Consider the following 115,343-nt stretch of genomic DNA (forward strand, 5'->3'; position numbering starts at 1 on the left):
GATATCCGCCCAGCCCCATGGCAATGGATCCGGCTACTATTTCGGCGATACCCGCAGTAACCACCAGGGTCGACGAACTTACCGCCCCACTTAGCCCTGCTGCAAGCGCAAAAGGCACGGTTAAGCCATCAGACATACCGATAACGATATCCCTGATGGTTTCTGAACTTGTTACATGATGTTCACGATGCATATGACTTTATTTAAACTTCATTGCTAAAGTTACAATATTTGAATTTAAACCCGTCGAGCGCATGTAATGTCCCGCCCTGATCTCCAGCGAATTGAAATGCTGCCATCCAAATACACCGGTTGGCGGCGATAACCTGATGTTGGCACCAACAAAACTACTATGGAGTGTTGACAGGTCGTAATCGCTGGTATAATACACAGCGGTTGGGTCATGTTGCCCATAAGGTGCAAAGTACCTTGTACCCTGCTGATTATTATACCGGTAATAGGGACTTACCGATACAAAAGAGGTAAGCTTTATGGGTACCTCCAATTCGGCTGTGTGCGCCCGGATCCCCCAATTGTCCATGTAGTACCTGTAAAACGTTCTGATCACAAAATGATCATCCAGAAAATAATTGAACCTTACCGCAATTGGCAATTTATAACGGCTACCTGGCAGGTTTTCAACCCTTTCAGATCCATCGGTAAAATAATCACGTTGATATTTTGTTGCCAGTAACCCATGCTGATAGGACGGTTCGATAATGAACAAAGCCTGTAAACGGGTGGTAAGCACCTGCGAAATTGAAAACGAGGTACTAAATGAATTGCGGGGGCTATGGTCTACCTTACCCCGCCCGTCCCTCTCTGATCCTGACCCATATCCTGGTGGCCTTAATTCAACCGGCAATATAACCTTCCACGTATCAAGAAACACTTGTCCCTTAAAATCAAACTGCGTGTTTTTATCTTTTGATACCCTGGTCAGGTTGATACCCCCACCGAAAGACTGGTAATCAAACTCATGTGAATAAGACCCGGTTAAGCCAAATGCATTTCCCGTTTTATCATTAGATACTGTCCAATTTAGCGAGGGGTATACACGGGTGTCCTGCCTGGATGCGGAAGAAATACTATAAGGATCGATCTTATCTGAAGAAGCGGACGTATAATGGTCAACACCTAATTCAAAAGTAAAAGTGTGTTTATTTCCTCCTATTCCATATTTGGATAATTGCAGATCGAAGGTATTAGCAAAATCAGTTAGTTTTTCTGTGCCGATACCACCTGTAACTGCCGAGTTGTTACCATCCTGGTGGTAATAGGCAGATATGATGTTAATTTCATCAATTTTAAGCTTACGTGCCTGGTAATTGCTGCTATCCTTAACGGGCAAGGCTTTAGTTTGCGCATGCGAAGCAACTATTCCTAAATACAGAGCGGCAACGCATAAATATATTTTCCTCATTTCCGGTCGCCGTTTTAATTACATCCGCAGCCACCGCCGCTCTTTCCGCCATTTGCTCCTGAACCACCTTCACGGTACAATTGGAAACTTTGCTCAAACTTTTGCGATTTACGGGCTGATAGCTCCATCTCCGCATCATTAAGGCGATTTTTCTGATATGCTTTTACCGACATGCAAGATGTAAGGCCGAGCGCCGGTAAGCTACTTACCAGCATTAATTTAATCAGGGGTATTTTTTTCATGTACTAATTTTTAATATTAATATTATTGGAGGTATAAAGGCGGTTATTGTCGTCGATGATCACACAGGCAAGTTGCTGTAGCTGGTTTACCAGGTCCAACCCCACGCTGATCCCCATTACTGTTACGGGTGTGGCCATAGCGTCGGCAAGCTCCGCGCTCGGACAAATAATGCTTACACTTTTAATTCCGCTTACCGGCAAACCCGTTTTAGGATCGATGGTATGGGAATATTTTTTACCATTTATCACGGCGTACTTTTCATAGTTACCGGATGTGGCAATAGCCATATCGCTTATATTGAGCGTTGAAAACGGCGTCATCTGCTTATTCGGATCTGCTATTGCTATAGTCCATGGCTTACCATTAGGTTGTGTTCCCCAGGTAATCAGGTCGCCGGCTGCATTTACTATCCCGCTGTTTACTCCATTTTGCTGTAAAATGGCTTTCGCCCGATCAGCTGCATACCCCTTCCCAATTCCTCCAAAACCTATACGCATACCTTTTTCTTTGAGCATCACAGTCATGTGATCAGAATCCATGATCACATTTTTATAATTGATCAGTCGTACAGCATTTCGCGCGGTTTCGGCATTAGGCAAACTTTTCATATTTACATCAAAATTCCACAGGCTTTTATCAATTGATCCGTAAGTAATATCAAATGCTCCCTGCGTAAGCTCGGATATTCTTAGCGAACGCTGAATAAGTTGAAAAACCTCATGATCTATTTTTACCGGCTTTATTCCGGCAGCGGCATTGATCTGGTTGGTTTGGCTATCGTCACTGAACGTAGTTAGTAATTTTTCTATGCGGCTTATCTCCGCTACAGCCAAATCAATACACTTTGCGGCCCATTGCCCGTCATTACCTACAACGCTTATCTCAAAACGGTTACCCATCAGTTTCAGCACACGTTGATGTACGGTTGCCCCGCTGTCAATGACTGTCATTGGACAAACGCTTTGATCTGGTCAATAAACTGTTCAGCGGATTCATTTGGATAACCGTCCCACTCTTTTAATACCTTACCATGTTCGTCAACAAGCAGCGTAAATGGGAACTTACCGTCAGGATTGTATTTATCTGCAAGCGCTTCATTTAATTGTACCTGCTCCTTGCTTAGTTGATTTTTCTTTTGGCGGGGAAAATCAGCCCTTACCAGAACAAGTTTATCTGCAGCGAAATCATTAAATTTTTCGGATTCCAAAATCTCTTTCCGCAGCCGGATGCAAGGGCCACACCAATCAGAGCCGGAAAAATTTATTACTATGAGCTTATGCGACGTTGCCGCTTCCGTCTGCGCTTTCTTAAAATCACCAAGCCATGTGACCGGCTTGCCTGTAAACAACAATAATGAGATGATCAGTAATTTCATTTTATCAACAGGTTAAGAGAATATCCGCAACGAGGTGCCGGTTAAAGTTGTTTGATATACGGTAAGGTTGCGGTTTGCAGGCGAATTTTTAACAACTCCGGCTTCCGTGAAAGCGGAACCATGATTATTGCAAAAAAACTGCTGTCCGCTGCTCTGATAAATAAGAGGATAGCTTTCATGGGTGCAAGATTGCTGAACAGCAATATAGCTGCCGGTTGTTGTTTTAGCCACTATTACACCTTTTGAGGCAAGATAGCCACCGTTCACGAGTAAAGCCGAGTTTGCCGAAAGGCTAAGATCAAGTGTAAAATCTACGCCGGTTGGCCCGGTGATACCTGCCGACGCATTGTCGGATTTTTTACTGCAGCCCATACAGTTAATCAGCGCGAATGACGCCGCCGTAATTCCGGCAATTGATAGAAATTCTTTTCTGTCCATAAATTTAAGATCGGGGTATATCAATAAATCTCAACTAACTTAAACAAGCCTCCTGAAGGTAAATCTCTGAGTAAAGCAATTCAGCTTCAGGTGCGTTTATTTAATTATTGCAATAGTATCTTTACATTCTGTAGTTTAGATGAAATCACGGGTATTTAACAGATTTTAACAGATCGCGAATTTTAAAACAAAAAAAGGGGCGAGAAAGAGAAAAAGACCTGGCGCTAAAAAAGTGATGCAGAAGATCACGGTAAAAATCAAATTTGCTACTGGAGTTAATTAAAGTCAACTATATTTCAAAACTATGTTGGCTTATTGTAAACACAATTATTGCCATTTAATATACATAAAACGATCGCCATTCAATATCCATTCAGATTGTCGGAATCACATTTCACGAAAAAACAGAGCAAACAATAAACTATAAGCCAACAACTTACAGATGGTATAATAATACCGCCGGGGGAGAAAGATAGAGAATCCCTTTGGTTGATAATGAAGCCAGCTGCAATATTCAAAAAAGCGGAACCGGTTTTTCCGGTTCCGCAACGACGTCGGACAATGGTTCAATCCCTGCCCGCGATCATTTACCGAAACAGGAATAAATTCCATCCATCGGTTGATACAAAGTTAATCCGCCCCCCTATGCTTGGCCAGAATAAAGATCAACTATAATGGTGACGCTCATCATTCAAAATAATTTGCCCTTTGCAGACAGGTCTCAAGGCCTTCAAGTGCAATACCATTGCAGATAAACCGCCCACATGTTTAATATACAAAGGCCAAGTCAATTACCTGTCATTTTCAAATAGTGATATATATCATTTATTTACCTGACGGCCAGCATCATAAAAAAACAAAACAACAGCAATTTTGTGCTTAACATAAGCAGTTAAAGCAGAAGATATGAAAGCATTAGTTTATCACGGCCCAGGTCAGAAAGCCTGGGAAGAAAAGCCCAAACCGGTACTGTTATCAACAAGCGATGCCATTGTAAAAATCCTGAAAACAACGATTTGCGGTACAGATCTGCACATTATGAAAGGTGATGTTCCTGAAGTTGCCGATGGCAGGATCATAGGGCACGAAGGCGTGGGCGTGATCGAAGAAGTGGGGACCACTGTTAGTAATTTTAAGCCGGGTGACCACGTGATTATATCCTGTATCACATCTTGCGGTAAATGTACCTACTGTAAAAAGGGCATGTATTCTCACTGTACAGATGGCGGTTGGCTATTAGGGCACCTGATTGATGGCACGCAGGCAGAATATGTTCGTATCCCCCACGCCGATAACAGCCTTTTTCTGGTACCCAGCGGTTCTGACGAAGAAGCATTGGTGATGTTAAGCGATATATTACCTACAGGCTTTGAATGCGGCGTGTTGAACGGAAAGGTACAACCTGGAGATACTATAGCCATAATAGGTGCCGGCCCGATCGGGATTGCCACTTTACTTACCGCACAATTTTATACACCTGCGGAAATTATCATGATCGATCAGGATGATAACCGGCTCGATGTGGCCAGAAAATTCGGTGCAACACAGATTATTAATAGCCGCGATGAAAATACAATTGAAGCGGTAATGAAACTCACCAACCAAACCGGTGTTGATGTGGCGATAGAAGCTGTCGGCATTCCGGAGACATTCGAGCTATGTGAGGCGATTATCGCTCCTGGCGGCCGTATCGCCAACATTGGCGTTCATGGAAAAAGTGTCCGTTTACACCTGGAAGACCTGTGGTCGAAAAACATTACCATCACGACCAGGCTCGTGGACACAGTAACTTCACCAATGTTGTTAAAAACGATACAATCAAAGAAAATAGCGCCCGCCAAACTAATCACACATCGTTTCAGATTAGATCAGGTGGCAGAAGCATACGATACATTTGGCAATGCAGCCGAAGAGAAAGCGCTGAAAGTTATTTTAAGTTCTTAAACAACACGCATATACATGCCGAATAAAACAACATCACAACAGTTAAACCTCGAATAAATCATGGAAAAGATATTAGTTACAACAGATCAATCCGTTAATTCCAAAGCGGCTATCCGTTTTGCGATTAAACTGGCCAGTCAGCGTAAAGCGCAATTAACCATCCTTCACGTATACCATCTTTTAAAACCCTTCAAATGGACAGACCACGCTTTTGCGGCGTATACAACTGAATTCAGAAAAAAAACGACAGACGAATTGTCATCATTTATTGCAGGCATTTATCGTGATATCGATGAACGCGAAATTAACTACGAATTAGTTTTAGTATCCAATATCGATGTAGTTGATGGCATCACAGATTATGCCAGCAGGAACAGTTGTTCTTATATCTGCATCAGTACTCGTGGAGCGGGCACTATTGCAAAAATATTCGGCACGCATACCGCAAAATTAATCAGCTGTTCAACTGTCCCTGTTATATGCATACCAAGCGCATACCATTTAAAAGAATTGAAACACATCCTGTATGCTTCGGATATGACTGATTATGAAAACGAATTAAAAGAGGTTGTCGATTTTGCCAGACCAATTGGTGCCAGTGTCGAGATGGTACATATCGCCTATCCTAATGAATTTGCTTTTGACAAAGAGTTGGCTGAAGCCACCTTACAGAAAAAAAATAGTTATAAAATTAGCCTTTTAAACCTGCAAAGAGATGTCAACAATAATTTACTGGAAGATATAGATCACGCTGTTAAGATCGGCAAACCGTCCCTTTTGGTCTTATTCACCCATCAGTCCAGGTCTATGCTCGAAAAGCTATTTTTCCCTTCTAATGCCACAGAATATTCCTTTTATGGAAAGGTTCCTTTACTCACCTTTAAAAAAAAGGATGGCAAATAATTTTGCCAAGGTCCGCTCCTTGATATATGGATTGCCATTTCTGTAGTAGACTAACGCTAATTATCTTTGCTATACCCTGCCTGCGTTTAGTATTATTATAAGTTGTAGCTGACCGCTACAACAGCCAGCCTGTTGCCATTAGTTGTTTTTCAGGGCTGCAAAGCTTTCCAGAAAATACACAACCGGAAGAGTTAAACCTGCATCTGGCTCTTTACAGGCCGCTCATCGCCCAGTAACACACCCCATTGCTTATAATTTTCGCTACGATCAAACACTATTTTTAAAATAGATAGCACCGGCATCGCCAGGAACATGCCCGAAAGCCCCGCCATGCTTCCGCCAACGATAATACCAACAATGGAAACAAGCGGATTAATTTTCACCTGCGACCCTACGATACGCGGCATTAAAATATTGTTATCCAGAAATTGTACTACTGTAATAGCTCCCAATACAATCAGCACATCTGCAATACTATCTGACGAAGCGAGCGTTAACAGCACACCCAGAATATTGCCGATCAGGGCGCCCAGGTACGGGATCAGGTTCAGAAAAGCGAAGATAATACCAATGAGCAGTGCATTCTGAATGCCCAAAAACCATAATATGCCACCTAAAAGAACAATGATATAGGTAATCTGTATCAGCAGCCCTACAAGATAGCTTTTAACCATTTTTTCAGTTTGCCTTACAGCTTCCTCCACATTCAGATAATCCTCTTTTTTAAACCACATCAGCAGAAATTTCAAAAAAAGGTTCCTGTATAGAATGATCAGGTAGATATAGATCGGCAATAATCCAATAAATATAACCATGCCAGACAAAGATCCAGCCGCGCCGCTTAAAACTCCGCCTAAAGAACTGAATAACTTTTTGCTTTGCACATTAATGAATTTCACTTGCTCTGCCGGGGAATATCCAAATGACTTGCTGATCCAGATACTTAGGTCATCCAGGTGTTTGGCCACGGTACGTTGAATCTGCGGAAAATCATCTACCAAAGCACCTATCTGACTGGAGAACAGCCAGATGATCAGCGCCACGATGACCGTTAATAACAATATTGGCAAAAAAACCGCAATAACCTCCGGCACTTTGAGCTTCCTGAAAAAACGAAAGACGGGTAAAAGCACCAGGCTGAAGAAGAACGCCATCAATAAAGGCATAATGATCGTATTTCCAGCTATGATGATGGTTCCTAAAACAAACAGGCCAATTAGTTCTATGGCCCGTTTCACGGTTACCGGCATTTCTTTTACCATGGGAGCAGTTTTACACTTTTAGGGGCGCGCTTTTTTTATTACCCAATATAAGCCTTTTATATCGGTTTCCCATTTCGGAATAATAAGTACGTGCGATTCCTCTAACAAATCAAGGATGGTTAAGCTGACAATAATAATGTCAAAAGTAAGGGAGCCGCCGATAACCTATAAAAGGTAATGGCATTTACTATATAATAACTCCGTTATGCGTGAGGTTAACAAGTATAATGCTATTCAATCATTATCATTTCTCTGTTTTAATGGAGATATCGTATCAGTTCTGATTTCCGAATGCCTGATTTGTCCGCCTAAATAGCCAGTCCTTGCAATCAGTCCAAAGCTTATCAAGGATACGGCGAGCACTATTAACGCCATACGTCTAACCTGTGATGTATTTTTTAATGTTGCAAAAAGCCCGATCAGGGAAACCCCACCTGTAAGTATTAAAGCGATCAAAGATACCAGGGCGAACTCCTCATGATCTTCAATGAGATGTTTTGATATTCCTTTTAAATGTTCAATGGTTTCTTCGGCACCCTCGCCGGTCGCATAAGCAATACCGGCACCAATTGCTGAAACAATCAAAACATTATAAGCAGCGATTAGTGTACCTTTGTTCCTTTTCCATATCCCATGGATCAGGACAAATGCCCCCAAAGCCGTACCAACGATAGGCAGGTGGGTGATCAGCAGGTGGATGTGTGTTTGGTTCATGACTTTTTTATCAAAGGTGATCAACTAATAGCACTGTTTAAATAGCAGTAATCAAGCTAATAAATGATCTTAATCATTTATTGTCGGGTAATGAACGGATAGCTTTACAATCTAAAGAATTACGCCATGAAGATGATTCTAATGCTCACTGACTTTTCGATAAATGCAAACCACGCCGCAAAAACCGCCGCAAAAGCGCTGAGGAATTTAAATGCAGATATACTGCTTTACAATACTTATTATGACCACCCTATACTTCCTACATATGCCGGTGGCCCCTGGGTGGTAGAAGAATTCGTTTTTCGTAAAGATGAAAGCGCGGCACGACTAGGCCAATTGGCTATTCAACTAAGGCATATTATTGCAGATCTGAGTACAGAAGGCGTTGAACCTAAAATTGATTATCAATTTGGTGAAGGTTCACTTGGCAGAAATACAGCGGCGGTTATTCAGGAGAACAATGTTGACCTTGTTGTAATCGGCAGTAGTACAGACAGCTCTTTAGACCACTTGATCTTCGGCAGAGATACGATGCAGGTGATAGATCATTCGTCCTGTCCCGTATTGATCATCCCGCCAAGAGCGGATTTAGCCCGGCTAAAAAAAGTAACGTTAGCCACGGCTTTCGAACTGGCCGATATCAATGCAATCAATTACTTAACCGGCTTACAAAAACAGTTACACTTTCAACTGGAAATTGTCCATGTATCCGCCATAGAAGAGGAAGACGATCCTGTAAAAGAAAAGGCTTTACTTAACCATATTGATGCAATCAAACAGGATAATATAACCTTTCAGGAAATAAGGGGAAAAGACGTGATTAAACGATTAAATAGGTTATGCAAAGATAACGGATCGGATATACTGGCACTTGTTCATCATCAAAACTCTTTTTTGTCGGGGCTGTTTGACAAGTCTACAACGGTGGCCGCTTTAGACAACCAGCATTTACCTCTGATGGTCATTCCGGCTGAAAGGGTCTGATCGACTCGTGACTAATTATTAGCTGATCAAATAAATGGCAATAAATAATTTCGATATACAGGGCCTGAGCGAACAGGAAGTACTTGCGGCGAGATCTAAATACGGAGCGAACAGCCTTTCGTTTAAGAAAGAAAACGGATTTGTTAATGCGTTGATAGGATTGACAAAAGAACCGATGGTAATCTTATTGTTGGTTACCTCATGTATTTATTTTATTAGCGGAAAGGCCGGAGACGGTATTTTTTTAGCTTCAGCAATTGTACTCGTGGCGGGCATATCTTTATATCAGGACTCCAGAAGCCGGAACGCGCTCGAAAAATTGAAGGATTTTTCGCAACCTAAATGCAAAGTGATCAGGCAGGGAGAAGTTTTGGAGGTAAAAAAAGAAGAACTTGTTATTGGCGACAGCCTGATGGTAGAGGAAGGCACTTTTATTACTGCTGATGGTGTTATTGAACATTCCAATGATTTCTCAATCAACGAAAGCATTCTCACAGGCGAATCCCTGGCTGTTTTTAAAGACAAATCCTCTGCAGACAATCTGATTTTCAGTGGCACAACAGTAGCAAGCGGACTGGCCATTGCAACCGTAACTGCAATAGGTAATCAAACACGATTAGGTAAAATTGGCGGGAGCCTGGAATCTATAGCAGAAGAAAAAACACCCCTGGAAATACAGATCAGCAATTTTGTAAAGAAAATGGTGATCGTGGGAGTAATTGTGTTTCTGACGGTGTGGGGAATAAACTATTTTCATTCGGCAAATATCTTAGACAGTCTCCTTAAAGCGCTTACGCTGGCCATGAGTATCCTGCCCGAAGAAATCCCCGTTGCATTTACCACTTTTATGGCGCTGGGGGCCTGGCGGCTTATGAAAATTGGGGTCGTTGTTAAGCAAATGAAAACAGTGGAAACTTTGGGCAGCGCGTCGGTGATATGCACCGATAAAACCGGCACACTAACCGAGAATAAGATGAGCCTGGCGAAAGCGTATGTCCTGAAGGAAGATTGCATTTATAATCTTAATGAAAAGCTATCTACCGGCGCAGTAACAGAGCTAATCGCGCTTGCCATGTGGGCCAGCGAACCGATCCCTTTTGATCCCATGGAAGTTGCCCTGCACAATGCTTACACTCAGACCGATCTGGCAGATGAGCGTCCGGATTATAAAATGGTCCACGAATATCCGTTGGGCGGCAAGCCGCCTATGATGACCCACCTTTTTGAAAATAAAAAAGGGAATCGCATTATCGCAGCCAAAGGTGCGCCTGAAGCATTGATCGGCGTCAGCAACTTAAATCAACCCCAGAAAGAACATGTGACTGCTGCAATAGCTGCTTTGGCTATCGAAGGTTACCGGGTATTGGCCGTAGGGGAAGCAAATTTTGTGGGAAGTGATTTCCCTGCTACACAGCAGGAGTTTCATTTTGTATTCAAAGGGCTGGTTGCGTTTTATGATCCGCCAAAGAAAAACATCACTACTGTACTACAGGGCTTTTACAAAGCTGGTATCAAGGTTAAAATCATCACAGGCGATAATGCAGAAACTACCGGCGCTATCGCGAAGCAAATTGACTTCCGTGGAGCAGACCAATGTATCAGCGGAGACATGCTGATGCAATTGTCAGAACAGGAACTTAGGGAGAATGTGAAGAAAGCCAACATTTTTACCCGTATGTTCCCGGATGCCAAGCTAAAGATCATCAATGCTTTAAAAGCCCAAAATGAGATAGTAGCTATGACCGGAGACGGAGTTAACGACGGCCCCGCGCTGAAAGCGGCGCATATAGGCATTGCTATGGGAAAAAAGGGCACAGAGATAGCGAAGCAGGCTGCCTCATTAATTTTATTGGAGGATGACCTTTCAAAAATGGTTGATGCTGTAGCCATGGGCCGGCGTATCTACACCAACCTAAAAAAAGCCATACAGTATATTATCTCCATTCACATCCCTATCGTATTAACGGTATTTATACCACTGGCCTTAGGTTGGATTTATCCGAATATTTTTTCACCGGTGCATATTATTTTCCTGGAACTGATTATGGGGCCGACTTGTTCGATCATTTATGAAAACGAGCCCATAGAAAAGAATGCCATGTTGCAAAAGCCACGTCCGTTCAGTACTACTTTCTTTAATTGGAAAGAGTTGGCGACCAGCATAGTACAGGGGGCAGCCATCACAATCGGAACACTCACAGTCTACCAATATGCCGTAAGCAAAGCAGCAGATGAACAACTGACCCGTACCATGGTATTTACCAGCCTGATATCGGCTAATGTTTTGCTCACCTTAGTCAATCGTTCGTTTTACTACTCGCTGTTAACAACTATCAAATATAAAAATAACCTTGTACTGCTGGTTATCGGGCTTACAATCTTTATATCATCTTCACTGATATACATCCGCCCTTTGGCAGTTTTCTTCGGTTTCAACTCGCTAAAAATGAGTGACCTGGTGATCAGTATTATTATAGGGTTTACCTCCGTCATTTGGTTCGAGCTTTATAAAGCATGGTTACGTAAGGGCTCAGATGTAAAAACCTCGTGATAGAAGGTACGTTGATCGTACATTAAGATTTTGAAACAGGCACTTTAGATGGAGAATTAAACCTGATGCCCCCCTTATCGACTGATTAAGATATTATCTTCTTCTGTTTCATCTTACCTGTTATAGTAGCATCGTGTTAAATATTTTTCGAAGGCTCTACAGCTTTATTGTGTCGCTTGTCACCACCTCCGTTTTCCTCGCTTAACAACTATCTATTCCCTGCGATACTTGCGCCTAAGGAATTTGGCATACTTCATAAAGAAACATTTGTTAATTCATTTTTTTGTCTAAATTTGAATTAGTAAAACTTAGACAAAATGAATTATTCCATTTCTGATCTTGAGCAATTGTCAGGTGTTTCCGCCCATAATATCCGTATCTGGGAAAGGAGGTACCAGGCATTTACGCCTTCAAGAACGGCAGGGAATACACGCTTTTATGATGATGACCAACTAAAGAAATTATTGAGCATAGCTGGACTTTACCACGCTGGCTACAAAATTTCCAAAGCCTGCGCGTTAAGCCGGGAGGAAATGAACAAACTACTCAAGAATGAAATAGATAAAACGCGGCCCGCGCAACATCAGCATGAGTATTTCATTTCTCAGATCATCAGCAATGCATTAATTTTTCATGAGTATGCAGTAAACGAGCTTATAACCAAATCGTTCGAGCAGAATGGAGTTTTAGGAACATATAAATTCGTGATATACCCCATGTTAGTACGTGCCGGTTTAATGTGGCTAAACAATTCGCTTTGCCCATCACAGGAGCATTTTCTTTCGTCCATTATCAGGCAAAAGCTATTTTCTGCAATCAATGATTGTATGGAGCAACAGCAAAATAGCAAACCGTTATGGCTGCTATTTTTACCGGAAGACGAAGATCATGATATTGGCCTCCTCCTTGCAAGCTATATGTTGCGGACTGCCGGCCATCGGGTGATTTATTTAGGTCCGCAGGTGCCCATGTCGGCTTTAAACCATGCGCTTGAAAGTACGCAACCTCACAACCTTCTTTTTTTTATGACGCGTGTAAGGCCAATTGCTAATGCACAGGCATATATTGACCAGCTCGCGTCTACTTTCAAATCTGTTAAAATATACTTATCTGGCAACAAGCAAGTTATAAACAGCGTTCACTTCCCGAAAAATGTGTATTGGTTGGAAACGCTTCCGGATTTTGAACAAATAATAGCGCCGGTTATATGAGCAAAAAGGAAAGAAAAGGGTACGCGATACCAGGCACTGACATTGCGGGATTAAGCGCCGCGGCGTACCTCTTTTTTGCGGGTGTTCCGCCAGCCAGCGTTTCCGATAATGTTTCAATACATCAATTATTAAACTCTCTGAAAAACCTAATCGATGAAAGAAAAATTTGACCGCCTTTCTGCGGAATGCAGTAAACTGGCAACGCGCAGGTACAGTACCAGCTTTTTTCTGGGCATCAATTTTCTTGATAAAGAATTGCATCAGCCAATTTATGCTATCTATGGCTTTGTCAGGCTTACTGACGAAATCGTAGACAGCTTTCATAATTATGACAAGCGTGAATTACTAAATAAATTTAGAAAGGATTGCTTTGAAGCGATAGAACTGGGTATCAGCCTGAATCCCATCCTTAACGCTTTCCAGGAAACAGTCAATAAATACCATATAGATCACCAATTGATTAACCAATTTCTGCATAGTATGGAAATGGACCTGGACGATCAGCATTATGACCAACAAAAATTTGAAGAATATATCCTTGGATCTGCAGAAGTGGTTGGCCTGATGTGCTTGTATGTGTTCACAAACGGCAATAAGGAACGTTACGAAGCTCTTAAGCCGGGAGCCATGCGCTTAGGTGCGGCCTTTCAAAAGGTTAATTTCCTGAGAGATATCGGTGCGGACTATCTTCAGCTCAACAGAAGCTACTTTCCGGGGATTGACCTTAAGCATTTTTCCGAAACAGATAAAAAAAAGATAGAACAAGAAATTGAAAAAGACTTTAATGAAGCGTTGAAAGACATCCGAAGACTGCCAAAATCTTCCCGCCGGGGCGTCTATCTGGCTTACCAATATTATCGCGAGTTGTTTAAAAAAATTAAGCTTGCGAGCGCCTGCGTGGTTTTTTCGAAAAGATTCAGAATTTCTAATGGCAGCAAGCTTATATTGATATTCGATACTTTGCTTAAACACCAACTCAATTACCTTTAAAAACCGTTTTTCAGATATCCAATTTTTCAGAAATGTGTACTATAGCGTTATTAAGATTGTCTGCGGAAGCAATCAAATAGCTCACCGAACTCTCAAATTCCGTTTGACGGTCATCAGCGTCCTTTATTAGTCCAATAATGCCCATGATATTGGAAAGATGACGGCGAACTTCATGCGAATGAATGAACGCGAGTTCTTCGCTTCTTGCTTTAAACACCAGTTGATCATAATAACGCTTCTTTCTTATCGCGCCATCAATAGTCATCAGCCATACGGTGAATATTTTCGATGAGAGGTTTGAGGTTGCTCCGCTCAAGATGATCAAACCCATTACGCATCACCGATTTCTTTTCAGGATCTTTTTCAATCCAGGCGCCCAATTTCAGCATAAGCCTGTCTTTCCACGACAGTCCGGAAACGACACACCTGCCGGGCAGGAAAAATATTTCGGCAACATCTTTGATCTTAGTACCAAGATTATTTTTTATTATCTCCGGCTGTTGCGTCATGTCATTAACTGCGAAGCTGCAAACAATAAAAATGAAAAGCTTTTTGTCTTTTAGCCTGATATCATTTTCCTTTAACCAATCGCGTAGTACAAGCCGGCCGATATAAACTGAGCTGCCTATAATAATGGTATCATAAAGGGCTAAAACTGCAGGTGTTACATTCTCTACTTTTGATACCGGCATCTGCAATGTTTCTCCAAGCCAATGCGCATACTGCCTGGTTGCACCATATTTGCCCTGATAAATAATAATTCCGTTCATAGCGGTAATTTGATTTGGTTATACAAGTTACCGAACCGGAGCTAATGCAAAAATGACAATGGTCATCTCTGAACCGTCAATTATATCAAAGCCGACAATAGCGTCAGTCGATTCTTAACCCGAAACGAGATACATAAAGTTTTTATGAGTACCACTCCCCTGTTATTCATGACGAGAATCAATGATCTTGCTGACAGAAATCACAGCATAGTATATTGTGTAATTTAAATCATTAAATTGAAGTGTCCAAATCCCGTACTAATACAATGTATAACACAAAGCTATTGCAGCTGCCCCCATGGCAGCAAAACTGCTCCAAAGCATCAATTTGGAAATAAACTTGCTATTATACTCCCCCATGATTTTGGGGTTAGAGGAGATCCTGGCAATCAGGAACAATAGTGGTACCGCTGCTATCCCATTTAATACAGCCGCATAAACTAATGCCTTAACTGGATCGATGCCAATATAATTGATTAGTAATCCAATTAAAGTGGCAATGCATATGACAGCATAAAAAGAGCGCGCCTTTTTCAATTTCAAATTAAGCCCTGCCTTCCAGTTAAAGGCCTCACAAGCGGCATATCCTACCGAGCCGGAAAGTACCGGGATAGCCAATAAACCAAGGCCTATAATGCCGGTAGAAAAAATCAATTTGGCTAAAAATCCGGCGTTAGGAAAGGTATGCACCAGCGGCTCTATCGCCCTTGCCGCATCAGACGCACTTTTTATGTCAGTTACACCGCTATTGTGCAAAACGGTTGCAGCAACTACAATAATACTCCAGGCAGTGAATTCTGAAAATATCATGCCGATAGTGTTATCAATACGCATTTTTTTATTTGCATCCAACCGGGCCTGGGTTTATGCCGCGAAATCCTCTCCTTTTCTTTCTGCTCCTCCACTTCCTGTGAGGCCTCCCAAAAAAACATATATGGAGAAATTGTGGTTCCCAAAACCCCCGTTATGATAAATAGAAAACTAAAATTTAACTCAAAATGAGGTATAACAGTTGCTTTCAGAACGGTAAGCCATGGCTGGTGTACAATAAACAAAGTTATGGGATATGCCAATAAAGTTATTGCAAGCCATTTTAGTATCCTGGCATAAGAATGATAAGAAGTAAAAACCTCCAGAACAAGGGTCAACAATGTAAAAAACAAGGTTAATGCAACAAACGGGGCTGGGATAAGTAATTGGGCCGCAGCTGCCATAGCTCCTATATCGGCCCCGATGTTGATTGTATTGGCCACTAATACGAGCCCGACAACTGCATATAAAACAGTTTTGCTGTAATGTTCCTTAATTACAGCTGATAGGCCTTTACCTGCTACCATGCCGATACGTGCGCAGGCTTCCTGAACGGCAATCATAAAAGGTAACATATATAGCGCTGTCCACAGCTGATTGTAGCCAAACTGTGCGCCGGTTTGCGAATAAGTAGCAATGCCAGAGGGGTCATCATCAGCGGCACCTGTGGTAAGGCCCGGGCCTAAAATTGAAAAAAATCTCAAAAATCGGTTCTTTTTTCTCTTAACCTGTTGATTACCTTTCATGATTTTGAATATCAGAAAATTATATTATTCCCATACACTAAATGATGAATTTTCTGATCACCTACTATGTTTTGACGCTGGCAGTAGTGGCCGCTTATAAGTTAAAGGTTCAAAATTTGTTTAACAATTTTTGCGCAAAATGAAGCTTATCTTATGCTCGTATTGCGTTGAAGCTTGCCGTAAATAGCCAATTCAAGGCTTGTGTCCATATTATAGATATCCTCAAACCTGATTAATTCACCTTTTTTTATGTCACATGTCAGGTAAGTGATTTTTATAGGAACAGGTTTATTAAGCACGAAATTGTGTGTCTTTGATTTTTTAAGAATTTTAAACAATTTGTCGCTTTGCTCTGAAGCGTCATATTTGAGCAATAACGCGGCAAGCCCGGCAGCATTATCTAACCAGATACAACCATTGCTTAAATCACGTTTATCTTTTTCAAACAGCTTTTGATCAGCAATTTGATTTAAGTATATGTTGTACACATTTTGAAAATGAAAAACCAGCGATCCCAGGGTGTTATCGCAGCCGGGCGCCTGTTTAGCATAATAGCCCTGTGGCGAAGTCAATATGCTCTTAAGTTGGGCGTTAGTGATATCTTTTAATTGACCAGCCTTATTATAAATACTGATCTGAAGCCGGTCAAGGAATAAACTATCAGCTATTGCTTTCGGGAGGATGTCGCGGATAAATATCCGGTCAGGAACAAGCCAGTCTGGAAAAGAAGTAAAATAGGTGATTTGGCTCTGCAAAGTCGGACTGGGGGTTTGCGGCGTTCCGACAATAGCTTTAAATACCACCAGCGTATCAGGCAAATGAAATGTCAGCTCATAGGTAGGGATATTAATTTGTATATATTTTTCCCGGTCATCAACGTTTGCCCACCTGATTCTTTCCATGTTGACGGCGATTTTCATTACATCATCTCCTGGGGTTCCATAGCAATCATCCGGGGCTTGTCCTCTGATTATGTGCAGCATTTCCTGAAAAGCAGTATAGAGTTTTGCATTAGGTTGTACCTCCAAAACAGACTTCGTAAACTCCTGCGAATGTATAATGTCCTGCAGTTTAGCTTCTGCATGAAATGGTACATCCATGCCATGATCTACCCTGTCGGATCCGTAGTCGGGATTAAGCTTTCCATAATGCAAATAGTTCAGCATGGTAATGACAGCATCTGTAAGCAAAACATCAAACTGTGCCTTTAAGGAGTCACTAACCGAACCTGGATTTTCCAAAATATCGCGGAGCATATCAAACTGAAGCTCTTTAGGATGAAAATCATCATGCGATAATCCGTATTGTAACACACAATCTAAAAGCACCATTGCATTCCCGGTGTTTTGACGTGATTCCGGATTAGTCCATACCGGAAGGTAATTGTTTTGGCGATAAAACCGGGTAACGCTTTGTGGGTAATGTAATTGTTGCGACGTAGTAGCGCTTTTGAGCTGTTCGTTAATTACGTTATTGGTAATCCCCTTCTTTTCCTGGGCAAATACATTAACCAGAAAAAACGAACTGAAAGTGAATAACAAAAAAACCGACTTTTTCATTGCAATATTTTGTGAGTATCCAAATCTTCTTCAGTGCGGCCCATGGCTACATTGATATTGTGTAAAGTTTTGAATAACACCCAGCAAAAAGAATGACACACATCAAATAACTTGTTGATGCAGATCATAACATTATGCCTGCCACCAAATTGGCGTGAGCACCGTCACTATTCATCCTGATATTTATCAAACTTAAAGTACTTAAGAGTGATGACATTAGCGATATGAAAATTGTTAGGAGCTTTAGTATTACTGATAATATAACAAACCATCAGATAAATATTGTAAAAGCGATAATTACTGCATCCACGTTTCTCTTCAGCTTGTCCTGTCAATTAAAAAGCGATAAAATAAGGCCGGTAGTTGCTTCCATATCAGAGTCCGTATATGCGTCCGGCATAATTAAAAGCAAGGATCAATATCAAGCTTTTACCTCAGTTAGCGGTATCGTTCAGGAACAATTTGTAACTGAAGGCCAATATGTTACTGCGGGCACTCCTTTAATATCTATTAAAAAAGAAAATCAAAAGCTAAATGTTGAAAACGCGATGATATCGGCTTCATTTGCCGACTTCAGGCTAAATAAAGATAAACTGGCCGCGGCGGCAATCATGGTTGATCAGGCCGGGTACAGGATGCTTAACGACTCAGTAATGTTGGTCAGGCAAAAAGAACTGTGGGGGCAGCAGATCGGTACTAAAGTACAGCTTGAGGAAAGGGAATTAGCAGTAGTCAATTCAAAAACAGCTCTGCAAACAGCCATAATTAACTTCACGGAATTGAAAAGACAGTTGCGTTATAACGCCGCGCAAAGCATAAATAATCTCAGTATTAACAAACAACAGGAAAGTGACTTTACTGTTAAAAGCAATATAGACGGAATAGTATATAACCTTTACAAAAATCCGGGCGAAACTGTTGGCCCGCAAACACCGCTGGCCCTCATTGGCAAAGCCGACAGTTTCTTGCTTGAATTACAAGTGGACGAATATGATATCGTTAAGGTAAATCCGGGGCTTACCGTTTTTGTCACAATGGATAGTTACAGAGGCAAGGTATTTGAAGCCAGAGTAACCAAAATATATCCGGAAATGAACGAACACACCAAAACATTTCGTGTTGAAGCTATTTTTACTACCCCACCGCTAAAATTATATCCTAACACTACTTTGGAAGCAAATATAATTATCCAAACCCGGAAAAAGGCTTTGCTTATCCCCAGAAGCTACTTGCTCAATGATTCCGTTGTGATAAGAAGCGACGGTGAAAAACTTAAAATAAAAACAGGTCTTAGTGATTACCTGCAGGTAGAAGTGATTTCCGGTCTCCAGTTAAATGATGAACTAATAAAACCGATACCATGAATTTTAAGCTGACCTGGAACATCGCGGTAGCTTTATTATTAGCCCACTTAAGACAGACGATTGTTGCCGCAACCGGTGTAACTTTTAGCATAACAATGTTTATTGCCCTATTGAGTTTTATGGGTGGCTTAAACAAGCTTTTAGATAGACTGGTAATAAACCGCACCCCTCATATCAGATTGTATAATGAAATTGCAGCCGCACGGCATCAACCAGTGGACCTTACCAACGCATATCGCCACAGTTACAACTTTGTAAGCCCCGTCAAGCCGCAGAACAAGCGCCTGGGTATTTACAATAGCAGGGCTATAATGAAGGCTATCGCACTCGATCCGCGCGTACAGGGATTATCACCGCTAATTACCGCGCAAATATTCTACAATACGGGACAGGTTAATATCACCGGCCTTATTAACGGCATTGATCCGAATATGGAAAATGAACTTTTTTTATTTGGCGACTATATTATAGCGGGCAAATTCATTGACCTTAAAAATACACCCAACAGTATTATTTTAGGAAAAGGCATTGCAAAAAAAATGATAGTCCATCTGGGGGACATCATTCACGTAACCCCGGCTAATGGCAACCAGGTGCCTTTAAAAGTAGTAGGAATTTATCAATCCGGTCTTGAAGAGATTGACAACAAGCAAAGTTATACCTCTATCGCAACAACTCAAAAATTACTTAACGAATCAAACAATTATATCACAGACATCCAGGTCAAATTAAAAAACATCAGCGAAGCACCGAAAATTGCAGCTTATTACAGGCAGGTATTTAATATAGATGCGATGGATATTCAAACGGCCAATTCACAATTTGATACCGGTAGTTTTATCCGCTCGCTGATATCTTACACAGTTGGGGTAACTTTACTGATTGTAGCAGGTTTTGGGATATATAACATTCTGAATATGATGATTTATGAAAAGCTCGATTCAATCGCAATATTAAAAGCCACAGGATTTTCAGGCAAAGATGTCAGTCGCATATTTAGCACAATTGCATTAGGCATAGGTATTTTTGGCGGCCTGGCAGGGCTGATTCTGGGTTTCATCTTATCTGTTATCATAAACCACATCCCATTTAATACAACCGCGCTTCCTACAATTAAAACCTATCCCATTGATTTCAATATAGGTTTTTATTTTATCGCTGGTCTGTTCTCTTTTCTAACCACCTATTTCGCGGGATATTTTCCCTCAAAAAAAGCAAGTAAAGTAGATCCTGTAATCATTATAAGAGGGAAATAACATGGACTCAATAATATTAGAAGCTTTAAACATCTCAAAAACCTTTTATGAACCCAAAGCGGTAAAAGTATTGAGGGATGTTAATTTTTCGCTTCATAAAGGCGAATTCGCGTCAATTATGGGAAAATCAGGCTGCGGCAAATCAACACTATTATATATCCTTTCAACCATGGACACTGATTATGAAGGAGACCTAAGGATTGATCATATCAGTATGAAACAAAAGAACGAACCGGAGCTGGCCTCGGTAAGAAACGAAAAAATAGGCTTCGTATTTCAATTCCATTACCTGTTAAATGAATTCTCTGTACTCCAAAATGTGATGCTCCCAGGCCTGAGGCTTGGAAAATACAGCGCAGAAGAAACTGAACACCGGGCTTTTGAAAAATTAAAAGTATTAGGCGTTGAAACGGAAGCAAAAAAAAAGCCGAATCAATTATCTGGCGGGCAAAAGCAAAGGGTAGCCATTGCACGGGCATTGATCAATGATCCGCTAATCATCATGGCTGATGAGCCAACCGGTAATTTGGATAAAAAAAATACTGAAATCGTTTTTAACATTTTTAACGAATTGATTACCAATTATCAACAGACGATACTTGTAGTTACACATGATAGTGAATTCGCGCGTAAGACCCAAAGAATTATTGAAATGGAAGACGGAACCATCATAAACTAATTGAAAAAACAGCAACCGCATCGGCATGTAAGAATGCTTCTCAGCGGAATCTCATCATCCAAGGTTTTCTTGCTTTTATCCGGGCTTTTCCTGGTTTTGTCGAACGATCTGCCAAGTCATTTTCTCAATCAACGAATTGGGCCATCCTGAAATTATTTCACAGTTACAGCTATTATAATCATGGTGATCTATTGGCAAAAACAGGTTTATATTAAGAGGCCGTATCAAAATAAATTGATACGGCCTCGCTGTCTAACAATTATTTATTATTTAATAACCGGGATTTTGCACCAGTTCGGGCGAATTCCTGTCAATTTCGGGTTGCGGAATCGGCCAAAAATCATAGTTATCGGCATACTTGGTTTTCACAGTGGGGAATAAAGGATTTTGCACAAAGCCGTTCAACTTCTGCGTAGCAATTCCCCATCTCCTCAAATCAAAATAACGGATCCCCTCCAGGGCAAATTCAACCCTTCTTTCATGACGCACTTTCTCTCTAAACTGGGCCTGTGATAGGCCGGCAGCCAGGTCGGGCATATTAACCCTTTTCCTAACCAGGTTAATTGCGTTGTAAGCGCTTGCATCCGGGCCTACTGCCTCGTTTTGTGCTTCAGCATACATCAGTAATACATCTGCATAACGCAATAAAACAAAGTCATTATCACCCTTTACTCCATAGTCAGGGTCTACAAGTGTTGGATCAAGCCATTTTTTTACAGCATAGTAACCTACTATCCATGAATCTTTTCCGGGCTGGGCCACGGCATATGATCCTGTAAATGGCCACCCCTGCGCTTTGGTATCACCTGGAAAAAACAGGGTCATCCGCATCCGGGGATCGCGATTGTCAAACGGTTTTCCCTTTACATAAACGGCAGATGAGGTTGTGTCCTTGCCATCAGCAGCTTCGTACTCGTTAACCAAATCCTGGGTTGCTAATTCTCCTTTCCAGCGTTGTAAGGGCACACTTATACCATTATCCTGGTGCGAGAGATTTGGCAGTTGGTATTTAACCGAAAACATGATTTCAGGGCTGCTGTTCTGCGCAGGTTTATAAAAATTTGAAGGATAAGACGGGTTTAAAGAAAATTTCCCGCCTGCGATAATGGTATTGGCGAGCGTGGCCGCATCGGCGTATTTTTTCTCAAATAACAATGCCCTTACCTTGTAACCCTGGGCTGTAGCTTTAACAGCATGTCCGTTGCCATAGGCAACATCCGGTAAGCCAGCTATCGCCAGGTCAAGGTCTGCCTCTACTTGTTTCAAAACATCGGCCCTGGTAGATTTGGCCATGTGTTTTTTATAATCCAGCGTAAAAGGATCCGCCGTGGTAATGATCACATTTCCGTATAATATAGCAAGCCAGTAATAATTAAAGGCACGCAAAAAATAGGCTTCAGCCTTGTATTGTTTAAGCTTATCGCCGGTAAGTACTTTATCAACGTTTGCCAAAAAATAGTTAATGGAGGCTATAGCAGTATAATTATTAACATAATAGGACGATTGATAAAGATTATAAGTATCAAAAACGCCGGGAGATAAACCAGATGACAGTGCACTGGTACCGCCACCATAGTTATATTGCCCGTAAGAATTGTCACTAAAATTATCCCATGCAACCACCTCATATTGCGATGTGGAATAGCTCCCTCCCTGTGCATATAAGAAATTGTAACAACCTGTTAATGCCAGGTCGGCATCACTTTCTGACTTCCAAAAATTTTGAGTAGAAAGTTTATCCGGTGGATTGAGGTCAAGGGAACTTTTCTTACAAGATACCAGTATGACTACCACCGTCATCAGTATGTATATATACTTATTATAAAGTTTCATAATCGTTTTCTTTAATAATTTTAAAGTTTAATGGAAGCTCCAAAGGTTATCGTTCTGTTTTGCGGATAAGTAACGTAGGTTCCGTCCCCTACCCGTTCAGGATCAAGGCCCGGATACTTACTTATAGTAAATACGTTGTCAGCCGCTACAAAAACCCTCAGCGATTTTATCGACACCTTTTTTAGCACAGGTAAGGCGAAATTATAACCCAGTTGTAAGCTTTTAAGACGAACGAACGAGGCATCTTTTAAGAAATAAGTAGAAGGATAATTTTGAACCGCCGCATAACCATCTGCCACGTAAATCTTAGGCATTGTATTCGTATGGTTGGTTGGAGTCCAACGATTTAGCCAATCTGTTGTTGGAACAGAACCTTGCCTGAAAGGCTCAATTCCCCAGCCATTAACATAAGCCTTTTGGCCCTGGGAGCCATATAGCTGAGCGCTAAAATCAAACCCCTTATAAGCAGCGCCGATATTGGCCGAATATTGATATGAAGGGAATCTGCCGCTCACATAAGTTCTGTCATTGGCATCTATTTTACCGTCGCCGTTAACATCTTTGATCTTCAGGTCGCCGGGAGTAGGTGTAACCGGCTGTTTAGGCGAATTGTCTATCTCCTGCTGACTTTGGAATATCCCGTCCCACACATACATGTAGTAAGCATCCAGTTCATGTCCCTCTTGCCTGATGGTGTGGTCGCTGATATCCTTTGATCCGTACCTTTCAAGCTTGTTTTTGTAGGTTTGAAGATTTACGCCTACGGTATAAGAGAAATCTCTTCCAATCCTGTCGTTATATTGCAGGGCAAACTCGAAACCTTTATTACGAAGCGCCCCGTCATTGATTGTAGGCGCGTTCAAACCAATATAGAATGGCACCTGCGAGCTTCTCAAAATATCAAAAGTATATTTATTGAAATAATCTGCCGACAAAACAAGTTTGTTATTTAAAATGGTCATATCAAGGCCAATATCTCCAACCCGCGTGGTTTCCCAGGTCAGGCTCGGATCAACCAGCGTATTGGCGACGAAACCTGAAGAAACAGAGCCTCCAAAGGCATAATTGGCACCCGACAGAGTTGATTGATAAGGATAAGTTCCGATATTCTGATTACCCAACTGTCCCCACGAGCCCCGGACTTTAAGGTCATTTAACCACAAAACATCCTTCAGGAAATTCTCTTTGGAAATTCGCCAGCCACCGGAGAATGAATAGAAAGTACCATACCTTGAGTTTGAAGGCAAACGGGAGGTTCCATCGTATCTGATGTTAGCGCCCAGTAAATATTTATCTGCATAATCATAATTGGCACTGCCATAAAATGAGCTGATCGCCCATGCGGATGATGTGCCGTTATTGGTTTGCCCGTCAGAAGGCCCGGCATTCAGTTCCCGCAGGTAGTTTGTTACATACTGGGTGCGGGACGCGTTGATGTTACTGGCATTATTTTTTTCCCGCTGATAACCGGCAAATGCCGAAAAATTGTGAAGCCCAAGGCTCTTTTTATAAGTCAGCTGGCTATAATATACCGTATAAATATTGTCTGAATTGCCCACATTTAAACCCGGCGACCCATCATCAAGGTTGCCCGCAGGAGACATATCACTATAATAATATGTAGGAATTACCGGCCTGAAATCATTGAATTTATAGTAGCCATAATTAAACCCTCCTTTATTTTCCCAACGCAAACCTTTAAAAAGATCGATATCCAGGGATAGGTTACCCTGTAAATAATAATCATTACCCCGTGTTCTGATATCCTCGCCTACAATAGCCGCGGGATTTTTATTACCCTGCTCGTTGGAGTATGCTTTTTTTATCCATCTGCCATCTGAACTTTGGGCAGGATATAATGGTGATTGGGCCAATGCCGAAAGAAACTGATCACTTGCGCCATTTTCAGGGGTCAGTTTTCTGCCGTACCGCATCTGGATATCCGAACCAAAAGTGATCCGTTTATTTAGCTTTGAGTTTAAGCCCAGCGAAAACGTATATTTCGAATAGTCAAATCCCCGCATCACGCCAGGCTGGTTTGTAATCCCTACGCCTACGCTATACGTTGTACTATCTTTACCCCCACTCATGTTCAGATAATGGTTTTGGGTATAAGCTGTTCGAAAAATATCATTCAACCATTTATGATTTGGGTATTTTACCCTATCGGTAGCGTTTTGGTACAGATCTATCTGGTCCTGCGTATACAAAGGTGCAAGCGAAGAGTTTGTGCGCGCCTCATTTGACAACTGCATGTACGTTGCCGAATTGGTGATTATATCAGGGAGTTTGGTAGCCTTGGAGACCCCCAGATTGTATGTATACTGGATAGCCAGGCTACCGGCCTTACCTCTTTTAGTTTTTACTACAATAACACCGTTAGCACCCCGGGAGCCGTAAATGGCCGCCGAAGAAGCATCCTTTAATACAGATATCGATTCGATATCATTGGCGTTCAATACATCAAGGCTTCCCGGAAGGCCATCAACAATAATTAATGGATTGGACCCTGCCCCGCTGAATGTACCGACGCCCCTTATGGTTAATTGAACATTTTCATTTCCAGGCTCTCCAGAACCCTGAACAACCTGTAAACCCGGCAACTTACCCTGCAGTAAAGTTGAGGGTGAAGTAGCGACCCTTTTATTAAGTTCATCGCCAGAAACGGTAACTACTGCACTGGTCAATTTATGCCTGCTCTGCGTACTGTAACCAACAACAACTACTTCGTTAAGGGCCTTGTTATCTTCCTGCAATTGAATATTGACAACTTTTTGGCCATTTATCGCTACTTCACGGGTTACGTAGCCTAAATAACTGACAATTAACGTCGCGTTATAATCGGGTGCATTTATAATATAATTACCTTTACTATCGGTAGCTGCTGCTACAGTACTTCCTTTTATTTTAATGGTAACCCCCGGCAATCCTGCTCCCGTAGCATCGGTGACCTGTCCGGTAATCTTCACTTGGGCTGCATCCGGTTCATCGGTTTTATTTTCACTGTTTTCGGAACCTGTGTCGGCAGAGGTTCGCAGTTTTGTGAGGATGATTTGATTGTTAACGATTTCAAAGCCAATACCATTAGCAAGAAAAACCTGCTCCAATATCGTTTTTAAATCTTTCTGCCCTCCTGCAGTCGTTACTTTTCTTTGATTGTTTAAGGTTTCTTTAAAGTAGACAAACTTAACGCCTGCTTTTTTAGAAAGCGCATTAAGAAAAGACTTCATATCCATATCCACAGCGGTGATATCAACCTGGCGGCCCAGGACGCCCTGTGCACGCGTGGTGCCGGCTACCGATACACCTGCAAATATGATGGCCAACAAAATCTGGCAACAGGATAACTTCATAATTTTATACCAGTTGATCGATATTAGTAAATTAATATTCATACATTAGTGTGTTTTATTTGGTAAAAAATGAGACAAAAACGCCCCCGCACCTCTACGAAAGGTGTGTAATGCTACACGGCAGGGGCCCGAAGAAAGCGTGGTCACGACACGCTTTCTTCATTTACATAAGTGGTGTTTGCTGAGGTTAATCTTTCTTCATAATTTAACTTTAGGGTTAATAATAATTGGTTAATTGGTTGTTATGGCTCTCTGTAACACAAACTTCTTCCCATCGGTTACATAGCTAACGTTGAGGAGTTTTTCAAGTACTTCCATTATTTCGGGCAGGCTTTGATTGCTAAAGTCAGCCTGTAACTTGGCTTCTGCAAGATCGTGATCCCCGTCGGGCAACATAATTATCACATCAAATTGCTGTTGAAGTACACGAACTGCTTCTCTAAGGGACACATCATTAAATGAAAGGCTGGTTTTTCCCCAAATTTTTAATACCGAGTGCTTCTCTACAAGGCTAACTTCAAGTTTATCAGTCTTTTTTGCTGTTACCTGCCAAACTGCCTTTTGCTGAGGATGGAGCATAACATCTGCAACGTCTTTATTTCGATCAGCTATCGCGACAGATACTTTTCCGGTAACTACTGTTACTTCGGCGCGAAGCGCATGTTCATTATCCTTTACACTAAAACTGGTTCCCCAAACTTTAGTTGACATGTGCGCTGTCCGGACAATAAATGGATGGGCGTGATCTTTTTTCACGTCAAAAAACGACTCGCCGGTAAGCGAAACAGTCCGGAACTGACGATTAAATGAGTGATCGTACGTAACTACTGTCCCCGGGTTGAGCCAGGCCGTACTACCATCGGGCAACGTTACTTTTTTTATCTTTTGTCCTGTATTTACAATCCTGATATTATCATTATTAACCGTTGATTTATTTGCCACCGGTTGTTTGTACCATAAAAGGCCAATTGTAATAAAAATCAAAATGCTGGCTGCTATTGCACCGGCCCAATAATAATTAAACTTCTTTACGGGAGGTTCGGACAAGCGTATTTTCTCGCGTATTCCCAATATCAACCGGTCCTGTAAGGCCTGTTTAGCCTCCGGCGAAAGCTGATCATACGCATCCGGTTCATTTTCCGGCGCATTAAACCACGTGAGTACTGTGGCCTCTTCGTCAGTATTACATTTCCCTGCAAGGTATTTCTCAATAAGTTCCGGTGTAATAGGTTGCATGGTTTTAAAATTGTCCTTTTAATAACCAAGACAGTCAAAACCTATGTAGCACCCAAAAGAATTTTATTTTTATTTAAAAAAAGTTTTAAGATAGAGCAAGGAGTATATAATAGCAATTGTAAACAACTGGTGGAGGGATAATCGCAAAAATCTGAGTGCCCGGTTCATATGATTTTCTACCGTTTTTTCGGTAATACCCAGCTCGGCGGCAATCTGCTTATTAGATTTGTATTGTTTCCGGCTGAGTTCGTAAACAGTTCTGCATTTTTCGGGGAGTAAATGAAGATTCCGGTCAACCTCCTGCCCAATTTCTTTAACTATCAGCATTTCCTCAGGGGCGGTTTGCGGAACAGGCGCCGCTAAACGCAAAATTTCAGTGGCCCTATCACGAAGCATTTGCTTTTGAATATGATTCAACACCAAATTTCGTAACGCAACATACAGGTATCCACTCAGGGTTGCCTTTATATACAATTGCCCGCGTTTAATCCATAAATTCACAAACAGGTCCTGCACCAGTTCTTCTGCTATTTCTGCTTCGCGGCACCGTTTTAGTGCAAATGAATATAAAGCCCCGTGATAACGGTGAAAAATTTCTGTAAATGCTGCATGGTCAGAAAAATTTAACCGCTCAACCAACTCCTCATCGGTTAATGTTTTCCAATTGTTCATGCTTAAACTAAATTTAAAATTGGTTCTCGGTGCTAAGAACGCACTGGCAGTCAAATCTAAAATAGTATTTTAATTTTTCATTAACATAATCCGACTTTCTTATGTACGAATCAGGCATTTTATTAAGCCCTTTATGCAATTTTTACTTTTATTAAATTGTTGATTGACCTGTAAAAAAGATTTTGGTTGCCCCTCTTCACCAATTTTTGTTTGCATTCCTACTATTTGACTATAATAGCAAAATGCCGCCTGTATACCGGCAGATCTTTTATTGATCTGCCAGTAATAATACAACACGGTGGTGTTGTGGCCTGATGCGGTATAAACTGCCATTGGCGCTTTTTTCCAGGGTGCCCTGCTGCATGGCAAGCCGGTAGGTATGGCCATCAAATTCATACAGGGCGCTATTGCCTGTCAATTGTTTAAACGGGGTTTTAGCGCCTTCCGCAATGCACAAGTCCAGGAACCAGTCGCCGGCCGGATGGTTCTCAGCCGTGATGGTCAGGGATTTCTCGCCCATATTGATTTCGAAAGAACCTTTACCAACAGGCCATGAAGCATGCGCCGTCGTCTTATTCAGATTTGTGAAAACAGGATCCCCTCCCTGAACCGGGGCCTCCCCGCCCCCGTCGTTCATCATCAGGCGAAAGCCCTCGGGTTTGCCGCGCTTTCCCCATTGAAAACCATCTGCCAGCGGAAGCGTGTAAAAGAAACTTTGATTAACGGTAGTAATGTTATTCAGGTATTTATCCGGCACGGTTTCGTTAAACAGGTGGATATCGGTTATCCGCAACGTACCATTTTCCCAAAGCAGGTTGGTCCTGTAAAACCTGCTGTTATACCAAACGGTTTTTTTATCGCTGTTTGCCAGGTCCCTGCTTACCGTAAAGGTTGTCGCCGGGGTTACCTTATAGGTACGTTTAAACCATTCGCCCGACTGTGCCATGGTTTCTACCCGAACCTTGCCCTGTTTGCGGAGACGGGCAACAACCGGCATCTGCCATTCCAGCCCTTTTTTCATGGCATCCCAGGTGAATGAATTTTCCTGTCCAGCCTGCGTATAATTGTAGCCGAGCGAGGAGTCGTTGGCAAAAGTATGTAAAAACCAGTTGATCCACTGTTCATTTCCGCCCGCATGGGGGTAAACAGGCTCAAGCGTGGTTACCGAGCTGCCATCGGCGTATTGCCGTATAGGATCGCTGCCCAGCATCCTGAATACGGGCACGGGCAACTGCTTATCCGCGTGCTGGGCAGGCATATAAGCGTTTAAACGGCTCGGGTAATACGCCTGGTTCCAGTAACCGCCCCAAAGGGTGAAGCCGTCGGTACCTACCTGGTCTTTACAGTTGGCAGAGGCAACAATCTTATATTTATCATACATATAATTCAGCGAATGCGCATCGATGACCCATGAAGCGATGGATTTGGGATAATACCCGAATATGCTTTTAAAATCAGCAAAATAAACGTCGATGATCTTTTCGCGTTCGGCAGGCGTGTAACCCACAGAAAAACCGATGTCTGAATGCCAGTCCCAGGCATATTTTCCCCGCCATTTGATCCCGGCTTTTTCAATCAGCGGTTGCGGCAGTTCCCACCATCCCCCAATCTCAAACTCATCTTTCGGAAGCGTTTTCAGCAAATCCTGGTAGCGCTTATCGATCAGGGCATCGTACTGTAATAAAAAAGTTCCGCCCAGGTGATATTGCTTCATCAGCGCAATCTGGTTTACCACGGTCTGGTACAGGACATCTTTGGTAATGCTCGCATCACGTGGTTCGATGTCGCGGATAAAATTGACAATGTTAACGATTTTGGGCGTATTGCCTGGCTTTGTTTTTTGAGCGAACAAAGGTGTGGTAACGACCGCCGCCATTGCAGCTGAAGTGAAGATCAAAAGAGTTTTAAATCTCATAAAAGATAGTGCTTTTATTTTATTTTCCGGGAACAGGTATCGGTAGCTTTGCGCGCGGATGAACAAGTATTCCGTTTGCCTGGTTTATAACGATTGTAACCGCTAAGTTATCATAATTCGATTTTTTCAAACAGCCTGCTAAGATATATAATGCGTATCCGTAACCGTCCCCAACTGTCTGTCGGAGCAAACCCCAGAAGTGTTCGGAAGATTTTTAATTCCCTCCACTGGGAGGGGTGCGGCTGGATTTCGTGGTGGCAGGGAGGGGTTTATACGTCATTTCAGGCGAATAAGTCTGTGAATGAAACCCCTCTCTACACCCTTCCAGGGGAGGGAATCGCACAATCCTCGCTTTTTTTTATTTCTTCCGAACACTTTTGGAGCAAACCCGGTCGATCAACCGTACTGCCTGCTTTACATACCGCAGGAAAATGAAAAACGACAACTATCAAAAACTCCGCAGATTTTGCCCCTCACTTGAACCGCGCAAAATAATACACTATCCGGATCAGTTGCTTCCGGTTTGCAGCATGATAGATAGGCATAAGGCCGGTTAATTATTGATTCAGGCTTAAGCTTGATTTGATCGCTGTCAGTTCCCCTAAAAGGCGCGTTTCTTTTACCATATCTTCCAGGCCCAGCTCTTTGGCTATCCGTGCGATCTCCAGGTTGAGGGTGGCAATTTCCGTAGGGCGGTGTTCATTGATGTCCTGCAGGGTAGATATCAATTGTCCATCGGATGAACGGCTGATGGCAAGCAATGTCTCTGTTACCTCTTCCCCCGGAAGGGAGACGCCACAAACGTTAGCTACCTGGATACACTCTTTAATTATTCGTTTTCCGATTGCCAGCGCTTCATTATTACGGTGAAAAATACCGTTATCAATGTTCAGCAAAGGGCACACAGAGTTGAACACGCAGTTGACGATCACTTTTTTCCAGATCACTGCCTGGATGTTTAATTCTGGTTTAAAGGAAAATGCAGAGCTGTTTATTTCTGATACGACTGCTGCAAGACTTTCCTCATTGCCATTGATCACCCCTAACGGGCAGGTTGCTACCGGTTTGAACCGTACCACGTTTTCGGAGGTGAACTGGCCCGTCACAAACAACACGCAACGATATAACTGCGTAAAACCAAGCATGATAAATGGCTGCTCCACATTCAAACCATTCTGCAAAAGGACGACAGGATAATGGACTCCCTTCAAAGCTAACTTCGCCGCTAAAGCGCTATTGGCAAATGATTTGGCGGTGATGACAACGATACCATCAATCGTTTTTATTTGACTGAAAGTTTTTACATCAATGTTTTCACTTACTTCTGATCCGTCGGGCAAGTTAATCCTGATCCTTTCAGATGTGCCCGGCAACTCATCAACAGTTCCGCGGATCAACAGCACATTCTTACCGGCATGCTTTAATATAACCGCGAGCGTGCGGCCAATGACGCCCGCTCCGGCAATATAAATCGTTTTCATATCTGCTTTGTTTCCAGGTTATCGCTTGCAATAAACCACGAGGGAGGCTTTAGCCAGGGCCGCTTTGTTAAGCAGGTATCCTGATAACGCAGCCGGCGTGCCAGTTGCAATAACCAGTTTATCTGTATTCAACGCGTAAACCGTGATGATGTAGCGATGCGGTGCTTCTCCTTCACCAGGGCAGGGCCCCTGGTAGCCGGCAGCGCCCGTGTCGTTAATGCTTTGCAAACTACCGGCCGGCACAGCGCTGGCTTTTGGGTCACCTGCTCCACGTTTCAGTTCTGTAACAATCGGGGGGATATTGACAATCACCCAATGCCAGAACCCGCTCCCGGTAGGTGCATCAGCGTCATACATGGTAACCGCGAAGCTTTTTGTACCTGCAGGCGCGTTTGACCAGCCGAGCTGCGGCGAATGATTTTGTCCGTTGCAGCCAAAGTTGCCGGCCACAAATTCATTGGTAAACTGACCGCCAAGGTCTGCACTTTTAAGGGTAAATGTCTGTGCTGAAGAGCAGTAGTAACTGATTGCAAAGGCGCAAAAGAGGATGAATTTTTTCATGCCTCAAATATGCCTGCGTATTGCATAAGGTAATTGTTGCGGAAAGTTCAGAATATATTGAGATAAGCTCAAATTATGGCGTTTTACGGTAGTTCGCCGGAGTTACGCCATATTTCCTTTTGAAAGCCGTGTTGAAATTAGACACGTGCTGATAACCATAGTCTAAGTAGAGCTCGCTGGCCGACTTGCCTTTTAGCAGCTCGGTACATGCCATTTCCAGTTTCCGCTCCCGGATGTATTTTTGAGGAGCTACCCCGTAATCTCTTTCGAAGTCACGCTTAAATGACGACACGCTCCGGTTACTCAGAAAGGCAAGTTCATCGAGTGTAAGGCTGCCCAACAGGTTATTTTCAACAACAGTTTTAAGGGATATATCTGCAGGGGTGCCGAACATGCCGGTCAAAAGTTCTGGCGCCAACTCGTGCAAAGCGGTTAACAATTCAGTAAGCTTGAGTAAGGCCATTTCGTAAGAAAGGTTTTGCCTGCACGCGATCAGGGATTTGATGTTGCGCACATACTCATTGATATAAGTGTTGGTCTTGAAATAAATATACGGCGCATCACCGGCGCTGGCTCCCCCCTTGCCGGGACGGCTTACCGTGAATTCCTGCCCGATGCTGCGCGGAAAAAAGATGATTACGCTACCATAGGGCTCGGCATTATTGCTGTGCTCGGCAATAATTGAATTGCCCTCAGGTATCAACATGCCGTAACCCGGAGTAAGAACAGTGTTTTCAGCGGCACGATAGATCTGCTTTTGACCATTTTGTACAAAGCTGACCGCGCACCGGCTAAAAAAAACGCGGGTACGGAAAGCGCTCCCCTTATCATGATAATCCACGAAAGTAATCTCACCAGCCGAAATGTGGGAATGGTGACGTGTAACTTCCGGTACCTGTATGATTTCCATGCTGTTTTTTGGAACAAATAAACCGCAAAATACGCTCAATCCAAAATGAGTGCAGATAAAAACCCGCGGTTCATGGACTAAAACCTTGACTTTTCGCTGATACCGAACCAGCGATTCATTCCTTAGATTTGTTGTTAGTATGAAGAAAATTGGCTTTTTATCATTCGGACACTGGTCCGACCACCCTGCATATAAGACGCGTACCGCGGCCGATACCTTGCTGCAATCTATTGATCTGGCGGTTGCTGCCGAAGAAATCGGCCTTGACGGCGCTTATTTCCGTGTCCATCATTTCGCATCTCAACTGGCATCTCCCTTTCCTTTGCTATCGGCTATCGGTGCAAAAACAAGCCGGATTGAGATCGGCACAGGTGTTATAGATATGCGGTATGAGAACCCGCTTTATATGGTTGAAGACGCCGGTGCCGCCGATCTGATCTCGGGCGGGCGGTTACAACTGGGCATCAGCCGCGGTTCTCCGGAACAGGTGATCGAGGGCTGGCGTTATTTTGGATATGAGCCTGCCGAGGGCGAAAACGATGCGGATATGGGGCGTAAAAAAGCGCTGGTGTTTTTGGATAAGTTAAAAGGTATTGGTTTCGCCGAGCCAAACCCATACCCTATGTTTCCAAATCCGCCGGGATTGTTGCGTTTAGAGCCCCACTCAGAAGGACTGCGGGAACGCATTTGGTGGGGCGCTGCTTCGAACGCCACGGCCGTTTGGGCAGCCGAACAGGGAATGCATCTGCAAAGTTCCACATTAAAGTTCGATGAAAGCGGCAAGCCTTTCCATGTACAGCAGGCCGAGCAAATCAGGGTGTATAAAGAGGCGTGGAAGAATGCCGGTCATGATCGCGAGCCAAGGGTATCAGTAAGCCGTTCTATTTTTGCATTGGTAAACGACCAGGACAGGCTTTATTTTGGCCAGCAAGGGAAAGGAGCAGACAGCTTCGGTTATATCGAAGCGGACAAGCGGGCGGTCTTCGGCAGAAGTTACGCCGCCGAACCAGACCGGCTGATTGCCGAACTATCTAAAGATGAAGCCATCCAGGAAGCAGATACGGTACTTTTGACAATACCTAACACCTTAGGTGTTGACTACAATGTGCATGTGCTATCTTCGATCCTGGAGCATGTGGCTCCCGGGCTGGGTTGGCGTTAAAACACTTGATAAGCGCTTGCAGAATGCAGCCATCCTGATGGCAGGCGCCTATGATTCGCGCTTCGAATTGTATGCCCATGAAATCATGGCGGCGGCTTTCGGCACACCTGCAGATGTGATAGCTCTCCCCGCTGCCGGTGGCGGGCCATATGGTTTAACTGAACAAGTGCCTTCGCCAACAATGTCGCGAAGGCACTTGTTTACGGTCGGATCATTCCTGCCTCAATTATCCAAACCCTGCTACCTAAAACTGATAAATATCATCTTTATCATTGATTTCTTGCAGGTAAAGCGGCCTGTAATGGCGGATATATTTGCATGTGCCAACACAATATCCATTTTCAGCATTTCCCGACCGGTCCGAAGAACAGCAGCGCGCGACGACACTTTTTAAGAAAAAAAATCCCAATGATTGTTTTTTCCGCAATGATGCGGAATTTGACTGGCTCTACCCGGAGCATTTGCAGTCGTTATCACAAAAACAATGGACGCCTATTGCCATCGCCAGAAAGGCCGCCGAATATTTAGCAGTAAAAGGCGCCAAAGTACTGGATGTTGGTAGCGGCATAGGAAAATTCTGCTTAACCGCGGCGCATTTTTATCCTGATTCTTTTTATTTCGGGGTTGAACAGCGACATGAACTGGTGCATTACGCCCAAACCACACAAAAATACCTGGATATTAATAATGTCAGTTTCATACATGCCAATATCACCCAGGTTAACTTTCATCAATTTGACCATTTCTATTTCTATAATTCATTTTTTGAAAATTTAGACCAGGAGAACGCTATCGATGATCATATAGAAACTTCCTACGGCCTCTACGCCTATTATTCACGGTATTTAAAATCAATGCTGAATGATAAACCGTCGGGTACCAGAGTAGTAACCTATCAGAGTTTCGGAGAAGTTATTCCGATAGATTACAGCATGAAAGATCTCGCTTATGATTCCTTACTTCAGTTGTGGGTCAAAGATTAATTAGGATTTAACTTAAAAACATAAATAACATACAGTTCCTTTTTTATGTATAGTGATACAATAAGCATTTCTTATTTCCGCAAAGACGCGGCCTTCGATACTTTGTATCCGATACATATCCGGGAACTATCACAAATGCACTGGACTGGCCTGGACATTTCGCTCGAAGCCAGCAATTTCCTCGCAGCCCCGGGCGCCAGAATCCTGGATATCGGCAGCGGTGTTGGTAAATTTTGTATCGCGTCGGGCGTTTATCATCCGGAGGCTACCTTTTACGGCATTGAGCAACGGGAAGAGCTGTTCAATTATGCAGAATCAGCCAAAGCGCAGATAGGTGTACCCAATGTGCAGTTTATGCATGGTAACCTTACTAACCTGGACTACGACCTGTTTGATCATTTTTACTTTTTCAATCCTTTTTATGAAAACATAGAACCAAGCATAAGGATCGATTATAACGTCAATACCTCGTTTGATCTGTACAATTACTATACTTTGTTCATTTACGAAATGCTGAACAAAAGACCGGCCGGCACCCGGTTGGTTACCTTCCATGCCCCGGAAAAACAGATTCCGGTTAGTTATCGATTAGTGAACAATTCCTATAGCCGGGTGCTGAAAATGTGGATCAAGCAGTAAAGGCGGTGGTTGCCTTGCTATAGAAAACATCAAAATCAGGCTGATAAACGCGGCAATATTTATTAAATAATTATTGAACGATAAAAAATAAAAATCATGAATTACCCCGAACATTTATTTTACACCAAAGACCATGAATGGATCAGCTTCGAGCAAGACCATGCACTGATCGGTATCACCGATTTTGCACAAAAGGAATTAGGTGATATCGTTTATGTTGATATCCCATGCCTGAACAAGATCATTGCTAAAGAGGCCATATTTGGCACAGTTGAAGCGGTAAAAACAGTATCAGATCTTTTTATGCCGGTAAATGGTAAAGTAATAGCGGTTAATCCTTTGCTTGAAACTAACCCCGAGCTGGTGAACCAGGACCCTTATGGATGCTGGATGATCAAAGTGCTGGTAAGCTTAGCAGACGACCGCGAGTCGCTGTTGACGGCAGAACAATACCTGGCACAGATCGGAGGTAACTAATCCTCTGCGTTGATACCATTTTGACGGTATTAAGCCAAATATTTAACCTTACTGGCTAAAAAACAAAATCAAACACATTATTTATTTAACACAAAACACAATGGAAAAATTTAAAGCGGCAAAAGATTTGATAGATGCCATAGAGAAAGACATGTTCAGCTTTTACGAAAAAGGCAACAAAGCTGCAGGAACCAGGGTTAGAAATGCTATGCAGCAATTAAAAGTTATGGCAACAGATATCCGTAAAGAAATAACAGAAAAGAAAAACAATCAACAATAGTTTAAGAACTGTTTTGGGAAAATAAACCTGGTCAACCTTTGACCTGGTTTATTTTATCAATAACAGCCTGACAAATCATTCTTTTTGATATATGATCGGATTTCCTTTACGTGTTACTTATCAGCAGCATGATTTTATTTATTATATCATTGCTGCCCCGAGTAAAAAGAACCATACCCTCGAGATTCTTTTAGATGCTAAAAGTTACACCTTTATTCTAGGTTTAAATAAACTATGGATCGAAAAAGATCCGGATAAAGATCGCCCTCTTGATCAGGGATTGGTGCTGGCCATAAGCAGAGCGGTGATCTTGCGTTACCCTATTTAATACCAGGATTATAACAGATCAAAGCCTTTATTAACCTGCATAGTTTTTTTTGAGAGGTCGGTGTCTGATAAAACTTCATCTGCCCGTTTTAATGCTTTTTCAAATGTGTCCCGGACATTGCCTTTCCCGATTTGAAATAATAAACGCGTCTTTTTTAACGCTCCTGTTACCTGTTCGCTGTTTGCCTCCGACAGGATAAGTTTAGTTCCTTTCTTTTTTATTTCCTGATGAACATCCCTTAATACCCTGATACCGGTTGCATCAATGACGGGTACATTACCCATCCGGATAATCAATACCCGGGCGGGTTTTTCCAGCACTTTCATCGTATCTTTAAATTTATAGGCCGCACCAAAGAACAAAGGCCCATTGATCTCAAAAACGTCAACCCCTTTGGGGATAACTGATTGATTAAATTCATCATCAGATAATTGATCCGGAGACAAAATGGTTTGCTGTACAGAACTGGACTGCATCATTTTGCGCATAAAAAGGAAAGCGGCAACAATTATCCCAATTTCAATAGCTACGGTCAGGTCTACCAATATGGTGAGGCCGAAGGTGATCACCAAAACGGAAGCATCACTTTTTGAGCCTTTAAATACGTCTATAAAATTCCCCAGTTCGCTCATATTCCAGGCCACCACCACCAATATACCTGCAAGTGTTGCCATGGGGATCAGTGCTGCCCATTTGCCTATAAAAAGCATAATAAGAAGTAAGGTAATGGCATGTATGATCCCAGCTACGGGTGTACTTCCGCCATTTTTAATATTGGTAGCCGTTCTTGCTATTGCGCCGGTGGCCGGAATTCCCCCTAAAACAGATGAACAGATATTGGCCACTCCCTGTGCAATGAGCTCTGTATTAGACCGGTGATTTCCGCCGGTCATGCCATCTGCCACAACCGCTGATAGTAAAGACTCAATACTGCACAGCAAAGCGATGGTAAAAGCAGGCCTGATCAACTGCCTGATGGTTTCCAGGCTTACATCTGGCATGACCGGGTGCGGTAAAGCAGCAGTGATCACTCCAAAACGGCTGCCAATAGTTTCTACCGGAAGATGGAAATACCGGACAAGCAGTGTGCTTATGACAATTGCGATCAGCGAACCGGGAACTTTCCGGGTTACCCTGGGCCATAGCAAAACAACCAGTAAGGTAAAAACCCCGATGAGCAAGGCATAAAGGTTCAGTGAAGACAGGTGCCGGCTATAGCCGATCCATTTACTGATAAAATCAGCAGGGACATTTCCCATTTTCAACCCCAAAAAGTCTTTAACTTCTGAAGAAAAAATGATGACCGCGATCCCGGTGGTAAAACCAATGACCAACGGATAGGGAATGTATTTGATAGTATTACCCAATTTAGCTACCCCCATAATAATCAAAATGATCCCGGCAATAAATGTGGCAATAACCAATCCGCTCACACCGAACTGCTGAACGATCCCGTAAACAACAACGATAAACGCGCCTGTGGGCCCTCCTATCTGTACCTTGCTGCCTCCCAAAGCGGATATAATTGCCCCCGCAATGATAGCCGTAAAAATTCCTTTTTCGGGGGATACGCCCGAAGCAATGGCAAAAGCTATGGCCAGGGGCAAAGCAACAACACCTACAATTACTCCGGCAACAACATCTTTATAAAATTGCGCGGGGGTGTAACCTTTAAGGGTGTCAATCAGCTTGGGCCTGAACAAATTCATCATCTTGTTCATTATTGAAACCATTTAAATTTATTCCCGTCCACCGGCATTTCAATATCAAGTTCGGGATGATAATGTACCTTGGGAGATAGCCAGTAAAGCAATATTACACGGGAATACCTGAAATTCAAAGGTGCAAGCAAGAACAAACCACCGAGAATGGTACTGAGATATAACCATGGCGAATCGTTATTTTGGGTTATCAGGAAAGTGGCGACCCACAAGATGCCTCCCTCTGCTACATTCATCGCGTAGCTGATATACATCGCCGCATAAAAATAGCCGGGCTCGATCTCGAAGATCATCTGACAATGCGGGCAATTCAGGTTGATCTTGTTGGAACCCAAACGATATGCTGCTCCTTCGAACATATTGCCCCTGCGGCAGCGCGGGCATTTTGCATGGAGCATCGCCCATGATTTTGATGTTCTTACCATTAATACAAAGCTATGCTTATAATAAAGGCCTGATATGGTATGACATCAGCAAACAAACTGATATTTATCAGTTTTAGACGGCAAGCCCGCGCTTAATATACGCCCTGCGGTTTCTCCGGTCATACAGGGCATACCAGTCAATAACATCGGCTTCATTAAATTTATATATTTGTAATATGAGTTTATCCGGAATTTTTCCAATTGATAAGTGGGAATTCACAACACAATCTGTTCTTAATACACTTTCCGAAGAAGATTATAACTTTTTAATCTCCCGGCAAGGCGCGCAGAAATATCAAAAAGGAGAAATCATCTTCAAGGAAGGCATTGTTCCTTCCGGTATCTATTTTATTCACCAGGGAAAAATAAAAAAATACAAAGTTGACCGGAATGGCCGGGAGCAGATCATATATGTAGCTAATAAAGGCGAATTAATAGGGTATCACGCGATTTTGGCGGAAGAGCGTTGCCCTGATTCTGCGGCTGCATTGGAAGACTGCCTGATCAGTTTTATCCCTAAAGAGGACTTTTTAACCATTCTGGACAGATCGCCGCTTTTCATGCGGCGCTTATTAAAATCATTGAGCCATGAATTTAGTGTATTGGCCAATAGTATTTCCGTGATCTCTCAGAGAACAGCATCTGAACGCCTCGCTATTTCGCTGATCATTTTGAGGGAAAAATTTAAAGGGGAAGGATCAGGTGAAAAAGATGTTATTCTCAATATCTCAAGAATGGACCTGGCCGGCATGGCAGGGATAGCGCAGGAAAATGTGATCCGCTTGTTAAAAGAATTTAAAGAGGAAGGCGTACTGGAAACCGACGGCCGGAAGATATGGATCAAAGACATTAAACGCTTAGTTAAAAAATCGAACTACGGATTTGGGAACCCGTAGTTACGCAGGCGCAATTGCATCAGCGAGGAATTAATGACAATATCTTGTCAGTGTTCAATTTTTAAAAAACAGGTGTTCAATCAATTAAAATGCAATTTCACAACTAATTGATTATCAACAACAATCTGTTCAATTTAAGATTTATTAGATTTTAATTAAACCTTAAGTAATTGATTATCAATGGCAATTTATTTTGAAAAAATATCAACTGTTCACACTTTTAAAAGTTGAACACTCGTGAGTGAACAGTTACTTCAGCAACCCACAAGGTTTTGTAGCCCCCTTAATGATACCCCGGCGCCAAATGCCACCGGGGTAGTGAAGTGTAATTAATCAGGGATAATTTATTTATCCCAAAACACAGGGGTATCCAGGTCATCCGCACCCATGCTGGCCACCGCCGCTCTGTAGTTATCGGCATTAATGGCCGCTTCCGTTTGCGGGTAGGTGTACCTGCGTACAAAGCTGCCTTTGATTTGCCTGCCGGGATATGTGTTTGGCGCTAATGCCGGGAAACCGCTCCTCCTGAAATTAGCCCATGTTTCTGCACCGTTTCCAAACGAAGTTATCCAGTATTGTGTATTGATCAGTTTCAGGGCATTGGCATCAGAATATGCAATTGCCGGGTTATTTAAATAGGCGTTTTGTGCATCGCTGCTGATGACAGCAGTAGCATCGTAGGTAGTAAATTGATCCATGGCCGCCTTTACACCGTTATTATAATAAGTACTTGCCGTACCTGCTATATATCCCTTAAAAGCCGCCTCGGCCAGTAACAACTGCGTTTGGGCATAGGTTACAAAGAACTGCGGAGCGGTTATTTTACCAAATACGCTGTAATTTACCTGCGAATATTTGAACCCTGATCCGCTCACACCGCGAAATCCGGGCGCTGATGGCAACGTACCGCTGTCATAACCTATCGGCAAACCAAACTGGTTGGCTGATGCAGTATCGGGCGCGAGGGACAATGCTTTTCCGGGGTCGGCGTACATAGCCGAGATGTACTTCAGCCTTGGATCACCCGTGGATTTTAATTGCGTTATAAAAGGCTCGGCCAAATAATAAGTATTGGTTAGCTGTTGAATTTGCTGGGTAACCAGGTTAGGATAGGTATTGTTGTATTTCAGGTAACAGTTATCGGCATTAGATTGCATCACTCCTCCGGTAACAGCTGCCTGAACAATAGTTTTTGCCTTGCCCGGGTCTATTTTAGAATATCGCATGCCTATCCGAAGCAAAAGTGAATAACCCAGGCGTTTCCATTGCGTAATATCTCCTCCATAAAACACATCTCCCTTAACAAGGTCCTTCGCTGGGTCTAACGCTGCGGTGGCCGTGGTGAGTTCGTTTACCAGATCAGCATAGATATCCTGTTGCTTATCGTATTTAGGCAGAAAAGCAGAATTGAGGTAAGCCTGGCCAGCCTGGCTGTATGGCACATCGCCATAAGTATCAACCAGCATCATGTAATTATAAGCCCGCCATATCCTGGTTTCATTATACAAATTAGACCGGGAAGCGTTGCCTTTGATATCCGGCAGGATATGCTCAAGAAATTTTATGGTGTTTGGATAAGCGTTATTCCACCGCATTACCGTATATGTTTGATTTAATACGTTGAAGTTAAATGCCGAGGTAACGCCACCAAAAGGATCAATAAACTGCTGAACAACCGTTGGCTCAGTTTCCATTAATGCCGCATACGTTAAAACTTCCGCGTTGGAAAACAAAAACACCGGGTCGAGACTGGTAGTGTTATTTGGATTGACATTTAACTCTCTGAACCCTTTATCGCAACCTGTAGCGCCAAACAGGCAGGCGGCCGACAATATGATCTTTATATATTTTTTCATGATCGTACTCTTTTAAAATTTGACGTTTAGGTTAAACCCATAAGTCCGCGTGGTAGGCAGCGAACTTTGTTCGTAACCGGTTAAAATATCACCGCTTGATGAGATAGCCTCCGGATCGATATTAGGTGTGTATTTTTTGATGATAAGCACGTTGTGGCACACTGCAGAAAGCACAAGCCCTTTAATAAATTTGGTTTTCATCATTTTCGAAAAATCATAGCTAACTGAAAGGTTTCTCAACTTAATGAAGTCCGATTTATAAACGAAAGGATCCAGGATACCCTGTGAGCGATAATTGGCATAAAAGTCCTCAGCATTTACTGCTGTTGTGTTAGGTGTGCCATCGGCATTCACCGCGTCAAACTTTACGCCTCCTTCCCTACCCACCAGCGACTCTTTTGACAAACCTTCTCTCAGGAAATTCAGGTTAGAACTTGACAATATTTTACCACCTTTTTTATAATCGATATGCGCCATCAGGGTAAACCTTTTGTAAGTAAATGTATTTACCCAACCACCTGTAGCTTTAGGCAATGCGCTGCCAAAAAGTGCAGGAGATGTACTTGCCACTGGTTTACCGCCTGATACGATGATCTTGCCATTGGAATCTCTGCGATAGGTTGAACCCTGGATCTGGTTTAACGGAAGACCAACCTGGTCAACAATGGAGCCGAAAAACTCCCCTGCACCCAGTGTCAATTGTTTTTGACCATTTGCCAGCGCCAAAACTTTAGAGGTATTTATAGCTGTATTAAATGCTGAACGCCAACTAAAATTTGGTTTCCTGATAGGTACTAACTCCAGCAAAAACTCCATACCCCGGTTTTGTAACTCGCCAAGGTTTACGATGGTACCGGTATAACCAGACGCGTTGGAAATAGCCACACTTAAAATCTGGTTGGTAGTATGCTTATCATACGCGGCTATATCCAGGTTTACCCGGCTATTGAACATACGCAGTTCAAGCCCTATTTCCTTTTCTTTTACGCTATATGGTTTAATTGCCTGATTTGGCGTAGTAACGTTGCTGATACTTCCCAGCGGAACACCATTAAACGCGTTTTGTGAAAGCGTGAACGTAAGCGAATTGCTGTACGGGTTAATACCGTTAGCACTACCTACGTTAGCATAAGTCGCCCTGATCTTTCCAAAGGTGAGCCATGAAGGCGGGTTCTTTAAAAACTCCGAAAAAACAAAGCTGCCGCTTACGGATGGATAAAAATAATGGTTATGTTCAGGGCTTAGCACCGAGAACCAGTCGTTACGGCCGGTTACATTTAAAAACAAATAAGATTTATAGCCAAACTCGGCGGTGCCATAAAGCGAGTTTACTGTTGATTTGGAAACCGCGAAGGCAGATGTGTTGGTTACGCCATTTCCAAGGGTATAAAAATCCCTCACGTAGAAATTTGTAGCGGTGACAGTATATCCTTGTGATGAGGAGGGGAATGTATTTCCTCCTACCGTGGCATCAAAAGAAAAGGGTCCCCATTTGTGGCCGCCGCCTAATAAGAAGTCGGCGTTAAGCGCACGATAGGTATTATCATTTGAGTTATAACTACCATTATAAAGGCCAACCGGTGCAGCCGCATTTGCTAAAGTACCTGTTGGCGAATTTTGTTCGTAGTAAGATGGACTGTATTCCATATTTACACGACCCTGCAAATAAAGCCAGTCAAAAAATTGGTATCGCAGGGTCGCAGTACCTAAAAGATGATCTTTAGTTTGCTTTGTAAATTGCTTTTGCATAATCCAATACGGATTGGTAAGCGTGGTGAAACGAGATGTAGGCGTTTCGTTGCCGTTGGCATCAATGGCGGCGGCTTTTAATACATCCAAACTAACCGAGTTACTATAACGGTACATGTAATTAGTAACCGATGAGCCCTGAATACCAATTACCGGAGGGTTATTATTATTCTCGTGGTCGTAATTCACATAAATTTGGGCAGACAACTTGGGGGTAAAATTGTAGTTTAACCCAAGATTGAATATCTTTTTGTGATAATCATTATTCGGTATTATGCCTTGTGCATCCTGATTTGAATAAGAAAACCTGAAGCTCCCTTTATCATTACCGCCCGAAAACGCAATAGTATTAGTCCATGCATTGGCCAGTCTGAAAAATTTGCTTATACGATTTCTTTCTGGTGCATAAGGGCGTTGTACTCCATCAAACTGGTAGGTAGGTGCATTATCAAATTTTTCACCGAAACTCCACGCACCGGAACTTTGGGCCTGGCCCTGTGTTTTAGGGCGTACATTGTTTTCGCCCTGTCCGTACTCATACTGAAAATCGGTAAAATCCAGTGCCTTGTTTTGGGTAAAGTTGGAGGTAAACTCAATACCTATCCCGCCGTTTTTATTACCGCTTTTGGTAGTGATGATCAACGCGCCGTTACTTGCCCTTGAACCGTAAAGTGCCGCGGCTGTAGCTCCTTTTAATACAGTCATCGACTCGATGTCGTCCGGGTTGATCTGCTGCATATTATCGCCCAAATCCACCGATTGGGTGTAACCGTTGGTACTTGACGGGCTTTGCGATAAAGGAAGGCCGTTTAATACGATCAACGGTGCATTATCACCCTGGAATGCGGACTGCCCGCGCAACCTGATTTTAGTACTGCCTCCCGGGCCGCTTGCCGGTGGAGATATATCTAAACCGGCAACTTTTCCCTCAAGGGAATTAACAAAGTTTGTTGAACGGTTAGTTGTTATTTCGCCTACGCGGACGTTTTCTGCCGCATAACCTAATTTTTTAGATTCGCGCTTTATGCCTAAAGCTGTTACTACAATCTCGCTGATATTGGTTGATTTTGGTTCAAGCGTAACGTTCAGCGTACTACGCCCGTTGAGGGGCTCGGTTTTGGGGTTATAGCCTACATAGCTGAATAACAATACCGCGTTATCGGCAGATACCTGGATCTTGTAATTACCGTTCGCGTCGGTTAAAACACCATTTTTTGTTCCTTTTTCGCTTACGCTAACGCCGATAAGCGGGCCGCCTTTTTCGTCGGTCACTTTACCGGTAACTATTTGTACCCCCACTTCGGGGTTGGTTCGGGCTGCGACGGCGCTTTCCGCCTGCACATGCCCTGCAATCATAAGTGTAAAAAGAACACTTATTGCAATGGACAGCATCATTCCTGATACTTTGATTTCTTTTTCCATAATTTTAGGGTTAATTCAAATTGGCAAATCTTACTTTAACTTCTTTCTCAAAATTGGTGGTTGTGAAAGAGCTTCTCGGGGCGGTAACTTTAAAAGCCGCTTTTCATTTTAGTATCGCTTTTTCTTCATGTTATGCAGGGTTTTGGTTTAAAATTGGTTTATAGTACGTGTACCGGTATAATCTATTTATAGTAAACAGTCTAACGATAAGACGCCGACAAGCCCTATTACAGCTACCATGCTTTCCATCACCGTCCATGAGCGAAGTGTTTCCTTTACTGATAACCCGAAATATTCTTTGCATAGCCAAAAAGCTGTATCGTTTACGTGCGAGCCAAACAAGCTACCCGCTCCGATAGCCAGCACCAGTAAATTGGTATTTACGCCCGCATGATGAGCTATCGGAAACAACACGCCCGCGGCGGTTACGCCAGCCACTGTAGCCGAGCCGAGGCAAATTCGTAAACAAGCCGTCGCCAGCCACGCCAACAACAAGGGATGCATGGTGCTGCTAACCAGCATACCGGCAAGGGTATTGCTTAAGTGGCTATCTACAAATACTTGCTTCAGTGCACCCGCGCTGCCAATGATGAGCAATACCATGGCTATATCTTTTACTGCACACACATACCCATCCATTATTTTTGCCAATGACCTGCCTTTACGCAAACCAAGCGTATACGTACTTATAATTGCGGTGATCAGTATGGCTATAATTGGTTCGGCGAGCCATTCAGATAAACTCTTTATCAAAGGATTATCCCTAAAAAGCACAGGCAGCAAATGGGCCAGGCAAATCAATACCACAGGTAAAAGAGATGACAGTATGCTGTTAACAATACCCGGTAGTTCATGAACAGGCAAGGCGGCCGAACTATGGGTAAATTGCAAACCGTTAGGCCCAATTTTTTTAAGGGTGGCCGAGAACATCGGTCCCGCAATTACGATAGCAGGAACAGCGATGATCAGCCCATAGCCAAATGTTTTTACTACATCGGCATGAAAAACGCTGATGAGTGTCATTGGCGAAGGATGAGGTGGTAAAAAGCCGTGCATTACAGATAGCGCCGTGAGCATAGGCATACCTACATACAACAGCGGCAAACGATAACTGGAAGCAACCGAAAAAATGATAGGCACCAAGAGTATAAACCCGACATTATAATACAAAGGGATGCCCACAATAAAGCCTGTAAGGGCCATAGCATAGCTTACATATTTAGCACCAAATAAATCATGCATGAAATGGGCTATCCGCTGTGCGGCACCGCTTTCGGCAACCAACTTACCCAGCATAGCACCTAATACAATAATGATCGCTACCGAACCTAAGGTATCGCCCAGTCCTTTATTTATGGATACGATAACCGCTGTAAATGGCATACCGAAAAAGCAGCCCGCCAACAGTGCTACGATAATAAAGGCAAGAAAAGCATTCACTTTTGCCCATGTTATCAGCGCTATAAGCAATAAAATACAAAGGATCAGTATTAATATTGTCATTTACAATCAGGTTAATTTAATGCGAATCGCGGGTTACAACAGATCCTGAATTTCCAACCAGGAAATCCAGATCGGCTCCTTTATCGGCTTGCTGCACATGGCGCTGATACATAGATACGTACCCCCTATCGGTATGATAAGCAGGTTTTTGCCATAACAACCGCCGTCTTTGCAGTTCAACTTCATCTACAAGCAACTCTATTTTTTTGGCCGGTACATCGAGGCATATCAGGTCCCCGTTTTCAACCAGCGCCAGGTTACCGCCGATGGCGGACTCCGGTGAAACATGGAGCACAACCGTACCGTATGCGGTACCGCTCATCCGTCCGTCGGAGATCCTTACCATATCCGTAATACCTTTATCCAGCAGTTTTTTGGGCAGCACCATGTTGCCAACTTCGGGCATGCCGGGATAACCTACCGGCCCAACATTTTTAAGCACCATCACGCAGGTTTCGTCAATATCAAGCTGCGGGTCATCAACCCTGGCGTGATAGTCTTCGATAGTTTCAAAAACCACCGCCCTGCCGGTATGCTGCATTAGTGCTGGCGTTGCCGCCGACGGCTTGATAACCGCACCGTTAACGGCCAGGTTTCCTTTTAAAACGGCTATGCCTGCTTCAGCAATGATTGGATCCTCATAAGCGGCGATAACGTCCTTATTGTAGCATATAGCATCGTCTTTTATATTTTCCGCATGCGATTTACCTGTTACCGTTATCGCGTCCATATCTAGCTCATTGCTAAGCTCTTTCAATATCACCGGCAGACCGCCTGCATAGTAAAAATCTTCCATCAGGTATTTTCCGGAAGGCATGAGGTTGAGTAACAAAGGTATTTTGCTGCCCAGCCTGTCAAAATCGTCGAGGCATAAGTCAACCCCGATACGCCCGGCAATTGCTGTAAGGTGTATAATGAAATTGGTTGACCCTCCTATTGCCGCGTTTACTTTAATAGCGTTTTCGAAAGCGGCACGTGTAAGAACTTTTGATATCGTTAAACCTTCCTTTACCATTTCAACGATACGCCTGCCGGATAGCTGTGCCAGTACTTTTTTCCTGGAGTCGACCGCCGGGGTAGCAGCGGCCTGCGAAAGGCACATGCCAAGCGACTCAACCATACAAGCCATAGTAGACGCGGTACCCATCGTCATACAATGGCCTGCACTTCTTGACATGCAGCTTTCAGCAGCAAGGTATTCATCGCTGGTTATTTTACCGGTTTTGAGGTCGTCGGTCAGCTTCCATACCGCTGTGCCCGATCCGATATCAGCGCCGCGATATTTACCGTTGAGCATTGGCCCGCCCGGCACTACGATGGTAGGTAAGCCTACACTGGCCGCTCCCATCATGGTAGATGGTGTAGTTTTGTCGCAGCCGGTCAGCAATACCACGCCATCTATCGGGTTGCCGCGAATTGATTCTTCCGCGTCCATACTGGCCAGGTTCCTGAACAGCATAGCGGTTGGTTTTAGCAAAGTTTCGCCTAAGGACATGATCGGGAACTCTACCGGGAAACCGCCGGCCTCATAAACCCCGCGCTTAACCGCTTCGGCAAGGTCCCGTAAATGTGCATTGCAAGGGGTTAGTTCCGACCATGTATTACAGATCCCGATGACCGGTCTTCCGTCGAAAAGGTCGGTAGGCATACCCTGGTTTTTCATCCAGCTCCTGTATAAGAACCCCATTTTACCTGTTTTTCCAAACCAATCGGCACTTCTGAACTGTGACATTTTATTTTCTTTTATAATTTTATTTAATTGATATCGTTGCCCTGATGCAATTATTTGCCCACCAGGTTTGTAAGTGTTCCTATATTGCTTATTGTAATACTTATTACATCGCCGTAGTTAAGTGTGAAAGAATCCGGGGGCACTATACCGGTACCGGTCATCAGGTATGCACCCGCTGGAAATGACGTCTCCATAAACAGGTAACCGGCGAGCTCCCGGTGCGTACGCTTCATCCTGCTGATCAATATGGTGTCGGCAAATACCTGAACATTATCTCTCACTATTTCAATTTGAATTTCGGTGTCAGGCGGGATAGCTGTCCCCGGCACATAAAGACACGGGCCAACCGCGGCGGCTCCGTCGTATGATTTAGCCTGAGGAAGATATAAGGGATTTTCTCCTTCGATATCTCTTGAGGACATGTCATTGCCAATCATATAACCCTCAATAGTCCCCGCGCTGCAAATGAACAATACCAACTCGGGCTCCGGAACGTTCCATTCCGAATCTTTCCGGATGCGAACCGTTCCGCCGGGGCCAACCGCACGGGATGCAGATGATTTAAAAAATATCTCAGGACGTTCGGCATTGTAAACCCTTGCATAGAAATCACCTCCACCTGCATCTTTAGATTCTTCCATCCGGGCATCTTTACTGCGCAGATAAGTGACGCCCGACGCCCAGATCTCCTGACTGGCAATGGGAGTACATAATTGTTCCAGATCATGGGCCAGCAACGGGTTGGCTGAAATGTTTTGGAGATCTTTTAAAACTTCGCTGTGCAGCGTTTCACGGTTTATAAAACTGTCCCAGTTCCAATCCGGCGAACTGTATAACAGACCGGCGTATTTTACAATAACTTTATCGTTGGTTTTAAATATATGCATAGCTATTTATTGCTGTCCGGCGTTTATGCGGCAGTTATTTCGTTATCAAAAAAATGTAACAAATCGGTTACTTGGTTATGTACAAAGAATGCTAAAGCAAATCGCTTAAGCTTCCAAAAAAACACAGCGTTGATTTTTGCACAAAAAACTTAGCGGAAACCGCTGGCATCTTAGGGGCTGTTTAAAAACGATGATTTCCAAATGTAGAGGCGCATCACATGCGTCTTCCGCATGCTCGCCTATTGAGCACGGCTTGTCCTACGGGAGACGCATGTGATGCGCCTCTACAAAAAACATTCATTTCATTCGTTTTTAAACAGCTTCTTAGTTCTCAGCAGGATTGTGCAAAGTAGCCTTGTGCGCCGGACCGGGCTTTCTTTTGTGCCAGTAAGACGCCAGCAAAGAACCCGTAATATTCATGAAAGTTGAAAAGATGACCGGGGCAAGGCCCAGCGTAGCGATTTTGCCCATCGCTTTGGCAAGTCCAGCAGCCATCCCCCCATTTTGCATCCCTACTTCTATAGCGATGGTGCGGCAGTCACGTTCTTCCATTCCAAATGCCTTAGCCGACCAAAAGCCAAGTAAATAGCCGCCAATATTATGCAGCAATACCAAAAATGCCAGTAGCAGGCCAACTTTAAGCAGGCTTTCTCTCCCGGCAGCTGTTATAATAATAATGATGCAGATAATGCCTCCCATGGATATTATGGGCATTATCCTTTTTAGCCATGTGCTGCGTTTTTTGGCTATTGAAGAAAACAGCACACCCAAAGCAATAGGTATCATGACCATTTTAAAAATATCCACCACCATTAACCAGGGGTCTATTTTAATAAGCGGACCAGCAAGTAAATTCATTGAAAATGGTGTCAATACCGGCGATAGCATGGTGGAAATGCTGGTTATAGTAACCGAGAGCGCCAGGTTTGCCCTCGCCAGATAGGATACCACATTGGATGCCATGCCGTTAGGGCAACAACCGATCAGTATAATGCCGGCCGCTATCTCGGCAGGCATTCCGGCTAATTTTACGCTCAGTGTCGCGATGCTGAAGCCAAGTAAGGGCATTATAATAAAATGGCTCACCACCCCTATGATGATTCCTCCGGGCGACTTTAACACGCCGAGAAAATCCTGGTAATGCATGGAAGTGCCCATACCAAACATGATGAGCTGTATTAGCGGGATAATAAGTGTGGCATATTTAAAATTGCCATAACTGATAAAAAAACCAGGATAATAAAGCGCCATGGCCGCCGCGCCAAAAATCAATACCGTATAAGCAAAGCTTTTGGTTTTTGGCGAAGCACAGAGGCTTACTGCAAGCAGTACAAAAAAGGCAAGTACATAAGGCCCTGTGTATCCAAGGCCTTTAGGTATCACAATAAGTACAGCGGCAAACGCAGCGATGGTTAACGTGATAGTGACTTTGAAAAAAGTATTCATACCCGGCATTGATCAAGCAAAGAAAGGGACTCCGGGCATCGCGTATTTCTTCAACCCTTCCTCGTTGATCTCAACACCCACTCCGGGCTTGTCAGATAGCACCAGGAAACCTTTCTCAATAAAGGGTTTATCGTATTGTACTATTTCCTTCCATTTTGGCTCGGTATCGCTCAACGTTTGCCATTCCAGGATATGGAAATTGGGTACCGAGGCACAAACATGCGCGGTTGCCATAGCCCCCAGGAAAGATCCTACCATGTGCGGCGAAAACGGCACATAATATAAGTTGGCAAGGTTGGCTATCCGCTGCCCCTCGCCCAGCCCGCCGCATTTTTGAAGATCGGGCATTACAATATCAATTCCGGCTTCCGAAAGCAGCCTCGTATAACCGTAAGCCAGGTAAAAATTTTCCCCGGCACAAATAGGTGTGCTGGTTTCCTGGGTTATAGTTTTGTACACATCAATATTATCTGCAGGTACCGGTTCTTCCAACCACATTAAGTTAAGGGGTTCCATCATTTTTGCAACCCTGCGGCCGGTTGTAGCATCGTAACGGCCGTGCATATCCACGCATATATCAATGTTTGGCCCAACCTCTTTCCTCACTGCTGCTATGGCATTATACATCCTGTCGAGTTCGGCGTTACTGGCTGTCCAGTTATAGCGGTCAAATTTATTGGGGTCACGGGCATCGTCAATATCAAATTTCACGGCAGTGTATCCGCGGTTAACCGCCCCGCGGGCAGCCTTTGCATAATCATCAGGCACAGGGTTTGTGGCTGTGTATAATTCCGTATCACAATAAACACGGCATTTATCGCGATATTTGCCGCCTAATAACTGGTAAACTGGTAAACCCAAAGCTTTACCTGTCAAATCCCAAAGGGCTGCCTCAACCGCAGTAAGCACTGCGACAAACATACCTGACTGCGCCCCGGCAAAAAAATGAGCTTTCCTGATCTCCTCCGCTATCCGGTTTGGGTTTAAGGGGCTTCGGCCTTTCAGCATCCATTCCAACCGTTTAACCAGGTAATACGTTCCCGCTATGGCATCAACCCCTTCGCCCGAACCCCAGATGCCCTGGTTGGTATATATTTTTACAAAAAGCCCGCCGCCCGCGTAGGCACACTTAACTTCTGTAATTTTAAGGTCGGATGGGGATGATGCCTGCGGGGTACGCTCTTTGGCATCTATTAACCCCTGCCCAAATGTTTTATTTAATGGTCCTGCCAGTACGGCTGCACCGGCTAATACAGTTTTCGAAAGAAAGCTGCGCCTGTTTTGATAGTTTGACATATTTTATATTTAGGATAGATTTATTTACCAGGTCCGGTTTTTCAGGATATTTTGGATCTGCTCTTTAGGTACCGGCAATTCGTTAATATGCTCGTTAAGCCATGCTGAAAAATCTTTTTCGATATCCGGGCTCCAGCGGGCGTCTATTTGCCCGGCTGTGTATTTACCTTCTTTTAACCGCAGGTGGCCAAACATATCCCGTAACCTCACCACTTCGGAGGTGGTCACTACCTTTTCGGCCAGGTGCGGCGGGATAAATATGACTACGCCATTCTCACCCAAAACCACATCTCCGGGCATTACGGTAGCCTGCTTGATCCTGGTAGGCTGATTGATCCCGACAATCATGGTGTTCAGGTCGCCGGGCGGGTTATGGTACGATGGATCATAGCTTTCTACAAAGGATGTAAAGCCGCCTATCTCTTTTAATCCCCGCAGATCCCTCACCGCGCCGTTATAAACTATACCGTTACCGGTTTTCGCGTAGATAGCGTTACCGACGTTATCGCCAATGGTAGGCCCGTTTTTATGAGCCCCAAACTGATCGGCCACGTACACATCGCCTTTTACCAGCAGGTCTACCGGCCAGGTGTTTTGCCCTTTTTTTCCCTGGGTTTTGCCCCTGTCGTCAATAGCTTTCCATACATCGGGGCGCGCAGGCATGAAAACCGCGGTTACCGCGCGGCCAACCAAAACGCTATCCGGGTTTATTACCAGCCAGTTTTCGGTGAGTTGGTAGCCGTAGCCTGCGTTTTTTAAAACGGCCCAGGCTTCTTCAATACTAACGTGCTTCATCCGGGCCAAAATATTGTCGGATACCTTCGGACGCCCGTCGGCAAAGCGCTCACCCTTCCATTCCGGAGTAAGGAAAAGCAACTCGTCCCTGGATATTTGTTGCGCGAAGGCGTGATGAAAAAACAAACAGCATTGCAGCAATGCAATACCCGCAATACGGCAAAGAAGAAAACATTTTCTCATCGTAATAAATTTAAAACGCACACTATTAAGGGGAGTAGCGGCTTTGGTGTTGGTTGTAACTGGTTATAATACTTACAAAGTATCATAATATTTAACCCGGAAAATACCATTAAAAAACAGCGTTGGTTTTTATACAAATTTTAGTTTTGTAATGTGTAAACTTGCTTTCAATGGGCGCCCCCTGTTGGATGCCCGATAACCGTTGCAGTACAGAGGCGGCAGCAACGTATACCAATTATTATACTGAATGAATCAATTGATACTTCAGCAGGGCATATCTAAAGAACTTATGCATTTTCCGCATATTCTGGAGTTTACCCACAAAAAGAACAATACTATCCAACTCAACTCCTTTAACAGTAACGTTACGGACTGCATTTGCCTGTATTATATTTTAGAGGGAAAATTCAGCTGGATGATTGACTTACAACAACATACCTTATACCCGGGCGATTTTGCCTTAGTATTGCCCGGGCAACGCATTGGCGGCGAAACGGGAATATTAAATATCGGCGCTCTGTTTGGGTTAAAGATCTCTGCCGAAGATTGTGGAAAGATTTTGCTGGGTAAATGGAGCGGGCTTACTAAAAAGGAAAAACTATCCATCAACCAGATTTTGCTTGTAAATAAGCAACAGCTTGTTTTGAAACTGAAAGAAGCGCAGGTTTTAATGCATAATTTACAACTTGAATTACAAAATGAGGAAGTAGGCTTTTACACACGTGTAAACCAGCTGCTCGACGAGCTTTTTGTGTTGGTGAGCCGGCAATTGATCAGGCAAAACAATTCCAGGAGAGACTTCCCTCAAACATTCCTGAAGCTGGAGCAAACGTTGCGGCAAAACCTTGCCCATCAATGGACGGTGGAAGAAATGGCTGCGCTAATCGGCATGGGGACTACAGCATTTACCGAAAAAGTAAAAAACTACTCCGGCTTTTCACCTCTGAATTATTTAATCAACATCAGGATAACCGAAGCCACCAAACTGCTTAAAAAAAACGAGATAAATGTTACCGACATAGCACTGAGCACAGGGTTTTATTCGTCTCAGCATTTTTCTACAACCTTTAAAAAACTTACCGGGTACACCCCAAGCGAGTTCAGAAAAAAATAAAACACCAGATCATCAGTTATACGTCATGAATTGTATTATCATCATAGAAATGGGCACAGACGCAGTAAAGGTCTTCGCCTTTGATCTTTCCGGTAACTTAATCAGTTCGTCTAAGGGGCATTATCCCACCTTTCATGAACAACCCGACCATAGCGAACAAGACCCTGAGCAGATGTTTATTACAATGCTTTATATTTTGAAAAATCTTCTTAATGAAAAGATCTACCCTAAAAAATATATTGTAACCTGTATTTGCTTTGGCTCGTCAATGCATAGTTTGCTGGCAGTAGATAAGGATGGCATACCATTGGGCAATGCTATCACCTGGGCGGATAACCGGGGCAAAAAAGAGGCCGCAGAGCTTAAACAAAGCAGCCTCGGCGAGGAGATCTACAAGGCTACCGGCACTCCCATCCACCCGATGTCGTCGTTAATTAAAATTGCCTGGATGAAAAACCACGAACCCGAAAAATTCAAACAGGCACAAAAGTTTATGCCTATAAAGAGCTATATCATTCAACAACTAACAGGAGACTGTGTGATAGATTACAGTATAGCATCTGCAACAGGCCTGATGAATATTCATAAATTAACCTGGGATGAGGCTGCGTTGGAGTTTGCCGGCATAACACCACAGGAGCTTCCGGATCTGCACCCGGTTTTCTATTCGGGGGTAACGCTGAAAAAAGAATATCAAAGGGTTTTAAAACTGTCGCCAACGGTTAAAATCCTGATTGGATCAAGTGATGGTTGCCTGGCTACACTGGGCGCAGGCGTTTGGGAAAACAGTATGGCTACTATTACCATTGAAGATAGCGGCGCGTTCCGGATCATTGGCGATAAAATAATAGAAGACCCCAAACAGCAGATTTTCAACTACCTGCTTACCGAGAAGCATATCATCACCGGGGGGCCTACAAGTAACGGTGGCGTTATATTCAATTGGTTTGCGAAACAATTTGGTGATTTTCGGGAGGCTTTTGATATCGATCAATCAATGGAAATGCTGATAGAGGAAGCTGCGGGTGTCGAAGTCGGCTCGGGCGGTTTGATCTTCCTTCCCTTTTTGCACGGCGAACGGGCGCCTATCTGGAACCCCAATTCAAGGGGGTGTTATTTTGGCGTTAACATCAGGCACGAGCGCAAACACTTTATACGGGCCACCATTGAAGGTATCTTATATGAGATGTACAGTATTGGCCGTACGCTGGAAAAGCACCGTCATATCGAAAGCCTGTCTGTCAACGGCAGTTTCGCGTCTATACCCTTTTGCACTCAAATTATAGCCGACCTGTTTAATAAACCCGTAAGCACACTTAACCATGCGGACAGCATAGGCAAAGGTGCGTTCCTGCTAAGCGCGACCGAGATGGGCATTTATCCCTCTTTAGAAGAAGCCTCCAAAACGGTAACCATGCATCAAACCTATTTGCCCAACGCGGAAAACCACAAGGTGTATGCCCAATATTTTAAAGTATTTGAAAGTTTGATAACAAAAGTCGCTGATGAATTTGACGCTATTTCTGATTTGCAACAACGGTATAGTCAATAAATTAACAAGGTGGCCGGGGCCGCGCTGGGATTGACACAGTTTATTTTACAGCCCCGGTTTTAGCTCAACTTTAGGATATTTGAAACAGTTAGTTATCTTTAGTTTTTAACTCCAAAGTGGTTACCAGTGAATCGATTTTTACTGTGGCTAAGTCAAGATTAATACCCGTTGAATCTTGATGAAATTTAACTTTTTTACCATGCAGTACCCTGCAACGTGTAATAGTTTGTTTAACAGGCGGTAATTTGATGACAGTATCTCCCGCCGGCATTTTCAGCACGTGGATATATATTTTATCACCTCTACTTGTGGCCCCGTAGAAATCATCAACAGGTTGAAAAGGTCCCGGACGCGTTTGATATATGCTCTCGCCATTTTTTGCTAACCACTGCCCCACTTCTCTCAGGCGATCCACATGAGCAGGGGGAATAACACCGTCCGGATCCGGCCCAACATTTAATAACATATTTCCACCGCGGTCAACGGTATTAACAAGCATGTTTATAATCTTTTTCAGCGGCATCAATCGCTGAGCCTTATTGTATCCCCAACTGGTTTCATTAAGGTTCAAGCATTTTTCCCATGGGAAGGGAATAATAGGTCCTTTAACATCCGCGCCACCTTCGTCGGTCTGGAAATCTCCCACCATTCCTGATCTTGGATTAATGACCACATCCGGGTTGTAGCTACGTACCATAGCATTAAGTTTTAATGGTTCCCAAAACCAGGCTGCGTCGGCATCGGTACCTTTATGCGCCAGCCAGCCGCCATCATACCACAAAATATCTATTTTGCCGTAATTCTTCATTAGCTCCTCTACCTGCCCATATGTTTGTTTTTTGAGCAAGGCAGCGTTGTCAGGAAGCCCTTTGGGGTCGAAATAACCAGGAAAACGCCAATCCAGAGGGGAATAATAAATGCCTACATAGAGGCCAGCTTTACGGCACGCATCAGTATACTCTTTTACAAAATCACGGTGAGCGGCAGTTTCCCAGCTATCAAAATGCCGGTAACTTGAGGGGCTGTTCCAAAGGGCAAAGCCATCATGATGGCGGCTAACCATTACCATATACTTCATACCTGCCTCCTTGGCTACTTTAGCCCACTCTGTGGCGCTAAAATGTTTTGGATTAAACTGATCAGCTAACCTGGCATATTCCTCAGCCGGTATCTTTTGGTTAAACATGGTCCATTCACCCGTGGCTGGAATTGCATATAAGCCCCAATGTATGAACATCCCAAATTTCTGATCCTCCCACCATTGCATCTTTTCGGGCGGAAGATTAGAACCTGGGCCCGATACACCCTGCCCTGCACCCTTTAATGCAGGGTACACCTTACCTTTTTCCATTGATTTTCTTTCTGCGTCGCTCATTTGCTGGCTCTTTACCACAAAAGAATGGCTCAATAGTGTTAGCAGCAAACAAGCTGCCTTGATCGTGGTCTTTCGGTTAAACATAATTAGGGTTTTCAAACAGTAACAATTCAGGCAAATAGCGATGGTTTAAACCTTTTGTATTATAATAAACCCTACGTTTTTCAGGACGGTTTAATAATTAAGGTATACGCCACGCTAAATTAATTAAAGTCGGCGGTGCTGAATTATCTAAACCAGACTTTATTTTATACAAAAACGACCTCCTGCCGGCGTCCCTTCCGGCTCTGCAAAAACTCATCACTTCCGATATGTAAGCGTTTTTGCCTGGTTACAATGCAAAACCATTGCCCATCTCAAATAGAAAATGAAGTTGTCAAGCATAAGAAAATATATATTGATATATGAGCCTTAGATTACATTACATTTATTAATTTGCCTGGCTCCGATCTGTTCAATATGATTGCTATTATAAATATCATTTTCTGTCTTTCTTTCCTGGTTTTCGCTTACCTTAACCTGAACGATGTCGATCCATGGCTTTGGGTACCAATATACCTTAGCGCGGCTGTATGTTGCGGCCTGGTAGTTTTTCACCTGGTTTATCCGAAGTTGTATCTATGCCTGATCGCGATATACCTTGTTCACGCAGGTATCATTTATTTTTCTAAAGATGGTGTCCGCGACTGGATAACGAAATATAACAGGCCAAGTTTGGTAGAAACGATGCAGGCAAACAAGCCTTATATAGAAAAAACGAGGGAGTTCTTTGGCTTGCTGATCATTGCCGGCGCATTGCTCATCAATTATATCGCGGCCTGAGCAACACAGATCGGTCAACCCTGATGATTTGAAGATATGTTCACTTATGATATAGAAAAATTTAAGCCCCTGCTCACAGATCTCATTGCAAGGCATGTAAGCCCGGATGCAAAAGACTGGCTGCTGGCCCAGGGAGCCCATGCTGCATCTGCTGCAGCATTTAACGCTGCCTTCGCCGCTTTGCCGCGTAAGACGGGAAAAGCGCCGGTCAATGCCGGTCCTGAAAATGAAGCTGATTTATCGGCTATCCGTAAAGATTTTTCGATCGCAGGATGGTCGGTTGACAGGCTTGCCAGGGTATGGCTGTTGTTAACGCTTGATACCACCGATAAGGAGCGTTATCAACGCAATATCGAAAACCTATTTTTGGCTGCTGAAATGAACGAATTGGTGGCTTTATATTCGGCTTTGCCTCTGCTTGCTTACGCCCCGATATGGGTACAACGCTGTACGGAAGGTAACCGCAGTAATCTAGGCGTTGTGCTCGAAGCGATCATGTATCGCAACCCTTACCCTGCGGAAAACCTGCCCGAGCCGGCTTGGAACCAAATGGTGCTAAAGGCACTTTTCACCGAAAAAAAGCTGGAACTGATCACGGGATTGGACCAGCGTGCCAATGCCAGCCTTGCACATACATTGATTGATTACGCGCGAGAGCGCTGGTCAGCCGGCCGGAGTACTGATCCTATGCTTTGGCGATTAATAACTCGCTTTATGGATAACACGATACTGCAGGACATCAAGGAAGGATTACCGGGTGTAAGCGAACTTGAAAGGGAAGCGGTGGCATTAGCTATTGCCGAAAGCAGCTTTCAGCCAGCAAAAGAATTGTTGAAAGTTGATCATTTAAAGATGGCGGCGGGCAGAAAAACGAGTTGGAACGAATTTATTAACGATACAAAAAATTAATTTTGGGATATGTGTTGCAGCAATTTTGAAAACAGAGAGCAAATACCCGGCGAAAAACCAGAGTCATTTGATATAACGGCCATAAAAGGTATGCGTTTTTTTGACCCGCATGTACATATGACATCCCGTACAACTGATGACTACCAGGCTATGGCTGATGCGGGCGTGGTTGGGCTGATAGAACCGGCTTTCTGGCTGGGACAGCCCCGGACGGGCATTGACAGCTTTCGCGATTATTACAGCAGCCTGGTTGGCTGGGAAAGATTTCGCTCATCGCAGTTTGGCATTAAACATTATTGCACCATAGGGCTTAACTCCCGCGAGGCAAACAATGAAAGCCTTGCAGAACAGGTGATGGAAATACTTCCGCTGTTTGCTTATAAAGAGGGAGTTGTGGGTATCGGTGAAATAGGTTTCGACGATCAAACAGCGGCTGAAGAAAAATATTACCGCTTGCAACTGGAACTGGCCAGGGAAGCCGGCCTGCCGGTACAGGTCCACACGCCGCACCGCGACAAGAAAAACGGCACACGCCGTAGTATGGACATCGCGATAGAACATGGCATTGATCCTTATAAGGTCATCATTGATCATAACAACGAGGAGACCGTTAAAGAGGTCCTTGACCGGGGTTTTTGGGCTGCATTCACGATTTATCCCTTCACCAAAATGGGTAATGAGCGCATGGTTGAAATCGCCAGACAATATGGCCCGGAGCGGATCATGGTCAATTCGGCTGCTGATTGGGGCATCAGCGATCCCCTGGCTGTGCCGAAAACCGCTGCACTAATGAAAATACGCGGTATCAGTGACAAAGATATCCAATTGATCACCTACGGTAACGCAATTACCGCTTTTGCTCAAAGCGGACAGCTCGATGAAACTGATTTCGCCACGGTGAGGAACGTTGATCAAAGCGTAAAATTTGAAGGTAACAGTATATTGCGAGGCGGCCAGCAACCGAGAATCGATAAATCATCCATCATCATTAGCTAATCGTGATCTTGAGGAAACTGTACATTTATCTTCAGCTCATGCGGCCCGCCAATATTGTTACTTCGGTCGCAGATATTCTGGCGGGGATCGCTATTGCCAGTGCCCCAGGTAGTTTAGTGGAAAGAGCCTGGCCAATGGCTCTCCTGCTTTGCCTTTCCACAGCTTGTCTTTACGGCGGCGGTATTGTTTTTAACGATATTTTCGATGTGGAGACTGATAAGATTGAACGGCCTGAAAGAGCTATCCCCTCAGGCAAGGTTAGTTTACCGGAAGCTTCAGTGCTCGGCACATTGTTGTTAAGCGCAGGCATTTTATTGGCATTTCTCGTTTCGGCGGCATCTGGTATACTCGCGGCAGCTATTGCGCTCTGCGCGCTGCTCTACGACAAGTTGGGCAAACATCATCCCTTTTTCGGGCCGCTTAATATGGGGATGTGCCGGGGATTAAACCTGTTGCTCGGAGTCAGCATCATACCGGATGCGCTCAACCATTGGTCAATGTTAGCATTGGTGCCTGTGATTTACATATTCTCGATCACCCTGACCAGTCGTGGCGAAGTTCATGGGGGCAAAAGGAACAACTTGTATATAGCGGCATTTTTGTACGCCGCGGTCATCGCCTTTATCAGCTACTTTTCGTACGTTAATAACCGGCTGCTATGGTCACTGCTTTTCATCTTACCCTTTACCTGGATGATATTCAAACCGTTGCTCAGAGCTATAAGAGAGCCTATCGGCAAAAATATTGGTAATGCCGTAAAGGCCGGGGTGATCTCCCTGATATTGATGGACGCTTCCTGGTCTGCCACATTCAGCTCACTCACATTCGCCCTGATGATCGCCTGCCTCTTACCGCTCTCCATGTGGCTGTCGAAAACCTTTGCAGTCACCTAATTAATTTCAATAACAATAGATCTTCCTCCGATGGAACATTTGCAACAGAACTTCAGCGTAAAATATAGTTATAACGTCTTTTTTACTTCGGCTTTATTCGCAAAGGACAATCCCCTTCTGAACGATTTTCTGACAAACGCTGCTACTTCAGGCGCGTTAAGGAAGATTCTTTTTGTGGTGGATCAGGGGGTGGCCGACGCCCACGAGCATTTATGCTCTGATATCAGTTCTTATTTTCAGGCGCATACTGCTGTTCATCTGGTGCCCGAGATCTTGCTGATACCCGGCGGCGAGTACGTAAAGAATGATGAACGCTATTTTGATATGATCCTCGAAGCGGTAAATAATTACGGTATAGACCGGCATTCATACATCGCAGCAATTGGTGGCGGGGCCGTATTGGATATGGCAGGTTATGCTGCTGCAGTAGCCCACCGGGGAGTAAAGCTTATCCGCATACCAACAACTGTGCTGTCTCAGAACGATTCAGGGATCGGGGTGAAGAACAGCATCAATTATTTTGGGAAAAAGAATTTCCTGGGCACATTCGCACCCCCTGCCGCTGTTTTTAATGATGACCAGTTTTTGACCACGCTGACCGACCGAGACTGGCGTTCCGGAATATCCGAAGCTATCAAAGTTGCCCTAATCAAAGACCCTGTTTTTTTCAACTGGATAGAACAGAACGCACCCGCCCTCGTGAGCCGCGACGCGACAGCAATGAATTACCTGATTTGGCGCTGCGCGCAGCTGCACATGCAGCACATTGCCGGCGCCGACCCCTTTGAAAGCGGCTCATCACGCCCTTTGGATTTCGGGCATTGGAGCGCGCACAAACTGGAATATCTCAGCGGCTTCGACGTTCGACATGGTGAAGCGGTAGCCATGGGGATAGCCCTGGATACGGTTTATTCCTGCCTTTGCGGCCGTTTAACCGCTGCGCACAGTGAGCGCGTGGTAAGCCTGATCCAAAACTTAGGTTTTGAAATCAGCCATGGGCTCTTAAAGATCAGCAGAGATGACAGCCCATTATTGCAGGGCATGGAGGAGTTTCGCGAGCATTTGGGCGGAGAGCTCACTATTACGTTACTCAATGCTATTGGCGAAGGTGCCGAGGTGCATGAAATTGATACCGAGCTTTTGAAACAAGCGAGTATTGAACTATACAACCGGCAATTCGAACTTCAGCAAACGCAAATTTAAACAATATAAACATCTGCCCTCATGAAAATAAATGTAGCGCACCTGACCTATTGTACCAATATCCATCCCGCGGAGAACTGGCCGGAAACTTTCGGAGCCCTGAAAAACCATTTCCCGGCAATCAGGGCGGCCCTTGCAGGGAAGGAACAAATGGGTATTGGCCTGCGCCTTTCTAATATGGCGAGCCTGGGTTTGCTGGCAGAGGAAGATAACTTAGCGGAGTTCAAACAATGGCTGTTTGATCATGATGCTTATGTTTTCACGATGAACGGTTTCCCCTATGGCGGTTTCCACAACACCGTGGTCAAGGACGAAGTGCATGCGCCGGATTGGACAACAGTTGAGCGCGTGGATTATACCTTACGCCTGTTTCATATATTGGCCGAATTACTTCCTGAAGGTTTGCAGGGAGGAATTTCAACCTCACCCTTAAGCTATAAGCCATGGCATGCGGCCGGTGAAGCCCGGAACACTGCAAGGGCGATCGCCACGGAGAATATTTTAACGGTGGCGGCCGCACTTTTTGAAAAATACAGTTCGACTGGAATCCTGATGCACCTGGATATCGAACCCGAGCCGGATGGCTTCCTGGAATCAGGCCGGGAGTTTATAGATTGGTTTGAAAACGACCTGCTGCCGCGGGGTATTTTAGTGCTGGGAGAACAGTTTGGCCTGTCTCCGGCTGATGCAGAAGCAGTTGTAAAACAACATATTAACCTATGCTATGATGTTTGCCATTTTGCTATCGGCTATGAAGAACATGAGCGCGTCATTGATGAACTGGCCGCGAAAGGTATCTGGGTTGGCAAGATACAAATCAGTGCTGCCCTAAAGGCCCGCCTTCCGGTGAATTTGGCTATGAGGGATGAGGTGACCGACGCGCTTGCCAGATTCAACGAGCCAACCTATTTGCACCAGGTGATCGCGAAAACTGCAAATGGAGAATTGATCCGCTATCCCGATTTACCGGAAGCCCTGGCAGATAGCCGGAACCCGGTAGTCAATGAATGGCGTGCGCATTTCCATGTACCTGTTTTTGTGGAGGATATGGGTGTGGTGCAATCAACACAAAACGATATTATCAGGGTGCTCAACAAGTTCAGGAACGCTGCTTTTACACAACACCTGGAGGTGGAAACATATACCTGGAGTGTATTGCCGGATGAGCTGAAGGCCCCCCTAACGCAATCGATCATCCGGGAATTGGATTGGGTTAAAGCGCAGATATCATAAGAAAGAAACTAATATGAATAAAACGGTAGTTATCGATGTAGTAGGTTTATCCACGTCTCTGATCGGCGAGCATACGCCATTTCTTAAATCTTATACCAAAGACAGACATCTGACGCATATAACACCTGTATTACCTGCTGTTACCACCGCCATGCAGTCCGCCTACGTCACCGGTAAATTTCCTGTTGACAATGGCATTGTAGGTAATGGGTGGTATGACCGCGCGGATTGTGAAGTAAAATTCTGGAAGCAGTCAAACAAACTTGTGGAGGGACAGAAAATATGGGAAAAGGCCAAGAGCGAAGATCCATCTTTCACGAGCTCGATAATGTTTTGGTGGTACAATATGTACTCCTCTGCGGATTACTCCGTGACACCCAGGCCAAACTACCTTGCCGACGGACGAAAAATACCGGATTGTTACTCGGAGCCTGCCGATCTGCGTGACCACCTTCAGGCGAAGTTGGGGCAGTTTCCGCTTTTTCAGTTTTGGGGGCCCGGCGCCAATATCAAATCAAGCCGTTGGATAGCTGACGCTGCAATAGAAACAGATACGTTGCATGACCCGACGCTAACGCTGATATACCTGCCGCATCTGGACTATTGCCTGCAAAAATTTGGTCCGGATTTACCGGTTATTGCCAAGGACCTGAATGATATTGATAAAATTATCGAAGATCTGGTTTCGTTTTACAAGAAAAAAAATGCCGAGATCATCATCCTTTCCGAATATGGTATCTCCCCGGTGGACCGCCCGGTTCATTTAAACCGGGTATTGAGGCAAAACGGCTTGTTAGGCATCAGGATTGAACGTGGACTGGAGATACTTGATCCGGGTGCTTCCAAAGCCTTTGCGGTAGCTGATCACCAACTGGCACATGTCTACATCAACGATGCGAGCGTAACGGCAAAAGTCAAAGCGCTGCTTGAAGCCGTGCCTGGTGTTGAACGGGTGCTTACCCGGGAAGAGCAGGCCGCATATCACATCGACCATCCCCGGGCCGGCGACCTGGTCCTGATCGCTGATGAAAGAAGTTGGTTCACTTATTACTTTTGGCTGGATGACGCGCTTGCCCCGGATTACGCGCGCGTAGTTGACATCCATAAAAAACCGGGTTATGATCCTGTTGAGATGTTTATGAGCTCAAAGCTCCGCGCCGGCTACAAGTTGCTGCGCAAAAAGGCTGGTTTCAGGTATGTGATGGATGTCATTCCCCTGGATGCCGCCCTGATTAAAGGCTCTCATGGCCGGGTGGATGTACCGTCAGAATATCAGCCGGTGATCATTACCGATAACCCATTGGAAAAACAGGACCTGATAGCGACCGACATTCATGATATCATCTGGAGGCACCTGAAAAATTGATTAGCTAAGCTGGCCTTGTATACTGATTGCCGGTTGTTCAAATGATCATCCTGCCATCCGATATGGTCCTTTTTATTAACTGTTCAATATTACAAAAGCAGTTATTCAAAATTCCACCACGCAACCTGTTTGAGGGGGCTGCCTAAAGTGTAAGGCTCCCCAATACGCGGAACGTTTAGTTCGACACCCAACTCCTTTGCTGCAGGCACAAGCCTTTTTATCGGTTCGTTCCAGGGCTGGTTAGCTTCAATAAACTTAGCCCAGTGAATAGGCTGTAACAAACGGGCATGCAGGTCAGCAGCAGCCTGTGCGGGTTGCCCTAACCACAGGTGCGTCCATGGCCAATTGGGGCTATACTGTCCGCATTCCAAAAACGCCAGATCAAATGGCCCGAATTGCTGGCCTATTTGTTTAAAATGCGGCCCGTACCCGCTATCGCCACTGTAAAACAGCCTATAACTGCCAATCTGAAAAACGTAAGAGGCCCATAATGTTTTATTCTCATTCTTATACGTACGATTGCTGCGATGTTGGGCTGGGGTGGCGGTAATCCGAATACCACCGGACAACGTAATCGATTGGTTCCAATTAAGTTCGATGATCTTTTTAGGGTCAAACCCCCAGTATACCAGATCAGCGCCTACTCCCATCGGCACGATAGCCATTTTAATACGATCTTTTAATTTTTTCAAAGTTCGATAATCCAGATGATCGTAGTGATCATGAGAAATGATCAGCGCATCTATTTGAGGCATATCATCGGCGTGATAATGCTTTGTACCCGGGAATGCGGTAATCAATCCGGGCACCGGTCCGGCATGATTGCTAAAAACCGGATCAATGAGCATATTAAACTGCTCGCTTTTTATAAGTAAAGATGAATGTCCAAACCAAACGATCGTAGGTGCAGGAGCAGCTAATGAATTCAGATCGGTTTTAATCCACGGAAGTGCATGAGATGGCCTGATGGTTTCAGGACGTCTGCTCAAAAAAAGAAATTTACGTTTGACCGTCGAATCGGAAAGTTCAGCCAAATTTATAAAAGCTCCATTTTTATAATTTGGTAAAGAATCCAACCGGGTAAGTTCTTCGCCATCCGGATTTTTACCCAAAGATTTAACTACGCCGCAACCGCCGACCGTCGATAATAACAGTGCAGCCAACACAATTCCCAAACACGCTCTTTTCATGCACTAAATGATGAATGTAACGTTAAAAAACAACATTTATTTTATAAATGCGTAATCTGTCTTCCCGGCTGCCATATTCCCGCAATTTGAGCCGGCCGTTCTGAATTTATTTCAAAACATAACAAAAGACGAATTTTAAGGCAGGTGAGTTTCCGACGCAAGCCGGCCAGTGTCCGAGAACGATATTGTTGGCTATCGACGGCGAGACGAAATTATCGTGGGAACAAGGGCAGACTCAGAAACAACTCTGATAACACTTTACTCCACCTCAATTCAACGTAACCGGATCCCCCAGGGACGTGCTAATATTCGCGATTTTTAATTACAAGGTTATCTACGCTGAGATTACCGACATGGAGGTTTCTGATTACAGCTTTTTTAACCATGATTCGGCTAATCACCAATGCGCCTATAGCAATCGCGCCAATAGCCATAGATCCCAATGCTAACACAGCAATTGCTGATGCCCCGGTTGCAGAAGCTCCGGTTACCCCGACACAGTTTGTTTTGCCCGTTTCCTTTTCAAAAAGTTTCATGTGATTTTTAATAAAGTCTCTCAAATACGTAACACGACTTGCCTATAATCATTTGTAATTTCCAATTCACCGGACGGTTATTATTTAGTTGCGGAATAGCCAGACTATGCCATCCGCTACCGGATCATGTGAAAATATTTCTCCCTGTTTTCAAATAGCACCCAGATGAGCACCGCCCAAAGCACAAGCACCATCGGTATTCCCGAAGATAAAGAAATAACAGTTAACAATATGCCAACCATAACTGGAAAAATGATCACCGCGCCTAAAGCCCTGAAACGGGGAATAATCACCAGTATCCCTCCAATAATTTCGGCGATGCCGATAAGTGGCATCAGCCATTTGATCTGCATAATGGCGCCAAACATGGCCATAGCATTTGGCGGCATATCTTTTGGTACAGGCATGTAATTTAAAAACTTGTTCAGGCCTGCATTGATAAACATCAGCCCGAATAACAGGCATGCAATGAATAGGATTTTGTTTTTCATTTTTTATGTGGTTTAATTGTTTTTTAGTAATTCAATATGGACGGCCTTACACTTTCACCTTTTTCCAGTTCCCTTTTTTAAAGTAATACCAGGAAACCAGGGCTAAAAGCGCCTCCGCCGCGGGCACCGCTGCGATGGCGCCTGCCGAATGCCATCCTAAGCCTTTTGCGAGTAAGTAAGCTAAAGGCACCTGAAAAAGCCAGAAGCACCCAAAATTGATCCATGTAGGCGTTTTGGTGTCACCGGCCCCGTTTAAGGCCTGGCTCATGACCATGGCTATAGCATAAAAAATAAATCCCGAACCGATGATCCGGAGCGCCGTACTGCCAAAGTTCAAAATAACGGGTTCGGTTGTAAATATGCTGATGATGGGACGGGCAAAGAACAGGAACAGCAGCATGACGAAACTCATCAATACAGCATTATATCGCGCCGTAAGCAACACACTTTGAGCCGCCCTTTCAACATGACCTGCACCTAAATTTTGCCCTACCAGGGTCGCAGCAGCATTACTTAACCCCCAGCATGGTAAAATAAAGAAAACAAAATTCCGAAAAGCGATCTGGTAGCCGGCTGAAGCTGCTGTACCGCCGGTTTCAGCAACCAACCGCGTCAAGATGATCCAACTGCCGCTTGCAATGATAAATTGAAAGGTTGCCGGCCAGGCCACAGCGATGATGGTTTTTACCACAGCCGGATCCCAATTAAAGTGAGCACTGCGAAACTTCAGAATGCCGCTGCCTTTAAACAGGTGATATACCTGGAAGGTCACCCCGCAACTCCTTCCAATTACGGTGGCCATAGCAGCGCCCTTCAACCCAAAAAAGTGAATGAAAACCGGGCAGAGAATAATGTTTATAATGCTTGCAATCCAAAGGCTCTTCATCGCCATGGCGGCGTCACCCGCGCCGCGAAAAATTCCGTTGATCAGAAACAACAGGATAATAATAAGGCTGCTGCCCAGCATGATCCGGGTAAAAATAGCTCCGTCCCTCACCACTTCTTCGCTTGCTCCCATTAACTTTAAGATCTCAGGTGAATATAAAACACCAGCCATACTTACTATTATAGTTGTGATCAGGCAGATTACCAGCGCCTGGGCTCCTGCATGCGCAGCGGCTTCCGGTTTCTTTTCACCAATCCTTCGTGCTACGATTGCCGTTGCCGCGGTGCTTAAACCAATAGCGATGGAATAGACAATGGTGATCACCGACTCCGTTAAACCTACCGTGGCTATAGCGTTTTGCCCAAGTTTGCCTACAAAGAACATATCTACCACCGCAAAAACGCTTTCCAGGCTTAATTCCAGGATCATTGGGATAGCCAGTAAAAAGATGGCTTTCGGAATACTGCCTTGCGTATAATCCTGCTGCTCGCCATTAAGAGAAAGCTTAATGGCGTTCCAAAGCTTTGAGCTTGTGATCTGTAATGTACTCATCGTTGCTTATTTAAAAATTTTGTACGATTGCCGGTTTACTTTGTTGTTTTCGTAACACGATCCTGATTGATCATAAACTTAATCAACGATACAAAGATGGGACGCACGCCGTTGTTTCGCAGTGTGCAAAAGCGACAATCCCGGGGGTAATTCGCGACAAGATTATTTCCACAATGCATCCACTTCGCTCATAATCTCCACGTACCCTGCGGTTCCATGCACACGAATGCGTTGACCATCTTTAATTAGTTTGGTTGCGTTTTCCACGCCAACAACCGCAGGCAAACCGTATTCACGGGCTATTACAGCGCCATGTGTCATTAGTCCGCCAACTTCTGTAACCAGTCCTTTGATGGCTAAGAATAAAGGGGTCCAGCTTGGGTCGGTAAAGGTTGTAACCAAGATATCGCCATCTTCCAGATCAGCACCTTCTACGTTTAGCACCATGCGTGCGCGCCCTTCAACTATGCCGGAAGAAACAGCGAGACCAGCCAGGGCCCCTGCCGGGATATTGTCATACCTGTAATGACCGGTTATCACTTCACCTTCAGAAGTAATAACTCGTGGCGGTGTCAGCTTTTCATAAAATTGATAATCCGTTTTGCGCTGGTCAATAAGCTGGTAATCTACTTTTCCGGTACGCACCGCCTCCTGCAACTCTTCAAAATAAAGATAATAGCTATCTTTTTCATCATGAAGCACACCGGCTTTTACGAGGCGTTCGGCTTCCTGAAGCAAAGTCTGCTTGTAGATAAAGTACCTGCTCACGATATCGTATTTCGGATATTCGCGGTAGCCGATAAAATTCCGCAACAGGTCAATCATCTGCTTCGTTTCCCGGGTTTTTTCTTCACCATCGTGCAATTGTTTCAGGCGCAACATTAAGTCTTGTTCTTTTTCTAAGGCTGCCTGCTTCCCCTGCTCAAATCTTCGGGTACTCTCTCCCGGTTCAAGGTTTTTGATATTGCTAAAGATTATCGGAACCAGCGCAGCTGGATTTTCCCTCCATCGTGTACGGGTAATATCGATCTCGCCGGCGCAACGCATGCCATATTTGTTAAGATAAGCAATGAAAGCGTCGTGTACTTGCGATCCGCCCTCCAACTGGCATAACCCATTCAATAAATTATTCTGTTTTGCCCCTTGCAGATAGGCGATGACCTCCGGATAGGGACGGATCACATCCGCCAGGTCCAAAAGTTCAAGGCCCATTTCTGAGGTAATGTTGTTTGGAACAGAAAGCGACAGAACATCTGCTGCGTTGATTTCACCAAGCCACTCTTTCATCTTGTCATTGATCCAGGCCGATGCATGGATGGCCGCCATGATCACGTTCAGATTTTTCTTTTCTAAAGACAGCTGCCTCCGTTGCTGCATATCGTCCAGGATGTAATCAAATACATCGGGTCCTGTTTTTGCCCGGATGTTATCTTTCAATGCTGATACCGACCTTTCGCTGCTGCTGATGAGATCGGCCACAATCCCGGCATCGGCTCCCGCTTCCGCAAGTATATCCGCCGCCGACATCCCGTGATGACCTTTAACCTGTCCGGGAATATTGGCTCCAGGGTCCTCTTTTACAAAGTTTCGATCGATTACAGTCATCAGGGCATCTTTTATGAGTGGATCTGAATGCCCCAATACATTTAAAAGATTCTCCCTGCCTGCCGGCGAAGCCAGCCCCTTCGAGATATCAACAAATAACCTTCCGCCAGCCATTTTGAATATCGCGCGGTTTCCGGTTAACATCCAAACGGATATGCCGAGTGGTTTAAATGCGTCAGTCATCATTTGTTGATGTCCTACAGATACATAAACCCGGTTCTCCAAGTCGTCTGCCGCTGGCACAGGATATAATGTGGTGATTGGCCGGCTTTGTACAACATAGAATTTATCGTCACTTAAACACCATTCAATGTCCTGGGGATGGCCGAAATGTGCCTCGATCATCCTGCCGGTTTGTTCGAGTTGTAAAATTTGCTCGTCAGTTAGCGCTTGCTTATTTTGTTGCTCCGGCCCTATCTCTTTTTGCTCAGTACCGCCATTTTTAATGATCTCAATAGCGATCCTTTTCTCCGAAATCTTCTTTTCAATAATTCTTGAAGCACGGACCTGGTAATTATCGGCGTTAACCAAACCAGAAACCAGTGCTTCCCCCAAGCCGAAGCTCGCATCTATCGAGCTCACTTTCCTGTTACCAGTAACAGGATGGGCCGTAAATAGCACGCCGGCTACCTTTGCAACTACCATTTGCTGTATAATAACAGCCAGGTAAACCTTGCGGTGGTCAAAGCCATTCTGAAGCCGGTAGATTATGGCACGTTCCGTAAAAAGAGATGCCCAACATTTGCTGATGTGTTTTAAAATAGCGGCTTCGCCGATAACGTTTAGGTAGGTATCCTGTTGTCCGGCGAACGATGCGGTGGCTAAGTCCTCCGCTGTCGCACTTGAACGAACGGCGTAAGCGTAATCACTTCCATATTGGTCCATATGCGCAACGATCTGGTTTTTCAGTTCCTGAGAAAGAGCTATCGATTCTATCAGCGTTCTGATCTTTTTGCTTATTTCATTGATCTCATTCTTTTGGTTTTCGGTTAGCAATGCTAATTGCTCCAGCAGTGAATTAAACTCCTGGTCGTTCCCAACAGTTTCTTTAAACGCTTCAGTGGTTATACAAAAACCGTCAGGCACATTAAGCGCCTTAATTTTGTATAATTCTGCCAGATTTGCCCCCTTGCCCCCGATTAACTTAATAAACGTTTTATCGGCCTTTTTTAAATCAACAATGTATAAACTTCTGTTTTTCATATACCTCACTTGTCTTTAAACTGATTGGCTGTTTCATTCATAATTGCAATCGATCCTTCCAAAAATTTTTCGATAATTTTCAAATCTTCTTCAGCGAAAGAACCGATCAATTGCTCCGAATGGCTGCGATAATCCTTGTAAAGCGGAGCCATGAGCTGCATTATCTTTTCAGTATCCGGCACTACCAATACTTTTCGCCTGTCCGTTTTCGCAAATTCTCTTTTGACCAGGTCTTTTTTCTCAAACCGGTCAATCAAACCTGTAACAGCGCCGCTGGTAAGCCCTGTTACTTCCATAAGTTCACCGGCTGTCATGGCCCCTTTCACCAGGAAAAAGCCCAGGTATTTTTGATCGGTACCTGATAGTCCGGCTTTTCGAGCGATATTTTCATGCATTTGAATGGATGTATAAGCATACAACTGGCTTAGTTTTCTTATCCGGGTAATAGCTTCGCTTTTCACAATATCTTTGTAACTTTGATTATCTTAGTTACAAAGATAACTTTAATTTATTAATTGAAAGAAGTAATTTAGAAATCGGTGAATATAATTACGTTGTTTCCGCCTCCCGACCTTGACGAATATGTCACTGGTATGCTGATCATTGAAAGCAAAACCCTCAGTGCTGATTTTATTTTGCCGCTTTATGCCAATGGCTGCCCTACACTAGTGTTTCAAACGGCGTTAGGAAAACGTTCTGGATCGGATACCGGATATCTTAACCTCTATGCACAAACAATCCAACCGGAAACGCTCATGATCAGGGCCCAGGGTTTTATTTGCCCTGCGATAGCTTAAAACCAACATACTCACCAACGCTTTGCCGGCTAACGAACTACGGCGGTCATGCGCAGGCCATATGAGTGGAAAATAGTCCATAAGCGAAGTCACCTACGAGATTTGTCAGCCAAGTTATTCGTTACGCAAACTATCCACAGGATTCGCAAAAGCAGCTTTAACAGATTGGAAACTTACCGTTATCAGTGCAATTGCTATTGCTACCCCCGCCGCTATAACCGGCAAATACCACCCGATTGTGGTGCGATAGGCGAAATCCTGGAGCCATTTCTGCATAGCCCACCAGGCAAGCGGGGTAGCTATCAAAATGGCAATCAATACCAGCTTAACAAAATCCGCAGATAGCATACCTGTAATGCTGGAAACACTCGCCCCAAGCGCCTTGCGGATACCTATTTCTTTCGTACGCTGTTCGGCAGCATAAGCAGCCAGTCCAAAAAGGCCAAGGCAGGCTATTAATATGGCCAGGGTACTAAAACACAGAAAAATGGTTCCCGCGTGCTGCTCTGTTCGATAACTTGCATCAAAATCGGCATCCATAAATGAATAATTAAACTGCTGGTTTGGCGAAAATTGTTTCCATTTCTTTTCAATCTGCCCGAGCGCCCTGGAAATGTTTGCGGTATGCAGCCGAACGTTGATAGCGCCCTTGTCCGGTGCATAATACAAGGCCAACGGCATCACCTCCTCATGCAATGTAGCAAAATGAAAATCCTTAACTACACCAATAATGTGGTAAGGCTGAATGCCATATGAATTACGGTATAGCGTTTTATTCAATAGATCTTTTGCGCCAAACTTACGGGCAAACGCTTCATTCACGATTATACCCGCGCTATCTGTAGGCATTTCTCTTGAAAAATTCCGGCCTGTTGATAGCGTCAATTCCATGGTGCGCAGATAGTCCTCATCCACGGGCCAGAATTCGGTTAGCAATACACTCCTCACGTCAATAGGTAAGGAAGGGAAAAGCCCTGTCTTCAAGCGCAGGTCGCCTGTAGGCTGAAAAGCAGTCATACTCACATCTACTACCCCGGTCATTTGCTTCAATTCGTTTTTAAGCAGTGCGGCATTGTTGCCTAATACATCGGTATTTTTAATAACCAAAACCTGGTTACGATCAAAACCCAGGCTTTTGTTGCGAATAAAAGTCAGCTGTTTAAAGATCACCATAGTGCTTATGATGAGGAAAATCGAAATTGAAAACTGAAATACCACTAAAAAACTTCGCAGAAAGCTGTTCTTAAAACCTTTGGCGATCTTTCCTTTCAATACATCTATAGGTTGAAAACCGGAAAGGAAAAAGGCGGGATAGGCACCTGCCAAAAGGCCAACTATTATGGTGATCGAGAACAACGCAGGCAGAAGCCAGGCTGCCTGGTCCCAGCTAAGTATCAACTGTTTTCCCGCCAGCTGGTTGAACAATGGCAACATCCCCCAGGCCATTAAAGCAGCAATGATTGCGGAGGCCATTGTCACCAACATTGACTCGGCCAGAAATTGAGCGATGAGGAATTTACGCGCCGAACCTAATACTTTTCTAACCCCTACTTCTTTAGCCCGGTTAGCTGAACGGGCTGTACTGAGGTTCATGAAATTAACGCAGGCAATGAGCAGGATGAATGCCGCAATCATTGAAAATATGTAAATGTATTGAATGTCGCTACCCGCTTCCAACTGGTATGTTGCTCGATCGCGAAGATGGATATCAGTTACGGGCATTAAAACGGTTTTCAGGTAATTGTCGCCACTGGTCCATGCGTCTGCATTATAAGAGTTTTTGATTTCGATAGCGGCTATCTTTTTCTCCAGCCGGTGTACATCAGCGCCGGGTTTTAGCAATAAATAATTATGCATGCCGCCGTACCCCCACCCGTGTTGGGTGCTTTCCGCGCGTGAACTGTACGACAGGAAAAAATCGTAATGAAAATGTGATTGCTGAGGAACATCTTTGATAACGCCGGTGATTTTGTATGTGCTGGTGTCATTGATGGTCAGCATCTGGCCAACAACATCAGTACGATTAAAGTACTTCTTCGCTGTGCTTTCTGTGATTACGGCACTATGGGGGGCATCCAGCGCCTTGGCAGGGCTACCATCGATCATTGGCAGGGTAAAAACCTTAAAAATTGATGATTCGGTAAACACCACTCTTTTCTCCTGTATATTTTCATTGCCTTTACGGATATAGAATTTCAAAGGCGAAAGGAACAGCCCCTGAACATCTATCATGCGGGTCATTTGCTCGATTTCCGGAAAAACATCTTTAATGGCAGCGGGCAGGGGCTCTTCAGAAGTAGCATACTGGTTAGCATTACCATTCAATTTTACATCAAGGCCTATTCTGTATATTCGGTCGGCACGCTCATTGTATTTATCGTATCCAAGCTCATTAGTAACATAAAACACAATAAGCAGGCATGTCGCCAGGCCCACCGAGAGGCCAAACACATTCAGTAAGGTAAATGCCCTGTTTTTAAGCAGGCTTCGGAAAGCCATTTTTAAATAATTTTTGATCATGATGCTGCGTTTAGAAATTTCAGTGGCCCAATCCAACGGGCTTTTCTTACGCAAGATTACAGGCTTAACCGGGGTCCGAAGTACCAACTTATCATTTGGCACTTCTTTTTTTGACCTTTCTTTAAATGAGGCCGGGCTTTGGCCTGTTATTTCTTTAAAAACACGATTGAAACTGGTTTTGGAGTTAAACCCAGAATCGTAAGCTATTCCCAGCAGGTTGTAACGATCGTAATCGGGATCATGCATTTTCCGGATAACGTCCCGCACCCGCAGCTCATTGATAAAATCATTAAAATTTTTTTTGAGTGCCAGGTTGATGATACGCGACACCTCGTGAGGATGAAGAGCTAATTTTTGCGCCAGCGAAGCTAAAGTAAGGTCGGCATCCTCGTAAAACCGTTCTGTAACAACAACTCTTTTCAACCACCTGCCTTTTTCGCGTAACCCATCGGATTTAGGAATTACCGGTACCGGCAAAATGCACCTTTCTGATTTTAGAATGGCGCTGACCGCCATAGCAATCAGCACTGCTGATAAGCAAACACCAAACAATTCATTTATCGATCTAAGAGCGGTAAACAATATGAGTAACTTAAGCACATTATCCAACCTGCCAAAAGCAAATCGCGGCCTGTCCATCAAAACCGGCTGTTGCTCCCTGTTATAACGTTGTATTGCACGATGTGATAGCATTAAATAAGCAGTCGTTACGCTCAACGTCAGCCAGTTTGGTGCAATTGGAATAAAAATTAAAGAAAAAAAATGCAGCAAATCCTTCCAAGTAAATCGCCTGCTTGGCTCGATTAACTGAAGGACATAAAAATAAATGAAGGGGCCTAAAGCCAATAGTATAGAAAGTGTGACACCGCCCAGGTGCAATATCGTAACGCTCAGGGCTAAACTTAAATATCGATTTGCAGCGCTGTGCGCCTTTTTTGCAAACCATAAAATTGAAGCTACGGTACAACCGGTGAACACTGCTCCAATAAAAAGCAGGTTAGTAAGGCTAATATCTAAAATAGTTGAGCTCAAATCAACACACTACATCAATCCACATTCCAATGTAGTAAGATCTTAAATATAAGATACTTATAATAAACCAAGAAGGCAGTTGTACTATAAACGAACACAGACCGTACGGATATGATCAATCCACAACTGAACGCGTTGCCAACTTTTTCAGAACATGGTAATCACCGCTCAAAAATAAACAATTGGCCAAAAGCAATCTCTTCGTTAAAATGATGAATTAAATTGACAGCACTGCTCGGGGTTATTATCAATCAACCATCTCGGGTGAATAGCTCACATTTTCATCGCCAACCCCGCCATTCCATTGAAATTAAGCTTTTTTAACTGAATCGAAGCAGCCTTTCCATTTCCTTCGATAATGTGGTAGAACTGGTTTACCTGCAAATTACGAAACCGTTGAACGGCATGGCTGCCAGCCCATGTTATTTCAAGCTCTTTGATAAGCCCGGCATGCCCTACTCCTATTTCCGCCTGTATGGGCGATGAACCAAAACTACCGCCCGAGTTTAGGTCGTGGTAAACATTTCTTTTAACACCATTGTCAACAAATGTTATTTTTAACCGACTGCCAATGGCAGCTTTATTACTTTTTATCCCTTCTGCCTTTATACTTATCCAGTTGTTATCATTTTGACCAGGGCTTACATACAATGCACTGGTATAGGCATCGCCGGCGTAAGCCCCGCCCATTTCAATGAAGATATCCTGTAAACCACGGTTCCTGAAATCTGCAAACGCGACACCGTGGCCTTTTTGCAGGTTTCCCGTTCCAGACGCGCTTGTAACGTCCTCAAACCGCTGCCCGTCTACGTTCCTGAACATTTTATTGGGTATGAGGGAGCCAAAATCGGGGTTGCCTGTGCCAAAATACAGGTCGGGAAAGCCGTCATTATCAATATCACCAAAGTTTGCGCCCATGCTGAACACTACTTTATCAAGACCCGTTTGTTTGGTAACATCAGTGAAAGTGCCGTTATGGTTATTTTTATACAGGTAAATGTTTCCTGCATTGGATATGGGCTTTCCGAGCGCTTCGGCAGCCGAATAATATCCCAGCGGGGCCTCGAATTTGTAATCTGCAATCAGGATATCCTGCCAGCCATCATTGTTGTAATCAAAAAACCAGGTAGTAAAAGTACTGTTGCTGTTTGCCAGGATCCCCGATTGCTTTGTAACGTCTTCAAAGTCGGGGGTATTTCCGCTGTTACCTTTATTTTTTAATAGATATTTGCGCCCGTCCATTGTCGAAATAAAAATATCCGGCCATCCGTCATGGTTAAAATCTGCCGATGTAACCCCTTTTACGTATGACATTACATCGCAATGCGCTTTATGGCCAACTTCAGTAAAGCTACCGTTCCGGTTATTTATATAAATCATGCTCCGGTGGATATTGACGCTGTCGCCGTTGTTAAAACCCTCCGCTCCTAAAAATACATCGAGCCATCCATCATTATTAAAATCAGCCCAGACTGCCGCCTGTGTAGGGTGATAAAAAAGTAGCCCGGCGGGTATCGTTACATCCGTGAATGTGCCATCGCCATTGTTACGCAGCAGCGAGGCAGGCTGGTTGCCAAAACCGTTCTTTTTCCAGGCACCCCGCAGTACAAAAATGTCCATCTTCCCATCGTTGTTGTAATCAGTTTGCTGAATATTCAGCCCCCCGGTAAACTTCCGCAACCCGCTTGTTTCAGATTTGTCAATAAATGTTCCGTCCTGGTTATTTTGAAAATAATGCATATGATCATCAAGTTCCGTTCCTGAAGTTATTATGTCAAGGTAACCGTCGTTATTGAAATCATCCGCTATAACGCCGCCCGCCCTGCTTTTCAGTTTAATACCAACATCGGCAGCCATATCGGTAAACGGCTTTATTTTTGTCGCGGATGTTTTATTGAGATCTGGAATTAAAAAGGGCTTGGGCACACTATCGGGGTAATGCCCCAGTGTCATGTAAGCGATATTGAGCATCCATCGGGATTCCAGGTCGGCCGGATGCTTCTTCAAAATGCTTTCATAAACTGCAATAGCATGTCGCGAACCGGTTTGATTTACATGAATCGCGTTATCCCTTATTGGGTAGGTACATGACATTCGGTTGTGGTTCAACATACAATTAGTTCGCTCGCCTAACCTCATGTAGGCCAGTGCCATATCCGGTTCAAATAAATCACGCTTTGAGCTATCGGCCCCCATCATCATTTTTTCGTAGATGGCAACAGCCTGTGTTTCGTCACCGGTTTCCAATAAAAGCTTAGCCTTGGTATTTAAAAGATAAAAATCATTTTCCCTGCCCGGCAGTTTAAGTAAGCTATCGCACTGCGCCACTTTCGCTTCGGGACAAAACGGATTGCGGCTGTTGTAATCCTTTTGGTTCAGAGCGGCAATGATCCGGATCATTTTACCCTCCGATGAATCGTGGCATGACATAACAAATGACATGGCCAGTATCAAGAGCAAAAATTTTGCATAAATGTTTACCGATGTTTTTGCGCGGGCTAAACTCAAAGCAAAATTGACAATTAAATTCTTCGGCATTCCTTCAGTAAAATTAGCTACACATTATTTTTTCTTAAGACCCTGATCAATATTGAAGGTGTTATATTTTGAATACCACAAGCGGATTATTAAAGCTTAATTTCCCTACACCGGCCATCGTTAGATACAATCTTAACTTTCTGTACGTCCGGGCTTATTTTCAGAAACCTTGCCGATTGTGATAAAAAAGACGAGCCATAATAAAACTCCTGCCGGGTAACCGAACCATCTTTTGCAGATACTTCCGCATACACGTCCTGCGGCTCAATTTTGATAGTTTTAGCCGGTATGTTAAGCTTTAACAACTTCAAATTGCCATTATGCTCGCTGGCCGCGAGGTAGTAACGGCTATCTTTCCCCTTAAGTTTTACCAGGGCTTTCCCATCGCCGGGAAAGCAGATCCCGCCTTGCAAAATCGTTAATGGCTTAAACCCTCCTTTGCCATCGCCTTTTAAAAGCAATCCGTTTAAGGCATCGTACCGGCCTACCGAAACATTTGTGCCGTAATCATTCCCGTTTATGGCTAAGTCTAAATTGCCATCACCGTCAAAGTCATCCACTACCATTCCGTTAATGACAGAAACCTGCGCATAGTTTGGCAGAGGGTACATTTTAAATTTCCCGTTTCCTAAATTTTCGAGATAACATGAAGTAAGCGTATTGGCTTTTAACCGCAAGGCATTTTTCAGTTGTTCAGACGATAACAAATCCTGCAACGTTGCGTGGCCAAAAGAGCGGTAATTCACAAACTTTTTTCGGAGACTGATCATTTGCTTAATAGCATCGTCGCGAACAAAAGATGGAAATTCACGTTTCACCCCATCAGTGTCGGGAAGAAAGAGGGATGGAAAGGCATCGGTGGTTTTACGTTTATCAAAATCGCCTGCCGTGATATATACGGGCTCTTTATCGCTGGCCTTGAAAAAACTATTCTTTCCCAGGTTGCCAACAATATAGTCTATCTTACCGCAATGCCTGAAATCGCCGGCCGCGATAGAATTCCACCAGCCGATTTTATCAGCAATACCAGACGCTGCTGTGGAGTTAACGAATTTGCCCCCAACGTTTTTGATAAACGTAATGGGCATCCATTCACCCGCTATAACAAGATCCGGCCAACCGTCATTATCATAATCTGTAACCAGGGCATCACAGGTTAGCCCCAGATTTTTTAAGCAAGGGGCAACTGATGCCGTTACATCTGTAAATTGCAGCTTCCCGGGTTTACTGTCGTTTCGTAAAATAAAACTGGATACCGGGTTGGGATAATGCCAGGGATCAACCCGACCGGTTATCAGCAAGTCGAGCTTGCCATCCTTATTATAATCGAACGCTCTGACACATAGCTTACTTGTAAAATTACCGGGTAAGGCACCTTTTTGTTCGCTGAAACGCCCGCGGCCATCGTTGAGGTAGATGCGGTCTGCATAATTTTTTGAACCCGGCGCGCTTTCATATCCCCCGCTGGCCATATACAGATCTGGCTTCCCATCGCCATCGGCATCAAAGAACAATAAACTTTCATCCTTATAATTCGCACTGTCCGGTTTTACATCAATTAAATTTCGCTGATTAAATTTACCGTTAGCCTGCTGCAGGAAAACCTGAGCGGGAAATTTCTTGTTACCACCGATAGCAATATCATCAAGCCCGTTGCCATCAACATCTTCGGCTGCAAGCGCCGGAGCATACGCCGAAAATTTATGAGGCAATAATTTCTGGATGGTAAAATCCGGAAAATCATCATCCTTGTGCCTGTAACTAATACCTGCCGTACCTGTAACTTCTGTAAACAGTGCACCCCTGTTTTTTTGGGGTATAACCCAACTATAAGGCTGACGCGCATCATTGATATTCACTTTCAGCGTTTGGTTAGCGCTTACATTTTTTATTACCTGCTTATAATTATTCGGCCATCTCACTACTACAGAATCGAGCTTATTGACTTTGCCGAGGCCAAAGTGCGCGATGTTTTGGATAGAAGATAAATATCCACGATAAGGATTGTTCTCGTATACCTGGTGTTGCTTGCCTGCATAATAGATATCTACCCAGGCACCAATGCCATCCCTGTTAAAGTTGTTGCCATTCAATTTTACCTGCAAGTAATTTGATGGTTTGGAGGTAAGTGCGCGGCTATTGTTTTTATAGATAAGAGCCTCGTCATTGATGTTATTGATCACCATATCCATTGCACCGTCATTGTTCAGATCAGCATAAGCGGCGCCGTTTGAAAAGGTCGGTAAATCCAATCCCCATTGGCTGGAAACATCACCAAAGTTTAGGTCGCCATTATTTTGAAAAGCATAATTATGGATCTTGACTGTAGGAATCTGGTCAATAACAGTTTTTTTTGAGGCTGTGGAATAAGGATTGTTTCGGTAAACGATAAAGTCATGATCAGTAACATCCTTCGGAAATCCATTGGTTACAATGATATCACGGTAACCATCATTGTTGAAATCTGTTATCAAAGGCGTCCAGCTCCAGTCGGTCTCTGTAACTCCGCTCAAGAACCCGGTTTCACTGAATACGGAGTTCTTGATAGAATCATTCTGCCCCAATCCCGGCCCCTGGTTTATCTGCAAGGTGTTACGTGCATATTGATATTGGTATGCATAATGATTAAATAACTCGTACGACTGGTAGCTTTCCGGCATCGACATCATTTTTTTCCGGTAATTATCCGGTGGTGACATGTCCAGTTCAAATACATCGGCCAAACCATCGTTATTTAAATCTTCGATGTCCTGCCCCATCGAGTTCATCGAGGTGTGCTTAAAGTATTCTTTAGATCTATTGGTGAATGTACCATCACCATTATTGATGTAGAGAATATTGGGCGATATAAAATCGTCGGTAACATAAATGTCCTTCCAACCGTCTTTGTTTATATCCACAATAGTTGCCGCGTGCCCATAGCCTTCAATGGATATACCGGCTTTTTTGGATACATCGCTAAACACCGGGTGTTTAAGTTGGGCATCCCATTTGCTTTCATATAACCTCCCTGTACTCTTACCGCTGCCGTCCGCGATTATCGGGCGAAACTGGTTTGCGTAATAGCCATCGCCGGGGCGGTTAACGGTAAGATACATGTCCAGCTTGCCATCATTATTGTAGTCAAAAAAGGTTGCCATGGTAGAATATGCGTGTATATTTAGGCCATATTCTTTGCCTTCTTCCTTAAAGTGCGGTACCCCCTCTTTATCTGCCCCCTGGTTTATGTAAAGCAAATTTTGCCTTTTAACGCTATCCTGTAGCAGCGAATTGCATACATAAATATCCTGCAAGCCATCATTATTAATATCAATAACGGCAACGCCTCTGCCCCATTTTCCTAAACCATTAACGCCGGCTTTATCGGTGATATCATCGAACTTGAAGTCGCCACGGTTCAGGTACAGCTTGTTTGATACCATATTACCCGAAAAGTAAATATCCTGCAAGCCGTCGTTATTAAAATCACCTATACCAACTCCGCCACCATTGTAAACGTTGGCATTGTCAATCGGGTTGATAGAGTCGTTTTCGGTAATTAAATTATTGAAAGTAACGCCCGAATGCGAAGACGGTATCAATTCGAACAGTGTTGCTTTCTTTTTAGCACATGAAAAAAGAACAACACTAACGAGTAATAAAGCCGGGTAAAATTTCTTCATTTATAAATTGGTTTATATGGAAAAGATAGGCTGCTATGCACAGCCTATCTCTTTTAACAAGTCCGAAACTCTATACTTTTTAACTGCTATATATAAGCAAGTTAAGTATTAATAGCCAGGGTTTTGATGTCCGTTTACCTTAGGGTTATTATCCAGCTCGGCCTGAGGAATTGGCAATAGTTCATCTCTTCCTTTTCTGAAATATGGGAATGGGTCAGTGGTGAAGTATTGCTTTTTCCTCCAGCGAAGGATGTCGATATTTCGTATTTCTTCGCAACCCATTTCTACCATTTTTTCGTGCATGATGGCTTTTACCACATCAGCTTTTGACGCTACAGGAAATTGCGCTGTTGGATAAAGAGGCATAGCAACATCCGCACGTGCACGAACCATATTGAGGTAGTTAATTGCTGCAGGAATATTACCCAGCTCATTTTCACATTCGGCCAGCATCAATAAAACCTCGGCATAACGGATAATGCGTTGATTATTGCCGCCCGGGTGGAAACCCGCTGCCGGCAAACCTTCCTTGTAGATGATCATGAACTTACGAAAACTGATCTTTTTGGTTACGCCGTTCATCACTGACGAGTTGCCGTTCTGGTCGCCGTCTGTTAGCACCGACGCACCTTTATTATAAGTGTCGCCCGATTGGTAACAGGTGTAGTGAAAACGGGGATCAGATTTGGCCGCGCCGGTAGCAGTGTTCTCAAATTCGTTAATCAATTTGTTTGACGGAATAAGATTTCTCCATGCTATGGGGTTGTATTCCTGGTTACGTACGGTAGACTGCGCTTCAGTAGGACTGTCACCGCCCCAGTTAAATCCGCCGTCGCCTTTGTCAACAAAAACGATCTCGAAGATGGATTCGCTATTGAATTCGGTCTCCTCCTCAAAGTTGTCGAGGTACCTGGCAGTAAGGGTATAGCCGTTTGCTCCGGTTGTAGGGATCTTTAAAAGCGCAGCTTTAGCACCGGCATAATCACCGGTTTGCATTAATACGCGGCCCAGCATAGCATTTGCCGCAGAAGCGGTTGCCCGGCCTTTATCGGTACCGGTTTTTTCAGGAAGAACGGCTGCTGCATCCTGAAGATCTTTAACAATTAAGGCATAAACCTCTGCTTCGGATGAGCGTGGCTGAAAATCGCCAACTGCCTTAGCAGGCGTTGTATAAACCGGCACCCCTCCCCATTGTGAAACCAGGTCGAAATAAGCCCAGGCGCGCAAAAACTTAGCCTCGCCAACCAACCGGTCACGCAGGGCCGTGTTATCAGTTACATTAGGCCCATTCGCAATAACTACATTCGCCCTGAAAATAGTTGTGTACCAGGTATTCCAAACAGAGTTCATCACCGAGTTGGCAGGATCAACATTACCGTTAAGCATCTGTCCCCTTGGGGCTTCAAGCTGCCCGCCGCCGCTTGCAACTTCATCACTTCTGAGGTCGTGAATAAAAAACCACTCCCTTGATACCAGCCCCAGGCTATGTATGGCAACATAAATAGCGTTTACCCCCTTGGTTAACTGATCGCTGGTTTTGTAGTATTGGTTCGTTGTTACATTATTAGGGTCGCTGGTGTCAAGGGACCCTTTTTTGCAGGAGTTAACCGTTGCCGTTACCATAATAGCTGTAAGGGCCGACCATATATATATTTTCTTCGTTTTCATTGCTGTATCTTTTTAAATTAATCATTAAAAGGTCGCCTGTAAACCTAGCTGAACTGTTCTTGGCTGCGGATACTGGCCGTAATCAATACCGTTGGTAAGGGTACCATTACGAGAGCCGATTTCGGGATCAAGACCTTTATATTTAGTAAATGTTAAAAGATTGGTTGATGCCACGTAAATCCTGAGCCTGTTCAACGCGTTGTCTGTTTTTGACTTTAACCATGAGGTTGGGAAATTATAGCCTATCTGCATATTTTTAACCCGCAGGTATGAGCCGCTTTCAATCCACCTGGTTGAAGGCCTTTTGTTGCCGTTCGGATCACCTGAAATGGCGCGCGGGATATTTGTGTTGGTATTTGTAGGTGTCCATGCCTTTAACACATTGGTACCGGCATTGAAAAGCCTTGGCATGCCTTCGAGGATAATCCTTTCGCCATTAAATATCTTGTTGCCATAAACGCCCTGGAAAAACACTATCGCGTCGAAATTTTTATAGGAAGCGCTGTAGTTTAACGAGTAGGTGAATTTTGGCAGATAGCTACCAATAAAAGTGCGGTCAGCATCAGTGATAACACCATCGTGGTTTATATCCCTGAACTTGATATCGCCGGGAGCGGCATTCGTTTGCTTTGCTGAATTAGCAACTTCACCGGCGTTTTGGAATATCCCATCTGCAATATAGCCAAAGAATGATTGAACCGGCTGCCCAACTGCTGTTTTGGTTATAGGATCACCACCGCCATAATCCGCGTCGCCGCCGGCGGTAATGGAAGCATTGGCGGTACTAAGCGTTAAAACCTTGTTTCTGTTGAGGGAAAAATTTCCGGTAATATCATATTTAAATTCGCCGTGTGTTTTATGATAACCTAAACTAACTTCAAAACCGCGGTTACGCATTGAACCCACGTTAGCTAAGGTCCCGGTACCGTTAAAACCGAGGCTGGGCGAGGTAGGTACTGTTAATAGAAGATTATCGGTTTTCCTGGTATAAACCTCGGCAGATAATGTAAAGACATCCTGGAACAAGCCCAGATCTAAACCAATGTTGGTTTGTTTAGTTGTTTCCCATGACAAATTGAGGTTACTTAAACCACTGTAAAACGAAGCATTTCCAAGATCGGCCAGTGAACCGTTGAACGGATAGGTAGCTATGTTAGATGATATCGGTTGCAAATAAGGATAATTGCCCAATACGGTGCCATTGATACCTGTTACACCATAACCGGCCCTCAGCTTTAATGACGAAACCGACTTGAGCGACTTCATGAAATCTTCCTGGTCTACCTTCCAGCCTAATGACGCGGCAGGGAAACTTTCATGTTTATGCCCCGGCGCAAATACAGATAAACCGTCGCGACGTATAGAGCCTGATATCAGATATTTGCCTTCAAAATCATAACCCAAACGGGCTACTTCTGAAACGAGGAGATTGGTGCCGTAGGTATAATTAGTGAAAAGATTAGTCGCGCCATTTAGTGTCCTTACCGTATTGGTATTTTGGTTACCCGAAGAAACCTGATTGTCGCCGCGTGAGCTTTGGGCCTCGTAAACTAAAACGGCATTAACATGGTGCTTGTTGCCGAACGTTTTATCGAAAGTAAGCTGCTGCGAGTACAGTTGCGTGGTGCTGGTGCCCCTGGTGTAATTAATAACCGCGGTTGGCGATTGAGAGGTACCACCGTCATTATAAATAGGCGTGTAAGTATTATTCATGTTGCTGCCATAATCAATACCATAAATTGATTTAAAGTTAAGCCATGAAGTAAACTTCAGCGTAGCGTAAGCATTACCGTGGATAGTATAACCGTGATTGGTATTATCAATCAGTTTGGCTGCCTCAATCGGATTGGTCGGGTCCGAGCCATCGAAACTATTTTGTGGCCCCATAAACCCGCCGGCGTTATTTGGATTGTAGATTGGCAGATATGGCTGCATCCTCACCACATTTGTTATGGCAGACCGGTTACCCGCATCTACGCCGTAACGCTGATGATTGATGATGGCATTGAATGTTTCGCCAAACGACAGGATTTTACTGATCGTATGATCGGCGTTAACCCGAATTGCCTTGTGGTAGGCACTCAAGCCCTGGGCGATACCCTGCTGATCGAAGTAATTTGCCGAAGTATAAAAGCGGGTCACCGCGTTGCCACCGCTCAATGCCACATTGTGCTGCTGGATAGGAGCATTACTCCTGAAATACGCGTCCTGCCAGTTGGTATTTGTTTGAGCAAAGGTTTGGGAACTACCCGCATAAATTGGTTTGTTAAAGTTTTCTGGCAGCAGGCGCGGCGGTATGGCTATAACAGGAGTGGCTGAACCGTTAAGAGCGCGCTCATATTGCAAGTATTGCTGGGTATTAAGCAGGTCATACTTTTTGATTACATTTTGTATGCCATAGTATGAGTCGATAGTTACCTCTGTGCGGCTATTGTTGCTCCCCTTTTTAGTGGTTATAATAATAACACCATTTGTACCCCTGGAACCATAGATCGCCGCAGCACTCGCATCCTTCAACACGTCGATACTTTGAATATCCTTAATATCAACGCCTGTGAGGCTGCCCGGATATCCATCAACGATGTATAAAGGATCAGATCCGAAATTCACAGAGCTAATACCACGCAATGAAATAATAGCCCCGGTTCCCGGACCGCCGTTATTGGTAACAGTAAGACCAGCTATACGGCCTTGCAAAGCTTCAATGCCACCCACAGGCAGAGAGGCAAGAGTTTTGCCGCTAACCGATGAAACCGCTCCCGTTACCTTAGCACGTTTTTGCGATCCGTAACCAACCACAACAACCTCTTCCAGGTTCTTGGTATCTTTTTTCATTTGCACCTTTAGCTCGGCAGCGCTGGTAACCGTTATCTCTTGCTGTGCAAAACCAATTAATTTGAAAACGAGCACGGCTGAATTTCCGGGCACTGCTATTTTGAAGTTACCGCCGGCATCAGTAGTTACGCCTTGTGTTGTGCCTTTTATGGAAACCGCTACGCCGGGCAGGGGTTGGTTATCGTCATCAGTAACTTTGCCCGAAACGTTGAATGCAGGCTTCATTTTCAAAGCGCCATTTTTGTTAATGGTAATGCCATTCAATGAACCTGCTGAACCACGATTATGTGCAATTGACACCGATGGCATTGCGAGCGCGCATCCGGTTAAGATGAGCGTAGCGTAACGCCATTTGTTATTATAAATTTTTTGTAAAGAATACTTCATGTTATTAAGGTTTAAAATTTTCGATTCGATTAAGGAAACGTTGACGTGATTTGCTCTCGGGGCAACATTTACCGATATCGTTTAAGCTGTAAATGCCTAAAATTATCCTGGCCTTACCTAATGGTAACTACCGGATTTAAATGAACGACGAAACCTATCCGTTAGCTGTTCCGTACTTATCCAGGATCTGAAAATCTCTTTTTTGTCTTTCCATAATTTTTCTTGTTAGTTAATTGATTGATAATTGATATGTAGGTGTTATTAGTTTTCAATTTCAAACAGTATCCCACGCCGAACCGGACAGCAAACGACAAATGCCACGAATGCTCCATTATTGGTCAACATGTTTATAATTGGTAATCTGTACGTTGTAATGCCAACAGTACTTATTGTTACAGCCGGCTAAAAGCAGATTGTAATAACAGGGGTAAAATTATCTTTCGCGGTTTAGTAGGTAGCGCAGTATTTATCTTAATCTTACAACATTTGTTTAAGCAAGTTCCCTACAACAAGGTTTTCTTTCCATGTTAAAACAGTTTTCCCGCATGATATATGACGTGCCTCAATGTAGATTTTTGAGATCGATAAAAATTACAAATAATTGATTTTAAGCTATTTAAATACAAAACAAAAATCAAAACGAGTTGAACACTGGTGATTTTCTTTACCAGAAACTGGCACTGGTTTGTTAATTTGAAGGCAAAAATACCGCCAACAACAATCGATTGCGAAACTTGCCCGAAACACGGTATTTAGGTATTGTTAAAACAATAAATCTTATTGATTTATAGCTATAGAAATAATAAATATTTTTAGCATACCTGCTTACAGGAAACAAATAAGGACAGCCTCGCGCTGTCCTTACAACCAATTTTAAAAAAAGAAAAGTAATAAAGGTGAGGTATTATATCTTGTAAGTATGTGATAAAGTATTTGCGCGTTAACGCAAATGCTACAAATAATTATTGATCATATCAGTAAACTTTGTTAAGGTTATGTAGTCCAGGATTAGTACACCTCAAGCAATCAAATGTATTAAGGATGGTAAACTTTAAATGACACACATGTTGAAAAGGTTAACACATTGGTTTACTAAACGCACAATCGCTCCCCCATTCCTAACTTATTGCTGTTCTTTGTAGACTATTGCAAAATGCCCTAAACAATTGTTATAGCACTTTCAACAATTGTTGTAATAGTATGATTATAGGTTGGCCTATTTTTATCAGCAAGCCGGCCGGCAATTTTGACTGCCGCGAAACCTAAAAGAACATCAAATGAATCTAAGGATCTTTTCTCTTACCCTGTTGGCAATCGTCTTGTTATTTGTTGGTAATGCATCAGCCCAAAACAAAAAGTTTTATATTTTTTTGTGCTTCGGCCAATCAAATATGGAAGGTAACGCACGCATACAGCCACAGGATACCGTAGTTGATCCGCGTTTACAAGTACTGGAAACTGTTGACTGCTCTAACCTTAAACGGGCAAAGGGCAACTGGTACACCGCCGTACCACCATTAGCACGCTGCAATACCGGCCTCACCCCTGCCGACTACTTTGGCCGCACCCTGATAGCAACCCTGCCCAGCGATGTAACAGTTGGTATTGTGAACGTATCGGTAGCTGGTTGTAAAATTGAATTGTTCCAAAAAGACAGTTATAAGGACTATGCAGCCACCGCCCCTTCCTGGATGGTGAATATGATCAACGAATATGGCGGCAATCCCTATGGCCATTTGGTCGAGATGGCTAAACTGGCACAAAAATCCGGTGTAATTAAAGGCATCTTGCTGCACCAGGGCGAATCTAACCCAAATGATACGCTTTGGACACTGAAAGTGAAAGGCATTTATGATATGCTATTAAAAGATCTTCACCTGAAGTCCAAAAAAGTTCCCTTGCTGGCTGGCGAGCTTGTTAATGAAGACCAGGGCGGCAAGTGCGCTGCTATGAACCACATAATTGATAAGCTTCCTGAAGTTATCTCCAACGCATATGTGATCAATTCAAGCGGCTGCCCGGCCGCATCAGATAAGCTGCACTTCACCGCTGAGGGTTATCGAGTTTTAGGCACCCGATATGGATTACAAATGCTCAATCTGTTGGGTTACAAAGCATCAGCCACCACCTATCCTATACAAGTTCAAACAACAGGGAATGCCGGCAGGTAACATCGATATTTTTCTATCCGATAAAATGAAAACTTTCTTAAGCCACACTTTTGACATCTATTTTCTTCACCCGGTACTCGGATGGCAGAACATTATATTTTGCCTTGAATGATTTGGTAAAATAATGAGGCGTCGAAAAACCGATGGAGTATGCTATCTCTGCAATGGTCAAATCGGTTTTTTCGAGCAGTATGGCTGCTTTGTCCAGTTTTATGGAGCGGATAAACTCCACAGGTGGCTCGCCGGTTAGTTCGGTGATCTTGCTATAGAATGATCCCCTGCTCATACTAAAATGATGGCTGATCTCCTCGACGGAAAATTTAGGGTTGTTGATGTTTTTCTCAATATACATCACCACATCTTTAATGAACCGTTCTGACGAGGATTCGATATCCATGTCTGCCGGGATAACTTTTATTTTTTTCTGATAGGTTTCTTTAAGCGACTTATTTAGATGAAGCAGGTTTTTAATTTTGATATTCAGGATATCGAAGTTGAAAGGTTTGGTCAGGTAATCGTTCACGCCCAATTCCAGCCCTGCAAGTTGCTCTTTTTGGCTGGCCATTGCCGTTAATAATATAATGGGAATATGGCTGGTCCTTTTATCGGCCCTAAGTTTACAACTTAGCTGGATCCCATCCATATATGGCATACTGATATCACTAACTATCAGGTCGGGATGTACGGCAAGTGCTTTATGCCACCCTTCACGGCCATTAGCCGCCTCCGAAACTTTGTAAGTTGCAGCCAGGCTTTCTGACAAGTATTGCCTCATTTCATCATTGTCTTCAATGACCAGAACATGGAGCCGGTTAACACCTGTGGCAATCGCCGTCTTCGGTTTATTGTCCCTGTCATCGTCGATAACGACTGGGGCAGCCTCAGGCGTATTTTGCTCATGCATTGCTGTCTCCGATAGATTAATTACAGGCAATGAAATTGATAAGGAGAAAATTGAGCCTTTGCCTAATTCACTTTTCACACCAATCTCGCCGCCATGCAACTGCACAAGCTCGCGTGTTATCGATAAGCCTATCCCGCTTCCCTGATTAAGTATGGCAGGCTGGGCATCTGCCTGATAAAACCTGTCAAAAACATGCTTAACCTGCTCGGTTGCTATACCGGTACCTGTATCCGCAACCGAAATACCCAAGCGGTATGAATTGCCGTCTTCTGATATAACAGGGGCGGTAACTTCAACAGTAATTTGCCCGCCAGGCATCGTAAATTTAAATGCGTTGGATAGCAAGTTAAATAATATTCGCTCAACCTTATCATGATCAAATTTTACAAATAACCTTTCCCCGGCAGTTTTAAATACCGTAACAATTTTTTTTCTATTGGCCAGGTCATAAAACGAATCTGCTACTTCGCGAACAAAAGAAATAAACTCTCCCTCAACCAAATTCAACTTAAGCTCATTCTCTTCAAGTTTCCTAAAATCGAGCAGTTGGTTAACCAGGTTAAGCAACCTGCGCGAGTTTCTTTTAATAACACCTAATTGTTCGGTAACAGGCCCGCTGTTAGGCTGCTCCAAAAGCTTATCAACAGGCGCCATTATCAAAGATATCGGTGTCCGGAATTCATGGCTCAGGTTGGTTAAAAACTTAATTTTCATCTCATCCAGTTCATGACGGGCTTCGGCTGCTTTACGTTCCTGCTCATCGTGCAATTTCTTTTTAAGCTTTTTAACACCCTGCCTGCGGATGAGCAACAACACGCCAAAGGCCAGCAAAACATAAAGCACATAAGCATATATAGTCATCCAAAAAGGCGGCTTCACTATAATTTTCAACGATGTACCGGTATCATTCCATTTACCATCATTATTGGATGCCCGTACCCGGAACGTGTATTCTCCCGGATCAAGGTTGGTATAACTGGCCGTTGTTGATGTTCCTGCATTTTTCCAGGTATTGCTAAATCCCTCTAAAATGTACGAATATCGATTTTGCTGTGGAAGGGTATAATTAAGCGCCACAAAGTTTATGGAGATGTCTTGTTTATACTTTATGGTGATCTCTTTTGCCTCACTGATATTAACAGGCAAGGGGTTATCACGATTGGGCGAAATACGTTTATTATCTATACTAAGCGTAGTTAATACAACCGGGGGCAGATTTTTATTAAGCCTTACATCTGATCCTTTAAAATAATTGAAGCCGTCGACGCCGCCAAAGTAAAGCGTGCCATCTGCGGCAATAATACCCGACCCGTTTAAAAAAACATTGTTTTGAAGCCCGTTATCGTTACAATAAACATAAAGTTTCTGATCAGCAGGATCAATTCTCCCGATACCCTGGTTTGTACTGAACCAAATATTATTGGTTTTATCCTGCAAAATTTTACAAATTACACCGTTCGGCAACTGGCTATTGTATTTAAACGGGGTTATTTTTTTAAGCCGATGATCATAAAAGAAAAGGCCATCGCCGTTGGTACCTATCCACATATTGCCGTTAGTATCGCGTTTTAAAGACAACACCTCTGCTATAGGCAAACCTGTATTGATTGGATTAAGTGTCTCGAACACTTTGGTAGCCGGGTTATAAATAGCGATGCCCGTACCATACGACCCGATCCACATATTGCCGTCATTATCCTCTTCAAAAGCCCTGATATAGCCATTCGATGGCATTTTATAACCTTTTACGGACACTAAGGCGGGTTTAAACCGGCGGAAGCTATCAGCCTTCGCGTCAAAAATATCGATACCCGCGCCATTAGTACCTATCCATACATTACCCAACCGGTCTTCCTTGAAGCAGAAAATGTTATTTTGACTGATATTTAACTTTCCGGTACCGCTGGTGAATTGTGTATAGCCATTGTTTGCGGTATTGAGTTTAAAAAGTCCGTGGCCGAATGTTCCTATCCAAAGTTGTTTTTTATGATCCAATAACATAGCCAGAACAGGCAGGCCTGCCGAATTTATTTTTTCCTTCGGCTGAATAGCGATATGAGTGAAACGGTTGGTTTTGTTGTTGAAAATGCTAAGGCCGCCGCCGTCTGTCCCCACGTATAGCTCATTGTCATTTTTTTGCGCGAAAGATGATACGATTGGCGCGCGTAAACCGTAAGGGTCTAACTCAGTGGGTTGCACATAATTAAACAATGTGAGGTTTTTGTCGTATTTATTGATGCCGCCCATATAGGTACCCACCCAATAAATGCCTTTAGGATCGATATAAATGCTGCGGATGGATTTACTGTTAAGGCTGTACGGATCGCGCGGGTCATGGCGGTAACGGATGGATTTCCCGGTGTGGATATCCATAACATTCAAACCGCCTTCGGTACCAACCCAGATGTGGTCTTTATCATCAGCGGCAATGCTGTAAACAATGTCACCACATAGCGACGTCTCATCCTTATCATTATAACAGTAATTAACAAAGTGTTCACCATCCTTATCCAGGCGGCTTAAGCCATTAGCTGTACCTACCCACAAATTGCCCGTTTTATCCTGCGAAACTGTCATTACAACATCCGAGGGTAAACTACGGGTATCGTTTTTTTGATGACGGAAGGCTTTAAAACCTTTATGCGTATCATCATATAAATACAAACCTAAATTGGTACAAATCCATATCCTGCTGTAACTATCCTCAAAAATACAGCCCATGCTTTTAACAGGTATCTGCCCTGGTTTGCCTGTCCCGGTTTCAAAATGGCTGATATATTTACGATCGGGGCTGATCACATCAAGGCCGTTTACCGTTCCCACCCAGATCTCATTTTTATCGTTTGCACAAACGGCGGTAATAACACCCTGGCTTAAACGCTGCCCTTTTAAGGGCGAACTAAAGCTTTTGAAATCATCCGCCGCCTTATCGTAATAATACAAACCAAAACCGATAGTGCCTACCCATAGCGTACCGGCACGGTCCATGCTGATACTGCTTATTTCGTAGGAACCTGGCTCTACCTGCCTTTTGGCACCCAATGTATAAACTTTAAACTTCCTTCCGTCATACCTGTTCAGGCTTTCGGAGGTGCCAACCCACATCATCCCGTTATTATCTTTTACGATGGCATTTACGGCGTTACCCATTAACCCTTGCCTGGTGGTTAATGCGGTAAATTTCAGGTTAGGCTTTTGAGCATTTGCCAGGAAACTGAGGTTGGCCAAAACGACTAAGGTGAGTATAACGCGCACAGTGCCTGCCAGCACTGTATTGATCTTTTTGCGAATACACAAATCGGGTACAGAATGCATCATAACAAACAGGTTACTTTTTTCCGGAGCGGATAACCCGCAGGAAAAAATTGTTGATGAACTATGGTTTTAAAATTGGTGTGATTGACGTCTTCGAACAAAACATCATTATCCAAATCTACATTTTATGATGATGAAACAGGCAAACATTTGTTCAAAGAAATAACACACTTGTTCAATTGAACCGGTAATTATTGTACAAAAGTACATATCGACGAATTTGCGGCAATGATATCGCTCCACATGGTATCGACAAATGTTGTAAAATTATGCTAAAAACTGCGTGCCTTGTTTTTAATATAAAAATACTTTTATAATAAGAAAAAGCCGCTCAAAACAACAGGATAGCCATTATAAATTATTTTTAAATATTTCATCCCGGATCAACTTTTCATAAATAATGAAAACTGGCTCCGGTTAAAGTCAAAACAAAACAACTACTTAATATGTGTAACAATAACAATTAATCACAATTTAATCATTTATCGTATTCCGTGTATTTCACCGGATCAAAACAGTCCCGGCACTTTACTATTAGCCACAATTTATAAACCTCAATATTCTATTATGAAACCAAAATGTTTACTTGCCTTGTTGGCCGTTACATGTGCCTCCAGTCTCTGCATGGCACAAACAGCTTCAATTGCCGAAGATTTCAAACCATCAACTTTTAACCAGCCGGGACAAGAGTACCCCCAGGTAAACTCGCAAGGCTACGCGCGCTTTCGTATTAAAGCCCCACAGTCGGACAGTATAAAAGTTAGCCTTGGCCTTGGCGGGCGCGGGGGCACTAAGCTCACAAAAGGAGCTGACGGGTTCTGGACCGGAACTACAGAAGGACCGATGGATGAAGGATTTCATTACTACCACTTAACCATCGATGGCGGGGTATTTAACGATCCGGGCACATTAAATTTTTATGGATCAACACGTTGGGAAAGCGGCATTGAGATCCCCGCGCACGACCAGGATTTTTATGCGCTTAAAGATGTTCCGCATGGCAATGTGCAGCAGATCCTTTTTCCTTCAAAAAGCACCAATATCCAGCGCAGGGCTTTTGTTTACACGCCACCAGGGTACGAAAAGGATAAATCAAAAAAATATCCGGTACTATATCTGCAGCATGGCTGGGGCGAAGATGAAACCGCGTGGAGCAACCAGGGCCATGCCAACCTGATTATGGATAACTTAATTGCAACCGGTAAAATACAGCCATTCATTATTGTAATGACTTACGGCATGACCAACGACGTGAAGCCCGGCCCTGGCGCATTTAAAAGTTTTAAGATTGATCACTTTCAAACAGTTTTAACTGACGAGCTTATCCCCTACGTTGATGCAAGCTTCCGCACACGTGCAGACAGGGCTCACCGTGCAATGGGGGGATTGTCAATGGGCGGTATGGAAACGCATATGATAACACTAAACAAACCCGAGCTTTTTGCCTATTATGCCCTGCTTAGCGGCGGAACTTATTCGCCGGATGAGCTAAAAGACAAAACCAAACCTAAACTGATATTCATAAGCTGCGGCAGCAAGGAAAGGCCTGATGGCGTTAAAAATGCCGTGGTTGCTTTAAAAGGTGCGGGATATGACGCGGTATCTTACATCTCTGAAAACACCGCACATGAGTTCCTGACCTGGCGCCGTAGTCTTTACGAACTTGCGCCTTTGTTATTTAAAGAGTAAATACCAATTACATTCACGTGGTTATATACCAAGAAGCCCTGCCGGCATTTTACCGGCAGGGCTTCTTGGTATAAACGGGTTAACCTAAATCCACCTCCCCGATCCCTTCTATTCGAAATCGGGGAGTGATTGTTTAATTTGAAATAATGCTCCTTTAACTTGTTAATTATGCTGACCTAACTGATTAGCAGCTCCTGACAAAACAATGTACTGCGCACAGCCTGCTATTGTTACTTCATTCTCCCCCCAGAAAAACGGCCAGTCTTCCTTGTTTTCCGGAAAATCGGGTTTAAGCAGCAGAATACCGGGCACTACGCCGCCGGCAATAAACCTGAAGTCGGCCCGGTTATTACCGTAGGTTACTTTTTTTGAACGTACACCTACCGCCGATACAAACGAAAGGTTGGAATAAGGATGACATCCAAAGATATAATTCAACCCTTTGTAAACATATTCCGGACCGATTATATTAGGGAAATACTTATTGGCGTAATAGTTGGTAATGGCGTAATTGATCACCTGCCCGCTACCGCCCCAGCCGCCCGGAGTAACAGGCACACCATAGGGATTTTGTTTATCGTACTCATCGCATGAAGCTTTGTACTTTTGCATATAGGCTGCTATTTTATCCTGATAATCTTTATCCATATAAGGGTAAGCGTGCAACGCGCTTATCATGCCAAAGCCGGGAAAGCGATCAAGCATCGGCATAATCAGCTTTTTGAAATGATCTGCATACTGCTGATCTTTGGTTGTGATATACAATTGAAGAGCGGCAAGCATTTCGTTACCGGCAAGGAACCTGTTACGTGCCCGGGCAGCCGAGTCCATGTGCATTTTCAGGCTGTCGTCTTCGTGCCAGAGTTTCAATGCACTTTGCAAACTTTTAGCAGAGAGCGTATCATTGTACCCTTTTAACGCCCTGCTGGCAGCGGCAAGGGCGGCGGTAGCCTGGTAATCCAATGCTATATTCCTTGTAGTGAACGCCCACCGGTCATCCATGGTACCACTTGATTTACCGTCGGTTTGGTAGGGCTTCAGCGAGGCGTTATAAGGCAGGTTATCTGTTTCGTTAACGGCGTCCCCGAGGTGATGGTACTGGTGCAAATTAGGCACTATGATTCCGCGCGCCGGGTGGCCAATATTCACGACCTGTGCCACCAGGTTAAGCGTACCGTGTTCAATTTGCTGTAAAAGATCAGGCTTACCGTCTGGGCGGTGTATATCTACGTACCGGGTCGGGTAATCCACATAGGTTTCATCGCGGTTGATCTTGAAATTCTCCCAGGCTTCAACAAAACTCAGCACAACGCTGCAGTGCGATGGCGTTTCAACATCAAAATCGCCGGCATCAAACCAGCCGCCAACATTAAGCCCGGGGATGCGTTCAAGCGGTTTATATTTGGTATCAGTAGTTGGCCCCATCTGGTACGTATCAAAATGCTGGTGGTTGGGAGGTGCCTGCAAGGCATCATCAAGGAAAGGCGCGCCGTGCCATACTCGGTAGGCCTCGTTAACCATCATGTGATCCATCTGAACCGGAAACCAAACATCCATTGTGGGATGCCCTATATTTTCATAAGCATTTGCATTGATGGGGAATGCATTGGTTTTTTGGTCGCCGTAGGCTATAACATATAAACCTGCCTTTTTAACACTGCTGAAGTCGAACTTCAAATAATTGTAACGGGTAAATTGGCCCCAGTGCTGTACGGCTGCTTTAAGCCGCTCAACGTATTTCCCATCGGGAGTTACCTCAAAAAGTGTGGCAGTTTGTAATGGCGTGTCATTTTTATCCAGTTCTATTACTGCGGTCTTTTGCTGCTCCGGGCGGTAACCTACCTGCGAAAACTCAATTACGGGCGCACGCTTCCAACCAGGTACGGCATTTGGCTCAATATACCAGGTTAATACTTTGCCCGTTTTTCCTGCCGGCAATAAACTGCGGACGATAAACCATCCGTTTTGCGCAAGGCTTCGGCCGTCAAACAACTTAAGGTCGGTATCAAACGATTGAATCTTAATGGTACGCTCAGGATCTTCGGGCGCCATCACCAGGGTTTTACCGGTAGCCAATGGCGCGGGCTCGATAAATTCGTTGCGGCCACGATCATCAAATGTACTATGGCCGGCAAACTGCGGGATTTTTTGGCTTGAAGGAAGCATCTTTGTTAAACCTGCCGGGTACAGCGGAAACTCGCCCGGTTTTCCATCAATCAAAAATGTTTTCTCAAAGTAAGCAGATGGTATAATTTCCAGGTTGAAACCTGCCCTGCCTGCTAACTTTTCCGGTACCGGCTTATCGAGGTATAAATTCAATTCAACGCCATTGCCTTTCGGCGTAACCGTGATCCTGGAATCAAAATCATAGTCAGCATAACGCATAGTTACATCAACTTGATGGTTGACGCTATCAACCTTACGGTTAACCAGTGTGGGCACCAGGTCCCATTGCTCGGGTGTGTTCTGCAGCCGTACCGCGCCGCCTGTAATTGTACGCACGCCGTGATGTATCAGCTCGACACCCGCCGTTTTCTCATCCTGAAAGATCCCGTTATACTGGTTACTAAATACGAGGACGTTTACGCCGGGCGTTTCGAAATAACCCAACTTGTTTAGTTTTAGTTTTTGAGCCGTGCCCCGGAGGGATGACAGGCAAAAAATTAATGCCATCACCATCATGACCGGCTTCGGTAAGTAAATTTTCAATTGCATGGTTTATAAGATTTATTAAAGAAGTTTATGATCGGAATACCGATTACGGACCGTACGAAAGTATCCGTACAGAAAATGGTTTGCTACCACAATCCAATATTTTGATACCACGAATGTATCTGCATGGCTTCGTTCCAAAAAATGCTATATGATTGTTACAATCAGCCGCAACCAACCGCTGCCGCAAGCATTCCAGATATCCAAAACAAACTGGCTATCAATACAATTAACGATTCAAAAAAAGAATAGCGGGCGTATTTTCCGGCTTCCTGTTCATTTACGCAAACCGGGTTGACGGTTCATTTTCCAGGTCTTAAACATTCGTGCTATCATTATCATGATTTGTGTTAACCGCGGCAAAGTGCTTGCCCTACTTTCGGGTATTCCTCAAACGAGCAAAAACTAACACAATTTAATCCGCTTTAGTGTCTTTAATCCGAAAGGCAATCAGTTTAGCGGATTAACTGACAACAAAATTATGAAGAAGATAGCCTACCTAACCGTCATCGGCATTTTGCCTGCCTTGCTGGCCCTTTCACAGCCGGCTCTTAAACATTCACCGGCCGGTTTCGACACTTACCGCGCTGGTATAGCACACGGAAAATTAGATACCGTTACCTACAACTCAAAAACAGTTGATTCCAAACGGCGCGCGGTAGTTTACCTGCCACCCGGGTATACCGCTAAAAAAACATATCCTGTTTTGTACCTGCTACATGGTATTGGCGGCGATGAATTTGAATGGCTTAACCAGGGCACGCCCCAGGTGATATTAGATAACTTGTATGCCAATAAAAAACTGGAACCAATGATCGTTGTGTTGCCCAACGGCCGCGCCATGAAAGACGACCGTGCCACCGGCAATATAATGGCCCCGGATAAAGTTGCCGCGTTTGCAACTTTTGAGCATGACCTGCTGGATGACCTGATCCCCTATATTCAAAAAAAATATCCAGTTTATACCGATCGCGAACACCGGGCACTGGCCGGATTATCAATGGGCGGTGGTCAGTCACTTAATTTTGGGCTGGGCAACCTGGATAAATTTGCCTGGGTTGGAGGCTTTTCATCAGCACCCAATACCAAAAAACCTGAAGAACTGTTACCTGATCCCGATGCAGCCAAAAGCAAACTTAAGCTGCTTTGGATCTCCTGCGGCGATCACGACGGGTTAATGTCGTTCAGTAAACGTACACATGACTACCTCGAGCAAAAAAATGTACTGCATATCTTCAATGTCGAGCCGGGAATCCACGACTTTAAAGTTTGGAAAAATGATCTTTACCTGTTCTCGCAGTTCCTGTTCAAACCTGTGGATATCGATAAATATAACATGATGATCTCGGGCGGCCCTGCATCTACCAATATCAGAGGCTCAAAATATCCTTTTATCCAACCCGACCACCGGGTGCTTTTCCGTGTCAAGGCGCCGGATGCTCAAAAAGTTCAGGTTGACCTGGGCAAGAAATATGACATGGTAAAAGACACGGTCGGTTATTGGACAGCTACAACAGATTCAATTGGCGAAGGCTTCCATTATTATTCGTTGATTATAGATGGCGTTGCTACAACCGATCCCTCCAGTCAAACTTTTTATGGCATGGGGCGCATGGCGAGCGGCATTGAAGTACCTTTTGACCGCGGCGATTATTATGCTGTTAAAAATGTTCCGCATGGCGATATCCGCATCAAAACCTATTTTTCAACCGTCACCAAATCATGGCGAAGGCTGTTCATTTACACTCCGCCTGGTTATGACGCAAGCCAGCTTAAATACCCCGCGCTGTATATATTACATGGCGGCGGCGAGGACGAAACCGGCTGGGCAACCCAGGGCAAAACCAATATGATCATGGATAACCTGATTGCGGCCGGGCAAGCGAAACCCATGTTAGTGGTAATGCCCGATGCCAATTTCGGCGGAGGTTTTGGTGAAGCCGGTCTCAAAACCTTCGCGAGCGAAATAAAACAATGCATTATCCCCTTTATAGAAAAGAACTACCGGGTTAACCGTACCGCGCAGGGCCGTGCCCTGGCCGGGCTTTCCATGGGTGGACTAAATACCCTATATACAGGTATCTACAATACTGATACATTCAGTTACCTTGGCGTATTCAGCTCGGGATGGATTTTACCTGCACAAAACAGCATCGCTGATGCACAGTATGATTTTATGAAGAAAAATACTACCAAAATCAAGACCAACCTAAAAGCATTTTGGATTGCGATGGGCGGCAAGGAGGATATCGCGTATAAAAACTGCCAGGATATGCTGGGCAAGCTGGACGAGATGAAAATAAAACATACTTATTACGAGTATCCGGGAGGTCATACCTGGCCTGTTTGGCGAAATGATCTTTACCAATTTGCCCCCATCCTGTTTAAATAATTAATGATCAAAAAAATCAGATCAAACACATTCTGTTCATGAAAAATATTAAGTTCTGGCTATTGCTATTCGGATCAGTATTGGGCTTCGCCGGGCGATCCATGGCACAAAATCCATTAATCAGGGACCAGTTTACGGCCGATCCCTCAGCCCGCGTTTTTGGCGACAGGGTATATGTTTATCCATCGCATGATATTAAGGCAACGCCCGGCCATGGTCGCCCTGGTTGGTTTTGCATGGAAGATTACCACGTTTTTTCATCAGCAAACCTCACCGACTGGACTGATCACGGCATGATCATCAGTCAAACAACAGTGCCCTGGGCCGACCCTGCTTCGTACAGCATGTGGGCTCCCGACTGCATTTTCCGCAACGGCAAATATTATATGTACTTCCCTACTACCATGAAAGGCAGCGAAAACGGTCGCGGCTTTACAATTGGTGTTGCCGTGGCCGATAAACCTTATGGACCGTTTACCCCTCAGCCAGAACCTATAAAAGAGGTGCATGGCATCGATCCTAATGTATTTATTGATAAAGACGGACAAGCCTACTTGTATTGGGCACAGGGAAACCTGTATGCTGCAAAACTTAAAGAAAACATGCTGGAACTTGCTTCAGAACCAATAATTTTAGCCCAACTGCCTGATAAAGGGCTGAAAGAAGGCCCTTACCTGTTCGAACGCAATGGCATTTATTATCTCACCTACCCGCATGTGGCCAATAAGATTGAGCGACTGGAATATGCTACCGGCAACAACCCGATGGGGCCTTTTAAATTTGCAGGCGTGATTATGGATGAGTCGGCTTCCGGCTGCTGGACCAATCACCAATCAATCATCCAGTTTAAAAATCAATGGTACTTGTTTTACCACAACGACGACCTATCGCCGAATTTCGACAAAAACAGATCGATAAGGTGCGACAGCCTGTTTTTTAACGCCGACGGAACGATCAAAAAAGTTATCCCAACCCTGCGTGGCGTGGGGATCACCAAAGCCTCAGAAAAAATACAGATAGACAGGTACAGCGATAAGGACAGTACCGTTAAAATCTCCTTTCTTGATACCGCAAAAAGATTTGACGGCTGGAAAACTACGTTCAAGAATGCAGGTAGTTGGATCCGTTACAATCGTGTTGGCTTCGAAGGCAAAAAGTTTAAAGAATTGCAGATCCTGGCAAATGCAGCAAGTAAAGCAACTATAGAAGTGCGGCTTGGCGATCCCAACGGACGCATATTGGCTTCGGCAAACATTGCCGAAGGGAACGATTGGCAAGTTATACAAACCCGCCTCTCTTCTCTCCCATCTAAAACCGCCAACCTGGTAATAGTATTAAAAAGCGGCACCGGCGTTAATATCGACTGGATAAGTTTCAAATAAATTAAAATTACACCTGCAACTGATCCAACATGAAATTTAAAACGATTACAACATTAAAATTCCCGCTGTTACTAACTGGATTTGTCGCTCTGGCATCCTTTACGAACCGACAGGCCCTACACCATAACGCAGATTATGGCCGGGCTGCAACCTCATCACATAAGGCTGATAAGGGATTGAAAGATTATTACCGAAAGTATTTTCCTATCGGTGTTGCAGTAAACGCGGCTGCACTTAGCGGACCTGAAGCAGAACTGATTGCAAAGGAGTTTAACAGCGTAACACCGGAAAACGACATGAAAATGGGCCCCATTCATCCGCGCGAAAATGAATATAACTGGAAAAACGCCGATGCTATCGTAGCATTCGCGCAAAAGCACCACATGAAAATCAGGGGCCATAATTTGCTTTGGCATGCGCAGGCACCTGCGTGGATGTTTAAAGACAGCACGGGCAAACAGGTAAGTAAAGATGTGTTACTGAAACGGCTTAAGGATCATATTACCACGGTAGTCAATCATTTTAAGGGTAAAATATACGCGTGGGACGTAGTTAACGAAGCCATTGATGATAAACCCGATAACTATCTGCGTAACTCATTATGGTACCAGATATGCGGCGAGGATTTTATTGCCAAAGCGTTTGAATACGCCCATGAAGCCGACCCAGATGCCCAGCTTTTTTACAACGATTACAACAGTGAGGTTCCATCCAAACGGGATAAGATTTGTAAATTGCTCAGGAACCTTAAAGACGCCGGGGTGCCTGTAACCGGAGTAGGTTTGCAGGGCCACTGGAAATTAACTGACCCCAGTTTGCAACAAATAACTGAAGCTATGGATAAGTATGCAGCACTTGGATTAAAGCTGCAGATCACGGAGCTGGATGTTACGGTACGTACAGGCCCACCGCGTAAAGCAGGCGATCAAACGCTAACGGATTCCGCTTATACGGAAACTATGGCCGCTCAACAAGCCGAAAGGTATAAGGCCATTTTTGAAATCTTCAGGAAATACAAAAAAGTAATAACCGGGGTTACTTTTTGGAATGTATCAGACCGGTACAGCTGGCTTGATTTCCGTGGTGGCGGTATTGCCGGAGGCGCAGCTGCGACCGAGGGCACAAGCCGCAAAGTGATCAAAGCCTACCCGCTGTTGTTTGATGAAAAACTTCAGCGTAAAAAGGCATATTGGGCAGTGGTTAACTTTTAACGTAAAATGAATGAAAACAAAAAACATCGCATTTCTTAAACTGGCAATTACCTGCCTTTTATGGCGACTGGCAGTTATGCCTTTAAACGCGCAGACTGCACAAAATCCCATTATATATGCAGACGTTCCGGATGTATCGATGATCAGGGTTGGTGATACTTATTATGCAAGCAGCACCACTATGCATCTTAATCCGGGGCTGCCAATCATGAAATCAAAAGATTTGGTGAACTGGCATATCGTAAGTTACGCGTATAATACGCTTGATGGTGGAGATGCCCTCAACCTGGCAAACGGAGCAAACGCATATGGCAGAGGATCATGGGCAAGCAGCTTGCGTTATCATAACGGTACTTTTTACGTTTCCACATTTTCGGGCACTACCAATAAAACCTATATCTACAGCACAAAAAACATTGAAAAAGGCCCATGGAAAGAAATGTCCTTTAAACCGGCATTACATGACCACTCCCTTTTTTTTGATGATGACGGCAAAGCTTATATGATCTATGGGAGCGGCAAGATCATGCTGGCCGAACTGAATGATGACCTGTCTGGCGTCAATCCTGATAAAAAACCGCAAATCCTGATCGAGAATGCAAGCGCTGCTGCCGGTCCCAATATTGGTTTGCCTGCCGAAGGCTCGCAGCTATTCAAAATTAAGGGGAAATATTACCTTTTCAATATCAGCTGGCCTAAAGGGGGTATGCGTACCGTTTTAATCCACCGGGCCGACAAGTTGACCGGTCCTTATGAAGGCCAGGTAGGGCTCCAGGATAAAGGCGTGGCCCAGGGCGGGCTTATCAATACCCCGAAAGGCGATTGGTATGCCTATTTATTTCGTGATTTTGGCGCCGTTGGCCGGGTGCCGTACCTGGTACCGGTTACCTGGACAGATGGATGGCCTGTATTGGGTGTTGATCACAAAGCACCAGATACGCTGGATTTACCCGCGAATAAAAGCCTGATCCCGGGTATTGTATCCCCGGATGAATTTAGCCGTAAAAACGGCGAGCCAGTGCTGCCGTTGGTATGGCAATGGAACCACAATCCGGATGATCAGTTATGGTCGTTAAAAAAGCGGGCCGGCTACCTGAGATTGACCACCGGGCGGCTGGACAGCACAGTACTATCGGCACGTAACACCTTAACGCAGCGCACTATTGGCCCCGAATGTTCGGGAACAACTTTAATTGATGTTTCCAACATGAAGGATGGAGACTTTGCAGGGCTGGTTTTACTGCAACGAAACTATGGCTTCGTTGGTGTAAAATCAGATCATGGCTCCAAACAAGTAATTATGATCAACGCGCAATCCGGATCGGCTATTGAAGCGGCCAGCATACCTCTAAAGCAAACAACTATTTATCTTAAAGCAAGCTGCGATTTTACTAAGCGAACAGACAAAGCCTACTTTTTTTATAGTCTCGACGGGCGCAAATGGGAGCCTATTGGCACACCGCTGCAAATGGTTTATACGCTCCCCCATTTTATGGGATATCGGTTCGGCCTGTTTAACTATGCAACCAGGCAATCGGGCGGTTATGTTGATTTTGATTTTTTCCACATCAGCAATGCACAATAAAACAGTGATGCATCAACCTGTCACCATTTCAGAATAATTAAGGAATACCAACAATGACAAAAAAGCTACTATTCTTATCTGCTTTATGTTTAAGTGCATTCAGCGGTTTACAGGCGCAAACCCGCCTCAACCTGGATCTTACCAAAGGTGTGAACGTAAGTCCGAAGCTTTACGGGCTCATGACGGAGGAGATCAATCATTCGTATGACGGAGGTTTATATGCCGAACTGATCCGTAACCGGGTTTTTAAGGATAACCCAAACCAGCCCGATGGCTGGAGCGTTGTTCAGGATGGCGATAGCAAGGCATCGATACAACTGATTGGTGCCGATCCGGCCAATGTGCCTTTTGATCAGGGGCGCAATGCTATTAATGCAGCACTTACAACCTGCCTTAAGCTTACGGTTAGCCAGGCAAATGGTAACCGCGCGGGCATTGCCAACAATGGCTTTTGGGGTATTCCGGTTACACCGTCAGCTACTTATCGCTGCTCATTTTATATCAAAACCGGCACTGTCAATTTTCCGCGGGGTAACCGGCCCGACGCTGCTCCGCCTGCAACCGCTGTTACAGAAGATGGCCCCGGTATCATCAACATTAGTTTGGAAAGCACCGATGGCAAAACAACTTACGCAAGGGGCACAATCAACCTCGAAAAAAGCATGTACTGGAAAAAGCATGAGTTAACCATCACAACCGCTGCAAATATCAAACCTACTGCCGACGCGCGTTTTGTGATTTCATCTACCCGGACAGGCACTTACTATTTTAACCTCGTTTCCTTATTTCCCCCAACGTATAAAAACAGGCCAAATGGCAATCGCATTGATTTAATGCAGATGATGGCCGATATGAAACCTACTTTTCTTCGCTTTCCGGGAGGCAACTTTTTAGAGGGGCCGTACCTGGGTGATGCCTTCCCATGGAAAACAACCTTAGGCCCGCTGGAACAGCGCCCCGGCCATACAGGCAGCTGGGGGTACCGGGCAAGCGACGGTATGGGCCTGCTGGAATTTTTAGAGTGGTGTGAAGATTTAAAAATGGAACCGCTTTTAGCAGTTTTCGCCGGTTACTCATTACGTGGTGACCACATAGATGCGGGGCCTTTATTGGAGCCATATGTTAAAGACGCGCTGGATGAAATTGAATATTGTATTGGCGATACCAAAACTTACTGGGGTGCAAAACGGGCTGCCGACGGCCATCCCGCTCCCTTTAAACTGACAGATATAGAGATAGGCAATGAGGACTGGTTCGACAGGTCGCATAGCTATGATGGGCGCTTTAAACAATTTCAGGCTGCTATAAAAGCCAAATACCCCCAGTTACGCTGTATCTCTACCATTGAAAGTTATAAGCCCGATAAGGTGACCAGCGTTAAACCCGAAATGGTTGACGAGCATTATTACCAATCGGCCTGGCAGATGGAAGAAGACGCAGCGAAGTATGATAGTTATAACCGTGCAACCAGCCCTAAAATATTTGTGGGCGAATGGGCCACCCGCGAAGGCGCGCCTACCACTAACCTGAATGCCGCCCTCGGAGATGCCGCCTGGATGACCGGGATGGAACGCAACAGCGACCTGGTGGAGCGGTCATGCTATGCACCATTATTTGTGAACGTAAACCAGGCAGGCAACGGCCAGTCTAAAGCATGGCAATGGGATTCTGATCTGATTGGTTACACTGCCCTTAAAAGTTATGGATCGCCATCCTATTACGTACAAAAAATGTTCGGCAGCTACCTTGGCACTAAGGTGGTGCCAATAACAGCAGAAAATGCCCCCCTACGCAAACCGGCAGTTAAAGACACGGCCGGCATAAGCCATTGGCCGGCAAACGCGCGGCGCCCTAAAGCCGAGCGTCCGGCGTTATTTTTTGTTTGTACCCGGGATGCCAAAAACGTATACCTGAAGGTGGTTAATACCGATGATATGGCCCGGGAAATCACCATCAACCTGAAAGGCGGAGATGTAGCTGCAAATGGCACCCTGGTAGTACTAAAGGGCGATAAGCCGGAAGATACCAATACCATTGATGAGCCAACAAAAATCGTCCCGGTTACGTCGACCATAACGGGACTTGGCCGGTCATTCAAACACACCTTTCAGCCTTACTCTGTCAACGTCATCAGGCTGTCGAAGCGTAAATAGGCCATTGAGCTGAAGTTCAATTCAAATATATTATCAAATGCGAAAAGTCGGGAGTTGCCCGACTTTTCGCATTTAATTTAAGGGTTCGGGCGAATGGCTTGCTCACCTGGCTTGAACCATAATTAATTTGCTCGCTATTGGCCTATAACCGGCTCAAGTATGCGGCGTCGGCAAAGAGCATGGCGTACTTGTGGATTTTAATCTGTAAACCTGTTTTAGGATCTGGACACTATCAATCGATCCCTTTACTTTTTAAGTATGACAAGGCTCGAGCCAAAACCAAATCATCACTCCTTATAACACTTTCCACAGTCTTTTTGACATATATGTCAATTTTGACGCCACGCCTTTGTGTTGGCGTTTTATTAGTATAGTAAACTCCGTAGCTGGAATAAGATATAACCATTTTCCCACCAACGGGTATGCCAATTTTAACGCCATCGGCCCCGGCTGTTTGGCTGCCAATGGTCACAGCACCCGGAATGGTCTGAAAACACATTACTGAATACTCCCCTTGGCTTTGGTTTCTTTCGTCAGCCAATACAATCACCTGTCCCTTATAGGGTGTTTTATTGATTTCACCCATCTTAGCGGACTGTTTCCAGGTAAAATAACCAGGATTGTCAGGAATCATTAGCAAAGAGTAATCTATTGATTTAGGATTTGGCAGAAACATGCCGAATATATTGTAAAAAGCATCATTTTGTGGATAATTACGTACGTCAAATATTACTGCTTTCTTGCTTCTGATCAGATTTTTTATGGTATCCAAATTCCCGCTCCAAATTTGTGCGGCGTATACATAAGCGATAGAATTTCCAACTGTTTTGTATCCGGTCGCATTAGATTGATATTCGGTTAAGTCCCGCCAATCCCGCTGTGATGGTAAAATACATTTTACTTTAACGTCCATTATCCGGACTCCCCTTTTAATTTTCAGTTTTTGGTAAGCTTTTGGGGTATTGAATAATACCCAGGACAGATAATGGTTACGTGATGCATTGTTCGATCCCGAAACATAAGCCCTAAATTGTTTCATTCTTACACCAACAGGACTATTGTCAATACTTAATACAATATCTCCCTTCTGTAAACGGGCTTTGTGTGTTAAAGTGCCGTTGACCAATTTGGTTATTATCACCGTATTATCTACAATTTTTGCATAAACTGGTGCGGTGTATTTACCAAAAACAAGATTATTTATCGATGTATTATCCCCATCCTCGAAACTAAACTGTGCATGACCATCGTTGAGGGTAACGGTAAGTTGAAGCATGGCTCTATAATAAGAGAGAATATCTTTTGTATTGATCAATTTTGGGATAAACCGAGTAAGGACATTGTTCCAATCCTCGCCAATAAGGTATTTATATGGTGCAAAGTAATTGATGGCATTCCAGAAACGGGCTAAAAATAACAAACGGTACTGTTCATTTGGAAGAATCATGTTTTGGTATTTTTTTTCGCCGCTGTAGTCAGCCGCTTCATAATTTTGTTTTATGTATTTATTAGCACCTTGATTACGATAGACGTATATTTCTTTTAGTTTATTTTGAAGCTGATGACTGATGTATTTCGAATTTGCTATCCAACCCAAATTATGATTTAGCGTAAATAACGTATCGACAGTTGGTCGAGGCTTATTTTGGGGGATGGGTCCGAGGTTGTCTATGGTAGTAATTAGCATCTTGTTAAGCTCGCTTACAGATGCGTTTTGCATTTTATCAATATCATGCACATAAACAGAATCCCAGTCAACTATCCCGCGAGCTACTGATGGATGATGATATTTTAAAAAACCCCATATCTTATCGTAAATTGCGATCTTTTCATACCGTGTTTCACCAAAACCTGCGGTGCTTGTCAGCAGAAATAATAATACACAGGATAGCTTTGCGCAAAGGAAGTGTTTCATAATAATGACAATTAAGTATAAGTTATATGGAATTGGTTTATATAAAACAAAAATGACTCCTTGAACCCGGTAAGCTAAATAAATTAGACCAACTTGTTTACCCGCCTGTTGAATCCTGTCTTTTAATAGTTCAACATGCAGAACAAGGTGTTCATCGAAAATTCTATTGCTTATTATTTAATAAGTGTAAATTGAGCCATGCCATTTGCTACGCTTAATTATAAACAGAAGGGCTTAGTTGCCGAAACATCTTACTTATTTGTGATTAGTATTTTGAGCCCATTTGCAGTAGGCTTAGCAACCTGGTCTCAGCATACATTGGCAAACTCATTTGGTTATGTTGTAATCAATATTTTGCAATTACCTGTTATCATTTTACTTTATCGCTGGTATTTACCCGTTACAATCGGGAAAAAGCGCTATTGGATGTTTATTATTCTATTACCGATATATTTTGTTTTATATGGTTTAAATGAGCGATTCGGAATATTAGCCGTTATGTACATGCCTTTTATACCGGAAGTTTACCGGAACAATATCAGTGGTGCCCGGCCTTTAGATTTTACTCAGGGGTATTTTAATACGGATATTGGCATTACTATTCTCGTTATATTGGCAGCTACTTCTTTATATATTATTAAGCTGCTATTCAAGCAGCAATATAAGGTCAGTACGCTGGAAACCGAAAAATTAAAGCTTGAACTCAACCATTTAAAATCACAGATTCGACCACATTTTTTCTTTAACACTCTTAATAATATGTATTCGTTGAGTGTTCATCATTCTCCTAAAACGCCATTGATGATTAAGGATCTCTCAGAAATTATGCGTTACGTGCTTTATGACACTCGTCATGAAAGAGTATCATTACAACAGGAGATAGATTTTATTAAAAGCTATATCAGCCTCGAAAATTTACGCCATACCAAGCCTGATATAATTGACTTTGCTGTCCAGGGTGATATTGACAATATAAAAATTGAGCCATTGCTGTTTATGCCACTAATCGAGAATACTTTCAAGCACGCCCTACATCGGGATATCATGGACAATTGGGTAAAATTGATTTTGGCGGTCGATGAAAACGAACTGATTTTTCAAACATCCAATGCCAAGCTTCCTGCTAATGATAACTATGACAAATCGCAAAGTGGTATTGGTCTGCTAAATGTGCGAAAACGACTCGACTTGCTTTACGCTGGCCGGCATGAGCTAATTATTTTTGAGGAAGAAGAAACTTTCACGGTAAGTTTGACCATTCAATTAGACCCTTTAAATGATTAATTGCATAGTAGTTGATGATGAGCCACTGGCAAGGCAGCTGATAGTTTCCTATATCGAACAGATGCCTGATCTGCATTGTTTAGGAAGTTACCCGACAGCCGTTGAAGCATTTACTGCTTTGCATCAGCACCGGGTAGAGGTGATCTTTATCGACATCGAAATGCCAGGAATCAGTGGACTTAATTTTATAAAATCCTTGAAAACCCATCCGAAAGTTATTTTCATCACGGCATACACCGAATATGCCGTTGAAGCTTTTGAAATAGAGGCTACGGATTATCTGGTTAAGCCGGTCATGTTTGAGCGTTTCCTGAAGGCAGTTCAAAAGGTCGGTCTGAATAAAAATGAATCTCAACGAATCAATCAACCAACGGCTGAAATAACAAATATCTTTTTGAAGATTGATAAAAAGTTAGTAAAAATTAACCTTTCATCTATCATTTATATTGAGGGTTTAGGTGACTACGTTAAAGTACACACACCCAACCATACTTATGTTTCATACATGGCCCTGGGCAAACTCGAAGCACTACTTCCAAATTATGAATTTATCCGCATCCACCGTTCCATTATTATTAATAAGCATCTTATTCAATATATTGAAGGTAATTTCGTAAGAATCGCTGATATTGATTTACCAATTGGATTAACCTACAAAGCAAATTTGTTTAAGAGCGTAGAATAAGTGAACTACTAAATGCATGTTACAGTTATCTCATTAAAATCCTCTGCATTATATCAAATGATCCTTTGGTAAAATCATCAATTTGGGTATTCGTACATGAGCGGGTTGTCGCAGGATATAGAAAACCGCCTCGACAACATCAGCGACATTTAAAGGTTCATGTATTTGCATACTATCTTTAGGATGAACCTCCCAGTCGTTGTGAAGTTCGGTCATCACCAGGCCGGGCTCTATACAGGATACCTGGATGTCTGTTCCGGCAAGTTCCATGCGTAAAGCTTCAGATAGTGCTTCGATAGCAAATTTGGTGGCTGCATATGCGCCGGCCGTAGGGCGTACTTTGGTACCCAGCACGCTCGACAAATTGATCACATGCCCATATCCCTGAATTTTGAAACGCTTGAGTAAAGAATAAGTTAACCTGAAGGTAGCTTCAATGTTTAACCGCAACATTCCGGTCATTTTATCAATATCCGTTTCCGCTATGGTGCCGGTATGAAGCGTTCCCGCGCAATTGAACAGATAATCACATTTTCCGTAAGTTTTGTAAATATATTCTACCAATGCATCCTGGTAACCGGCAGAGGAAAGATCACCGGGAATAATATCTACAAATTCAGATTGTAGCTCCTTCAATTTTTCCTCCCGGCGTGCCGCCAGTATCAGCCTGTAGCCTCCCTTATTTAATGCTTCGGCAATAGCGCGACCTATTCCGCTGCTGGCTCCTGTTATCAATGCTATTTTTTCGTTAAAATACATTTTTCTTCATTTTAAGCTTACCTGGCATGATGTTAATTTTCCGAGAGTTTCGGCTATATATTCCAATTCTGTAACAGTTGAGGATGCGAAACCCAATCGAAGTGATTGTTCGGCCGACTGGCGCGTAAATTGACCCGAACCATCATTAATATAAATATCCCTGGCCAGGGCCTGTTTTTGCAGGTCGTAAATGTTAATTGATTGGTCAAACGTTGCCCATAATGCCATTCCGCCTTCGGGCATTTTGAAATCAACTTTGTCTTGCAGGTGATATTTTAATAACTCACAGAATAGGTCCCGCCGCTCATGATAAGCCCGCAATGATTTACGTACATGTTTTTGTATGATGCCTAATTGCAGTAACTCGGCTACCGCGTTTTCCACCAGATTGTCGCCCTGCCGATCTACAATACGGCGTAAAATTGCTAACCGCTGTATTACATTTTCGGGGCCAACCAGGTAACCGATACGAAATGCCGGGGCGATGGCTTTAGTAAACGACCCGCAATAAAGCACGTGCCCGGTAACATCTGCGCCAGCCAATGGTTGTAAAGGCTTGTTTTGATAATGAAAATCATAATCGTAATCATCCTCGAAAACAATAAAATCAAATTCCTTTGCCAGTTGCAATAGCTGCATCCGTCTGTCTGCCCGCAAGGCTACTGTAGTAGGGTAATTATGGTGTGGAGTAACATACACCATACGGATAGGCTTTACCCGACAAATTTCACGCAATTCATCTACTATTATTCCATGTCCGTCAACCGGTATTTTTATAACGTTTGCCCCCGCCTGTAAAAAATTCATATTTGCCCCGGTCCAGCCTAAGTCGCCAATAACAATGTTATCGCCGGGCTTAAGTAAGGCTGTTGACACCAGATATAATCCCATGATGGTGCCGCGGGTGATCAGTATATTTTCAGAAGTGATATTCAATCCCCTGGTTTCGGCAAAATAAGTACATAATTCTTCGCGAAGCCATATTGAACCTTTAGGGTCGCCATACCCTAAACGGACATATTGGTTGCCTGCCCGTAGTTGCGTGCGGTAAGCCCTTGATAAGTCAGTCAACGGCGCTAAGCGACCATCAGGATAACCATCATCTAAATGATATTGGCTGGTATGTTTTATAAGCTTTCTGGCTAAATGGTCGGCATTGTCAATGTTATAGCCGGCTGTTTTTAAGTTGCTCCCTTTTTGGGTAGACCTCGCCATTAATTTTTCCGGCGCTATAAATGGCAATTTTTCACTTACGAAAGTGCCGTTTCCGGTTTCGGATTGTAGCCAGCCTTGCACTAACAATTCATCGTATGCGCGTACGATAGTCTTTCTGTGAACTTTCAGTTGTTCGGATAATTCCCGGGTACTCGGTAAGCGGTGCCCTGTAGTTAATGTTCCGCCTTTAATCAGTTTCAACAATTGATTCGCTATTTGCTGGTAAACCGGCTCAACAGAATTTGAACTAATGATAATTAGACTTGCAAGTGAATACATATCAAATTGGACTACCTATTATATTCAAATTGGACGATTTTGATAGTCCGGTAAAAATATATTTTTATAATCAAATATCGAATGCGAAAATCACCTGCAATTATCCGAAGATCGGATCAGTAAAAATTGGAAATTGATTTATCATTAAACGAGCATAATATTTTAACAACAAATATGTATAAACGCAAATTTTTAAAGGATGCCGACGCAAAGGCATTTGACGCGATGATGGGATTAGAGCGATACCTGGCAACATCTTCGCTATCAAAACTGCACTGGGAAATGATAAAAATACGGGTTTCCCAATTAAACGGATGTGCTTATTGTATTGATAAACATAGTAAGGATGCCATCGCTTTAGGCGAGAGTGCGCAACGCATTATTTTGTTACCTGTATGGCGGGAAACTAACTTTTTTTCAAAAGAAGAACAGGCCATATTAGCCCTGGCCGAAGAGATGACTTTGATAGCAGGCAAGCATGTATCTGATAAAGTATATGACACTGCTATTGAACTACTTGGCCAACAGTACACTACCGAGGTTATGATGGCAATTATTGCTATGAATGCCTGGAACCGTGTGGGCATTACTACGGGAAGAAGGGCTGAGAAATAAACGCCATAAGGCTAACAGAATTCTGCTCTATATCAACCTGATTTCCAAAAGGTACCGCCACCTTACTAAAGCAAATTCCAACCCAATCAGGCACGAGTGTGCGTCGCCGACAAAGAGCGGTTGCATACTCGTGACTCTCAAAGTACACGCTCGGCTGCCGCAAGTGTCCTCTCACGCTGCCGCAAGCGCCCATGCTTATGGCCCCGTGTTCAGGTAAATAAAGTTTTATTTACACCAACTTCACGGTTGCAATGATCACAACAAGAGATGCAAAGCCAAAAGAGCAGCATGCCGGCTATGCACACCATTTATCAAAATGCACACCAAGTTTTTTAAAAACTAAAGAAGACTCAAAAACATCCATTAAACAACGCTCCAGGCCCTTTTCGGCAGCAATCAATTAAATAAATGTTAAATAATTTTACGAAAAGTAAAATATACCAATAATTAAAGTTATATTGCACACTTATTAACAACAATATAATGCAACAAGGAACAGTAAAATTTTTTAATGAAGCCAAAGGTTTCGGATTTATCACACCTAACAATGGTGGCAGCGAAATCTTCGTTCATTCAACAGGTCTGATTGACAATGTTCGTGAGAACAGCGCCGTTAGTTATGACGTTGAAGAAGGCCGTAAAGGTCCGAATGCAGTAAATGTAAAAATAGCTTAATCACTATATCATCATTTTAAAAGCATCCTCCCATCCGGGGGGATGCTTTTTTGTTACACTTAATCAAAAACATGGGTAGATCCACCGAAACATTTAACAAGAAAGAGCGCGAAAAGAAAAAGCTCAAAAAACAACAGGACAAAAAAGAAAAGGCCGAAGATCGTAAAGCCAACGCTGTTAAAGGACAGGGCTTTGAAGATATGCTGGCTTATGTTGACGCAAACGGCAACATTACCTCCGTGCCCCAGGACCCCGGTAATCGGAAAAAGGTATTGGCGCAGGACATCCTCATTGGTACGCCAAAACAGGAGGAAGTTGAAGTAGAAATTGTAAGAAAAGGCACAGTAACATTCTTTAATGAATCTAAAGGGTTCGGTTTCATCAAAGATCTGCAAACCCAGGAAAGCATTTTTGTTCATGTCAACGCGGCTTCTTTTGCCATCAAAGAAAATGACAAAGTTACCTTTGAAATAGAACAGGGGCAAAAAGGGCCTACCGCTGTCAAAGTCGCTAAAGCGAGCTAAGGCTTAATTAACCATTGCAACAATAAACAAGATAAATCCTCATACAATAAATATCAGAATGACCGATAAACAAACAGCACACTACAAAGCCAGCGAATATATTTATGACCTGGGTAATACCGCTTTGGAGAATGGTTTTAAACCCGATGAGCATTGGGAGGTACAAATGGCTACCGCCGCTGAGAAAAAAGCTTTTGAGAAACAGTACTATCCCACAGTAGCGACAAGCGTACTGCCCGAACTGTTAAAAGCGACTTTTGCCCTGGTAAAAACGCAATTGAACCAGGTGATGAAGGCACAAACAGTGATACCGTTGGATCGTTTCGCCCCCGAGCCGGTGTACGAATACCTGGTTGCCTTTAATTTAAACCGCGTAAGGCGTTAATGTTGATAGTTTCCCAAACTGGCGCGGGTATGCAGGGTTGGGTTGCGATGCGGTATACACGTGACTTTCAAAGTAAAAAAGTGATTTTCACCCATATTTTCGCACCTTAAATTGCAAACATCTACCTCAGCCTGATTATCTTACGGGATTATTTGAATTGACTGAATGACCCGTACACTTTTACTCTTTCTACTGGCCCTGTTACCCCTGGGCGGCTTTGCGCAGCAGTTTACGCTGATAGTTGTTAAAGAAAATGCCCAGCCCGCCGATGGCGCCACCATTAAACTGATACAGGCTAATAAGCAGGCCAGAATTATTGTAACTAATGCCCGCGGCGAAGCCCGGTTTCAGAACATTGCGCAGGGAGCATTCAGCTTCTTGGTAACTTATACGGGATATCAGCCCCTAACCACCCGCAGCTATACCATTGCGGAGAATATAAAGCAGGATACCATCCGCATACAAGCCCTTAGCACCGCACTGAAAGAGGTGAACATCACCGCCAAAACGCCGCCGGTAGAAATGAAGCAGGGAAAGGTGATCGTAAACGTTGATGCCTCGGTAACCAACGTGGGGGCTACGGTTCTGGAAGTATTGGAGAAATCGCCGGGGGTAATGGTCGACCGTAATGGCGGCATTTCTTTACAAGGCAAGCCCGGGGTGCTGGTGATGATAGACGGCAAACCTACCTATCTCTCCGGTGCCGACCTCAACAACCTGCTCAGCAGCATGAGCTCCACCCAGGTAGCGCAGATTGAGCTGATTGCCAACCCTACGGCCAGGTATGATGCCAGCGGCAATGCGGGGATCATCAACATTAAAACCAAAAAGAACCGGCAAAAGGGTTTCAACGGGTCGGTTACGGCCACGGCGGCGCAGGGTGTTTACTTCAAAACCAATAACACGCTCACGCTCAATTACCGCGCCGGGCGCGTCAGCACTTTCTTTAATTACAATATCAGCCGGCAAAAATACCTTACCAACCTGTACGCGCTGCGCAAATACACCGGCGCCGACGGGGCGACCACCGCAACGCTGGACCAGCCATCGCACTTCACCGGCACACTGCTGAACAATACGGCCAAAGCGGGGCTGGACTATGAAGTTTCGCCTAAAGCCACGGTTGGCATTGTGCTTGGCGGAACCATGATCCACCGCGAGGGTA

89 protein-coding genes (2 of these 89 running past the window's edge) are annotated in these 115,343 nt (G+C 43.9%); 41 read left to right on the forward strand and 48 right to left on the reverse strand.

All coding sequences use genetic code 11. The features are described 5' to 3' along the window. The 6 genes in view from FHW88_RS17090 to FHW88_RS17115 are tightly spaced (at most 14 nt apart) and all read right to left on the reverse strand, a layout consistent with a single transcriptional unit that may run on beyond the window. Positions 1 to 193 carry the start of a VIT1/CCC1 transporter family protein gene (locus tag FHW88_RS17090; protein ID WP_176627141.1) on the reverse strand. Its footprint begins 497 nt before the window's first position, so 193 of the gene's 690 nt are visible here — the first part of the coding sequence; the start codon lies at positions 191 to 193; its stop codon lies beyond the left edge, outside the window. A gap of 6 nt (positions 194 to 199) precedes the next feature. Further along, complete coding sequence (locus FHW88_RS17095; RefSeq protein WP_090526061.1) at positions 200 to 1,423, reverse strand: DUF3570 domain-containing protein; 1,224 nt, start codon at positions 1,421 to 1,423, stop codon at positions 200 to 202. Positions 1,424 to 1,437: 14 nt separating this feature from the next. Continuing rightward, positions 1,438 to 1,665, reverse strand: a complete 228-nt coding sequence (locus FHW88_RS17100; RefSeq protein WP_090526062.1) for a DUF4266 domain-containing protein — start codon at positions 1,663 to 1,665, stop codon at positions 1,438 to 1,440. Positions 1,666 to 1,668: 3 nt separating this feature from the next. Next, positions 1,669 to 2,616 carry an FAD:protein FMN transferase gene (locus FHW88_RS17105; RefSeq protein ID WP_176627143.1) on the reverse strand — a complete coding sequence of 316 codons (948 nt, stop codon included), beginning with the start codon at positions 2,614 to 2,616 and terminating at the stop codon, positions 1,669 to 1,671. After that, positions 2,613 to 3,041 carry a thioredoxin family protein gene (locus tag FHW88_RS17110; RefSeq protein WP_090526064.1) on the reverse strand — a complete coding sequence of 143 codons (429 nt, stop codon included), beginning with the start codon at positions 3,039 to 3,041 and terminating at the stop codon, positions 2,613 to 2,615. Before FHW88_RS17110 ends, FHW88_RS17105 begins: the two co-directional genes overlap by 4 nt. Positions 3,042 to 3,053: 12 nt before the next feature. After that, positions 3,054 to 3,479: a ubiquinol-cytochrome c reductase iron-sulfur subunit gene (locus tag FHW88_RS17115; RefSeq protein WP_112653692.1), complete on the reverse strand. Its 426-nt coding sequence runs from the start codon at positions 3,477 to 3,479 to the stop codon at positions 3,054 to 3,056. 906 nt (positions 3,480 to 4,385) lie between these two features. Between FHW88_RS17115 and FHW88_RS17120 the strand changes: the two genes are divergently transcribed. After that, complete coding sequence (locus tag FHW88_RS17120) at positions 4,386 to 5,423, forward strand: zinc-dependent alcohol dehydrogenase family protein (RefSeq protein WP_176627145.1); 1,038 nt, start codon at positions 4,386 to 4,388, stop codon at positions 5,421 to 5,423. A gap of 60 nt (positions 5,424 to 5,483) precedes the next feature. Continuing rightward, a complete protein-coding gene (locus FHW88_RS17125; RefSeq protein WP_176627147.1) occupies positions 5,484 to 6,326 on the forward strand; it encodes a universal stress protein in 843 nt (280 codons plus the stop codon). Between the two features lie 191 nt (positions 6,327 to 6,517). Here the strand turns inward: FHW88_RS17125 and FHW88_RS17130 are convergent, their stop codons facing one another. After that, positions 6,518 to 7,588, reverse strand: coding sequence for an AI-2E family transporter (locus tag FHW88_RS17130; protein ID WP_176627149.1), 1,071 nt, complete (start codon positions 7,586 to 7,588; stop codon positions 6,518 to 6,520). Positions 7,589 to 7,822: 234 nt separating this feature from the next. Beyond that, on the reverse strand, positions 7,823 to 8,302 hold the full coding sequence (locus FHW88_RS17135) for a hypothetical protein (protein ID WP_176627151.1): 480 nt from the start codon (positions 8,300 to 8,302) through the stop codon (positions 7,823 to 7,825). Between the two features lie 126 nt (positions 8,303 to 8,428). Here FHW88_RS17135 and FHW88_RS17140 point away from each other — a divergent pair, with 126 nt between their 5' ends. From FHW88_RS17140 to FHW88_RS17155, 4 genes are all read left to right on the forward strand, one after another. Beyond that, positions 8,429 to 9,286, forward strand: coding sequence for a universal stress protein (locus FHW88_RS17140; protein ID WP_176627152.1), 858 nt, complete (start codon positions 8,429 to 8,431; stop codon positions 9,284 to 9,286). Positions 9,287 to 9,320: 34 nt separating this feature from the next. Beyond that, complete coding sequence (locus FHW88_RS17145) at positions 9,321 to 11,837, forward strand: cation-translocating P-type ATPase (RefSeq protein WP_176627154.1); 2,517 nt, start codon at positions 9,321 to 9,323, stop codon at positions 11,835 to 11,837. Between the two features lie 317 nt (positions 11,838 to 12,154). Then, a complete protein-coding gene (locus FHW88_RS17150) occupies positions 12,155 to 13,048 on the forward strand; it encodes a MerR family transcriptional regulator (protein WP_176627156.1) in 894 nt (297 codons plus the stop codon). A 153-nt stretch (positions 13,049 to 13,201) separates the two neighbouring features. Continuing rightward, positions 13,202 to 14,038: a phytoene/squalene synthase family protein gene (locus FHW88_RS17155; RefSeq protein ID WP_090526073.1), complete on the forward strand. Its 837-nt coding sequence runs from the start codon at positions 13,202 to 13,204 to the stop codon at positions 14,036 to 14,038. A 10-nt stretch (positions 14,039 to 14,048) separates the two neighbouring features. Here the strand turns inward: FHW88_RS17155 and FHW88_RS17160 are convergent, their stop codons facing one another. From FHW88_RS17160 to FHW88_RS17175, 5 genes are all read right to left on the reverse strand, one after another. Beyond that, positions 14,049 to 14,303, reverse strand: coding sequence for a hypothetical protein (locus FHW88_RS17160; RefSeq protein WP_090526074.1), 255 nt, complete (start codon positions 14,301 to 14,303; stop codon positions 14,049 to 14,051). After that, entirely contained in the window at positions 14,293 to 14,808 is a 516-nt protein-coding gene (locus tag FHW88_RS17165) for a flavodoxin domain-containing protein (protein ID WP_090526075.1), read from the reverse strand. Before FHW88_RS17165 ends, FHW88_RS17160 begins: the two co-directional genes overlap by 11 nt. A 258-nt stretch (positions 14,809 to 15,066) precedes the next feature. After that, complete coding sequence (locus FHW88_RS30020) at positions 15,067 to 15,618, reverse strand: divalent metal cation transporter (RefSeq protein ID WP_218117228.1); 552 nt, start codon at positions 15,616 to 15,618, stop codon at positions 15,067 to 15,069. After that, positions 15,615 to 16,322 carry an NRAMP family divalent metal transporter gene (locus FHW88_RS30025; RefSeq protein ID WP_218117229.1) on the reverse strand — a complete coding sequence of 236 codons (708 nt, stop codon included), beginning with the start codon at positions 16,320 to 16,322 and terminating at the stop codon, positions 15,615 to 15,617. Before FHW88_RS30025 ends, FHW88_RS30020 begins: the two co-directional genes overlap by 4 nt. A 188-nt stretch (positions 16,323 to 16,510) precedes the next feature. Beyond that, complete coding sequence (locus FHW88_RS17175) at positions 16,511 to 17,923, reverse strand: L,D-transpeptidase family protein (protein ID WP_176627159.1); 1,413 nt, start codon at positions 17,921 to 17,923, stop codon at positions 16,511 to 16,513. A gap of 224 nt (positions 17,924 to 18,147) precedes the next feature. Here FHW88_RS17175 and FHW88_RS17180 point away from each other — a divergent pair, with 224 nt between their 5' ends. Genes FHW88_RS17180 through FHW88_RS17190 form a run of 3 tightly spaced genes read left to right on the forward strand, consistent with a single transcriptional unit; the run spans position 18,148 to position 21,222 of the window. After that, positions 18,148 to 19,287 carry an efflux RND transporter periplasmic adaptor subunit gene (locus FHW88_RS17180; protein ID WP_176627161.1) on the forward strand — a complete coding sequence of 380 codons (1,140 nt, stop codon included), beginning with the start codon at positions 18,148 to 18,150 and terminating at the stop codon, positions 19,285 to 19,287. Beyond that, positions 19,284 to 20,543 (forward strand): ABC transporter permease, encoded by a 1,260-nt coding sequence (locus tag FHW88_RS17185; protein WP_176627162.1) that lies wholly within the window; start codon positions 19,284 to 19,286, stop codon positions 20,541 to 20,543. Before FHW88_RS17180 ends, FHW88_RS17185 begins: the two co-directional genes overlap by 4 nt. A 1-nt stretch (position 20,544) precedes the next feature. Continuing rightward, complete coding sequence (locus FHW88_RS17190) at positions 20,545 to 21,222, forward strand: ABC transporter ATP-binding protein (protein ID WP_090526080.1); 678 nt, start codon at positions 20,545 to 20,547, stop codon at positions 21,220 to 21,222. A gap of 270 nt (positions 21,223 to 21,492) precedes the next feature. Here FHW88_RS17190 and FHW88_RS17195 read toward each other — a convergent pair whose 3' ends face one another. The 8 genes from FHW88_RS17195 to FHW88_RS17230 all read right to left on the reverse strand — a co-directional run bounded on the left by FHW88_RS17195 (position 21,493) and on the right by FHW88_RS17230 (position 33,183). Continuing rightward, a complete protein-coding gene (locus FHW88_RS17195) occupies positions 21,493 to 23,055 on the reverse strand; it encodes a RagB/SusD family nutrient uptake outer membrane protein (protein ID WP_090526081.1) in 1,563 nt (520 codons plus the stop codon). Positions 23,056 to 23,075: 20 nt separating this feature from the next. Then, positions 23,076 to 26,408, reverse strand: a complete 3,333-nt coding sequence (locus tag FHW88_RS17200) for a TonB-dependent receptor (protein ID WP_176627164.1) — start codon at positions 26,406 to 26,408, stop codon at positions 23,076 to 23,078. A gap of 231 nt (positions 26,409 to 26,639) precedes the next feature. Next, positions 26,640 to 27,644, reverse strand: coding sequence for a FecR family protein (locus FHW88_RS17205; protein ID WP_176627166.1), 1,005 nt, complete (start codon positions 27,642 to 27,644; stop codon positions 26,640 to 26,642). A gap of 69 nt (positions 27,645 to 27,713) precedes the next feature. Next, the gene (locus FHW88_RS17210) at positions 27,714 to 28,316 is read right to left on the reverse strand and encodes an RNA polymerase sigma-70 factor (protein WP_090526084.1); all 603 of its coding nucleotides are present in this window, start codon (positions 28,314 to 28,316) and stop codon (positions 27,714 to 27,716) included. Between the two features lie 268 nt (positions 28,317 to 28,584). Then, a complete protein-coding gene (locus FHW88_RS17215) occupies positions 28,585 to 30,231 on the reverse strand; it encodes a hypothetical protein (RefSeq protein WP_176627168.1) in 1,647 nt (548 codons plus the stop codon). A 557-nt stretch (positions 30,232 to 30,788) separates the two neighbouring features. Then, on the reverse strand, positions 30,789 to 31,712 hold the full coding sequence (locus FHW88_RS17220) for a ketopantoate reductase family protein (protein ID WP_176627170.1): 924 nt from the start codon (positions 31,710 to 31,712) through the stop codon (positions 30,789 to 30,791). Positions 31,713 to 31,730: 18 nt separating this feature from the next. Then, positions 31,731 to 32,273 (reverse strand): YbhB/YbcL family Raf kinase inhibitor-like protein, encoded by a 543-nt coding sequence (locus FHW88_RS17225; RefSeq protein ID WP_176627172.1) that lies wholly within the window; start codon positions 32,271 to 32,273, stop codon positions 31,731 to 31,733. A 73-nt stretch (positions 32,274 to 32,346) separates the two neighbouring features. After that, entirely contained in the window at positions 32,347 to 33,183 is an 837-nt protein-coding gene (locus FHW88_RS17230; protein ID WP_176627174.1) for a helix-turn-helix domain-containing protein, read from the reverse strand. Between the two features lie 139 nt (positions 33,184 to 33,322). Between FHW88_RS17230 and FHW88_RS17235 the strand changes: the two genes are divergently transcribed. From FHW88_RS17235 to FHW88_RS17265, 7 genes are all read left to right on the forward strand, one after another. Further along, entirely contained in the window at positions 33,323 to 34,345 is a 1,023-nt protein-coding gene (locus FHW88_RS17235; protein WP_176627176.1) for an LLM class flavin-dependent oxidoreductase, read from the forward strand. Continuing rightward, a complete protein-coding gene (locus tag FHW88_RS17240; protein ID WP_176627178.1) occupies positions 34,317 to 34,739 on the forward strand; it encodes a hypothetical protein in 423 nt (140 codons plus the stop codon). The genes FHW88_RS17235 and FHW88_RS17240 overlap by 29 nt, the downstream gene beginning before the upstream one ends. Continuing rightward, entirely contained in the window at positions 34,666 to 35,328 is a 663-nt protein-coding gene (locus FHW88_RS17245; RefSeq protein WP_176627180.1) for a class I SAM-dependent methyltransferase, read from the forward strand. The genes FHW88_RS17240 and FHW88_RS17245 overlap by 74 nt, the downstream gene beginning before the upstream one ends. Before the next feature lie 45 nt (positions 35,329 to 35,373). Next, entirely contained in the window at positions 35,374 to 35,967 is a 594-nt protein-coding gene (locus FHW88_RS17250) for a class I SAM-dependent methyltransferase (protein ID WP_176627181.1), read from the forward strand. Positions 35,968 to 36,063: 96 nt separating this feature from the next. Further along, positions 36,064 to 36,444, forward strand: a complete 381-nt coding sequence (gene gcvH / locus FHW88_RS17255) for a glycine cleavage system protein GcvH (RefSeq protein ID WP_129570020.1) — start codon at positions 36,064 to 36,066, stop codon at positions 36,442 to 36,444. A 100-nt stretch (positions 36,445 to 36,544) separates the two neighbouring features. Beyond that, positions 36,545 to 36,724, forward strand: a complete 180-nt coding sequence (locus FHW88_RS17260) for a histone H1 (RefSeq protein WP_090526095.1) — start codon at positions 36,545 to 36,547, stop codon at positions 36,722 to 36,724. Between the two features lie 91 nt (positions 36,725 to 36,815). Further along, positions 36,816 to 37,052 carry a hypothetical protein gene (locus FHW88_RS17265; RefSeq protein ID WP_090526096.1) on the forward strand — a complete coding sequence of 79 codons (237 nt, stop codon included), beginning with the start codon at positions 36,816 to 36,818 and terminating at the stop codon, positions 37,050 to 37,052. An 8-nt stretch (positions 37,053 to 37,060) separates the two neighbouring features. On the opposite strand, the gene FHW88_RS17270 is transcribed toward FHW88_RS17265, so the two are convergent. Beyond that, the gene (locus FHW88_RS17270) at positions 37,061 to 38,773 is read right to left on the reverse strand and encodes a SulP family inorganic anion transporter (protein WP_255485359.1); all 1,713 of its coding nucleotides are present in this window, start codon (positions 38,771 to 38,773) and stop codon (positions 37,061 to 37,063) included. Then, positions 38,773 to 39,198, reverse strand: a complete 426-nt coding sequence (locus FHW88_RS17275) for a DUF983 domain-containing protein (protein ID WP_176627183.1) — start codon at positions 39,196 to 39,198, stop codon at positions 38,773 to 38,775. Before FHW88_RS17275 ends, FHW88_RS17270 begins: the two co-directional genes overlap by 1 nt. Before the next feature lie 176 nt (positions 39,199 to 39,374). Between FHW88_RS17275 and FHW88_RS17280 the strand changes: the two genes are divergently transcribed. Then, a complete protein-coding gene (locus FHW88_RS17280; protein WP_176627185.1) occupies positions 39,375 to 40,094 on the forward strand; it encodes a Crp/Fnr family transcriptional regulator in 720 nt (239 codons plus the stop codon). A gap of 344 nt (positions 40,095 to 40,438) precedes the next feature. Here the strand turns inward: FHW88_RS17280 and FHW88_RS17285 are convergent, their stop codons facing one another. From FHW88_RS17285 to FHW88_RS17320, 8 genes are all read right to left on the reverse strand, one after another. Then, positions 40,439 to 41,950 (reverse strand): SusD/RagB family nutrient-binding outer membrane lipoprotein, encoded by a 1,512-nt coding sequence (locus tag FHW88_RS17285; protein WP_176627187.1) that lies wholly within the window; start codon positions 41,948 to 41,950, stop codon positions 40,439 to 40,441. A gap of 12 nt (positions 41,951 to 41,962) precedes the next feature. Further along, positions 41,963 to 45,121, reverse strand: a complete 3,159-nt coding sequence (locus FHW88_RS17290) for a SusC/RagA family TonB-linked outer membrane protein (RefSeq protein ID WP_176627189.1) — start codon at positions 45,119 to 45,121, stop codon at positions 41,963 to 41,965. A gap of 186 nt (positions 45,122 to 45,307) precedes the next feature. Further along, positions 45,308 to 46,624, reverse strand: coding sequence for a gluconate:H+ symporter (locus FHW88_RS17295; protein ID WP_176627191.1), 1,317 nt, complete (start codon positions 46,622 to 46,624; stop codon positions 45,308 to 45,310). Between the two features lie 16 nt (positions 46,625 to 46,640). Further along, on the reverse strand, positions 46,641 to 48,356 hold the full coding sequence (locus FHW88_RS17300) for an IlvD/Edd family dehydratase (protein WP_176627193.1): 1,716 nt from the start codon (positions 48,354 to 48,356) through the stop codon (positions 46,641 to 46,643). A gap of 50 nt (positions 48,357 to 48,406) precedes the next feature. Then, on the reverse strand, positions 48,407 to 49,243 hold the full coding sequence (locus FHW88_RS17305; protein WP_176627195.1) for a fumarylacetoacetate hydrolase family protein: 837 nt from the start codon (positions 49,241 to 49,243) through the stop codon (positions 48,407 to 48,409). 324 nt (positions 49,244 to 49,567) lie between these two features. Continuing rightward, entirely contained in the window at positions 49,568 to 50,689 is a 1,122-nt protein-coding gene (locus tag FHW88_RS17310; protein WP_090526258.1) for a bile acid:sodium symporter family protein, read from the reverse strand. A 12-nt stretch (positions 50,690 to 50,701) separates the two neighbouring features. Next, positions 50,702 to 51,985, reverse strand: coding sequence for a mandelate racemase/muconate lactonizing enzyme family protein (locus tag FHW88_RS17315; RefSeq protein ID WP_176627197.1), 1,284 nt, complete (start codon positions 51,983 to 51,985; stop codon positions 50,702 to 50,704). Positions 51,986 to 52,009: 24 nt separating this feature from the next. Then, on the reverse strand, positions 52,010 to 52,963 hold the full coding sequence (locus tag FHW88_RS17320) for an RraA family protein (RefSeq protein WP_176627199.1): 954 nt from the start codon (positions 52,961 to 52,963) through the stop codon (positions 52,010 to 52,012). Between the two features lie 247 nt (positions 52,964 to 53,210). Between FHW88_RS17320 and FHW88_RS17325 the strand changes: the two genes are divergently transcribed. Together FHW88_RS17325 and FHW88_RS17330 are read left to right on the forward strand one after the other, a co-directional pair. Continuing rightward, positions 53,211 to 54,077: an AraC family transcriptional regulator gene (locus tag FHW88_RS17325; RefSeq protein WP_176627201.1), complete on the forward strand. Its 867-nt coding sequence runs from the start codon at positions 53,211 to 53,213 to the stop codon at positions 54,075 to 54,077. A gap of 25 nt (positions 54,078 to 54,102) precedes the next feature. Continuing rightward, positions 54,103 to 55,629 carry a gluconokinase gene (locus FHW88_RS17330; protein WP_176627202.1) on the forward strand — a complete coding sequence of 509 codons (1,527 nt, stop codon included), beginning with the start codon at positions 54,103 to 54,105 and terminating at the stop codon, positions 55,627 to 55,629. An 88-nt stretch (positions 55,630 to 55,717) separates the two neighbouring features. Here FHW88_RS17330 and FHW88_RS17335 read toward each other — a convergent pair whose 3' ends face one another. Beyond that, positions 55,718 to 57,088 carry an alpha-L-fucosidase gene (locus FHW88_RS17335; protein WP_176627204.1) on the reverse strand — a complete coding sequence of 457 codons (1,371 nt, stop codon included), beginning with the start codon at positions 57,086 to 57,088 and terminating at the stop codon, positions 55,718 to 55,720. Positions 57,089 to 57,463: 375 nt separating this feature from the next. Here FHW88_RS17335 and FHW88_RS17340 point away from each other — a divergent pair, with 375 nt between their 5' ends. From FHW88_RS17340 to FHW88_RS17370, 7 genes are all read left to right on the forward strand, one after another. Beyond that, complete coding sequence (locus FHW88_RS17340; RefSeq protein WP_176627205.1) at positions 57,464 to 57,826, forward strand: transmembrane 220 family protein; 363 nt, start codon at positions 57,464 to 57,466, stop codon at positions 57,824 to 57,826. 36 nt (positions 57,827 to 57,862) lie between these two features. Next, on the forward strand, positions 57,863 to 58,735 hold the full coding sequence (locus FHW88_RS17345; RefSeq protein WP_176627207.1) for an EboA domain-containing protein: 873 nt from the start codon (positions 57,863 to 57,865) through the stop codon (positions 58,733 to 58,735). Between the two features lie 90 nt (positions 58,736 to 58,825). Continuing rightward, entirely contained in the window at positions 58,826 to 59,731 is a 906-nt protein-coding gene (locus tag FHW88_RS17350; RefSeq protein WP_223266247.1) for a TatD family hydrolase, read from the forward strand. A 2-nt stretch (positions 59,732 to 59,733) separates the two neighbouring features. Next, positions 59,734 to 60,624, forward strand: coding sequence for a UbiA-like protein EboC (eboC, locus tag FHW88_RS17355; protein ID WP_317171371.1), 891 nt, complete (start codon positions 59,734 to 59,736; stop codon positions 60,622 to 60,624). A 30-nt stretch (positions 60,625 to 60,654) separates the two neighbouring features. Further along, on the forward strand, positions 60,655 to 61,827 hold the full coding sequence (locus FHW88_RS17360; RefSeq protein WP_176627211.1) for a 3-dehydroquinate synthase: 1,173 nt from the start codon (positions 60,655 to 60,657) through the stop codon (positions 61,825 to 61,827). Between the two features lie 21 nt (positions 61,828 to 61,848). After that, the gene (eboE, locus tag FHW88_RS17365; RefSeq protein ID WP_176627213.1) at positions 61,849 to 63,060 is read left to right on the forward strand and encodes a metabolite traffic protein EboE; all 1,212 of its coding nucleotides are present in this window, start codon (positions 61,849 to 61,851) and stop codon (positions 63,058 to 63,060) included. 13 nt (positions 63,061 to 63,073) lie between these two features. After that, positions 63,074 to 64,426 carry an alkaline phosphatase family protein gene (locus tag FHW88_RS17370; protein ID WP_176627215.1) on the forward strand — a complete coding sequence of 451 codons (1,353 nt, stop codon included), beginning with the start codon at positions 63,074 to 63,076 and terminating at the stop codon, positions 64,424 to 64,426. A 101-nt stretch (positions 64,427 to 64,527) separates the two neighbouring features. Here FHW88_RS17370 and FHW88_RS17375 read toward each other — a convergent pair whose 3' ends face one another. The 6 genes from FHW88_RS17375 to FHW88_RS17400 form a co-directional block, all read right to left on the reverse strand. After that, positions 64,528 to 65,616 (reverse strand): MBL fold metallo-hydrolase, encoded by a 1,089-nt coding sequence (locus tag FHW88_RS17375; RefSeq protein WP_176627217.1) that lies wholly within the window; start codon positions 65,614 to 65,616, stop codon positions 64,528 to 64,530. Between the two features lie 302 nt (positions 65,617 to 65,918). Next, a complete protein-coding gene (locus tag FHW88_RS17380) occupies positions 65,919 to 66,152 on the reverse strand; it encodes a hypothetical protein (RefSeq protein ID WP_176627219.1) in 234 nt (77 codons plus the stop codon). Between the two features lie 116 nt (positions 66,153 to 66,268). Continuing rightward, positions 66,269 to 66,643, reverse strand: a complete 375-nt coding sequence (locus FHW88_RS17385) for a DoxX family membrane protein (protein WP_090526117.1) — start codon at positions 66,641 to 66,643, stop codon at positions 66,269 to 66,271. Between the two features lie 46 nt (positions 66,644 to 66,689). Further along, positions 66,690 to 68,081, reverse strand: coding sequence for an MATE family efflux transporter (locus tag FHW88_RS17390; RefSeq protein WP_176627221.1), 1,392 nt, complete (start codon positions 68,079 to 68,081; stop codon positions 66,690 to 66,692). Between the two features lie 162 nt (positions 68,082 to 68,243). Further along, a complete protein-coding gene (ppsA, locus tag FHW88_RS17395; RefSeq protein ID WP_176627223.1) occupies positions 68,244 to 70,889 on the reverse strand; it encodes a phosphoenolpyruvate synthase in 2,646 nt (881 codons plus the stop codon). Between the two features lie 5 nt (positions 70,890 to 70,894). After that, a complete protein-coding gene (locus FHW88_RS17400) occupies positions 70,895 to 71,350 on the reverse strand; it encodes a MarR family winged helix-turn-helix transcriptional regulator (protein WP_090526120.1) in 456 nt (151 codons plus the stop codon). A 78-nt stretch (positions 71,351 to 71,428) separates the two neighbouring features. Here FHW88_RS17400 and FHW88_RS17405 point away from each other — a divergent pair, with 78 nt between their 5' ends. Beyond that, positions 71,429 to 71,686, forward strand: a complete 258-nt coding sequence (locus FHW88_RS17405; RefSeq protein ID WP_176627225.1) for a hypothetical protein — start codon at positions 71,429 to 71,431, stop codon at positions 71,684 to 71,686. A 114-nt stretch (positions 71,687 to 71,800) separates the two neighbouring features. On the opposite strand, the gene FHW88_RS17410 is transcribed toward FHW88_RS17405, so the two are convergent. The 5 genes from FHW88_RS17410 to FHW88_RS17430 form a co-directional block, all read right to left on the reverse strand. After that, positions 71,801 to 74,899 carry an ABC transporter permease gene (locus FHW88_RS17410; RefSeq protein ID WP_176627227.1) on the reverse strand — a complete coding sequence of 1,033 codons (3,099 nt, stop codon included), beginning with the start codon at positions 74,897 to 74,899 and terminating at the stop codon, positions 71,801 to 71,803. Positions 74,900 to 75,511: 612 nt separating this feature from the next. Beyond that, on the reverse strand, positions 75,512 to 77,776 hold the full coding sequence (locus FHW88_RS17415; protein ID WP_176627229.1) for a CRTAC1 family protein: 2,265 nt from the start codon (positions 77,774 to 77,776) through the stop codon (positions 75,512 to 75,514). 89 nt (positions 77,777 to 77,865) lie between these two features. After that, on the reverse strand, positions 77,866 to 81,438 hold the full coding sequence (locus tag FHW88_RS17420; RefSeq protein ID WP_176627231.1) for a VCBS repeat-containing protein: 3,573 nt from the start codon (positions 81,436 to 81,438) through the stop codon (positions 77,866 to 77,868). Positions 81,439 to 81,546: 108 nt separating this feature from the next. Further along, positions 81,547 to 83,106 (reverse strand): RagB/SusD family nutrient uptake outer membrane protein, encoded by a 1,560-nt coding sequence (locus FHW88_RS17425; protein WP_090526123.1) that lies wholly within the window; start codon positions 83,104 to 83,106, stop codon positions 81,547 to 81,549. A gap of 24 nt (positions 83,107 to 83,130) precedes the next feature. Further along, positions 83,131 to 86,328, reverse strand: coding sequence for a SusC/RagA family TonB-linked outer membrane protein (locus tag FHW88_RS17430; RefSeq protein ID WP_255485361.1), 3,198 nt, complete (start codon positions 86,326 to 86,328; stop codon positions 83,131 to 83,133). A gap of 1,277 nt (positions 86,329 to 87,605) precedes the next feature. Between FHW88_RS17430 and FHW88_RS17435 the strand changes: the two genes are divergently transcribed. Beyond that, the gene (locus FHW88_RS17435; protein ID WP_090526124.1) at positions 87,606 to 88,499 is read left to right on the forward strand and encodes a sialate O-acetylesterase; all 894 of its coding nucleotides are present in this window, start codon (positions 87,606 to 87,608) and stop codon (positions 88,497 to 88,499) included. Between the two features lie 37 nt (positions 88,500 to 88,536). Here FHW88_RS17435 and FHW88_RS17440 read toward each other — a convergent pair whose 3' ends face one another. Next, positions 88,537 to 92,721 carry a hybrid sensor histidine kinase/response regulator transcription factor gene (locus FHW88_RS17440; protein ID WP_176627233.1) on the reverse strand — a complete coding sequence of 1,395 codons (4,185 nt, stop codon included), beginning with the start codon at positions 92,719 to 92,721 and terminating at the stop codon, positions 88,537 to 88,539. Between the two features lie 564 nt (positions 92,722 to 93,285). On the opposite strand from FHW88_RS17440, the gene FHW88_RS17445 reads away from it, so the two are divergent. Further along, the gene (locus FHW88_RS17445; protein WP_176627235.1) at positions 93,286 to 94,407 is read left to right on the forward strand and encodes an alpha/beta hydrolase-fold protein; all 1,122 of its coding nucleotides are present in this window, start codon (positions 93,286 to 93,288) and stop codon (positions 94,405 to 94,407) included. Between the two features lie 162 nt (positions 94,408 to 94,569). Here FHW88_RS17445 and FHW88_RS17450 read toward each other — a convergent pair whose 3' ends face one another. Continuing rightward, the gene (locus FHW88_RS17450) at positions 94,570 to 97,122 is read right to left on the reverse strand and encodes a glycoside hydrolase family 9 protein (protein ID WP_218117230.1); all 2,553 of its coding nucleotides are present in this window, start codon (positions 97,120 to 97,122) and stop codon (positions 94,570 to 94,572) included. Positions 97,123 to 97,600: 478 nt separating this feature from the next. Between FHW88_RS17450 and FHW88_RS17455 the strand changes: the two genes are divergently transcribed. The 5 genes from FHW88_RS17455 to FHW88_RS17475 are packed head-to-tail and all read left to right on the forward strand — an operon-like array spanning position 97,601 to position 105,842. Next, the gene (locus FHW88_RS17455) at positions 97,601 to 99,511 is read left to right on the forward strand and encodes an alpha/beta hydrolase-fold protein (protein WP_176627236.1); all 1,911 of its coding nucleotides are present in this window, start codon (positions 97,601 to 97,603) and stop codon (positions 99,509 to 99,511) included. Between the two features lie 38 nt (positions 99,512 to 99,549). Further along, on the forward strand, positions 99,550 to 100,893 hold the full coding sequence (locus tag FHW88_RS17460; RefSeq protein WP_090526130.1) for a family 43 glycosylhydrolase: 1,344 nt from the start codon (positions 99,550 to 99,552) through the stop codon (positions 100,891 to 100,893). A gap of 29 nt (positions 100,894 to 100,922) precedes the next feature. Further along, positions 100,923 to 102,104 carry an endo-1,4-beta-xylanase gene (locus tag FHW88_RS17465; RefSeq protein WP_090526131.1) on the forward strand — a complete coding sequence of 394 codons (1,182 nt, stop codon included), beginning with the start codon at positions 100,923 to 100,925 and terminating at the stop codon, positions 102,102 to 102,104. A gap of 10 nt (positions 102,105 to 102,114) precedes the next feature. Beyond that, the gene (locus tag FHW88_RS17470; protein WP_176627238.1) at positions 102,115 to 103,689 is read left to right on the forward strand and encodes a glycoside hydrolase 43 family protein; all 1,575 of its coding nucleotides are present in this window, start codon (positions 102,115 to 102,117) and stop codon (positions 103,687 to 103,689) included. Between the two features lie 53 nt (positions 103,690 to 103,742). Further along, a complete protein-coding gene (locus tag FHW88_RS17475) occupies positions 103,743 to 105,842 on the forward strand; it encodes an alpha-L-arabinofuranosidase C-terminal domain-containing protein (protein WP_176627240.1) in 2,100 nt (699 codons plus the stop codon). A gap of 232 nt (positions 105,843 to 106,074) precedes the next feature. On the opposite strand, the gene FHW88_RS17480 is transcribed toward FHW88_RS17475, so the two are convergent. Next, complete coding sequence (locus FHW88_RS17480; protein ID WP_176627242.1) at positions 106,075 to 107,757, reverse strand: S41 family peptidase; 1,683 nt, start codon at positions 107,755 to 107,757, stop codon at positions 106,075 to 106,077. Between the two features lie 198 nt (positions 107,758 to 107,955). On the opposite strand from FHW88_RS17480, the gene FHW88_RS17485 reads away from it, so the two are divergent. Both FHW88_RS17485 and FHW88_RS17490 read left to right on the forward strand, forming a co-directional pair. Continuing rightward, on the forward strand, positions 107,956 to 109,041 hold the full coding sequence (locus tag FHW88_RS17485) for a sensor histidine kinase (protein WP_176627244.1): 1,086 nt from the start codon (positions 107,956 to 107,958) through the stop codon (positions 109,039 to 109,041). Then, positions 109,034 to 109,726: a LytR/AlgR family response regulator transcription factor gene (locus FHW88_RS17490; protein ID WP_176627246.1), complete on the forward strand. Its 693-nt coding sequence runs from the start codon at positions 109,034 to 109,036 to the stop codon at positions 109,724 to 109,726. Before FHW88_RS17485 ends, FHW88_RS17490 begins: the two co-directional genes overlap by 8 nt. 48 nt (positions 109,727 to 109,774) lie before the next feature. Here FHW88_RS17490 and FHW88_RS17495 read toward each other — a convergent pair whose 3' ends face one another. Beyond that, on the reverse strand, positions 109,775 to 110,485 hold the full coding sequence (locus tag FHW88_RS17495) for an SDR family oxidoreductase (protein WP_176627248.1): 711 nt from the start codon (positions 110,483 to 110,485) through the stop codon (positions 109,775 to 109,777). Between the two features lie 6 nt (positions 110,486 to 110,491). After that, a complete protein-coding gene (locus tag FHW88_RS17500; protein ID WP_176627250.1) occupies positions 110,492 to 111,979 on the reverse strand; it encodes a PLP-dependent aminotransferase family protein in 1,488 nt (495 codons plus the stop codon). Positions 111,980 to 112,153: 174 nt separating this feature from the next. Here FHW88_RS17500 and FHW88_RS17505 point away from each other — a divergent pair, with 174 nt between their 5' ends. The 5 genes from FHW88_RS17505 to FHW88_RS17525 all read left to right on the forward strand — a co-directional run. Further along, positions 112,154 to 112,594 carry a carboxymuconolactone decarboxylase family protein gene (locus FHW88_RS17505; RefSeq protein WP_090527709.1) on the forward strand — a complete coding sequence of 147 codons (441 nt, stop codon included), beginning with the start codon at positions 112,154 to 112,156 and terminating at the stop codon, positions 112,592 to 112,594. 483 nt (positions 112,595 to 113,077) lie between these two features. Further along, positions 113,078 to 113,269, forward strand: a complete 192-nt coding sequence (locus FHW88_RS17510; RefSeq protein WP_090527544.1) for a cold-shock protein — start codon at positions 113,078 to 113,080, stop codon at positions 113,267 to 113,269. 71 nt (positions 113,270 to 113,340) lie between these two features. After that, positions 113,341 to 113,793, forward strand: coding sequence for a cold-shock protein (locus FHW88_RS17515; protein ID WP_090527541.1), 453 nt, complete (start codon positions 113,341 to 113,343; stop codon positions 113,791 to 113,793). A 58-nt stretch (positions 113,794 to 113,851) separates the two neighbouring features. Further along, positions 113,852 to 114,178 carry a hypothetical protein gene (locus FHW88_RS17520; protein ID WP_176627252.1) on the forward strand — a complete coding sequence of 109 codons (327 nt, stop codon included), beginning with the start codon at positions 113,852 to 113,854 and terminating at the stop codon, positions 114,176 to 114,178. Positions 114,179 to 114,343: 165 nt separating this feature from the next. Next, a protein-coding gene (locus FHW88_RS17525) for an outer membrane beta-barrel protein (protein ID WP_176627254.1) crosses the window boundary here: on the forward strand, positions 114,344 to 115,343 show its 5' portion. 1,406 nt of this gene lie beyond the right edge of the window; only the first 1,000 of its 2,406 coding nucleotides appear in the window; the start codon lies at positions 114,344 to 114,346; its stop codon lies beyond the right edge, outside the window.

Source organism: Mucilaginibacter sp. SG538B (assembly GCF_013376065.1).
Taxonomy (GTDB): Bacteria; Bacteroidota; Bacteroidia; order Sphingobacteriales; family Sphingobacteriaceae; genus Mucilaginibacter; species Mucilaginibacter rubeus.

Bases quoted from the DNA above. Each gene is read 5' to 3' on its own strand.
- FHW88_RS17095 (WP_090526061.1), bottom strand. From the start codon at position 1,423: ATGAGGAAAATATATTTATGCGTTGCCGCTCTGTATTTAGGAATAGTT.
- FHW88_RS17100 (WP_090526062.1), bottom strand. From the start codon at position 1,665: ATGAAAAAAATACCCCTGATTAAATTAATGCTGGTAAGTAGCTTACCG.
- FHW88_RS17105 (WP_176627143.1), bottom strand. From the start codon at position 2,616: ATGACAGTCATTGACAGCGGGGCAACCGTACATCAACGTGTGCTGAAA.
- FHW88_RS17110 (WP_090526064.1), bottom strand. From the start codon at position 3,041: ATGAAATTACTGATCATCTCATTATTGTTGTTTACAGGCAAGCCGGTC.
- FHW88_RS17115 (WP_112653692.1), bottom strand. From the start codon at position 3,479: ATGGACAGAAAAGAATTTCTATCAATTGCCGGAATTACGGCGGCGTCA.
- FHW88_RS17120 (WP_176627145.1), top strand. From the start codon at position 4,386: ATGAAAGCATTAGTTTATCACGGCCCAGGTCAGAAAGCCTGGGAAGAA.
- FHW88_RS17125 (WP_176627147.1), top strand. From the start codon at position 5,484: ATGGAAAAGATATTAGTTACAACAGATCAATCCGTTAATTCCAAAGCG.
- FHW88_RS17130 (WP_176627149.1), bottom strand. From the start codon at position 7,588: ATGGTAAAAGAAATGCCGGTAACCGTGAAACGGGCCATAGAACTAATT.
- FHW88_RS17135 (WP_176627151.1), bottom strand. From the start codon at position 8,302: ATGAACCAAACACACATCCACCTGCTGATCACCCACCTGCCTATCGTT.
- FHW88_RS17140 (WP_176627152.1), top strand. From the start codon at position 8,429: ATGAAGATGATTCTAATGCTCACTGACTTTTCGATAAATGCAAACCAC.
- FHW88_RS17145 (WP_176627154.1), top strand. From the start codon at position 9,321: ATGGCAATAAATAATTTCGATATACAGGGCCTGAGCGAACAGGAAGTA.
- FHW88_RS17150 (WP_176627156.1), top strand. From the start codon at position 12,155: ATGAATTATTCCATTTCTGATCTTGAGCAATTGTCAGGTGTTTCCGCC.
- FHW88_RS17155 (WP_090526073.1), top strand. From the start codon at position 13,202: ATGAAAGAAAAATTTGACCGCCTTTCTGCGGAATGCAGTAAACTGGCA.
- FHW88_RS17160 (WP_090526074.1), bottom strand. From the start codon at position 14,303: ATGACTATTGATGGCGCGATAAGAAAGAAGCGTTATTATGATCAACTG.
- FHW88_RS17165 (WP_090526075.1), bottom strand. From the start codon at position 14,808: ATGAACGGAATTATTATTTATCAGGGCAAATATGGTGCAACCAGGCAG.
- FHW88_RS30020 (WP_218117228.1), bottom strand. From the start codon at position 15,618: ATGATATTTTCAGAATTCACTGCCTGGAGTATTATTGTAGTTGCTGCA.
- FHW88_RS17175 (WP_176627159.1), bottom strand. From the start codon at position 17,923: ATGAAAAAGTCGGTTTTTTTGTTATTCACTTTCAGTTCGTTTTTTCTG.
- FHW88_RS17180 (WP_176627161.1), top strand. From the start codon at position 18,148: ATGAAAATTGTTAGGAGCTTTAGTATTACTGATAATATAACAAACCAT.
- FHW88_RS17185 (WP_176627162.1), top strand. From the start codon at position 19,284: ATGAATTTTAAGCTGACCTGGAACATCGCGGTAGCTTTATTATTAGCC.
- FHW88_RS17190 (WP_090526080.1), top strand. From the start codon at position 20,545: ATGGACTCAATAATATTAGAAGCTTTAAACATCTCAAAAACCTTTTAT.
- FHW88_RS17195 (WP_090526081.1), bottom strand. From the start codon at position 23,055: ATGAAACTTTATAATAAGTATATATACATACTGATGACGGTGGTAGTC.
- FHW88_RS17200 (WP_176627164.1), bottom strand. From the start codon at position 26,408: ATGAAGTTATCCTGTTGCCAGATTTTGTTGGCCATCATATTTGCAGGT.
- FHW88_RS17205 (WP_176627166.1), bottom strand. From the start codon at position 27,644: ATGCAACCTATTACACCGGAACTTATTGAGAAATACCTTGCAGGGAAA.
- FHW88_RS17210 (WP_090526084.1), bottom strand. From the start codon at position 28,316: ATGAACAATTGGAAAACATTAACCGATGAGGAGTTGGTTGAGCGGTTA.
- FHW88_RS17215 (WP_176627168.1), bottom strand. From the start codon at position 30,231: ATGAGATTTAAAACTCTTTTGATCTTCACTTCAGCTGCAATGGCGGCG.
- FHW88_RS17220 (WP_176627170.1), bottom strand. From the start codon at position 31,712: ATGAAAACGATTTATATTGCCGGAGCGGGCGTCATTGGCCGCACGCTC.
- FHW88_RS17225 (WP_176627172.1), bottom strand. From the start codon at position 32,273: ATGAAAAAATTCATCCTCTTTTGCGCCTTTGCAATCAGTTACTACTGC.
- FHW88_RS17230 (WP_176627174.1), bottom strand. From the start codon at position 33,183: ATGGAAATCATACAGGTACCGGAAGTTACACGTCACCATTCCCACATT.
- FHW88_RS17235 (WP_176627176.1), top strand. From the start codon at position 33,323: ATGAAGAAAATTGGCTTTTTATCATTCGGACACTGGTCCGACCACCCT.
- FHW88_RS17240 (WP_176627178.1), top strand. From the start codon at position 34,317: ATGTGGCTCCCGGGCTGGGTTGGCGTTAAAACACTTGATAAGCGCTTG.
- FHW88_RS17250 (WP_176627181.1), top strand. From the start codon at position 35,374: ATGTATAGTGATACAATAAGCATTTCTTATTTCCGCAAAGACGCGGCC.
- gcvH (WP_129570020.1), top strand. From the start codon at position 36,064: ATGAATTACCCCGAACATTTATTTTACACCAAAGACCATGAATGGATC.
- FHW88_RS17260 (WP_090526095.1), top strand. From the start codon at position 36,545: ATGGAAAAATTTAAAGCGGCAAAAGATTTGATAGATGCCATAGAGAAA.
- FHW88_RS17265 (WP_090526096.1), top strand. From the start codon at position 36,816: ATGATCGGATTTCCTTTACGTGTTACTTATCAGCAGCATGATTTTATT.
- FHW88_RS17270 (WP_255485359.1), bottom strand. From the start codon at position 38,773: ATGAACAAGATGATGAATTTGTTCAGGCCCAAGCTGATTGACACCCTT.
- FHW88_RS17275 (WP_176627183.1), bottom strand. From the start codon at position 39,198: ATGGTAAGAACATCAAAATCATGGGCGATGCTCCATGCAAAATGCCCG.
- FHW88_RS17280 (WP_176627185.1), top strand. From the start codon at position 39,375: ATGAGTTTATCCGGAATTTTTCCAATTGATAAGTGGGAATTCACAACA.
- FHW88_RS17285 (WP_176627187.1), bottom strand. From the start codon at position 41,950: ATGAAAAAATATATAAAGATCATATTGTCGGCCGCCTGCCTGTTTGGC.
- FHW88_RS17290 (WP_176627189.1), bottom strand. From the start codon at position 45,121: ATGGAAAAAGAAATCAAAGTATCAGGAATGATGCTGTCCATTGCAATA.
- FHW88_RS17295 (WP_176627191.1), bottom strand. From the start codon at position 46,624: ATGACAATATTAATACTGATCCTTTGTATTTTATTGCTTATAGCGCTG.
- FHW88_RS17300 (WP_176627193.1), bottom strand. From the start codon at position 48,356: ATGTCACAGTTCAGAAGTGCCGATTGGTTTGGAAAAACAGGTAAAATG.
- FHW88_RS17305 (WP_176627195.1), bottom strand. From the start codon at position 49,243: ATGCATATATTTAAAACCAACGATAAAGTTATTGTAAAATACGCCGGT.
- FHW88_RS17310 (WP_090526258.1), bottom strand. From the start codon at position 50,689: ATGAATACTTTTTTCAAAGTCACTATCACGTTAACCATCGCTGCGTTT.
- FHW88_RS17315 (WP_176627197.1), bottom strand. From the start codon at position 51,985: ATGTCAAACTATCAAAACAGGCGCAGCTTTCTTTCGAAAACTGTATTA.
- FHW88_RS17320 (WP_176627199.1), bottom strand. From the start codon at position 52,963: ATGAGAAAATGTTTTCTTCTTTGCCGTATTGCGGGTATTGCATTGCTG.
- FHW88_RS17325 (WP_176627201.1), top strand. From the start codon at position 53,211: ATGAATCAATTGATACTTCAGCAGGGCATATCTAAAGAACTTATGCAT.
- FHW88_RS17330 (WP_176627202.1), top strand. From the start codon at position 54,103: ATGAATTGTATTATCATCATAGAAATGGGCACAGACGCAGTAAAGGTC.
- FHW88_RS17335 (WP_176627204.1), bottom strand. From the start codon at position 57,088: ATGTTTAACCGAAAGACCACGATCAAGGCAGCTTGTTTGCTGCTAACA.
- FHW88_RS17340 (WP_176627205.1), top strand. From the start codon at position 57,464: ATGATTGCTATTATAAATATCATTTTCTGTCTTTCTTTCCTGGTTTTC.
- FHW88_RS17345 (WP_176627207.1), top strand. From the start codon at position 57,863: ATGTTCACTTATGATATAGAAAAATTTAAGCCCCTGCTCACAGATCTC.
- FHW88_RS17350 (WP_223266247.1), top strand. From the start codon at position 58,826: ATGCGTTTTTTTGACCCGCATGTACATATGACATCCCGTACAACTGAT.
- FHW88_RS17360 (WP_176627211.1), top strand. From the start codon at position 60,655: ATGGAACATTTGCAACAGAACTTCAGCGTAAAATATAGTTATAACGTC.
- eboE (WP_176627213.1), top strand. From the start codon at position 61,849: ATGAAAATAAATGTAGCGCACCTGACCTATTGTACCAATATCCATCCC.
- FHW88_RS17370 (WP_176627215.1), top strand. From the start codon at position 63,074: ATGAATAAAACGGTAGTTATCGATGTAGTAGGTTTATCCACGTCTCTG.
- FHW88_RS17375 (WP_176627217.1), bottom strand. From the start codon at position 65,616: ATGAAAAGAGCGTGTTTGGGAATTGTGTTGGCTGCACTGTTATTATCG.
- FHW88_RS17380 (WP_176627219.1), bottom strand. From the start codon at position 66,152: ATGAAACTTTTTGAAAAGGAAACGGGCAAAACAAACTGTGTCGGGGTA.
- FHW88_RS17385 (WP_090526117.1), bottom strand. From the start codon at position 66,643: ATGAAAAACAAAATCCTATTCATTGCATGCCTGTTATTCGGGCTGATG.
- FHW88_RS17390 (WP_176627221.1), bottom strand. From the start codon at position 68,081: ATGAGTACATTACAGATCACAAGCTCAAAGCTTTGGAACGCCATTAAG.
- ppsA (WP_176627223.1), bottom strand. From the start codon at position 70,889: ATGAAAAACAGAAGTTTATACATTGTTGATTTAAAAAAGGCCGATAAA.
- FHW88_RS17410 (WP_176627227.1), bottom strand. From the start codon at position 74,899: ATGCTATCACATCGTGCAATACAACGTTATAACAGGGAGCAACAGCCG.
- FHW88_RS17415 (WP_176627229.1), bottom strand. From the start codon at position 77,776: ATGCCGAAGAATTTAATTGTCAATTTTGCTTTGAGTTTAGCCCGCGCA.
- FHW88_RS17420 (WP_176627231.1), bottom strand. From the start codon at position 81,438: ATGAAGAAATTTTACCCGGCTTTATTACTCGTTAGTGTTGTTCTTTTT.
- FHW88_RS17425 (WP_090526123.1), bottom strand. From the start codon at position 83,106: ATGAAAACGAAGAAAATATATATATGGTCGGCCCTTACAGCTATTATG.
- FHW88_RS17430 (WP_255485361.1), bottom strand. From the start codon at position 86,328: ATGAAGTATTCTTTACAAAAAATTTATAATAACAAATGGCGTTACGCT.
- FHW88_RS17435 (WP_090526124.1), top strand. From the start codon at position 87,606: ATGAATCTAAGGATCTTTTCTCTTACCCTGTTGGCAATCGTCTTGTTA.
- FHW88_RS17440 (WP_176627233.1), bottom strand. From the start codon at position 92,721: ATGATGCATTCTGTACCCGATTTGTGTATTCGCAAAAAGATCAATACA.
- FHW88_RS17445 (WP_176627235.1), top strand. From the start codon at position 93,286: ATGAAACCAAAATGTTTACTTGCCTTGTTGGCCGTTACATGTGCCTCC.
- FHW88_RS17450 (WP_218117230.1), bottom strand. From the start codon at position 97,122: ATGCAATTGAAAATTTACTTACCGAAGCCGGTCATGATGGTGATGGCA.
- FHW88_RS17455 (WP_176627236.1), top strand. From the start codon at position 97,601: ATGAAGAAGATAGCCTACCTAACCGTCATCGGCATTTTGCCTGCCTTG.
- FHW88_RS17460 (WP_090526130.1), top strand. From the start codon at position 99,550: ATGAAAAATATTAAGTTCTGGCTATTGCTATTCGGATCAGTATTGGGC.
- FHW88_RS17465 (WP_090526131.1), top strand. From the start codon at position 100,923: ATGAAATTTAAAACGATTACAACATTAAAATTCCCGCTGTTACTAACT.
- FHW88_RS17470 (WP_176627238.1), top strand. From the start codon at position 102,115: ATGAAAACAAAAAACATCGCATTTCTTAAACTGGCAATTACCTGCCTT.
- FHW88_RS17475 (WP_176627240.1), top strand. From the start codon at position 103,743: ATGACAAAAAAGCTACTATTCTTATCTGCTTTATGTTTAAGTGCATTC.
- FHW88_RS17480 (WP_176627242.1), bottom strand. From the start codon at position 107,757: ATGAAACACTTCCTTTGCGCAAAGCTATCCTGTGTATTATTATTTCTG.
- FHW88_RS17485 (WP_176627244.1), top strand. From the start codon at position 107,956: ATGCCATTTGCTACGCTTAATTATAAACAGAAGGGCTTAGTTGCCGAA.
- FHW88_RS17490 (WP_176627246.1), top strand. From the start codon at position 109,034: ATGATTAATTGCATAGTAGTTGATGATGAGCCACTGGCAAGGCAGCTG.
- FHW88_RS17495 (WP_176627248.1), bottom strand. From the start codon at position 110,485: ATGTATTTTAACGAAAAAATAGCATTGATAACAGGAGCCAGCAGCGGA.
- FHW88_RS17500 (WP_176627250.1), bottom strand. From the start codon at position 111,979: ATGTATTCACTTGCAAGTCTAATTATCATTAGTTCAAATTCTGTTGAG.
- FHW88_RS17505 (WP_090527709.1), top strand. From the start codon at position 112,154: ATGTATAAACGCAAATTTTTAAAGGATGCCGACGCAAAGGCATTTGAC.
- FHW88_RS17510 (WP_090527544.1), top strand. From the start codon at position 113,078: ATGCAACAAGGAACAGTAAAATTTTTTAATGAAGCCAAAGGTTTCGGA.
- FHW88_RS17515 (WP_090527541.1), top strand. From the start codon at position 113,341: ATGGGTAGATCCACCGAAACATTTAACAAGAAAGAGCGCGAAAAGAAA.
- FHW88_RS17520 (WP_176627252.1), top strand. From the start codon at position 113,852: ATGACCGATAAACAAACAGCACACTACAAAGCCAGCGAATATATTTAT.